Consider the following 112,622-nt stretch of genomic DNA (forward strand, 5'->3'; position numbering starts at 1 on the left):
CGTCTCCCGGGCCCTCGCACAGCTGGCCGCCGAAGGCCTCGTCGTCACCCGCCCCGGGGCCGGAGCCTTCCGCGCGCAGCCCCGTACGCCGGCCCCCGCGCCCGGCGACACCTCCTGGCAGGCCGTCGCCCTCAGCGCGGAAGGGACCGGCGAGGTCGTCCCGCGCTCGGTCGACGCCTCCGGGGTGCTGGTCACCCTCGCCGCCCCGCCGGCCGGGGTCATCGAGCTCCACAGCGGCTACCTGCACTCCGTGCTCCAGCCCGAGCGGGCCATGGCGGCCGCCCTCGCCCGTGCGGGGCGGCGGCCCGGGGTGTGGGGGCGCCCGCCCGTGGAGGGGCTGCCGGAGCTGCGGGACTGGTTCGCGCGGGAGATCGGCGGGGCGGTCGGGGCCGCGGACGTCCTGGTCACCGCCGGCGGGCAGAGCGCGCTCACCACCGCCCTGCGGGCGCTCGCCCCGCCCGGGGCGCCGATCCTCGTCGAATCCCCGACCTACCCCGGGCTGCTGGCCATCGCCCGCGCCTCCGGCTGTCGGCCCGTGCCGGTTCCGGTGGACGCCCACGGGGTCCGGCCGGAGCTGCTGGCCGAGGCCTTCGAAGCGACCGGGGCGCGGGTGTTCGTATGCCAGCCGCTGTTCCAGAATCCGACCGGGGCGGTGCTGTCCGACGAGCGGCGCGGCGAGGTGCTGCGCATCGCGCGCGCCGCCGGGGCGTTCGTGGTGGAGGACGACTACGCGCGGGCCCTGGCCCACGAGGACGCCGGCCCCCTGCCCGCGACGCTCGCCGCCGAGGACACCGACGGGGTCGTCGTGCACGTGCGGTCGCTGACCAAGGTCACCTCGCCCAGCCTGCGGGTGGGCGCGCTGGCCGCCCGCGGGCCGGTCCTGGACCGGCTGCGCGCCATCCAGGTCGTCGACAGCTTCTTCGTGCCCCGGCCGCTCCAGGAAGCCGCTCTGGAGCTGGTCGGCGCGCCCGCCTGGCCCCGCCACCTCAAGGTCGTCGCCGCCGAACTGCGCCACCGGCGGGACGTCCTCGCCGGGGCGCTGCGGCGGGAGCTTCCCTCCTTGGAGGTGCCGCAACTCCCACGCGGCGGATACCAGTTGTGGGCGCGGCCCGGAAGCGGCGATGACGCGGCCTTCGTGGCGGCCGCCCTGCGGGCCGGGGTCGCGGTCGCGCCCGGACGGCCGTACTTCTGCGCGGAACCCCCCGGTCCGTTCGTGCGGCTGAGTTTCGCCGGGGTCCCCGGCGCGGGCGAGCTGACCGAGGCCGTCCGGCGGCTGCGGTCGGCGCTGGGGGGCGCGCCCGGCGGCGGGGCCGCGGGAGAGGCCTGAGGCGGGCTTCGTTCAGACGCTTGACCCCGTGCGACACGCGGCTCACCATCGCCGCATGCATGTTCGGGTTTCGCTAGTCGCAGCAGCCCGTAGTACCTCGCTGCTCGCCGAGCGCTTCGACGACGACCGCCCCATCGACGTGGACGGTTGGCGCGCGGTGGAATCCGCCGCGCGCGGGCTCGTACCCCTGGGCTCGGCCGACCTCCGCTACTGCTCGCCTACCTCCCGCAGCCGGGCCACCGGCGCGGCCCTCGGCTACGCGCCGATGGCGCAGCCCGCGCTGCGGGAGTGCGACATGGGCCGCTGGCGCGGGCTGACCCTGGCGGAGGTGGCGGCCCGGGAGCCCGCGGCGGTGGACCTCTGGCTCGCCGATCCCTGCGCGGCCCCGCACGGAGGGGAGTCCCTGCTCGCCTTCATCGCCCGGATCGGCGGCTGGCTGGACACCCGGCCGGCGGACGACGGGGGCGCGATCGTGGCGGTGGCGGAGCCGTCGGTGGTCCGCGCGGCGCTCGTGTACGCGCTCAACGCGCCCCCGCTGACCTACTGGAACGTGGATGTCCGCCCTCTGTCCACGGTCACCCTGGCGGGCTGGCCGCGACGCTGGCACCTCTCCCTCCAGGCGCCGGTATAACCCCGTTGAGGAGCGCCCGGGCCGCATCTAGCCTGCGGGTATGAACGCGACGGACGACCCGAACCTGCCCAACGGCCCGGCCGGCACCGACGGCGGAGCCGGCATCCGAATCACCACGCTCGCGGAGCGGCCCGAACTGACCGACGCCCTCTGGGGCATGGACGACTCCTGGCCCGAGTTCGCCACGCAGGACTCGATCGCCTGGATGCTGTACCCGCGCATGGTGACGGAACTCCCGGACCACGTCTTCGTCGCGACCGACGACGCCACCGGCGAGGTGGTCGCCAAGGCGTTCAGCGTGCCCTTCGCCCAGCACGCGGCCGGCCGGGACGGGCGGTTGCCCGCGCAGGGCTGGGACCAGGTCCTGATGTGGGCCTTCTCCGACCTGCGGCGCGGGGCGGCCCCCGACACGGTCAGCGCCATCGAGATCAGCGTCCGGCCGGACCGGCAGGGCGAGGGCCTGTCGGGGCGGATGCTCGCCGCGCTGCGGGAGACCGCCCGCGCGCGTGGTTTCACCGAGGTGGTGGCCCCGGTCCGGCCCAGCGGAAAGCCGGCCGAGCCGGACACCTCGATCCACGAGTACGCCTACCGCACCCGCGAGGACGGCCTCCCGTACGACCCGTGGCTACGGGTCCACGTGCGCGCGGGCGCCGTCATCGACTCGGTGGCCCCGCTGTCGATGACGATCACCGGCTCCCTCGCGCAGTGGCGCGAGTGGACCGGCCTCCCCTTCGACGCGGCGGGCCCGGTCCGCGTGCCCGGCGCCCTGTCCCCGGTCCACTGCGAGCCGGAGCAGGGCTACGCGGTCTACGTGGAGCCGAACGTCTGGGTCCGGCACGCGCTGGTCTGACGGGGCGGGCGCGGGAGCGGCGGCCGGCTCGGAGGAGCGAGACGGGGGCGGTCGCCGAGGACGGGAGGCAGATCCCGCCGATGCCCGCGTAGTTCGCCCGGTAGCCGCGCAGGATCTCGTCCAGCGGGATCGTCAGCCGGGCCGGGGTGTAGACCTGCCCGGCGGGGAACGCCGTCACGGTGGCGACCCCGCCCCCGCACTGCACGTAGAACCGCTGGTCCTGCACCCTCGGCAGCCGTCCGGTGGTGCCGCCGGCGCACGAGCCCTCGGCGGCGGTGGCGGGAGCCGCCGTCACGCCCAGGGCGACGACCGCCCCGGCGGCCAGTGCGGCGAATCCCTTGCCGATGCGTCACGACACGCTTGCCCCCAGCTCACCTGTCACTCAATGTGACGAAATGAATACGAAGTGACTATGGGGATGCGTGTGTGACGGACGCAATGCGTTCGGGGGACTGCCCAAGCGTGCGAATACCCGCTAACTTGAACGCGTTCAAGTCAATGGGTTCGGGATGCAGGTGGGCGGAGCGGCAATGACGGCCACGGTGGAGATCGCGGCGGTGGGGCGGGCGCGGGCCGTCCACCCGTGGCAGCACAGGATCGCGCTGGCCGCGCTGATCCTCCCATTGCCGGTCGTGGTGGACATGCTCAGGGCGGGCCTGTCGGCCCCCGCCCTGATCGTCCCCGTCCTTCTCTCCGCGGTGCCGCCCGCCCTCCGGGCGAACCGGGCGTGGTTCATGACCGCCTGCGTGGCCCTCGCGGTCCTGCTGCTGGGATGGTCGCTCCTCGGCCTGCTGGAGGGCATGTGGATCTTCCTGCCCTCGGCGCTGCTCCTGCTGTGCGCCAACTTCGCCGACCCGCGCGCCTACCGGATCCCGGCCACGGTGTTCACCGCCCTCGCCACCATCATCGCGGTGGTGCCCCTCGTGCTCTTCGGCGGATCCCTCGCGACCCTGCTCGGCGTCTAAGGGCCGTCCCGCAAAGGTTCACCGGGTCGCGGCACCCATGTCCGAGGCGTCGACCCAGCCGATCCGTGCGACGAGCATCGGGCCGGAGTCTCGCCGGATCCCGGCCACGAAGGGCTACCGGCCGCGGGGCTTGCCGCGCTTGCCGGTGGACTTGGCCACGGCCTTGCCGCTCTTGGGCGCGCCGGCGCGCGGGTTCTTGGCGGCGGGCTTCCCGCCACCGCGGGGGGCCGGCTTGCGCTGCGGCTTCGCCTTCTTCTGCTCGGGCTCCGGCTGGGTACGGCCGCGCCCGCGCGAGCTGTTGACGGTCCGCCCGCGCACGATCCCGATGAACTCCTCGACCAGGTCGGGGGTCTCGTCCGCCTCGGGCCACGACAGCGCGACGCGCGACTCCGGTGCGTCCAGCAGCGTCCGGTAGGTGAGGTCCTTGCGGTGGTGCAGGCGCGCGAGCGACTGGGGCACGACGAGGACGCCGATGCCCGCCGCCACCAGCTCGATCGCGTCGGCCGTCGTCTCGGGCCGTTCCAGCGCCGGCTTGCCCGGCAGCTGCTCCCAGCCGAGGGTGTCGTCGAGCGGGTGGAGCACGATCTCGTCGGCCAGTTCCGCGACCGACAGTTCCTCGACCGCGGCCGCGAGGTGGTCCTTGGGGATCACCACGACCGTGGTCTCGGTGTAGAGCGGGATCGCGCTGAGGCCGGTCCGGTCGATCGGCAGCCGGACGAATCCGGCGTCGGCGCCCTTGCCCCGCAGCAGGGCGGGAGCTTCGGCGGGGGTGGCCGGAACGAGGGTCAGGGGGACGTCGGGCAGCCGTTCCTTCCAGATCCGCACCCACTTGGTGGGAGTCACCCCGGGGACGTACGCGAGCTGGAACGACGGGGGCGTCTCGGAGTCTGTCACCCGGCCAGATTACCGGCCGTGGTCGGAGGTGGCGCACACGCTCGATACCCTTGACCCCATGACGTCGCACCAGACCGCCCAGACCATGAAGCCCGCGACCGCGGCGAAGAAGCTGGGTGTGTACCTCGAGGCCACCCCCGCAGAGTTCCAGGAGGGTGTCGTCTCGCGCACCGAGCTGGCCGCCCTCCAGGCCGAGCCGCCCCAGTGGCTGCAGGACCTCCGGAACAACGGCCCGCACCCCCGTCCGGTGGTGGCCGCGAAGCTGGGCATCTCCATCTCGGGCCTGGCCCGCGGCGGTATCACCGAGGCGCTCACCACCGAGCAGATCGAGGCCCTGAAGCAGGACGTGCCCGAGTGGCTCGCGAAGGAACGGTCCACCCAGGCCGAGGTCCGCAAGGAGACCGTCCGCATCAAGCAGATGCAGGCCGAGAAGGCCGAGAAGCGAGAGAGCTCCTGACCCTCCCGGCCCGCCGCCCGGACCGGTGCGGCGAGGCCTGAGCCCAGGCCGAGGTCTCGGCCGGGGCCGGCGGCGGGATCCACGCTCGGGCCGACCGCCGCGGCGGCGGCCGGGCCCAGCCCACGCCAGGGCCGCGACCAGCTCGCGCATCCGCGAGCGCGGCTCCCCGTCGGCCGGGACGTTCCACCTCCTCGACGCCCGACCGGAGCACCCGCAGGTCCCGTTCCGCCAGGGCCGCGAGCCGGCGGGCGTTTTCCGCGGTCATGGCCCGCGGCCCTGCGCCGCCAGGGCCGCGCAGCCCCCCTCCAGCTCGGCGGGGCGCAGCACGCCCGGCCACGCCCGGCGCGGGCCGGTCCGCGGAGTCCGGCTCCGCCACCGCCGCCGCCACCGCCACCGGCGAGCACGGCGGCCGCCTCCACCGCGTCACACGTCACCTGCCACAGAGCAGTGGCCGACGCGGTCTCCATGTCCGGCACCAGGCCGCCCTGCGTCGCGCGCAGGGCCGGAGCCCACGCCGGGCCCACCGCGCACCAGGCCACCCGGCGTCGCGGGCAGGGCCGGAGCCCACGCCGGGCCCGCCCCGAGGCCGAGCCCACCCCCACGCCGAGCCCGCCCCCACCGCGCCCAGCCCGCCCCCACGTCGGGCGATCCCCCGCCGCGTCGGCCGCCGCGCGGTCAGCGGTTCGGCCCGCACCACCCGGTCGCTGAAACACGCGCCGCCGAGGGCCGTGCGGAGTGCTTCAGTAGAAGGGTGAGCGGTCGCGGTGCCCGGTCGCGCCGGGTGCTGGTCGGCCGGATAGCGGCTTTGCATAAACGTGCGTAGCTACGTATAGTCATGCCATCGAGGAGGAGGGTCCGATGGTGGTACGTGTAGCGGTGGCCGGTGCGAGCGGGTATGCGGGCGGGGAAGTGCTGCGCCTGCTGCTGTCCCACCCCGAGGTCGAGATCGGCGCGCTGACCGGGCACTCCAACGCCGGGCAGCTGCTCGGATCGCTCCAGCCGCACCTGGTGCCCCTCGCCGGGCGCACCCTGCAGGCGACCACGCCCGAGGTGCTGGCCGGGCACGACGTCGTCTTCCTGGCCCTGCCGCACGGGCAGTCCGCCGCCGTCGCCGCACAGCTCGGCGAGGACGTCCTCGTCGTCGACATGGGCGCGGACCACCGGCTCCAGGACTCCGCCGACTGGGACAAGTTCTACGGCGCCCCGCACGCCGGGACCTGGCCCTACGGCCTCCCCGAGCTGCCGGGGGCCCGCGTCGCGCTGGCCGGTTCCAAGCGCATCGCGGTGCCCGGGTGCTACCCGACGGCCGTCTCCCTCGCCCTCTTCCCGGCCTACGCCGCGCAGCTCGCCGAGCCCGAGGCCGTGATCGTCGCCGCCTCCGGCACCTCCGGCGCCGGCAAGGCCCTCAAGCCGAACCTGCTGGGCTCCGAGGTCATGGGCTCCATGAGCCCGTACGGCGTCGGCGGCGGCCACCGCCACACGCCCGAGATGGTGCAAAACCTCAGCCCCGTCGCCGGAACACGGGTCTCGGTGTCCTTCACGCCGACGCTGGCGCCCATGCCCCGCGGCATCCTCGCCACCTGCACCGCCAAGGCGCTGCCCGGAGTCACCGCCGAAGCGGTCCGCGCCGCGTACGAGAAGGCGTACGCGGACGAGCCCTTCGTGCACCTGCTGCCCGAGGGCCAGTGGCCGGCGACGGCCTCCGTCTACGGTTCCAACGCCGTTCAGGTGCAGGTCGCCTACGACGAGGCCGCCCAGCGGATCATCGCGATCAGCGCCATGGACAACCTCACCAAGGGCACCGCCGGTGGCGCGGTGCAGAGCATGAACATCGCCCTCGGGCTCCCCGAGGCACTGGGTCTTTCCACGATCGGAGTCGCACCGTGAGTGTCACGGCAGCACAGGGGTTCACGGCGGCGGGCATCGCCGCCGGGATCAAGGCAAACGGCAATCCGGACCTGGCCCTCGTGGTCAACAACGGGCCGCGTCTGGCCGCCGCGGGCGTCTTCACCTCCAACCGCGTCAAGGCCGCGCCCGTGCACTGGTCCGAGCAGGTCCTGCGCGGTGGCACCGTGGGCGCGGTGGTCCTCAACTCCGGCGGCGCCAACGCGTGCACCGGCCCCAAGGGCTTCCAGGACACGCACGCCACCGCCGAGAAGGTCGCCGGCGTCTTGAACCAGCAGGGTCTGGGTGGAGAGGTCAACGCCGGCGAGGTCGCCGTGGCGTCCACCGGCCTGATCGGCGTCCTGCTCCCCATGGACAAGCTGCTGCCCGGCATCGAGACCGCCGCCGCCGCGCTCTCCGCCGACGGCGGTGAGGCCGCCGCCGTCGCCATCAAGACCACCGACACCGTGCACAAGACGGCCACGGTCGGCCAGGACGGCTGGACGGTCGGCGGCATGGCCAAGGGCGCGGGCATGCTCGCCCCGGGCCTGGCCACCATGCTCGTCGTCCTCACCACCGACGCCGACCTGGACAGCGCCACCCTCGACAAGGCGCTGCGTTCCGCGACCCGCACCACCTTCGACCGGGTCGACTCCGACGGCTGCATGTCCACCAACGACACGGTGCTGCTGCTCGCGTCGGGCGCGTCCGGCCGGGTGCCGGTGTACGAGGAGTTCGCGGAGGCCGTGCGCACGGTCTGCGACGACCTGGCCCGCCAGCTGATCGGCGACGCCGAGGGCGCCAGCAAGGACATCCGCATCGAGGTGATCGGCGCGGCCACGGAGGACGACGCGGTCGAGGTCGGCCGGTCCATCGCCCGCAACAACCTGCTCAAGTGCGCCATCCACGGCGAGGACCCGAACTGGGGCCGCGTCCTGTCGGCGATCGGCACCACGAAGGCGGCCTTCGACCCGGACCGTCTGAACGTCGCCATCAACGGCGTCTGGGTCTGCAGGAACGGCTCCGTCGGCGAGGACCGGGACCTTGTCTCCATGAAGGACCGGGAGGTCCGCATCACCGCCGACCTGGCCACCGGCTCCGAGTCCGCGGTCATCTGGGCCAACGACCTGACGGCCGAGTACGTCCACGAGAACAGCGCGTACTCCTCATGAGTACGGCACGCAAGCACACCGCGTTGCCCAAGGCCGAGATCCTCATCGAGGCCCTGCCCTGGCTGACCCGTCACAACGGCAAGGTCGTCGTCATCAAGTTCGGCGGCAACGCCATGATCGACGAGGACCTGAAGGCGGCCTTCGCCCAGGACGTCGTCTTCCTGCGCCAGGCCGGCCTGAAGCCGGTCGTCGTGCACGGCGGCGGTCCGCAGATCAACGCCCAGCTGGACAAGCAGGGCCTGGTCAGCGAGTTCAAGGCGGGCCTGCGGGTCACCACGCCGGAGGCGATGGACGTCGTACGGATGGTCCTGGCCGGGCAGGTCCAGCGCGAGCTGGTCGGGCTGCTCAACCAGCACGGGCCGCTCGCCGTCGGCATGACCGGCGAGGACGCCCACACCATCACCGCCACCAAGCACACCCCCGAGATCAACGGCGAGAGCGTCGACATCGGGCGGGTCGGCGAGATCACCGCCATCGACACGGGCGCGATCGAGGCACTGCTGGCGGACGGCCGGATCCCGGTCATCTCCTCCATCGCCCGCAGCGCCGACGACCACCACGTCTACAACGTGAACGCCGACACGGCGGCCGCGGCCCTCGCGGCCGCGCTCGGCGCCGAGACGCTCATGGTCCTCACCGACGTCGAGGGGCTCTACGCGGACTGGCCCAACAGCGACGAGGTCATCAGCCGGCTCACCGTCAGCGAGCTGGAGAAGCTGCTGCCCGAGCTGTCCAGCGGCATGGTCCCGAAGATGGAGGGCTGCCTGCACGCCGTCCGCAACGGCGTGACCACCGCGCGGGTCATCGACGGGCGGGTCCAGCACTCGATCCTGCTGGAGATCTTCACGGACGAGGGAATCGGCACGATGGTCGTGCCCGACGCACAGGGAGGGGAACCCGCATGACCGGCAACCAGGAGACCGGCAACCAGCGGTACGGCGCCCGCTGGCAGGGGGCGCTGACCAACAACTACGGGACCCCCGCGCTGGCCCTCGTACGCGGCGAGGGCGCGCAGGTCTGGGACGCGGACGGCAAGCAGTACACCGACTTCGTCGGCGGCATCGCGGTCAACGCCCTCGGCCACGCCCACCCGGCGATCGTCGAGGCCGTCACCACGCAGGTCTCCACCCTCGGCCACGTCTCCAACCTCTACGCCTCCGAGCCGGTCCTCGCGCTCGGCGAGCGGCTGCTCCAGCTCTTCGGCCGCTCCGGAAAGATTTTCTTCTGCAACTCCGGCGCCGAGGCCGTCGAAGCCGCCTTCAAGATCGGCCGGCTGACCGGTCGGACCCACATGGTCGCCACCACCGGCGGCTTCCACGGCCGCACCATGGGCGCGCTCGCGCTCACCGGCCAGCCGAAGAAGCAGGAACCCTTCCTGCCCTTGCCCGGAGACGTCACGCACGTCCCGTACGGCGATGTGGAGGCCCTGCGGGCCGCCGTCACCGAGGAGACCGCGCTCGTCGTCATCGAGCCGATCCAGGGCGAGAACGGCGTCGTCGTGCCGCCCGCCGGCTACCTGACGGCCGCCCGCGAGATCACCCGGGCCACCGGCACCCTGCTCGTCCTCGACGAGGTGCAGACCGGCATCGGACGCTGCGGCCAGTGGTTCGAGCACCAGGCCCACGAGGGTGTCGAGCCCGACCTCGTCACACTCGCGAAGGGCCTCGGCGGCGGTCTGCCGATCGGCGCCGTCGCCGCCTTCGGCCCCGTGGCCGACCTGCTCCAGCCCGGCCAGCACGGCACCACCTTCGGGGGCAACCCCGTCGCCTGCGCCGCCGGCCTCGCCGTGATCGAGACGATCGCCGCCGAAGGTCTCCTCGACCAGGTCAAGGAGCGCGGCGAGCGGCTGCGCGGCGGAATCGAAGGATTCGCACACCCGCTCGTCTCGCACGTCCGCGGAGCGGGCCTTCTGCTGGGTATCGTGCTGACGGAGCCGCTCGCACCGCAGGTGCAGCGCGCGGCTCAGGACGCCGGCTTCCTGGTCAACGCGCCCGCCCCCGACGTCGTACGGCTGATGCCCCCGTACGTACTGTCCGAGGCCGAGGTGGACGCGTTCCTGCAGGCCATGCCCGGCGTGCTCGACGCAGCGAAGTCCGCCGCGGACGTGGACGGATGATGAACCGGGGAATGAGACGACGATGAGTCAGGCGCAGGAACACGAGCAGAACAGCCAGTCCGTTCCGCAGACCCGCACCGCCCGCCACCGCCGGATCGTGGACATCCTGAACCGGCAGCCGGTCCGCTCCCAGAGCCAGCTGGCCAAGCTGCTCGCTGACGACGGGCTGAGCGTCACCCAGGCGACGCTCAGCCGCGACCTCGACGAGCTCGGCGCGGTGAAGATCCGCAACACCGGCGGCGAGCTGATCTACGCGGTGCCCAGCGAGGGCGGCTTCCGCACCCCGCAGGCACCGCTCGGCGAGTCCGCGAAGGAGGAGCGCATGCGGCGCCTCTCCGGGGAACTGCTGATCTCCGCGGAGGCCTCCGCGAACCTCGTGGTCCTGCGCACGCCGCCCGGCGCGGCCCAGTTCCTCGCTTCGGCGATCGACCAGGCCGAGCTCCAAGCCATCCTCGGCACGATCGCGGGCGACGACACCCTGATGCTGATCAGCCGCGATCCGGCAGGCGGCCAGGCCCTCGCCGACCACCTGCTGAGGCTGGCCCAGAAGGAGAGCTGAGCGCGGCGGCGTCAGGCCCGGCCCATTCAGTACCCGGTCACCGCGAGGGGGCCCGACTCCGTACCGATCGCGATGTGCGGGTGCCTGCGCGGGTTCGCCCAGCGCAGGATCGCCCGCATCGCGCCCTCCGGGACCGAGACGCAGCCGGCCGTCGCGCCCTTGCCGTCGACGTGCAGGAAGATGCCCGCGCCCCGGCCCCGTACGGGCCGGTCGTAGTTGAAGGCGATGACCAGGGCGTGCGCGTACTGCTTCGCGTACGAGACCAGGTGCTCCGCCTCGCCCGGCGCGCAGTCCGCGGGCAGCGGCTCCACCCAGCGGTTGTAGCTGCCCGAGGCGTTGTCCTGGCACCACCAGGAGGCGGGGGTCACCCGCCGGTAGCGGTACGCCGTCCCGGCCGGCGCGTGCGCGATGCCGAAGGCGTACGGGAGCCCGAACAGGCCGGCCGGCGTGGTGTTCGTGCCCTGGACACGGGCCGTGCCCTCCGTCAGGCCGTTCGCGCCGAAGCGGGCGGGCGCGGCGCCGGCCTCGTACCAGCGCCCCGCCCGCCGGTCCCACCAGGTCAGGCGACCGGTCGTGGAGCCGGGGGCCGGGGCGACGGCGGTGATCAGCTGGCTGCCGCCGCCGGTGTCGGCGAGACGGGCGGGCAGCGGCGGATCGCCGTCGGGGCAGTAGGGGCCTTGCAGCAGCAGGCTGGTGACGATCAGTGAGGCGAAGGCGACAGCGGTACGCGGCACACGTCAGACGGTACGGGGCGGAAGGGGCAGCGGCAGCGCAGGCAGGCCGTCGAGGCTCGCCCCGATGAACTCCTTCTTCTCGCAGTACTCGGCGAACTCCTCGTCCGTCTTGCGGCCGAAGTACTCCGCGTGGAGCGTGCGCTCGCTCTGGTACTCCATGAAGGGGACGGCGTACCCGCACGTGTCCGCGATCCGGCGGGCCTTGACGAGGATGACGGCGCGCGCCGAGGGCCCGTCGGCCTCCCCGAACAGCTCGATCAGCCCGTCCCAGCGCGGGTCGTCGCGGAAGACGGCCTCGCCCTCGCCGTGGATGCGCACGATGTTCGGCGGCCCGCTGAACGCGCACCACATCAGCGTGATGCGGCCGTTCTCGCGGACGTGGGCGATGGTCTCGGCGCCGCTGCCGCCGAAGTCCAGATAGGCCAGCGTCTGCTCGTCGATGACGACGAGGGTTCCGGCGCGGCCCTTGGGGGACAGGTTGACGTGGCCGTCGCCCGCGAGCGGGGCGGTCGCGGTGAAGAAGACCGGCTGTTCCTCGATGAACTTGCGCAGGCGGCCGTCTATGCGTTCGTAGAGCTTTCCCATGAGGATCAGTATCCGTCCGTCGTGGATTCCCCGCGGGGGAGTCCGAGTTGTGAGCGGATCCGCGCCAAGACGTAGTCGCTGAACAGTCCCGTGCAGCGGTCCAGCAGGGCGCCGACTTCCGGGTCCCGCGGCGGCAGGGCGGGCGGCCCGTAGGGGGACCACAGACTCTGGATGTGCTGCGCGGCGAGCAGGCGCAGGCCCGCGTCCTGGTCCGTCAGCAGTTCCACGGAGGCCCGCAGCCCGGCCACACCGCCCCGGGCGTGCAACAGCCGGTACGCGGCCCGGCGGGTGTGAACCGGCCGCCCGGGCGCCAGACGGTCCACCAGCCAGTCGGCGGGCAGCCGCCCCGCCGAGGAGCGCAGGCTCAGGGAGGCCTCCCGGGCCACGGAGGGCGAAGGGTCGTCCAGCAGCGCCCGCAGCAGCCCGAGGTCGGTGGAGTCCAGCAGCCGCAGCCCGCGCACGGCGGAGGCCCGTACCGCCCCGGCGGGATGGTCCAGCAGCGCGCGCAGGAGCGGGGCATCCTCCCGGCGGGCGCACTCGGCGAAGCCGGTCACGGCGTACGGGGTCACCTGGGCCGGGCCCTCGACCAGCGCGCGGGAGAGGGCGCGGGGGTCCCCGCCGCCCTGCCCGGCCAGCCAGCGGGCGCAGGCCCGGACCACGCCGGAGCGGTCGGCGAGGTACTCCGCCGCCTCCGCCGCCCGCCCGGCCCCGCGCAGCGCGGTGACCCCGGCGGCCCGGACCAGCGGGAGGTGCCCGGTCAGCAGCTCGTCGACCGCCGTGTCGTCCGGCCCGCCTGCGGCCAGGGCCGCCAGGGCGGCGTCGGTCCACAGCCGGCTCGTCGCCGCATCGCGCTCGGCGCGGGCCCGCCCGGCGAGTTCTCGTACGCTGCTGAACCGCCCGCCCTCCAGTGAGATCCGGGCGGCGAACCGCCGGGTCGGGAGGTCGTCGCTGTCGCGCAGTGCGGCCAGTACGGGCTCCGTGGCTTCGTCCAGTGCGGCCCGTGAGGGGCCCAGGTGCCACCAAGGGGCCGGCACGGGCACCTGCTCGCCGCGCAGCACCGCCGAGAACAACTCCAGCGCCCAGGCACCCTGCTCGCGCCGGGCCAGCCGCAGGACGAGCGGGGTCAGCAGGAGCAGCGTGCCCGCGGGGTCGGCGGCCAGCGCCTGGGTCAGTACCCGCCGCGCGCGCCTGCGGACCGCCGGTACCCAGTCGGCGCAGCGGATCGCGATCAGGGGCGGCGGGAGGTGCGGGGCGTCGAGCGCGGCTGCCCGGATCCGCCCGTCGTAGTGGCACAGCCGAAGGGCGATGTGCGTGATGTGGGGGACGCCGGGCGCCCGGTCGCGTACCGCGCGGTCGAAGGAGAGCCACGCGGCCGGTCCGGCGTCCGGTGGCAGTGCGTCCCCGGTGCCGTCGCCCCGCGACAGCCGGTCGGCGGCGTGCCGCCCGGCGTCTTTCTCTTGCTGCCGTCCGGCGTGCATGAGCCCTCCCCGTGTATCCGCGTCCGATCCTAGGTCGGCGGCGGGGCCCGCGCCCCTGATATTCGGCTGGTCAGGCCTTCGCACGGGGCCGCGATTGACGAAACATACGGAGCAGTGCATAGTTATGCCTAACTGTTGGATGTAACGGCGGATGCACCCCGTGAGGAGAAACCCGTGACCGAGCGCGTCGTACTCGCCTACTCGGGCGGCCTGGACACCTCCGTCGCCATCGGCTGGATCGCCGAGGAGACGGGCGCCGAGGTCATCGCCGTCGCCGTGGACGTCGGTCAGGGCGGCGAGGACCTGGACGTCATCCGCAAGCGGGCGCTCGCCTGCGGTGCGGTCGAGGCCGAGGTCGCGGACGCCAGGGACGAGTTCGCCGACGAGTACTGCCTCCCGGCGATCAAGGCCAACGCCCTTTACATGGACCGTTATCCGCTGGTCTCCGCCCTGTCGCGGCCGGCCATCGTCAAGCACCTCGTCGCCGCCGCCCGCAAGCACGGCGCCTCCGTCGTCGCCCACGGCTGCACCGGCAAGGGCAACGACCAGGTCCGCTTCGAGGCCGGCATCGCCGCCCTCGGCCCCGACCTCGAGTGCATCGCCCCGGTCCGCGACTACGCGATGACCCGCGACAAGGCCATCGCCTTCGCCGAGAAGGCCGACCTGCCGATCGCCACCACCAAGAAGTCCCCGTACTCCATCGACCAGAACGTCTTCGGACGCGCCGTCGAGACGGGCTTCCTGGAGGACATCTGGAACGCGCCGATCGAGGACATATACGAGTACACCGCCAACCCGGCCCTGCCCCGCGAGGCCGACGAGGTCGTCATCTCCTTCGAGGCGGGCGTCCCGGTCGCCATCGACGGCAAGCCCGTCACCGTGCTCCAGGCCATCCAGCAGCTCAACGAGCGCGCCGGCGCCCAGGGCATCGGCCGGATCGACATCGTCGAGGACCGCCTCGTCGGCATCAAGTCCCGCGAGGTGTACGAGGCCCCCGGCGCGATCGCGCTGATCACGGCCCACCAGGAGCTCGAGAACGTCACCGTCGAGCGCGAGCTGGCCCGCTACAAGCGGCAGGTCGAGCAGCGCTGGGGCGAGATGGTCTACGACGGCCTGTGGTTCTCCCCGCTCAAGCGGGCGCTGGACGGCTTCATCAACGAGGCCAACCAGCACGTCACCGGTGACATCCGGATGACCCTGCACGGCGGCCGCGCCGTCGTCACCGGCCGCAAGTCCGACGAGTCGCTGTACGACTTCAACCTGGCGACCTACGACTCGGGCGACACCTTCGACCAGTCCAAGGCCCAGGGCTTCATCGAGATCTTCGGGCTGTCCTCGAAGATCGCGGCGCGGCGCGACCTCGCCTGATTCCACGCGTTGTACAAACGGCCTCCCCGTTACCTCCGCGGCGGGGAGGCCGACGCACATCCGCAAAGCCATGCATCTTGAGGAGCAGTAGCTGTGAGCAGCAACAACGGTGGTGACGTCCGGCTCTGGGGCGCCCGGTTCGCCGACGGTCCCGCCGAGGCCCTCGCGAAGCTGTCCGCGTCGGTCCACTTCGACTGGCGCCTCGCGCCGTACGACATCGCGGGCTCCCGGGCCCACGCCCGGGTGCTCGCCAAGGCGGGCCTGCTCACGGCCGACGAGCTCGGCCGCATGATCGCGGGCCTGGACCAGCTCGAAGTCGACGTGGCCGACGGCTCCTTCACCGGCACCGTCGCCGACGAGGACGTCCACACCGCCCTGGAGCGCGGCCTGCTGGAGCGGCTCGGCGCCGACCTCGGCGGCAAGCTGCGCGCCGGCCGGTCGCGCAACGACCAGATCGCCACGCTCTTCCGGATGTACCTGCGCGACCACGCCCGGACCATCGGCGGCCTGATCGCCGAGCTCCAGGACGCCCTGGTCGGCCTTGCCGAGCACCACGCGGACGTGGCCATGCCGGGCCGGACCCACCTGCAGCACGCGCAGCCGGTGCTCTTCGCCCACCACGTACTGGCCCACGTGCAGGCCCTGTCCCGGGACGCGGAGCGGCTGCGCCAGTGGGACACCCGGACCGCGGTCTCCCCGTACGGCTCGGGGGCGCTGGCCGGCTCCTCGCTGGGCCTGGACCCGGAGGCGGTCGCCGCCGACCTGGGCTTCGAGCGCGGCTCGGTCGGCAACTCGATCGACGGCACGGCCTCGCGCGACTTCGTCGCCGAGTTCGCCTTCGTCACCGCGATGATCGGGATCAATCTGTCCCGGATCGCCGAGGAGATCATCATCTGGAACACGAAGGAGTTCTCCTTCGTGACCCTGCACGACGCCTTCTCGACCGGGTCGTCGATCATGCCGCAGAAGAAGAACCCGGACATCGCGGAGCTGGCGCGCGGCAAGTCGGGGCGCCTCATCGGCAACCTGACCGGCCTGCTCGCCACGCTGAAGGCGCTGCCGCTGGCCTACAACCGTGACCTCCAGGAGGACAAGGAGCCGGTCTTCGATTCCTGCGACACCCTGGAAGTCCTGCTGCCCGCCTTCACGGGGATGATGGCCACCCTCACGGTCAACCGGGAGCGGATGGAGGAGCTGGCTCCGGCGGGCTTCTCGCTCGCCACGGACATCGCGGAGTGGCTGGTCAAGCAGGGCGTGCCGTTCCGGGTCGCGCACGAAGTCGCCGGCGAGTGCGTGAAGGTGTGCGAGGGGCTCGGGATCGAGCTCGACGAGCTCACGGACGACCAGTTCGCGAAGATCTCCGAGCACCTGACGCCGGAGGTCCGCACCGTCCTCAACGTCAAGGGCGCGCTGGCCTCCCGCAACGGCCGGGGCGGCACCGCCCCGTCGGCGGTCGCGGTCCAGCTCACGGAGCTCAAGGCCGACCTGGTCATCCAGCACGCCTGGGCGGCGCACAAGAACTAGCCGTACCGCCCGGAGGGGGTGGCCGGAGCCTTCGGGCCCCGGCCGCCCCCTCCGGCGTACCGCCCCACCGCGTACGACCGCGCCGACTACGCGGCCCACCCCGCCAGCGTCTCGAAGTCCTCCGCGACGAGGCCGATCCGCTCGTCGATCCGCATCAGCAGTGCCCGTGCCGGGTGCCGCTGGTCGACGTACTCGTGGTCCATGGCCGTGATGTCGTCGTCGATCCACGCGAAGGGCCTGTGCCCCGCGTACTCCAGGACGTACTGCGTCTTCCAGAAGGTGCCGCGCGGCGCCCGGCCGTGCATCACCGGCCAGTCGATGAACGGGAGCCGGGGCAGGCCCAGGTGCGGGCCTATCCAGTCGTTCGCCTCGTCCTTCCACGTCGTGGCCCAGACCAGCTCGTAGGAGTCCGCGAGCGCGAGCAGCCGCGCCCCGTGGCCGTGGTTCAGCCAGACCCGCAGCGGCTTCGGGCTCTCCGCCTCGGTCCAGCCCGTCGGGCGCATCCGGTGGGTGGAGTACCCCTCGGGGCGGCGCTGGGGCTTGGCCGCGTACGGGTTCAGCGGGCCGTCGACATCGATCAGGAGCAGGGGCTTCGTCGGCTTCATCTCGGCAGGATTCCCTTCAGGCCGCCGTCCGGCAGCTCATTTGTCGATCGAATGAGACGTTGATGTCTCATTCGGGGTATGCTTGTCTCATGGCCATGGATCGTGACCAGGTGCTCCGCGACGCGGCCGCCCTGCTCTCCCGCAAATCGACCGCAACGATGGACGAGGTCGCCCGCGCCGCCGGAATCGGGCGCGCGACCCTCCACCGGCACTTCGCCGGGCGCGACGCCCTCGTACGGGCGCTCGAAGAGCTCGGCATCCGGGAGTTCGAGGTGGCCTTCGACAACGCCCGCCTCGACGAGGGCACCGCGATCGACGGGCTCAGACGCCTCGTCGCCGAGGCGGAGCCCAACGCCGAACTGCTGGCCTTCCTCGTCACCGAGAACCAGCTCTTCGAGGGCGACCAGGTCAACGAGGGCTGGGCCCGGCTCGACGCCCGCGTCGGCGCGCTCTTCCGGCGCGGCCAGGAAGAGGGCGACATCCGGATCGACCTGAGCCCCGCATGGCTCACCGAGGCCCTCTACGGGCTCATCGGCACCTGCGCCTGGGCCGTCATGGACGGCCGGGTCGCGGCCAAGGACTTTCAGTACATGATCACCGAGTTGCTGCTCGGTGGCGCAAGACGGAGTGTGGAGAAATGAGCCGAACCGAACAGCTGACCCAGGCGAAGGGGGCGGAGGGCAGGGGCTCCGGGCGCTGGATCGCGCTCTCCGTGCTCGTCCTGGCCGTCCTGCTGGTCGCGGTCGACGCCACCGTACTCGGTCTCGCGACGCCCGCCCTCAGTGAGGACCTGAAGCCCTCCGGCACCCAGCTGCTGTGGATCGGGGACATCTACTCCTTCGTCATCGCCGGCCTGCTCGTCTCCATGGGCTCCCTCGGCGACCGGATCGGCCGCAAGAAGCTCCTCCTCGTCGGCGCGGCGGCCTTCGGCGCCGTCTCGGTGCTGAACGCCTACGCGACCAGCCCCGAGATGATGATCCTCGCCCGGGCCCTGCTCGGCGTGGCCGGCGCGACCCTGATGCCCTCCACCCTCGCGCTGATCCGCAACATCTTCCACGACCCCAAGGAGCGCAGCCTCGCCATCGGCATCTGGGGCGCCACCGCCTCCGCGGGCGCGGCCGTCGGGCCGGTCGTCGGCGGAGCCCTGCTCCAGCACTTCTGGTGGGGTTCGGTCTTCCTCATCAACCTCCCCGTGATGATCGTCCTGGTCATCGTCGGCGTCAAGCTGCTGCCCGAGTCCAAGAATCCGGTCACCGGTCCCTGGGACCTGTTCAGCGTCGGGCTCTCCCTCGTCGGCATCATCGGCGTCGTATACGCCGTCAAGCAGGTCGCCACCCACGGCATGGGCTGGGAGGTGTGGGCGGCCGCCGTCATCGGAGCGGGCGCGCTCTACACCTTCGTACGCCGCCAGTTCACCCTGACCGCCCCCCTCCTCGACATGCGGCTCTTCAAGCACCGCGGCTTCTCCGGCGCGGTCCTCGCCGACCTGCTCACCGTCTTCGGCCTGTCCGGACTGGTCTTCTTCCTCTCCCAGTTCCTCCAGCTCGTCCAGGGCCGCGAGCCGCTGGAAGCCGGCCTGGCCGAACTGCCCGCCGCCGTCGGCGCCGTGGTCACCGGTCTGGTCGCCGGAAAGTACGCCCGCAAGTACGGGGTACGGGTCATCGTGACCGGAGGCCTCGCCGCCATCGGCGTCGCGCTGGCCGCGCTCACGGTCATCCACAAGGAGACCGGCTACCCGCTGCTCGGAGCGGCCCTGCTCATCGTCGGCCTCGGCGCCGGCTTCTCCTTCACCGTCACCGCCGACGTGATCCTCTCCAGCGTGCCCAAGGAGCAGGCCGGTTCGGCCTCGGCCGTCTCCGAGACCGCGTACGAACTGGGCGCCGCCCTCGGCATCGCCCTGCTCGGCTCGGTCGTCACCGGCGTCTACCAGGGCTTCACCGCACCGGCCTCCGTCACCGGCCCGGTCGCCGACGCCGCCCACGAATCCCTCGGCGGCGCCGTCGAAGCGGCCAGGTCGCTGGACCCGCAGACCGCCGGGCAGATGGTCGGAGCCGCCCAGGAGGCCTTCGTGGACGGCCTGCGGCTGGCCTCCGGAGTCGGCGCGGCCGTGCTGCTGGCCACCGCCGCGGCCGCCTGGTACCTGCTCAAGGGCCAGGAGCTCCAGGACGGCATCGAGCACTGACGCCCCGCCAGAGGGTGGTGTCCCGCACCGAGTTGACAGTGCGTGGAACCGCGGGACACCATCCCGGCGATGGAGATCACCGATCTGACCCCGGCCGAACGCCGCGTATGGGACGCCTTCCCGCGCGGTGAGCGCGTCGACTTCCGCGAGGGCCCCGACGAGGACGCCTCCGACGGCATCGGCTGGGGACCCGAGCGGACGGTGCGCGCCGAGGTGCTCAGCGCCCTGCTGCTGAACGGGAGTTCAGCCACCGGCCAGGTCGCGGGCCTCAACGTCAAAGGCATCCGGATCACCGGCAAGCTGGACCTCAAGTACGCCGTGGTCGACCACGCGATCCGGCTGCGCGGCTGCTGGTTCGAGCGCAAACCCCTCGTCTACGGAGCCAGGCTGCGGGCCCTGGTCCTGTCCGACTCGGCGCTGCCCGGACTGACCGGAGCCACCGTCGCCGTCGACGTCGTGCTGCGGCTGTCCTGCTGCCGGATCACCGGACCGGTGCGGCTCGCCGGGGCCCGGATAGCCGGCGGCCTCTTCCTCCAGCGGGCCGTCATCGGCATGCCCGACGCCCCGGAGGAGGCGGAGGAGCCCCCGCTCCAGTTCAACCACGCCGACATCGGCACCGACGTCATCGCCATGGGCCTGACCGTCCACGGCCAGACCCGCATCAACGGCGCCACCGTCGGCGGCCAGATCAACCTCGACGACGCCCGCCTCCTCGCCCCCGGCGCGACGGCCCTGCACGCCGAGACCCTGACGGTGGGCACCGATCTGCGCGCCATGCGGATGGAGGCGAGCGGCCGGGTCAACCTCAGCGGCTCCCGGATCCCCGGCCAGCTCAACCTCGCCTACGCCCGCCTGGCCAACCCGGGCGGTTTCGCCCTGCGCGCCTCCAGCTGCGTCATCGGCGAGGTGTGGCTGCGCTCCTGCGAGACCGTCCGAGGCACGGTGAACCTGCGGCGGTCCCAGTTCGACCTGCTGCACATGCCGGCCGAGACCTGGCCGGAGAAGATCCGGATCGACGGGCTGACCTACCGCACCCTGGCCCCGCACCTGCCGGCCGAGCAGCGGCTGCCCGCCCTGGAGCGCGAGGAGTCGGGCTACCTCCCGTACGCCTACGAACAGCTCGCCTCCGCCTACCGTACGGCCGGCGACGAGGCGGCCGCCCGGACCGTGCAACTCGCCAAGCTGCGCCGCCACCGCCGGACCCTGCCCCGGCACGCCAGGGTCTGGGGGCTGCTCCAGGACGCCACCGTGGGATACGGCTTCCGGCCGCTGCGCGCGGCGGGCTGGCTGCTGGCGCTGCTGTTCACCGGGACGATCGCGTACTGGTTCCAGCACCCCCGGGAACTGAAAGCGGGGGAGGCGCCGGAATTCAACGCGGTCTTCTACACGATCGACCTGATGCTGCCGATCATCGGCTTCGGCCAGGAGGCGGCCTTCGCGCCGGACGGCTGGTACCAGTGGCTGTCGTACCTGCTGATCGTGACCGGCTGGGTCCTCGCCACGACGACCGCGGCGGGCGTCAGCCGGTCACTGAGGCGGCAGTAGCGCCGCTACGCGGCTTCCTTGGCCTTGGTCGCGTACATGTCCACGTACTCCTGGCCCGAGAGCCGCATGACCTCGGCCATCACCGAGTCGGTGACGGCGCGCAGCACGTAGCGGTCGCGGTCCATGCCCTCGTAGCGGGAGAACTCCATCGGCTCGCCGAAGCGGACGGTGACCCGGCCCGGACGCGGCATGCCGGCGCCGCCGGGCTGCAGCTTGTCGGTGCCGATCATCGCGAACGGGACGACGGGCGCGCCGGTCATCAGGGTCAGGCGGGCGATGCCGGTGCGACCGCGGTAGAGGCGGCCGTCGGGGGAGCGGGTGCCCTCGGGGTAGATGCCGAAGATCTTGCCCTCTTCGAGGATCCGGCGGCCGGTCATCAGGGCGGCGACGCCGCCGTTGGCCCCGTCGCGGTCCACGGGGATCATTCCGGCGCCGGTGAAGAACCAGGCCATGGCCCGGCCCTTGATGCCCTTGCCGGTCACGTACTCGTCCTTGCCGATGAAGTGGACCGTGCGGTCGCACACCAGCGGCAGGATCATCGAGTCGATGAAGGTGAGGTGGTTGCCCGCCAGGATCACCGGACCGGTGCCCGGAATGTTCTCGATGCCCTCCACGCGGGTGCGGAACATCAGGCGCATGACGGGTCCGACGGTGGCTTTGATGAGCGCAGTACGGAACAACGTGGGGCCCTCCGGCATCGAAAAGCGGTTTCGCGCACCCACCACGAGGCGGCAGTGCAGGTGAGGACGATACTCGCGGGTCAGCTCTGATCGCACATCGGGTTCACGAGGTGGATACGCAGTGTTGACGTGCGTTTGCGCCATGTTCGGCCCGCGCACCCCCGCACGCCACCGCCGCTTGCCTACCATCGGCACGCGAAATCGGGCCGTAGGACCCGGAGATCCCGGGCGCCTGGCCCTCGTCCGATGGGGAGTGGCACGCATGACGCAGGGTGGGGCAGCACGGCGGACGGTACTGGGGGCCGTCCTGGCGGCGGGCGGGGCCTTCGGCGGGGTGGCGGTGGGCGCCGAGTCCGCCTCGGCGGCGCAGAGCGGCCACGGCGCCGGCGGCGGGTACCGGGACCTGCCCGTGCCGACGGTCATCGGGCACCGGGGAGCCAGCGGCTACCGGCCCGAGCACACGCTCGGCTCCTACGGACTCGCGCTCGACCTGGGCGCCGACGTGGTGGAGCAGGACCTCGTACCCACCAAGGACGGCCACCTGGTGTGCCGCCACGAGAACGAGATCGGCGGCACCACCGACGTCGCCGACCACCCGGAGTTCGCCTCGCGCAAGACCACCAAGACGGTCGACGGGGTGGCGGTCACCGGCTGGTTCACCGAGGACTTCACGCTCGCCGAGCTGAAGACCCTGCGGGCGAAGGAGCGCATCCCCGCCGTCCGCCAGCGCAACACGCTCTACGACGGCCGCTGGGACGTGCCCACCTTCGAAGAGGTGCTGCGCTGGGCCGACCGCGAGGGCCGGCGGCGCGGCAAGCGCGTCTGGCTGCACGTGGAGACCAAGCACCCCACCTACTTCCGCGGCCTGGGCCTCGGCCTGGAGGAACCCCTCGCCCGGCTGCTGCGCCGCTACGGGCGTGACGGCCGCGGCGCCCCGCTCTTCCTGCAGTCCTTCGAGCCCTCCAGCATCCAGCGGCTCTCCCGGCTGGTCTCCGCCCCGCGCGTCGTGCTGCTCTCCGCCGCGAGTACGCGCCCGTGGGACTTCGAAGCGGCCAAGGACCCCCGTACGGTCGCCGACCTCGTCAAGCCCGAGGGGCTGAAGTGGATCGCCGGCTTCGCCCAGGGCATCGGGCCGACCATGGACCTGATCCTGCCGCGCGACGCGGCGGGCAGGCTCGGCGCCCCGACCACCCTGGTCGCGGACGCCCACGCGCAGGGGCTGATCCTGCACCCCTACACCGCGCGGAACGAGAACAGCTTCCTGCCGGCCGAGTACCGCAAGGGCACCGACCCGGCCGCGTACGGTGATGCCTTCGGCGCCTTCCGGAAGTACTTCGAACAGGGCATCGACGGGATCTTCACCGACCAGCCCGACACCGGGCTGCTCGCGGCCGAGGCCTTCCGTCCCGGCCGGGGCGTCAACACCTAGCCGGAGCCTCTCGTACGAGTGGGCCGGGCCCGGCCCACTCGTCCCGCCCGGCATGGACCTGCTGATGTCTGACCTCTTCGACAAACTCCGCCCGCTGCTCCGCGCCGAAGCCGCCGCAGAGACCGCGGGCACCGGCGTGGACGCCGCCGACCTGGAACAAGCCGTCTGGGTCAGGCTGCTGGAGCACCGGCGCACCCCCGAGGAACCCGCCGACTGGCTGCGCCGGGCGGTGCGCGCGGAAGCCCGGCTGGCGCGCCGCCGGGCCCGGCGCGAAGTCCCGTACGGCGGGCCCGGCGGCGGCGCCCGTAGCAGCGGCGGCGCGGAACCGGAAGATGCCCTCCTGCACGGCGAGGAGAACCGGGCCCTGCGATCGGCGGTCGCCCGATTGCCCGGACGGTGTCCGGAGCTGATGAGGGCACTTCTTTCGCCCAGGGACCTCACTTACCGTGAAATCGCAGGAGAGTTGGGAATCTCACAAGGAAGTTTGGGGCCCGTCCGTTCCCGTTGCCTGGGATGTCTGCGCAGAATGCTGGCCGTAGAGGTTGCGGCTCCCGACCTGCGGGGAATGGAGCGGTAGACCAAAAGGCCACCAGGTGAGCGGGAGGCATGCGCACATGGGCATGAGCGTGACGATTTCGGCGGCAACTGCCGAGGATGCCGAGCAGATCATCAAGCTGCAGTATCTGGCGTTCCAGAGCGAGGCCGAGCTGTACGGCAACTACCGCATCCAGCCGCTCACCCAGTCCCTCGACTCCCTCAAGGAGGAGCTGGCCTCGGACACCGTCCTGGTGGCCCGGCTCGGCGACGAGATCGTCGGGGCCGTGCGCGGCAACGTCGACGGGGAGGGCACCGGCAAGATCGCCAAGCTCTGCGTCCACCCCCGCCTCCAGGGCCACGGGCTCGGCGCCCGGCTGCTGAGCGCGGTCGAGGAGGTCCTCGGCGGTCACGACGGGACGATCCGCTTCCGGCTGCTCACCGGCCACAAGAGCGAGTCGAACCTGCGCCTTTACCGCAAGGCCGGCTACACCCAGGTCGGCGGGCGCACCGCGTCCGACGGCGTCCGTCTGGTGATCCTGGAGAAGGAGGCCAAGGAGGCCACCGACTTCGCGGTCAGCGCGTAGCGCCTAGAGCTCTAGAGCCCAGAGCCAGGCGTCCGGCGCTTGGCGCGCAGCCAGATCATCCCGGTGATCGGCAGGATCACCGGGATGAACAGGTAGCCCATCCCGAAGTCCGACCACACGGTCGCGTCGGGGAAGGCCTCGGGCCGCAGCAGGGTCCAGGCGCCGACGGTGAGTACGCCGGTCAGCTCGGCGGCGCAGCAGATCCGCGCCGCCTTGCGGGCCGTCTCCCCGCCGCGGACCAGCGAGTACGTGATGAAGGCGTAGACCAGGGCGGCCGCGGCCGACAGCGAGTACGCCAGCGGGGCCCGGTCGAACTCGGTGGAGATCTGGTAGAGCGACCGGGAGACCGCGCCGACCGTGATCACCCCGTAGAGCCAGACCAGCAGCACCCCCGGCCCGGTGACCAGGCGCCGCCGCTCGGCGGCGGGCCCGGTGGCGTCCGGGCCCGTGTTCGTGTCCGTGTCAGGCACCGGTGTTTCCCCAGATGTCGTAGAGCCGTACTTCCAGCACGGCGAGGACGACCGCGCCCGCGGCCACCGTCACCGAACCCCATTTGGTCCGTTCGCTCACCGAGAGCATCGCGGCGGCCGGCACGGCGGCGAAGGCACCCAGCAGGTAGGCCACGAAGAGCACCGTGCCCTGTCCGGGCTTCTCTCCCCGGGCGAGCTGGACCAGGCCGACCACCAGCTGGGCCAGGACCAGTACGGTCACCACCGCCATGCCGATGAAGTGCCAGTCCTTGGTCGGCTGGTCGCGCGAAGCGGCGAAACCGCACCAGGCGGCGAGGGCGAGTGCGGCCACGCCGATGGCGACCGTCAGGGCGTCGAGCATGCAGCGAGGGTATTACGGGCCGAAAGACCCGATGCGCTCACCCCTGCCCCCGGGCTTTGCTGGAAGGCATGAAGCTGCAAGGGACGCACGGACCGCATTTCGACGCGCTGCTGTTCGACAACGACGGCACGCTCATCTCCTCCATGGCGTCGGTGTACCGCTGCTGGACCCGCTGGGCCCGGGAGTACGGGATCGCCGAAGACGTCTTCGAGGCCGCGGAACTGAACGGCCGCCCCGCCGCGGAGATCATCGCCGAACTGCTGCCCACGCAGGTGCGGGCCGAGGCCCTCGCCCGGATCGAGGCGCTGGAGGTGGCGGACGTCGCGGGCGGCGTCGTCGCGCTGCCCGGCACCGAGGATCTCCTCTCGGCGCTTCCCGCCGGCCGCTGGGCCATCGTCACCTCCGCCACCCGCCCGCTCGCCGAGGCCCGGCTGCGCGAGGTCGGCATCGACTTCCCCGAGCTGGTCTCCGCCGACGACATCACCCGGGGCAAGCCCGACCCGGAGCCGTTCCTGCTGGCGGCCGCCCGGCTCGGGGTGGACCCGGCCCGCTGCGTGGTCTTCGAGGACGCCCCGGCGGGGCTGGCCGCGGGCCGAGCGGCCGGGATGCGGACCGTGGCCTTGACCACAACGCACACCGCCGCCGAGCTCGACGCGGACGCGGTCGTACGGGACCTCTCGGCCGTGTCCGTGCTGGTCGGGGCCGAGGGGATGACGGTCGAGACGGACGATCGGCCTTGACCGATGCTGTCCGGTATGTGGCCGAAATCCGTCCGGTATTCGGACGCCTTTGATCGGTGACGGAGAACGTCTGGTTTACTGGGGCCCATGACCACGACGAGCAGCCGCACCCTTGCGACCGAGGCGACGATGACGCCCGGTGCTCGTTGTATGTGTCGAATGCGCGCCTTCTGAGGGCCCCTTCCCGCAGTCTCGCGCCCCGAAGCGAGACCGGCCGAGCTTCCTCCGGCATCCCTGTGCGACCCGGACCGCTCCTGCCCCGCGCACGCGCCGATACCGCCGTTTTCCGACGGTTCGACCCGTATCGCGTCCCCTGATGTTTGCCCCGTGCCCGGCACCCCGCTGCGCCGCGCACTCGACAGCGACGGAAATCCTGTGATCACCACATCGGGCCTCACGAAGGTCTACCAGTCCCGTGGCCGCGAGGTCACCGCCCTGGACGGCGTCGACCTGCACGTCCGCGAGGGCGAGGTCTACGGAGTCATCGGCCAGAGCGGCGCCGGCAAGTCCTCCCTGATCCGCTGCGTGAACCTGCTGGAGCGCCCCACCACCGGCACCGTGGCCGTCGACGGAGTCGACCTCACCGCGCTCGCAGGCCGGGGCCGCCGCGCCGGCAAGGAACTCCGTGAGGCCCGCAGCCGCATCGGCATGGTCTTCCAGCACTTCAACCTGCTGTCCTCGCGCACCGTCCAGGGCAACATCGAACTGCCCCTGGAGATCCTCGGGATCTCCGGCGGCGAGCGCTCCCGCAAGGCCGCCGAACTCCTCGACCTCGTCGGCCTCGCCGACAAGGCCAAGGCCTACCCCGGCCAGCTCTCCGGCGGCCAGAAGCAGCGCGTCGGCATCGCCCGCGCCCTGGCCGGCGACCCCAAGGTGCTGCTCTCGGACGAGGCCACCAGCGCGCTGGACCCCGAGACCACCCGCCAGATCCTGCAGCTGCTGCGCGACCTCAACCGCCGGCTCGGCCTGACCATCCTGCTGATCACGCACGAGATGGACGTGGTCAAGTCCGTCTGCGACTCGGCCGCGCTGATGAAGCAGGGCCGGATCGTCGAGTCCGGCACCGTCTCCGAGCTGCTGGCCACCCCCGGCTCCCAGCTCGCGCACGAACTGTTCCCGCTGACCGGGGCCGCGACCACCGCGGAGCACACGGTCATCGACGTCACCTTCCACGGGGAGACCGCGACCCGGCCGGTGATCTCCCAGCTGGCCCGCACCTACAACATCGACATCTCGATCCTCGGCGCCGCGATGGACACCGTCGCCGGCAGGCAGATCGGCCGCATGCGCATCGAGCTGCCCGGCCGCTACGAGGACAACGTCGTGCCCGTCGGATTCCTGCGCGAGCAGGGCCTGCAGGTGGACGTGGTGGAAGCCGGTGCGGACGCGGAAGCGGATGTGGCCGAGGACGTGGACGGCGAGCTCGCCGAGCTGGTCAAGGATGGTGCGAAGTGACCTGGTCCGAAATGCAGCCGCTGCTCACGCAGGGCACCTTCGACACCCTCTACATGGTGCTGTGGTCCGCCCTGGTGACCGTCCTGGGCGGCCTGCCCATCGGCATCCTGCTGGTGCTCACCGACAAGGGCGGTCTGCTCCAGAGCCGCCCGGTCAACAAGGTGCTCGGCGTGATCGTGAACATGGGCCGCTCGCTGCCGTTCATCATCCTGCTGATCTTCCTCATCCCGGTCACCACGGCGATCGTCGGCACCTTCATCGGCCCCACCGCCATGATCGTCCCGCTGGCCATCGGGGCCATCCCCTTCTTCGCCCGGCTCGTGGAGACCGCCGTCCGCGAGGTGGACCACGGCCTGATCGAAGCCGTCGAGTCCATGGGCGGCGGCATCCCGACCCTGGTCGGCAAGGTGCTCCTCCCGCAGGCCCTGCCCTCCCTGATCGCGGCCGTCACGACCACCGTGATCACCCTGATCGGCTACTCGGCCATGGCCGGCGCGGTCGGCGGCGAAGGCCTCGGCTCCAAGGCCATCACCTACGGCTTCCAGCGCTTCGAGACCGGCTTCATGGTCGCGACCGTCGTCGTACTGATCGTGCTCGTCACGGTGATCCAGCTCATCGGCGACGGCGTGGTACGCCTCCTCGCGCGGCGGGGTCGGACAGCCTGATCCGGGCCTGAGCCGTATTTCCGAACTTTTTCCCAGAAAGCCCGCACTTGTCGTGCTTGGGCCGTCATTCACACAGCAAGAAGCAAGAAAGGCACTCTTCGTGCGTAAGAACATCAAGCTCACCGCCCTCGCCGTCACCGCCGCCGCGCTCACCCTCTCCCTGAGCGCTTGCGGCAGCTCCTCGGACCCGTCCTCCACCAAGGCCGACGGCGGCAAGGTCGACGAGAGCAAGCCCCTGGTCATCGCGGCGTCCCCGACCCCGCACGCCGACATCCTGAAGTTCGTCAAGGACAACCTGGCGGCCAAGGAGGGCCTCAAGCTGGAGGTCAAGGAGTTCACGGACTACGTCCTGCCGAACACTGCCACCCAGCAGGGCCAGGTCGACGCCAACTACTTCCAGCACGTGCCCTACCTCGACGACTTCAACAAGAAGAACGGCACCGACATCGTGCCCGTCGTCAACGTGCACCTGGAGCCGCTGGGCCTCTACTCCAAGAAGGTCAAGGCCCTCACGGACATCAAGGCCGGCCAGACCGTCGCCGTGCCCAACGACCCCACCAACGAGGGCCGCGCGCTCGAGCTGCTCGCCGCGAACAAGCTCATCACCCTCAAGGAGGGTGTCGGCACCGGCGCCAAGCTGTCCGACATCACCGACAAGAAGGGCTTGGAGTTCAAGGAGCTGGAGGCCGCCACGGTCCCGCGCGCCCTGAACGACGTGGACGCCGCCGTCATCAACGGCAACTACGCCATCGAGGCCAAGCTCGTCCCGGCCAAGGACGCGCTCGTCCTGGAGAAGGCCGAGGGCAACCCGTACGCCAACATCCTCGCGGTGAAGGACGGCAAGCAGGACGACCCGCGGATCCAGAAGCTCGCCAAGCTCCTGAACTCCGACGAGGTCAAGAAGTTCATCGACGACAAGTACCAGGGCTCGGTCATCCCGGCCTTCGGCAAGCCGGCCTCTTGATCGAGTAGGTCCGATCCGGCCAGGCGTCCCGGCCCCGTCCACCCACCGGTGTACGGGGCCGGGCGCTGCCCGCTTCCGGGCAGCCCGGCCCTGCACATCCCCAGGCCGATGCTGCATGCTGTGGCCTACGACCCGCAGCCGCGGTCCGCACAAACGGTCCCGCACGACGGTCGCCTCGCATCACGGTCGCACCACGGTCCCAGGCTTGGAGCTGCGCATGACTACCACCTTCCCGGACGTCACCATCAGCACGGACCGGCTGGTGCTGCGCCCCTTCGAGGAAGAAGACGTCACCGCGCTCACCGAGATGATGAACGACGAGCACGTCACCGCCTGGACCTCGGTCCCGCACCCCTACACCCACGCCCACGCGCTCGACTGGGCCACCAGAGCCGCGCACGAAGAGCGCACCGCGGGCCGCGGCATCGTCTTCGCCGTCACCGAGTTCCTCACCCAGCGCCTGGTCGGCACCGTCCACCTGCAGGGCGCCGACTGGCGCCTGCGCGCCACCGAAGTCGGCTACGTCACCGCCCCCTGGGCCCGCGGCGAGGGCTACGCCAGCGAGTCCGTACGCGCCGTCGCCCACTGGCTCTTCCGCGAGCAGGGCTTCGAACGCCTCGAACTGCGCACCGCCGCCGACAACACCGCCTCCCAGCAGGTCGCCCAGAAGATCGGTTGCATCAGTGAAGGCGTCCTGCGCAGCGCGTGCATAGTGCGCACACAGAACCCCGACGGCTCCTGGGCCGCCGACCGCAGCGACCTCATCGTCTGGGGCCTGGTCCCCGAGGACCTCGACGAAGACGGCGACGGCTACTCGGACGGATACGACGGGTACGCCGACGGGTACTCCGACGACTACTCGGCGGGCTACTCCGCCCACTACTCCGGCGAGTACGGCGGGCTGGGAATCCACCCGTCCGACGCGAACGGCTACGCGGTCTCGTCCGACCGGATCTGACCCGATGACCAGGTAGTCTCACCGTGCCCCCGCCCCCCGACGAAGCTCCGCCCGCCCCCACACCAGGAGACTGACGACGATGGCCGACCGGGTCACGGTGATCGGCTGGGACGGCTCGCCCCTGACCGCCTCCGCCCGGTCCGCGCTGGCCGCGGCCACCCTGGTGGCCGGCGCCGCCCACCACCTCGCACTCCCCGAAGTCCCGCCCGCCGCCGAACGCGTCCGGCTCGGCAGCCTCGGCCTCGCCGCCCGCCGGATCGCCGGCCACCGCGGCACCGCCGTCGTCTTCGCCGACGGCGACCCCGGCTTCTTCGGCGTCGTACGCGCCCTGCGCGCCCCGGAGCTCGGCCTGGAAGTCGAGGTCGTCCCCGCCGTGTCCGCCGTCGCCGCCGCCTTCGCCCGCGCCGGGATGCCCTGGGACGACGCCCAGGTCGTCGTCGCCCACCCCCGCACCCTGCGCCGAGCCGTCAACGTCTGCCGCGCCCACTCCAAGGTCGCCGTCCTCACCTCGCCCGGCGCCGGCCCCGCCGAACTGGCCCTGCTGCTCGGAGGCGTCCACCGCACCTTCGTCATCTGCGAGGAGCTCGGCACCGACAAGGAGCAGGTGACCGTCCTCACCTCCGACAAGGCCGCCGACCACAGCTGGCGCGACCCCAACGTGGTGATCGTCATCGGCGGCCAGCCCGCCGCCGGGGACCCGGCGTGGCTCCTGGGCCAGAGCGCCGCCCAGAGCGGCGGCCGCGGCTGGGCCCGCCCCCAGATCGACGTGGGAGAAGGGGAGTCCGCGCAGCTGCGCGCGGCGCAGCTCGCCCGGCTCGGCCCCCGCACCGGAGACCTCGTCTGGGACATCGGCGCCGGCTCCGGAGCCCTCGCCGCGGACGCCGCCGCCCTCGGCGCCGCCGTCATCGCCGTCGACGCCGACCCGCGCGCTTGCGAACGCACAACCGCCGCCGCCCGCGCCCGGGGTGTGCAGCTCCAGGTCATCGCCGGCCGCGCCCCGCACGTACTGGAGGACCTGCCCGAACCCGACGTCGTCCGCGTCGGAGGCGGGGGAGCCGAGGTCGTCGCCGCGGTCGCCGACCGCCGCCCCGAACGGATCGTCAGCCACGCCTCCACGCGCGACGAGGCGGAGGCCATCGGCCGCGTACTGACCGAGGGCGGGTACGCCGTCGAGTGCGCGCTGCTCCAGTCCGTCGCCCTGGACACCCGGACCTGGACCGAACAACAGCGTTCCGTGGTGTTCCTGCTCGCCGCCGAACGCCCCGTCAACCGCCCGGACAGGACCTAGTCGCGAGGCCGGGGTAGGCTGGCCGATCGTCGCACCGCCCCCGCCGGGTTCGGGCACGCGGTACCGGCAGGACACGAGACGTGGCGTAGTCCACAGAGGACCATGGCGGTAATGGCCGCCACGATGGCGAACGGGCACGACAATACTTACTGGTTGTCGTGCAGTCGTACGCGAGGCGAAACCTCCGCACGGCGAACCCGCACGGAAATCCGCTTGGCGGCCTCGTGGGCGACCGGGCGGTCGAAGAGGCAATACCGATGGGCGAGGGGTACGCATGACTGACACCGGCCAGGTTCCGGGCGAGGGTCTCCCGGACAGCACGGGCATGGTGGATCAGCCGGGCGTCCCCGCCCCGGTCCCCGTGACCTCCCCCGCGACCGGGGGCTACGCCTTCCAGGACCTCGTGGACGACCCGGCCGAGCCGGAAGACGAGGAACTGCTGCTGATGCCCAGCAGCCAGGGAGCGTGGAGCGACCCCCAGGTCGTCCCGCCGGTACCCGCCTTCCCCGAGCCCTCCCCGTACGCGGACGCGCCCTACGCCGAATATCCGGCGGTCCCCGAGTACCAGCAGCCGGCCGTGGCCGCCGAGGCGCCGGTCTCCTATGAGACCGCGGGCTACCCGCAGCAGTCCTTCCCGGAGCAGTCCCTCTCCGAACAGCCTTTCCCGCAGCAGCCTTCCTTCGCCGACCCCGCCTCCTACAGCGCGGGCGCGCACGAGGCCGGCGGCCGGGATTCCGGCGCGCTGGACCTCGGCGGCCTCCTGGCCCCGCAGACCCAGGCTCCGGCGGCCCCCGCCGCCCCGGCCCCGGTGCGGCGGCCGCTGCACATGGGCCCGCCCGTGCCCGAGGCCACCGGGGGAGTCGTACGCTCCCTCGCGGACCGGGGTCCGGCCGCGACCTCGGCGCCCGCTCCGGCCCCCGTGCAGGCCCCGGCCCCGGTGCCGCCCGCCGTGCCCGCCGCCGAGCCCCTCGTCTCCGTGCCGGGCACCCTCGCGGCGCCCGTTGCGACGCACCAGTCCGGGCCGCCGGCCACGGGCCCGGAGTACCTGGACCTCTCGCATGCCGAGATCCCGGTGCAGGCCGGAACGCCGTGGGCGGTGGAGCCGGCTCCGCAGGCCCTTGCGGCCCCCGAGCCCGTCGCCTTCGCCGAGCCCGAGCCCCACTCCCAGCAGCCTGAGCCCGTCGCCTTCGCGGAGCCCGAGGCCGTCGCCGTCGCCGTCGCCTTCGCGGAGCCCGAGCCCCAGCCCGTCGTCGTGGCCGTCGTCGAGCCCGAGCCGGCCGTCGTGGCCGTCGTGGAGCCGGAAGCCGTGCCCGTGGCGGAGCCGGTCGCGGCCCTCGTCGCCGAGCCGGTCGCGGTGGAGCCCGTTGCCGAGCCCGTCGCCGTCGCGGTCCCCGAGGCCGTCGTCGCAGCGGCCCCGGAGCCCGAGCCGGTCGTGGAGCCGGAACCGCAGCCCGAGCCGCAGCCCGCAGAAACGGTGGTTCAGGCCGCCGAGACCGCGCCGGAGCCCGCTCCCGAGCCCGTGGCCGACGTACCGCTGGAGGCAGAGACGACCTCCGAGGCCGCGGCCGGACCCCAGCCCGAGGCCGTACGCGAAGCCGAGCCGGAGACAGGGCCCGAGGCCGATGCCGTCGCCGTCGAGCACGCGGCCGGCGAAGCCGCCCCCGGGTACGCCGACGCCGAGCGCGAGGCCGTCCTGCGCGTCATGCGCGAACGCCGCGACATCCGCAAGGGCTTCCGCAGCGACCCGATCCCGCACGAGGTGCTGCTCCGCGTCCTGGAGGCGGCCCACACCGCGCCCAGCGTCGGCCACTCCCAGCCGTGGGACTTCGTCGTCATCAAGTCCTCCGAGACCCGCCGGACGATGCACGAGCTCGCCGAGCACCAGCGCGAGGCCTACGCGAAGTCGCTGCCCAAGGGCAGGGCCAAGCAGTTCAAGGAACTCAAGATCGAGGCCATCCTCGACACCCCGGTGAACATCGTCGTCACCGCCGACCCCACCCGGGGCGGCCGCCACACCCTCGGCCGGCACACCCAGCCGCAGATGGCCCCGTACTCCTCGGCCCTCGCCGTCGAGAACCTCTGGCTCGCCGCGCGAGCCGAGGGCCTCGGCGTCGGCTGGGTCAGCTTCTTCGACGAGCGCGAGATGGTCCGCGCGCTCGGCCTGCCGGAGCACCTGGAGGTCGTCGCGTACCTGTGCGTCGGCTACGTGGACGAGTTCCCCGAGGAGCCCGAGCTGGCCCAGGCGGGCTGGTCCCAGCGCCGTCCCCTGTCCTGGGTCGTGCACGAGGAGACGTACGGGCGCCGCGCGCTGCCCGGCGAGGAGCCGCACGACCTGCTCTCGGAGACCGTCGCCGGCATCCGTCCGCTCGACGCGAAGGCGCTCGGCGAGGCGTGGGAGCGGCAGAAGCGCATGACCAAGCCGGCGGGCGCGCTCGGCATGCTCGAGATCATCTCGGCGCAGCTGGCCGGCCTCTCGCGGGTCTGTCCGCCGCCGATCCCGGAGCCGGCCGCGGTCGCGATCTTCGCGGGCGACCACGGCGTGCACGCCCAGGGCGTCACCCCGTGGCCCCAGGAGGTCACCCTGCAGATGGTCGCCAACTTCCTGGGCGGCGGCGCGGTCTGCAACGCGTTCGCCAACCAGGTGGGCGCCGAGGTCTGCGTGATCGACGTCGGTGTCGCCGGGGACCTCCCGGCCACCCCCGGTCTGCTCCCGCGCAAGGTCCGCCCGGGCACGGCCGACCTCTCCGTCGGCCCGGCGATGACCCGCGAGGAAGCGATCGCGGCCATCGAGGTCGGCATCGAGACGGCCCGCGACCTCGTGGCGGCGGGCAACAAGGCGCTGCTCACCGGCGAGATGGGCATCGCGAACACCACCGTCTCGGCGGCCCTGATCTCGGTCTTCACCGGGGTCGATCCGGCGGAGGTCACCGGCCGCGGCACCGGCATCAACGACGAGACGCACGCCCGCAAGGTCGAGGTCGTCCGCCGTGCCCTCGATCTCCACCAGCCGGACCCGGCGGACCCGATCGGAGTCCTGGCGGCCATCGGCGGCCTGGAGCACGCGGCGATCGTCGGTCTCCTCCTCGGCGGAGCGTCCCTCCGCACGCCGGTCATCCTGGACGGCGTGAGCGCGGGCGCGGCCGCCCTGGTGGCCCGTGCCATCGCTCCCGAGTCCCTCTCGGCGTGCATCGCGGGCCACCGCAGCGCCGAACCGGGCCACGTCGCGGCCCTGAACAAGCTCGGCCTGCGCCCCCTGGTCGACCTGGACCTCCGCCTCGGCGAAGGCACGGGCGCCCTGCTGGCCCTCCCCCTGGTCCAGAGCGCGGCCCGCGCGATGCACGAGGTGGCCACCTTCGACTCGGCAGGCGTAACCGAGAAGTAGCCCCGGCCGGGGGTTGGCCGGGCCCGGGGACGGGGTGGGGTGTTGTCCGGGACAAAACGTGATGTGTGGCGCGGCTCAGGCCATGTAAGGGCCGAAACCAAGCTCAGGGCGCCATGGATCACGCGGTCCCGGACGACATCCCACCCCGGCACCGGACCCGGCACCGGACCCGGCCCCGCCCGCACCCCGCCCAGCGGCCCGCCCGCACCCCGCCCAGCGGCCCCACCGGGACCCCCGGCCCCACGGGTCGTATCGTGGACCCGGACACCGGGAAACCGCACGTCAACCCAGCCGCTCCAGCGACGCAGCGGCCCGCCGTCACCGCCGCATCAGGAGCCGCAACCGCCATGGGACACCCGGCACACCCCGCCTACCCCGTCGGACTCCGCCTCGCGGGCCGCCGAGTCGTCGTCGTCGGCGGCGGCCAGGTCGCCCAGCGCCGCCTGCCCGCGCTCATCGCGGCCGGCGCCGACATCGTCTTGATCTCGCCCTCCGCGACCCCCTCCGTGGACGCCATGGCGGAGACCGGCGAGATCCGTTGGGAGCGCCGCCGCTACCAGGAGGGCGACCTCGCCGACGCCTGGTACGCGCTCATCGCCACCCGCGACAAGTCCGCCAACGACGCCGCCTCCTCCGAAGCGGAGCGGAGCCGCGTCTGGTGCGTCCGCGCCGACGACGCCGAGGCCGCCACCGCCTGGACCCCGGCGACCGGCCGAGTCGAGGGCGTGACCGTCGCCGTTCTGAGCGGCAACGACCCCCGCCGCTCCGCCGCCGTCCGCGACGCGGTCGTCGAAGGCCTGCGCGACGGCACCCTCACGGCTGCCCGCCCGCACACCCCCGGCGTCGCCCTCGTCGGCGGCGGTCCCGGCGACCCGGACCTGATCACGGTCCGCGGCCGCCGCCTCCTCGCCGAGGCCGACGTCGTCATCGCGGACCGCCTCGGCCCCCGCGACCTCCTCGACGAGCTCCCGCCGCACGTCGAGGTCATCGACGCCGCGAAGATCCCGTACGGCCGCTTCATGGCCCAGGAGGCCATCAACAACGCCCTCATCGAGCACGCCAAGGCCGGCAAGGCCGTGGTCCGGCTCAAGGGCGGGGACCCGTACGTCTTCGGGCGCGGCATGGAGGAGCTCCAGGCCCTCGCCGAGGCCGGCATCTCCTGCACCGTCGTCCCCGGCATCTCCAGCTCCATCTCGGTGCCCGGCGCGGCCGGCATCCCGGTCACGCACCGGGGCGTCGCGCACGAGTTCACCGTGGTCAGCGGCCACGTAGGCCCCGACGACCCGCGTTCCCTCGTGGACTGGGCCTCCCTCGCCAAGCTCACCGGCACCCTGGTCATCCTCATGGGCGTCGACAAGATCGGCCTGATCGCCGAGGCGCTGGTCCGCCACGGCCGTCCCGCCGACACCGCGGTCGCCGTCATCCAGGAGGGCACCACCGCCTCCCAGCGCCGCGTGGACGCCACCTTGGCAACCGTCGGCGAGACCGTCCGGGCCCAGGAGGTCCGGCCGCCGGCCGTCATCGTCATCGGCGACGTGGTGAAGGTGAACCGGCCCGCCGCCCAGTAGGGCAGAAGGGCAGCAGGCCGCCAGGCCGGCAGGACAACCCCGCAACGGAGCCGTTGGCACCGCACCCAGGACAAGGCAGTATCACCCTGTGGCTGATCTCATCACCGTCGAGGACCCCGACGACCCGCGCCTGCGCGACTACACGGGCCTGACCGACGTCGAACTCCGGCGCAGGCGCGAGCCCGCGGAAGGTCTCTTCATCGCCGAGGGCGAGAAGGTGATCAGACGGGCCAAGGACGCCGGGTACGAGATGCGCTCGATGCTTCTCTCCGCCAAGTGGGTCGACGTCATGCGCGACGTCATCGACGAGCTCCCGGCCCCGGTCTACGCCGTCAGCCCCGAGCTCGCCGAGCGCGTCACCGGCTACCACGTGCACCGCGGCGCCCTCGCCTCGATGCAGCGCAAGCCGCTGCCCACGGCCGAGGACATCCTCGCCACCACCCGGCGCGTGGTCGTCATGGAAGCGGTGAACGACCACACCAACATCGGCGCCATCTTCCGCAGCGCGGCCGCCCTCGGCATGGACGCGGTGCTGCTCTCGCCTGACTGCGCGGACCCGCTCTACCGGCGCTCCGTCAAGGTCTCCATGGGCGCGGTGTTCTCCGTGCCCTACGCCCGGCTGGAAGCCTGGCCCAAGAGCCTGGACTCGGTCCGCGAGGCCGGCTTCAAGCTGCTCGCGCTCACCCCGCACCAGAAGGCCTCGCCGATCGACGTGGCCGCCCCGCAGACACTGGAGCGGGTCGCGCTGATGCTGGGCGCGGAGGGGGACGGCCTGTCCACGCAGGCGCTGGTCGCCGCCGACGAGTGGGTGCGGATTCCCATGGCGCACGGCGTGGACTCGCTGAACGTGGGCGCCGCCGCGGCCGTCGCCTTCTACGCGGTGGCCGGCGGCCGCCCGTAGGAGGCTGCCTCCGGCCCGGCTACAGCTTCTGGGCCGCCGCGATGCCCAGCGCCACGATCAGCGTCACCAGGACGAAGACGATCAGGCGCTGGCGCATCAGCTTCGGGTCCGGCCGCGACGGCCGCCGTCCCGTCCCCGTCGTACGGGGCGCGGGGCGCCCGCCCGTGCGCCCGGCGGTGGAGCCGGGGCCCCGCGAGCCGGTGCCCCGCGCCGACGAGGGCCGCGACTGCGGTCCGCTCTGCGGGCCCTGGCCCTGCCCCGTTCCCGGCCCCTGGGGCCTGGACACGGGGGTGCCGCCGGTACGACGCTCCGCGCGCTCCTCGACGTAGTCCTCGGCGAGCCGCCCAGTGGGCCGCTCCGTCCGCGCCCGCTGCGCCGGCGGACGGCTCTCGCCCAGCCCGTGCGCCTCACGGGCCGCGATCTCCTTGAGCCGCATCGACAGCTGGAGCGTGCTGGGCCGATCCTCGGGGTCCTTGGCCAGGCAGGCCCGTACGAGGGGCGCCAGCGCGTCCGGGACGCCCTGCAGGTGCGCCTCCTCGTGCACCACGCGGTACAGCATGACCTCGGAACTGCCGTGCCCGAAGGGCGAGTCGGCGGTGGCCGCGTAGGCGAGGGTGGCGCCGAGCGAGAAGACGTCCGTGGCGGGGGTGACGGCCGCGCCGCGCACCTGCTCGGGCGCCAGGAACCCGGGGGAGCCGACGGCGGTTCCCACGTGGGTCAGGGTGCTCGCGCCGGTCGCCCAGGCGATCCCGAAGTCGATGATGCGCGGACCCTTGGGCGACAGCAGGATGTTCGAGGGCTTGAGGTCGCGGTGGACCACCCCGGCCTCGTGCACGGCGACCAGGCCCTCGGAGAGCGCCGCGCCGATGGCGGCGATCTGCGCGGCCGTCAGCGGGCCCTCCTCGGCCACCTTGTCGTGCAGGGAGGGGCCGGGCACGTACTGCGTGGCGAACCAGGGGCGCTCCGCCTCCAGGTCCGCGGCGACCAGGCGCGCGGTGCACCCGCCGCGGATCCGCCGGGCGGCGGACACCTCGCGTGCGAAGCGCGAGCGGAACTCCTGGTCCTCGGCGAGATCCGGCCGGATCACCTTGAGCGCGACGCGCTGGCCGCGCCGGTCGGATCCCAGGTAGACGACGCCCATGCCCCCGGCGCCGAGGCGCCGGTGCAGCCTGAACGAGCCGACGACACGCGGGTCCTCGCGCCGGAGCCGCATCATCGCCATGTCCACCCCGCTGACCGGTCGTCCTGTTGACGTGGCACAGCTTACGGACCATCCGGCATGCGCGCTCAGAGGCCGCGCCCTCGCCGGGGGATTCGATTGTCAGTACGGGGCAGTCCACTTGAGGGATCCTCAGGCCACCGGTCGGACGCATGTGCGGAAGTGGGTGCGCGAGCCAAAGGGCTTCCCGTCCAAGGGAATTGGGGCGCCGGGCGGGGTGCCCGAGGGCGGCCGACCGGCGCGCGGTCCGGCCCGGGCCGGTTGATCTTGGGACTCCCTGGTCGTCGACCGTGCGTGTGCGGACGGTGACGGAAGTGAGCGAAGTCACCACACTCCGGTCATCCCCTCCGGGAAGACCCTCAGACCGGGGGGCCGGTCTCCACCCAGGGGAGTACACGCGAGGTGGCCTCCTCATCCTCCCGGAGGCCCGTCAATGGGTACGAAGGCATGAGGCCAGGGGCCTTTCCCGCGCCTAGTGTTGAAGACAAGCGGCGGGTGGAGCACTCGTCCCCCGAGGTCACAAGCCCGCCGCTGCCAAACGACAGGGAGAGGACCATGGCGGACATCGCACGGCAGGGACGCAAGGCATTCGCGTTCAACGGCCATGAGTCCGGCCACCGCCATCCGTTGGTGGCGGCGGCGATGGTGCTCCCCCTGGCCGCCCTCCTGCTCTTCCTCTTCGGAGGCTTCGACCAGGTGGTGGCACAGGCGTCGTCCGTGAGCGTGATGCTGGGGCGCTGAGCGGCGCCCAGGGTCCAGGAGAGCGGCCTGGGCCCGGGCTTCACCGGCCGCACCCCGTGGGGACGGGGGCGCGGCCGACGGACGGCAGGTGAAGGGTGCTGCCCGTACGGCTGGGGAGTCGGACGGGCAGCACCCTTTTTCATGCCCGCGGCCCGCCCGGCGCTTCAGGCGTTCCCGGTGCTCCCGACGGTCCCGTTGCCCTGGGTGGGCTCGGCGTTCCGTACCCTCGTCCCGAGGAGCACCCGCACGGGGTGCGGGGGCGCGGGGGAGTGGTCATGGCACGGCCGGGCCCGCTCACACCCGCCGGAGCGCCGGTGGCGGAGTTCCTCCCGCACATCGACGGCGCCGGGGTGTGGTCCCGCTGGAGCGAGTGAGCGGCGCCGCGCTCGCGGCGTACGCGGGCGCGACGCGGTACGAGGTCCTCGCCGACCGGGACGACGGCACGGTCGTCCGCTGCGGGGACACCGTGGCCAAGGCGCACGCGCCGGACAGCGACCCCGACGCCCTGGCGGTACGGATCCTGGTCGCCGGGGACGCCGCGCTGGCCGGGGTCCTGCTGCCTCCGCTGCGGACCGGGCTCGGCCGGGTGGCGGGCCGGGCCGTCTCCCTGTGGCCCTACGGTGCTCCGGTCGCCCCGGACCGTCCCGAGGACGCGCCCTGGGAGGCGGCCGCCGAGCTCCTGGCGGCCCTCCACCGGACCCCGCTCCACCGCCTCCCCGCCCCGCTCCCCCCGATGCGCGGCCCCGCCAAACTCGCCCGCGCCCTCCACCGCCTCGCCGTCGCCCACCCGCCCGCGGCCCCCGCGCCCGCATCCACACCCGCCGGGCGGGCCACGGCCGATGACGGTGCCGACGCCGCCGCGATGGCGCGCCTCGTACGGGCCGCCGCGGCGACGCTGCCCGCCTGGACCCGGGGGGACGGGTCGCGGCCGTCCGGCGGGGTGCTGTGCCACGGGGATCTGCACCTGGGACAGCTGGTCCGGGGCCCGGCGGGGCGGTGGCGGCTGATCGACGTCGACGACCTCGGGCTCGGCGCGCCCGCCTGGGACCTCGCCCGGCCCGCGGCCTGGTACGCCGCCGGGCTGCTCGACACGCGGACGTGGCTGCGCTTCCTCGACGCCTACCGCGCCGCCGGCGGACCCGCCGCGGGTCCGCCCGGCGCCGATCCCTGGCCGGAACTCGACGTCGCGGCCCGCGCGCTCACCGTGCAGACGGCCGCGCTGGCCCTGGCCAAGGCGGCGCGTGAGGAGCGCCGACTCGACGACGTGGAGCATCTGATGGTGGACGCCTGTGCCCGAATTGCCTCCCTCCCGCCCGACTTGGAGCGGCCGGCTCCGTCGTAGGGTGAGCCCCACGCCACCGGGTAGGCATCCGGTGTCGACGCAGACGGCGAGGAGTTGATCCGGTCATGCAGTGTCCGAAGTGTCACGCGATGATGCACACCTACAACCGCAACGGTGTCCAGATAGAGCAGTGCAGCGGCTGCCGCGGCATCTTCCTCGACTACGGCGAGCTGGAGGCGCTGACTCGCCTGGAGTCCCAGTACACCGCCCAGTACGGTCAGGTCCCGCCGCCCGCCGCGCCGCCGGCCCCGGCCCCCTACCCGGCCCAGCACGCCGCCCCCGCGCCCGCCTGGGGCGCCCCGCAGCACGGCGGCTACGGCCACGGCCACCACGGCCACCGCAAGGGCGGCTTCGGCCGGATGCTCTTCTCGTCCTGACGCCGAGCGGTGGGGGTCCGGCACCGCCCGGACCCCCGGCCCCCGGCGTCGGCGGCGAAGGCCGCACGCGCAGGGCCCGTACACGCACGGACAGCACACCCGTGGCCCGCACACGCGAAAGCCCCGACCGTCGAGACGGCCGGGCTTTCGGATGCGAGTGCGCGATACTGGGATTGAACCAGTGACCTCTTCCGTGTCAGGGAAGCGCTCTCCCGCTGAGCTAATCGCGCGGGACCACAAGCACGGTGAGAACACCGCGGGTGGCAAGGGCAATCGTACTGCGTGCGCGATACTGGGATTGAACCAGTGACCTCTTCCGTGTCAGGGAAGCGCTCTCCCGCTGAGCTAATCGCGCGGGGGTCCTTGCGGACCAGTGGACGATACTGGGATTGAACCAGTGACCTCTTCCGTGTCAGGGAAGCGCTCTCCCGCTGAGCTAATCGTCCTTGGAGGTGGAGACGGGATTTGAACCCGTGTAGACGGCTTTGCAGGCCGTTGCCTCGCCTCTCGGCCACTCCACCATGGAGCGGGCAGGGGGTCCTCGGGAAGGATGATCCCCCACCTCAGAGCGGACGACGAGACTCGAACTCGCGACATCCACCTTGGCAAGGTGGTGCTCTACCAACTGAGCTACGTCCGCAGGTCACCGTGTTCGCTCCGGGGTTTCCCCCTTCGCTCCCTGGCGACGAGTTGAACTCTAGCGGATTCCCGGGCCAGCTCAAAAACGCGTTTCCGCAGCGTGCTGCCGCTCGGTCACCGCCGGTCACCCCGCGGACTCCTCACCGGCGCCCGCGCGCCACCGGTCATAGACTCGCAGCCGTGCACGACCTGCCTCCCCTCGCCCGCTTCGGCGGCCTTCTCGCGACCGATCTCCGAGATGTCACCAGTGATCCCGCCGCCCTCGATTCCACCGGGTTCTGGGCGGTGACCGCCGACTTCGAAGGTCGGCTCGTCTGCGCGCGCTTCGGGGACATACGCCCCGACCCGGTGCCCGCGCCCGTCCCCGGAGCCTGGCACGGCCCCGACGCCGACCAGTGGACCTCCTCGCTCGACCGTGCCGCGTACGTCGCGGGGGTACGCCGCATCCGCGAGCACATCGAGGCGGGCGAGGTCTACCAGGCCAACCTCTGCCGCGTGATGTCCGCGCCGCTCCCCGATCCGGCGGGAGCCGATGTCGACGCCCTGACGGCGCTGCTCGCGCGCGGCAATCCGGCTCCCTATGCAGGAACGATTCGTCTCCCGGCTCACGGCGTCGAGATCGCCACCGCGTCCCCCGAGCTCTACCTGCGCCGCAGGGACCGCCGCGTCGAGTCCGGCCCCATCAAGGGCACCGGCCTCACCGCCGCCGACCTGCTGCCCAAGGACCACGCCGAGAACGTGATGATCGTGGACCTCGTGCGCAACGACCTCGGCCGGGTCTGCGCCACCGGCTCGGTCACCGTCCCCGAACTGTGCGTGCTCGAAGAGCACCCCGGCCTCGTCCACCTCGTCTCCACCGTCGCCGGTGAACTCGCCGACGGCGCCGGCTGGCCCGAGCTGCTCGCCGCCACCTTCCCGCCCGGCTCCGTCACCGGCGCCCCCAAGTCCTCCGCCCTGCGCATCATCGAGGCCCTGGAGACCGTCCCGCGCGGCCCCTACTGCGGCGGCATCGGCTGGGTCGACGCCGACCAGGGCACCGCCGAGCTCGCCGTCGGCATCCGGACCTTCTGGATCGACCGCGAGACCCCCGGAGGCCCCCGGCTGCTCTTCGGCACCGGCGCCGGGATCACCTGGGGCTCCGACCCGGACCGCGAATGGGCGGAGACCGAGCTGAAGGCCGCCCGCCTGCTGCGGGTAGCGTCAGGAGCCGTCGAAGCGAACGCGAACGGTGCGGACGCGAACGAAAGCGGGAGGACCGTACGGTGAGGATCTGGCTCGACGGAGAACTGCGGGACGCCGACGACGCGAAGGTGTCCGTGTTCGATCACGGTCTCACCGTCGGCGACGGAGTCTTCGAGACGCTCAAGGCGGAGCACGGCAAGACCTTCGCGCTCACCCGCCACCTGGAGCGGCTGACCCGCTCCGCCCGCGGGCTCGGCCTGCCGGACCCGGACCTGGACGAGGTCCGCCGCGCCTGCGCGGCCGTACTGGAGGCCCACCCGATCCCGCTCGGCCGGCTGCGCGTCACCTACACCGGAGGCGTCTCCCCGCTCGGCTCCGACCGCGGCGAGGCCGGACCGACGCTGATCGTCGCCCTCGCGGAGACCACCCGGCGCCCCGACACCACCGCCGTCGTCACCGTGCCGTGGGTGCGCAACGAGCGCTCGGCCGTGGCCGGCCTGAAGACCACCTCGTACGCCGAGAATGTCGTCGCGCTCGCCGCCGCCCACCGCGCAGGCGCCTCCGAGGCCCTCTTCGCCAACACCGTCGGGCGGCTCTGCGAGGGCACCGGCTCCAACGTGTTCGTCGTCCTCGACGGACAGCTCCACACCCCGCCCGTCGCCTCCGGCTGCCTCGGCGGGATCACCCGCGCCCTCGTCGCCGAGTGGGCCGGGGCCAAGGAGAGCGACCTGCCCTTCGAGGCGCTGGAGCGGGCCGAGGAGGTCTTCCTGACCTCCTCGCTGCGCGACGTCCAAGCCGTCGTACGGATCGACGGGCGAGAGCTGGGCACCGCCCCCGGCCCCGTCACCGCCGAGGCCATGCGGATCTTCGACGCCCGCTCCGCCGAGGACGGCGACCCCCGGTCCTGATCCGGGCGGGAATCAAAACGCTGTCATTCGGGCCGCGGGGCGGGTAGAACTCGATTGATGACCACCACCCTGCGGCCGAGCGGGCCGCTTCAGCAGACCGCCGGAGGGGCGCGCTCGCGCCCGTACGAGATCCGTGTCAACAGCAGGCGCGTCGGCGCCCTGCTGCTCACCTGCGACACGCCCTTCGGGCCGACGGTCGCGGAGATCCGCGACCTCGTGGTCGACGAGCCGGACCGCCGGCGCGGCCGCGGCACGGTCGCCGCGCTCGCCGCCGAGGAGATCCTGCGCGGCTGGGGCTGCCGGCGGGTGCGCGTCTCGGTCCCGGCCTGCTCGGCGGGCGGCCTGCGCATGGCCGACTCCCTCGGCTACACCGAGTACAGCCGCAACATGGACAAGGAGCTCCCCGCCGCGCCGCCGGCCTTGAGGGAGGGGGTCACCGGCCGCCCGATGGCGGAAGCGGAGTTCGAGACCTGGCTCGCCGGGGCGCTGGAGGGCTACGCGCAGAGCTGGATCGGCCGCGGCATGCCGGCGGAGGCCGCGCACGCGAAGTCGGTGACCGACCACGAGTCCCTGTTGCCCCGGGGCCTGGCCACCGAGGGCGTCAGCTTCGGCGTCCTGGAGGCGGCCGGCGCACCCGTCGGCACCGTGTGGGTCGCGCCGAGCGGGGAGGACTCGTACGTCTTCGACGTGGCGGTGGCCGAGGAGCACCGCGGCCGCGGCTACGGCCGGGACCTGATGCTCCTCGCGGAACGCACGGCCCTCGCCGCCGGCCACAGGGTGCTCGGGCTGCACGTCTTCACCGACAACACCCCGGCCCTGCGGCTCTACGAGTCCCTCGGCTACCGGCCGACGAACCTCAACTACGCCAAGAACCTGATCTAAGGGCTGCCCCGAGGACCCGTCTCTGGCTACGCCCCGTCCGCGGCCAGCAGCCGGTCGGCGATCTCCTCGATGCGCCCGCGCAGGCCCTCCTGGCTCTTGCCGCCGTCGAGACGCTCCCCGTCGATCACGTACGTCGGGGTGCCGGTCACGCCGATCGCCTTGCCCTCGGCCTGGTCTGCGTCCACGATCAGGATGTGCCGGCCGTCGATCAGGGCCGTGTCGAACTCCTCGGAGTCCAGGCCGAGTTCGCGCGCCACCTCGACGAGTACGGACTCACCGCCCTTGCCGAGCTCCGCCGTGCGGGCGAGCACCGCCTCCACGTACGCCCAGCCCTGCCCCTGCTCGGCGGCCTCCTCGGCGGCCTGCGCGGCGGCGAAGGCGTGCTTGTGCTTCTCCAGCGGGAAGTGGCGCAGCCGGATGTCCAGCCGGTCGCCGTAGCGGGCCCGCAGGGCGCGTACGTCGTCCAGTGCGCTGTGGCAGTCCGGGCACTGGAGTTCGCACCAGACGTCGAGGATCACGGAATCGGTCATACGGACAGTCTCCCAGCCCCTGCGGGTGCGCACGGACCGGGACCTGGGGAGGAGCCGCGACCCGGAGATGTCCCGGAGATCCGCCCCGGGCGGGCCGTGGGCATGGCCGGGGCGGCGGTCGCCGGTGCAGGATGGATAGGGACAGAACGCCCGGCCCGCCGGCCGGGTCCGACCGACCGCACCGCCCCTGGAGGCCCCGCATGCTCGCCGAGACCATTTGCTCCGCGGTGTCCGCGGCGGGCCTGGGCATCGCCGCGCTGACCGCCTACCGCAAGCGCTTCCTCACCGCCACGCGGATCGCGGCGTATGCGCTGGTGCCGGTCGGCCTGGTGATGACGGGCGTCGTGCAGTGGGTGTCCGGGATCGTCTTCAAGCCGACCGTGTGGGCCGGCTTCGCCGTGCTGGCGCTGGCCTGGCTGCTCTTCATGACCACCCGCGCGATAGAACGGCGCGGGCTCGGCGCGGGGGAGAAGCCCGCCAAGGAGCCGAAGGCCGCCAAGGGTCGCCCGGCCCGGGAGGCCGTCGCCCCGGCGGCCTCCGCGCCCTCCCTGGGCGGCGGTGCCCGCCCCAAGCCCGCCGAGGCCGCGACCCCCGGCGAGGACTTCTCCGACATCGAGGCGATCCTCAAGAAGCACGGCATATGACATCGGCCCGGTCCGCGGGCGGATTCGGGCCGGGAACCACCTGATCTGACGGGATCCGGCTACCTCGTGCGGGCGGTTTGGCGTGTTGAGCACCGGACGCGGGTCCGCTGGGCCATCATCGCCCCGACATGCTCGACACATCGCAGGGTGAGCCGTCCCTTCCCCCGCCGGCCACCGCCCCCGCCGAGGAGCCGAGAGGCTGCCTCTTCGCGCTCTCCCAGCCGCCCCTGATGATCTTCCTAGGCGTGATCGGCGGTCTGCTGCTGCTCGCCGCCGTGCACGACCTCTTCCTGCTCTGAGCCCTGCTCCGACTTGCGCCGGGCCCGGTACGCCGCCACGTGCAACCGGTTCCCGCAGGTACGGCTGTCGCAGTAGCGCCGGGAACGGTTGCGGGACAGGTCCACGAAGGCCCGCCGGCAGTCAGGGGCCTCGCAGCGCCGCAGCCGCTCCCGCTCGCCCGAGACCACGATGAACGCCAGCGCCATGCCGCCGTCGGCCGCGAGGTGGTCACCCACCGACGCGCCCGGCGCGAAGTAGTGCACGTGCCAGTCATAGCCGTCGTGGTTGGTCAGCTGCGGGGTGGTGCCGGCCGTCGCGACCAGCTCGTTGATCAGTACGGCGGCCACGCGCGAGCTGGGCGCCGCGAAGACCTGGGCGAACTTGCCGCGCACCGTCCGTACGCCCGCGAGGTCGCGGGCGCTGAGCTCGCCGACGTCGCTGATCGCGTAGTCGTGGACGAAGGCGCGCAGGGCGTTCACGTCCGACAGTCCGTCGGGCTGCTCCGTCTCGGCCGAGGTGTTCACCAGCGCGACGACGACGTCGAGCGCGCGACGGGTGTCGTGGGGGATCTGCACGGGGTCTCCCTCATGGGCCGGGCCTGCGGTGACGGTCTGCGCCGCCGCTGGTGGCCGACTCTAGCGGGTCGCTCCCAAGCGCACCGGCGCCGTCCGCGCGGGTGGCTCCCGCGTGAACAGCGCCGGCACTTATGTGGTTGTCCGCCTCACACCGTCGCCCCGAGTCGGACGGTGTCGTGCGGCTCCCGGCGGAGGCCGGGAGAGAGTTCCCTCTGTAGGCCTGGCTCAGGATTCGGCCAGGATGTGGGAGAGCTCCTTGTCGAGGTCGAAGTGCCGGTGCTCGGTTCCTGGTGGAACCGCGGCGTCCGTCCGCTTGAGGAACGACTCGAGTGCTCGGGCGGGTGCTTCGAGCAGTGCTTCTCCCTCCGGTGAGCTCAGGGCGATGCAGACGACGCCCTGACCGTGACTGCGGGACGGCCAGACGCGGACGTCGCCGGTACCGGTGGGCCGGTGGAGGCCCTCGGCGAGGAGGTCGCGGGCGAATACCCATTCGACCGTCTCCTCGGCGCCGGTGTGGAAGGTGGCGTGCACGGCGTAGGGATCGGCCGTGTCATACCGCAGGCCCGCGGGAACAGGCAGTGAGGACTCGCTCGACACAACGAGGCGCAGGTGCAGCTCGCAGCTGACCGTGGTGTTCATAAGCGCCAGGGCCTTTCGCTCAGTGTGCGCTCGGGGATTCGCACGTCGGCGAAATCGACATGCCACCTACGGTGCCGTTGTAAACCCCTCTGACCGTTTTGCGGACCTCTGGGTCCCTCGAACGGCGGATCCAAACGCTCATTCACGTGTGCTTCGCGCTCCGGTAGATTCGACCCCATGAACACGGGGAGTGACCGCGAGGCCAATGAGCCCGCCACCGAGTCCGCCAAGGCGGAAGAAGCGCCGCACGTCTCCAAGGCGCCGGCCTTCATCAAGGCCCGCCGAGGGCTGCACCTGAGCTGGCAGGTCGGCGTCTTCGTCGTCGGCCTCGCCGTCATCGGCGCCGGCATCGCCATGCTGGTCCTGCCCGGCCCCGGCTGGGTCGCGATCTTCGCCGGCCTCGCGATCTGGGCCACGGAATTCGCCTGGGCCCACCTCGTCCTGCGCTGGACCAAGCGCAAGGTCAGCGAGGCCGCGCAGAAGGCGCTGGACCCGAAGGTCCGCCGCCGCAACATCATCCTGACCAGCATCGGCCTCGTCATCGCGGGCGCCCTGATCGGCTTCTACCTGTGGAAGTACGGGCTCGTCCTGCCCTGGAACATCAAGGACCAGTGAGCCCGCCCGCGGGTCGGCAGCCCGCGGCCGCTCATGGCGAAGAGCACCGCTGACATGGGGTAATGTTTGCGGTGCGTCCGGGCGATTAGCTCAGTGGGAGAGCACTTCGTTCACACCGAAGGGGTCACTGGTTCGAACCCAGTATCGCCCACCTGGACCAGAGGCCCGGAGACTTCACCGTCTCCGGGCCTCTGGCGTTTCCGGTCCTTCCGGGCCTCCGCGCCCCCCGGCCCGGGGGCCGGGGGGCGCGGGGGCCCGCCCTCGGCCGGCCTACTTCAGCCGGCCGATCGCGTCCCGCAGCCGCCGGGCGTCGCGCAGGCGCTTCTCGTACGTCGCCCCCACCACCAGCAGCAGCACCCCGGCCAGCGCCGGCGGCAGCCAGCGGGGCAGCGCGTCCACCACCTGGACGACGAACGGGGTCAGCTCGTGCAGGGCCACCGCGGCCAGCGTCGCCCCGCCCAGCAGCAGGGGGGCCCGCAGCCGGCCCCGTGCCCCGGCCAGGGTCACCGCGAGCGCGCCCACGCCCAGCAGGAGCGGCCGCGCCCAGTGCGGGTCGCCCCACACCGCGAGGGTGCTCGGCAGCAGGGTCGCCGCCAGACCCGGCCCGTACGCCGTCCAGGACGCGGCCTCGGCATCCCGGCGCCGCCGTACGAAGCCCACCGCCAGCGCCACCGCCGTCACCGGCAGGGTGTACGCCTCCGGCACGGTCACCTCGGAGGCCGCGAGCCGCACCCAGGTCGCCGCCAGGAACAGCACCCCGGCCGGCCAGCCCGCGGCCGCGCGGCGCTCGGGCCGTACCGCGGCCCCCGCGCACACCACCCCGGCCAGCGCCAGGACCAGTGCGAGCACCGGCGCGTCCCCCGTGGCCAGGGCCACCGCGAGGAGGCCCGCCACGGCCGCCGCGGCCTCCGCCGGGGCCCGTACGGCGCCGAGCCGGGGCCCGAGCGCCGCCACCGCCGCCGGGACCGCCAGCACCGGCGGCGCCCACCACGCCACCGGCCGCTCCAGCAGGGCTCCCAGCGTCACCGCGAGCAGCGCCGCGTACCCGACGGCCAGTGCCGCCGCGCCCGCGCGGGCCCACGCCGGAGCGGGCCTGTACGCCGCCCCCGCCGCGCAGGCGGCCCCCAGCAGCCCGAACACCGCGAAGGTGGCCGCTCGCCCGTCCAGGGCCGCCACGGACACGCTCACGGCCCCGGCCAGCGCGCACGCGCCCGCCGCGATCCCGGGACCCGCGCCGACCGCCGCCGAGCGCAGCGCGAGCACACCCGCCGCCAGCGTCACCGCGAGCTGGGCCGCGAAGACCGCGCCCGCCGGCAGACCGAGCACCACCGGGCCCGCGAACAGCGCCGCCCAGCCCAGGGCCACCGCCGCCACCCCGGGCTCCCGGCGCCCCGGCAGGACCCGGACCAGCCACCACGCGGCCGCCGCCGTCAGCAGCAGCGCCACCACCGGCGCCGCCCCCGGGCCGTTCGGGGCCGCCGGCGCGGGCGTCGTCGCCGACCACACCTCCGCCAGCACCCGCAGCCGGCCCGCGAGCACCGTCGCCACCCACGCCACCGCGGACACCGCCTCCAGGGCGGCCACCCCCGCACCGGCCCAGGCGAGGCCGCGCCGGACCGCGGCGGGGAGCGCGGGGATCCGCAGGGCACCGAGCAGGGCCAGCGCCACCACCAGGTAGACCACCGCGGCCCACGACGGACGCAGCTCCCGCGTCACCGGCCCGCCGAGGGCCGCCACCGCCGCGATACCGCCCGCCGCCGCGAACGCCGCCCCCAGCCGGGCCGCGCGCCACGCCACCGCCACGCCCAGCACCGCCGTCGCCGCCAGCAGCGCCGACGAGCCCAGCGCCATACCCGCCGATCCCGCCGCCACCGACTCCGTCAGGCCCGTCAGCAGCGCCGCCCCGCCCGCCACCGAGCCCGCCACCGCGGCCCAGGGGGTCAGGCGCCCCGGCCGCAGCAGCACGAGCCCGGCGTCCAGCGCCGCCGTGGCCAGCAGCGCCCAGCCCTGGTCCAGCCCCGCCGCCCCGGCGGCCAGCGCCGCCAGGAACAGCGGGAGCTGCGCCGTCAGCAGCGCCGCGGGCAGCGGGATCCGCAGCTGCCCCAGCAGCCGCCCGTACCCGGCCCACAGCGCCGCCAGCACCGCGGCCGCCCCCGCCGCGTAGGCCAGGCCGTCCACTTGCGGCATGCTGACCGCGAAGAGCGCGTACGCGTCCAGCACCGTCAGCAGCAGGCCGACCGCGGCCACCGCCTCGGCGGTCGAGCGCAGCCCCCGGCGCAGCAGCGGCGCGGGCGTGCCCAGCGCCGCCGCCGTCACCACGGCGAGTACCGCTCCGCGTCCGGCGATGCCCAGGGAGCCCCAGCTGACGAGCGTGAACGCCAGAGCGGCCACGGCCAGCAGTACCGCCCCCAGGATCAGCAGCACGTTCTGCGCGCTCGGCGCCGAGGTTTCCGCGGAGCCCGCCGGGTGGGCCGGGTGGGCCGGGTGGGCCGGGTGGGCCGCCGGCTGGGTCGGCACACCCCAGGCGAAGGGCACCTGGCCGCGCAGCAGCCACTCCCGGCGGCTCAGCAGATAGTGGCGCCGGGCATCGAGTTGGAACAGTTCGCGGTCGATGAGCGCGAGCTCCTCGGCCGGCGGCAGGGGTGTCTCCATGGCCGGATTGTGCCCCCAGGTGCGCCGTCGGGACATGGGCGGGGGTACTCATCTTGGGTCCGGTTCGGCCTGAGTACGGGGTAGGGGCCCCCGCCGCGCGCCAGACTGGATCCATGGACCGAAGCAGCGGCAGTCCCCGAAGTCCGCGCGGTCCCCGCGCCGGCCGTCCCCGCGAGCGCTGGACCCACTACCGCTTCCGCAGCGTGTGGGACCTCGACGCCCCGGCCGCCCGCGTCTTCGCCGCCCTGGGGCGCCCGGAGGCGTACCCCCTGTGGTGGCCCCAGGTCCGCGCGGTCGCCCCGGACGGCGACGAGCGCGGCGGCAGCGCCCTCATCCGCTCGGCGCTTCCCTACACCCTGCGCGTGAGCGCCGAGGAACTCCTGCGGGACCCCGCGCGCGGGGTGCTGGAGGTCGCCCTGCGCGGAGACCTGGAAGGGTGGGCGCGCTGGACCGTGCGGCCTCGGGCCGGCGGTTCGCGAGCCCTCTACGAGCAGGAAGTCGAGGTGCTCCGGCCCCTCATGCGGTGGCTCTCGCTCCCCGGGCGGCCGGTGTTCCGGCTCAACCACGCCCTGATGATGCGGGCCGGCCGGCGCGGACTGGCCGCGCATCTGGCGGCCGGACCGGAAGCGGTTTGAACCAGCCCCGAGCCTTCTGTATTGTTCAGTCCGTTCCCGGGCGATTAGCTCAGCGGGAGAGCACTTCGTTCACACCGAAGGGGTCACTGGTTCGATCCCAGTATCGCCCACCGGGACAGGCCGGTCCGCCTTATGGCGGACCGGCCTTCCGCATTCCCGGGACGCGGCGCCACGCCGTCGCGAACGCCGTCGCGCCGCTCCGTCGCGCTACGCCGCCGCCGGCAGTTCCGGCCGCAGCGGCCAGTGCGGATCCACCGGCTCCGGCGTCCCCTGCCGCGCGAACCACGCCTGCAGCCCCCGCGCCTGGGCGGCGTGCCACACCTGCTGCAGGGTGTGCAGCTCCGCCGGCGTCAGCCGCTCCAGGCGCCCCGCGAACCGCCGCCCCACCGCCCGTACGAGCTCCAGCGAGGCCAGCGCGTCCGCCCCCGCGTCATGGGCCGCCTCCAGCTCTATGCCGTAGTGCGCGCACAGATCCGTCAGCGTCCGCCGCCCCTTGCGGTAGCGGTCCAGATGCTTGTCCAGCACCCGCGGATCCAGCACCGTCAGCGGCCGGTTGTCCAGGTACCGCGCCAGTGAGGACGCCCGGTGCCGGCGCAACTCCCGGTCCAGCAGCGTCAGATCGAACGGCGCGTTCATCACCACCACCGGCCGGCCCGCGAGCTGCTGCTCCCCGAGCGCGCGGGCTATCTCCTCCACCACCGGCGCGGGCCAACGGCCGTTGCGCTGAAGGTGCTCATCGGTCAGACCGTGCACTTCCGTGGCTCCCAGCGGTACCGGGATGCCGGGATTGACCAGCCAGCGCGTCGAGCGGACCCGGCCGCCCGCGCACTCCTGCACGATGAGAGCGGCGGACACGATCCGGTCCCGCTCCACGTCCACCCCGGTCGTCTCCGTGTCGAATGCGGCCAGCGGGCCCTCGTACCAGCGTGTCATGGCGAACTCCTCGTCACCCGTCGGCAGATGGGGCGCACCCGGGCACCGCAGCCTCAGGACCCGCCACCCCCGCCCGAATCGGTGATACCCGGGCTCTTTGCCCCGTACGCCGTTTGCGGCACGCCGACTGCGGAGACAACTCCACTGGGGGACCGCACACATGACCGGTCGTCAACCCCGACACCCTTCGAACGGCAGAGCCCGCAAGGCATGGGGAGCCGGCCATGGCGCTCGCGCAGCCCGAACCGGGCGGGGTGCTCGCGGGGCGGATGGATCCGCGGACCGGTCCGCGGAGCGGACCGCTGCGCGGCACACTCGCCACCACCGCCTGCATGGAGACCCTCCAGGTGGGATACCTGCACGCCGTCGCCGCCGCGGCCGGCTGCTCGCTCTCCCAGCCCTTTCCGGACAACGGCATCGACTGGCACGTCAGCCACGGAGCTCCCGAGCACGTGGTCGACGACGAGGTGACCATCAAGGTGCAGCTGAAGGCGACCTACCAGATACCGCCGAGCCCGGCCGGGCCCACCTTCGGCTTCACCCTCGACAACGAGCACCTGGTCAAGCTCGCCCGCACCCCCGTCGCCGTGCACAAGATCCTCGTCGTGATGCTCCTCCCGCGTGAGCGCGATGAGTGGCTGAGCGCCGGACACGACCGCCTCGACCTGCGGCACTGCTGCTACTGGACCAATCTCGCCGGACAGCCCGTGACCGGCCGCCGCCGCACCACCGTCAGGATCCCGACCGCGCGGATCTTCGACGACCGGGCACTCTGCGAGATCATGACCCGGGTCGGGTCGGGAGGGACACCTTGATGAACCGGCAGTCACCGCACCTGGAACCGCTCCCGTCCCCGGAGTTCGGGGCCCCGGCCCCCGACCCCGCGCAGGTCGATCCGCTCGTCCTCGGCGCGCTGCTGCACCGGCACGGCTGGCTGCGCCGCGGCGGAGCCGCCGGCCGGTACGGACGCTGGACCCCGCCCGCCCCCTACGCGACGGGCGGCGGGGGCACCAGCCTCCTCGTCCCCGAGAGCCGCGCCTTCCCCGACTGCGCCGACCTCCTCGAAGAGGCGCTCACCGCCCTCTCGCGCAGCGCGCTGCCATCGGCCCGCGAGGTGCTCTACGGGCTCAGCGTGCCGAGCGACGAGATCCGCTGGGACCGCGAGATCCCGCGAGGGGCCCACGGACTCCAGGGCGAGGCCGACTGGACGGTCCAGGAACAGCTGCGCTCGGCCGCCCGCCGGCTGCTCCTCGCCGGGGCGCTGGCCGACCGGGCGAGGGCGGGGTACTACGGCGCCCGGCACCGGGGCCAGGCGGAGCGGGCGCTGGACGGGGTACTGGTCGGGCCGGATCCGGGAGGGCGGCGGCTCACCGCCTACATGCCCGTCGACGGGGGCCGCGGCACCATGACCCGGCTGCACCACGCGCTGCACGCCGCCCGCGAGGCCGTGGACTACCGGCGGGCCACCGGCGGCATGGAGGCCTTCGACGCGGCGGTCGAGGCCGGGGTCAGCAGGGAACTGGCCGAGGCGCTCATCGCACTGGTCCGCGGCTCGGAGGGGGCCCGGGTCGCCCTCGCCTGGGCCCCGGCGGCCGGCGTCCCGGCGGGCTGCGCGGCCCGGCCGGAGCCGGTGGAGTTCTCGCCCGGCGACCTCCCGGTGCTGCGGGAGGCGGCCGCGCGCTACACACGGGACGAGCCGGCGGTCCCGGTCCGGGTGGCCGGCGCGGTGGTCCGCATGCGGCGCTCGGCGTCGGGGGGCGGGGGCACGGTCCGGGTGCGGGTCTTCGCCGGGGCGGAGATCCCGTACGTCCGGGTCGCGCTCGACGAGGAGTCGTACCGGGTGGCGGGCCACGCGCACCTGGTGGGCCTGCCGATCCGGGTCAGCGGGCGGCTGCAGCGGCGGGGCGGCTTCCGCCGTCTCACCGATGTCACGGACGTGACGCCGGTGCCGCTGGACGAGGTCGAGCGGGACCGGCTGATGAAGTCGCTGGACGACGCGTTCGATCCTGCGGAGGTGCTGCCGTCGGACGACTAGTGCTGCGACCGGACATGCCCCCGCGCGGCCCGTCGGCCCGGGGGCGGGACAACCGTTTGGCGGCGCAGCCTATCGGCTCGGTACGATTCAGGCGCGCAGTGTTCGCTTGCGCACCCCCTGAGTCAGGAGAGACCGGTGTCAGACGTCCGTGTGATCATCCAACGCGATTCCGAGCGGGACGAGCGCGTGGTGGCCACGGGCACTACGGCGGCGGAGCTCTTCGCCGGCGAGCGCACCATCGTCGCCGCGCGCATCGAGGGCGAGCTCAAGGACCTCAGCCACGAGGTGAAGGACGGCGAGACCGTCGAGCCGGTGGAGATCTCTTCCCCGGACGGCCTGGACATCCTGCGCCACTCGACCGCGCACGTCATGGCGCAGGCCGTGCAGGAGCTGTTCCCCGAGGCCAAGCTGGGCATCGGCCCGCCGGTCCGGGACGGCTTCTACTACGACTTCGACGTGGCCAAGCCCTTCACCCCCGATGACCTCAAGGCCATCGAGAAGAAGATGCAGGAGATCCAGAAGCGCGGCCAGCGCTTCGCCCGCCGCGTCGTCACCGACGAGGCGGCCCGCGAGGAGCTCGCCGACGAGCCGTACAAGCTGGAACTCATCGGCATCAAGGGTTCGGCCTCGTCCGACGACGGCGCGAACGTCGAGGTGGGCGGCGGCGAGCTGACCATCTACGACAACTTCGACGCGAAGACCGGCGACCTGTGCTGGAAGGACCTCTGCCGCGGTCCCCACCTGCCCACCACCCGCAACATCCCCGCGTTCAAGCTCATGCGCAACGCCGCCGCCTACTGGCGCGGCAGCGAGAAGAACCCGATGCTCCAGCGCATCTACGGCACCGCGTGGCCGTCGAAGGAGGAGCTGAAGGCCCACCTCGACTTCCTCGTGGAGGCCGAGAAGCGCGACCACCGCAAGCTCGGCACCGAGCTCGACCTGTTCTCCGTACAGGACGAGATCGGCTCCGGCCTCGCCGTCTTCCACCCGCGCGGCGGCGTCATCCGCCGCACCATGGAGGACTACTCGCGCAAGCGGCACGAGGAAGAGGGCTACGAGTTCGTCTACACCCCGCACGCCACCAAGGGCACCCTCTTCGAGAAGAGCGGGCACCTGGACTGGTACGCGGAGGGCATGTACCCCCCCATGCAGCTCGACGGTGGTACCGACTACTACCTCAAGCCCATGAACTGCCCGATGCACAACCTGATCTTCGACGCGCGCGGCCGCTCCTACCGTGAACTGCCCCTGCGCCTCTTCGAGTTCGGCACCGTGTACCGGTACGAGAAGTCGGGCGTCGTGCACGGCCTGACCCGCTCGCGCGGTTTCACCCAGGACGACGCGCACATCTACTGCACCAAGGAGCAGATGGCGGAGGAGCTCGACCGCACGCTGACCTTCGTGCTGAACCTGCTCCGCGACTACGGTCTGACCGACTTCTACCTGGAGCTGTCGACCAAGGACCCGGAGAAGTTCGTCGGCTCGGACGAGATCTGGGAGGAGGCCACCGCCACCCTCCAGCAGGTCGCCGAGAAGCAGGGTCTCCCGCTGGTCCCGGACCCGGGCGGCGCCGCGTTCTACGGCCCGAAGATCTCGGTCCAGTGCCGCGACGCGATCGGCCGCACCTGGCAGATGTCGACCGTCCAGCTCGACTTCAACCTGCCCGAGCGCTTCAACCTGGAGTACACCGGCCCGGACGGCACCAAGCAGCGGCCGGTCATGATCCACCGTGCGCTCTTCGGTTCCATCGAGCGGTTCTTCGCGGTGCTGCTGGAGCACTACGCGGGCGTCATGCCGCCGTGGCTCGCCCCGGTCCAGGCGGTCGGCATCCCGATCGGCGACTCGCACGTCGAGTACCTGCAGGAGTTCGCCGCCGAGGCGAAGAAGAAGGGCCTGCGGGTCGAGGTGGACGCCTCGTCCGACCGGATGCAGAAGAAGATCCGCAACCAGCAGAAGCTGAAGGTCCCCTTCATGATCATCGTCGGTGACGAGGACATGGCCGCGGGCACCGTCTCCTTCCGCTACCGCGACGGTTCGCAGGAGAACGGCGTCCCGCGCGACCAGGCGCTGGCCAAGATCGCCGACGTCGTGGAGCGCCGCGTCCAGGTGTGACCCGAGCGCCCGCACACATGCGGACGGAGCCCCCGGGAAACCTCGGTTTCCCGGGGGCTCCTCCGCGTCCCGCGCCGCAGGGCCCGGGGTCGCCGCCGTGGTCCCGCCGCTGGTCTTCGCCCCGGCGACACGCCGGGCGGGGGCAAGGTCATATGCTGCATCCCATGACGATTGAGCCGGAGCAGCAGATCGGTGTGGGCACGCAGGACGCGTTCCAGCGTCTGTGGACGCCCCACCGGATGGCCTACATCCAGGGGGAGAACAAGCCGACCGGGCCGGACGCCGGGGACGGCTGTCCCTTCTGCGGGATTCCGAACATGTCCGACCAGGACGGGCTGGTCGTGGCGCGGGGCAAGCACGTCTACGCCGTGCTGAACCTGTACCCGTACAACGGCGGGCACCTGATGGTCGTCCCGTACCGGCACGTCGCCGACTACACGGACCTGGACACCGCCGAGACCGTCGAGCTCGCGGACCTCACGAAGCGGGCGATGATCGCGCTGCGCAAGGCCTCCGGGGCGCACGGGTTCAACATCGGAATGAACCAGGGCCAGGCGGCTGGCGCCGGCATCGCCGCGCACCTGCACCAGCACATCGTGCCCCGCTGGGGCGGGGACACGAACTTCATGCCGGTCGTGGGCCACACCAAGGTGCTGCCCCAACTCCTCGCGGACACCCGCCAGATGCTCGCCGACGCCTGGCCGAACGACTAGGACGGCAGGCCCCCGGCTCACGCGTCGTAGACGTCCGCCTTGCGGGGTGCGGCGTCCTGGATCAGGCCGCTGACGATCGACGAGCGGTTGGTGAAGCGGTCGGTGTCGACGCCGTTCTCCTCCAGGACCCGCATCGCCGCGGCGTGCACCGCCCGCAGGACCGGGGTCGCGGCCCGCATCGCGTCGTCCGCCATGAAGCGGTGGCGCCACGGCTGGCCGGCCCAGACGTGGCGGACGCCGAAGGGCTCGGGCAGGACGAGCTTGCCGCCGAGGAAGTCCAGGAGCGGCGGGTACCAGGTGAACGGGGCGCGCACGGAGAGGCGTACGACCTCGGCCGCGTCGACCAGGGGCAGCGCCCGCTCCACGGTCTCCCAGAACCGTACGGACTTCGGCACCTCGACCACCGGGGGGCTCGATTTGGTGGTGAACAGGCCGTGCACCGGGCCGAGCGCGTGGCCGGTGACCTCCACGCGCAGGGTCTTGTAGAGCACGGTCACCGTGACCAGCATGGTGATGACGAGCTGGCCGTCCCAGAGCGGGTACTGGATGCCGAGGTAGTGCCGGTTGCCGGCGCTGAACTGCTGCTCGTTGCAGATCCGGGTGATCTCGTGCGGCTTGATCAGGAAGGTGTCGACGTCCGCTCCGGTGGGGCGGGCCACTTCTTTGGCGCCTTCGCCGACCGGGGTGACGATCCAGTGCTGGATCGAGGCGGGCGGCAGGCCGCCGGTGTGCAGGGGGCCGCGCTCCAGCTTGCGCAGCTGGGTGTCGATCGCGCGTATGACGTCCCAGCTGCGGAAGGGGTGGATCTCGTGGCCCTCGGTCTTGGGGGCCAGCTCCTCGGCCATCTGCCAGCTGCCCCAGCGGGTGCCCATGCCGAGTATGCCCTTGGGGCCGGCGTAGAAGACGGAGTTGCTGCGGTCCTCGGCGGTGAGCTTGGCCAGGGAGTGGCGCAGGTCCTCGCGGGCCTTCTCGTCGGGGTTGCCGGGGACGGCCTCGGGGATCTTGGCGGCCACGCCCCCGCCGCCGGCGAGGAGGCCGTCCCAGCGGGATCGCAGGTCCGCGGCGGTGGCCTCGCAGAGCCGGCGGGCGAAGAACCAGCCGAGGGCGGGCGCGATGACCATGGCGCGGACGTAGAGGCCGAGGACGCCGGTGACCGGGAGCCGGAACATCAGGACGGCGACCACGAGGCCGACGCCGACGAGGAGCGCGGTGCCCAGCCAGGAGGAGTGCTTGCCCTCGGAGGCGGCCAGGGTCTTGCGGCTCCAGAAGAGGCCGAGCCACAGGAGCAGGCCGGGGAGGAACACGACCCCGCAGACGAGCATGATCCAGCGGAGCTTGCGGTCGCGCTCCTTGCGGATGCGGGAGGCGGCCAGGCAGTGCTCCACGACGGTCTGCGGGTCGGCACCGAAGGACTGGATGAGCGGTTTGCGCGTGGGCGGGATGGTGCGGGCCTCGACGGCGCGGCAGAAGGCCTCGCCGAGGTTGGGTTCGAAGAGGGAGATCTTGCCCGGTTTGACGGTGGACTCGTGGTACTCGTTGTTGGCGGTGAGTATGGAGGGCAGCTTGGTGTCCCGCCCGCCGTCCCGGTAGGCGGCGGAGGCGAGCGCGTTGGTCGCGGCGGTCTGGCCGCCGTTCCCCTGGAGCGGGATCTGCGCCCCCGGCCTGAAGTCGAATCCGTCGTCCGCCACCGCTGCCCCCATCGCTGTGCGTCGTACTCGTGTGCGGGCTGCCCGCGAGGACGCCCGCCGCGGGCGGTGTATCCGCTCTACCCGTCGTTCTACCCGCTCCACCGCGCAGATGAGCTTATCGGCGGATTGCTCCCCATGGTCATGGGACAGCCAAATGCCGCCCACCTCAAGCGGGTTGGGTGGGCGGCAGAAGTGGCGTTATGTCAATTGGCTTCCCTTCTCTGCCTGTTCGCGTAGCTTGTCCGCGAGCTGTGGTGGCATCGGCTCGTGGCGCGCGTACGCCCGGCTGAACAGGCCCGTGCCGTGCGACACCGAGCGCAGCTCGACGGCGTACCGGCCGATCTCGATCTCGGGGATCTCGGCGAGGACGCGGGTGCGGCCGGGACCGGCCTGGTCGGTGCCGATGACGCGGCCGCGGCGGCCCGCGAGATCGCTCATGACGGGGCCGACGTACTCGTCGGGGACGAGGACGGCGAGCTCGGCGACCGGTTCGAGGAGGTGGATGGAGGCCTCGGAGGCGGCTTCGCGCAGGGCGAGGGCGCCGGCGGTCTGGAAGGCGGCGTCGGAGGAGTCCACCGAGTGGGCCTTGCCGTCGAGCAGGGTGATGCGTACGTCGACCAGCGGATATCCGGCCGCTATCCCACGGGCGGCCTGTGCGCGGACGCCCTTCTCGACGGAGGGGATGAACTGGCGGGGGACCGCTCCGCCGACGACCCGGTCGACGAACTCGACACCGCTGCCGGGCGCCAGCGGCTCGACCTCGATCTCGCAGATGGCGAACTGGCCGTGGCCGCCGGACTGTTTGACGTGGCGGCCGCGGCCGGCGGCCTTGGCGCCGAAGGTCTCGCGCAGGCTGACCTTGTGGGGGACGGGGTCGACCTGGACTCCGTAGCGGGTGCGCAGCCGTTCGAGGGCGAGGTCCTGATGGGCTTCGCCGAGGCACCACAGGACGAGCTGGCGGGTGTGCGGGTTCTGTTCGAGCCGCATGGTGGGGTCTTCGGCGACGAGCCGGGCCAGGCCCTGCGAGAGCTTGTCCTCGTCGGCCTTGCTGTGGGCCTCGATGGCGAGGGGGAGCAGCGGGTCGGGCATGGACCAGGCCTCCATCAGGAGGGGCCGGTCCTTGCCGGAGAGGGTGTCGCCGGTCTCGGCGCGGGTGAGTTTGGCCACGCAGGCCAGATCGCCGGCGATGCAGTGGGCGAGGGTGCGCTGCTGTTTGCCGAAGGGGGAGGTCAGGGCGCCGACGCGCTCGTCCACATCGTGGTCCTCGTGTCCGCGGTCGGCGAGCCCGTGGCCGCTGACGTGGACGGTCTCGTCGGGGCGCAGGGTGCCGGAGAAGACACGGACGAGGGAGACGCGGCCGACGTAGGGGTCGGAGGAGGTTTTGACGACTTCGGCCACGAGTGGCCCGTCCGGGTCGCAGGTGACCGCGGGGCGGGCGGCGCCGTCCGGGGCGGTGACGGCGACGGGGGCGCGCTCCAGCGGGGTGGGGAAGCCGCCGGTGACCAGTTCGAGGAGTTCCACGGTGCCGAGCCCCTTGCGGGCGCCCTCGGCGGCGGGGGCGGCCATCAGGACGGGGTGGAAGGTGCCGCGGGCCACGGCCCGCTCCAGGTCGTCGACGAGGGTCTTGAGGTCGATGTCCTCGCCGCCGAGGTAGCGGTCCATGAGGGTCTCGTCCTCGCTCTCGGCGATGATCCCCTCGATCAGGCGGGCGCGGGCGTCGGTGATGAGGTCGAGCTCGGCGGGGTCCGGATCCCGTTCGACGCGGTCGCCGGAGGTGTAGTCGTAGACGCGCTGGGAGAGCAGGCCGAGCAGGCCGGCGACCGGGGCGTGGCCGTCGGGTCCGGTGGGGCCGTGGAGGGGGAGGTAGAGCGGGCGGACGGCGTCGGGGTCGTCGGCGCCGAAGGCGTCGCCGCAGACGGCGGTCATCTGGTCGTAGTCGGCGCGGGCGGCTTCCAGATGGGTGACGACGATGGCGCGCGGCATGCCGACGGCGGCGCATTCGTCCCAGACCATGCGGGTCGCGCCGGACAGCCCGTCGCCGTCCTCGGCGGCCGAGACGACGAAGAGGGCGGCGTCGGCGGCGCGCAGCCCGGCCCGGAGCTCTCCGACGAAGTCGGCGTATCCGGGGGTGTCCAAGATGTTGATCTTGATTCCCGCCCACTCGACGGGGACCAGGGAGAGCTGGATCGAGCGCTGGCGCCGGTGCTCGATCTCGTCGTAGTCGGAGACCGTGGCGCCGTCCTCGACGCGGCCGGCCCGGTTGACGGCGCCGGCGGTCAGGGCCAGGGCCTCGACCAGGGTGGTCTTGCCGGATCCGCTGTGGCCGACCAGCACGACGTTCCGTACGGAACTGGGGCGGTCGGCCGTCAGTGCCCTGCCGGCGGCCCCGGCTTGGTGTGATGTGGCTCCCATGGTGCTCGTGCCTCCCGGTTGGAGGGGAAATGGGGCTCTTCGAGCTTTGCACTGCCGTCACACCGCGTCCATACGTCGTACGGGAGCCGGTCTCCGGCGGGCGCCGATGGCCGAAGAACGGCTCCCGTGGTGCGAACCGGTGGGTGCGCGGCGCTGAGGGGGCGAGGTGCTGGCTACGATGGGCCAGCCGGTGGCCGCAGTGGCCACGGGCCCAGCGACCCTCCGGGAAGGCCATGCTGAACAAGTACGCGCGTGCATTCTTCACGCGTGTTCTCACGCCATTCGCCGCTCTTCTGCTCCGGCTGGGAGTGAGTCCCGACGCGGTCACCCTCATCGGCACGGCCGGGGTGGTGGCGGGAGCGCTGGTCTTCTTCCCCATGGGCGAGTTCTTCTGGGGCACGATCACCATCACGCTCTTCGTCTTCTCCGACCTGGTGGACGGGAACATGGCCCGCCAGGCCGGCGTCTCCAGCAGGTGGGGCGCGTTCCTCGACTCCACGCTCGACCGGGTCGCGGACGCGGCGATCTTCGGCGGGCTCGCGCTCTGGTACGCGGGCTCCGGGAACGACAACGCCCTGTGCGCGGTCGCGATCTTCTGCCTGGCCAGCGGGCAGGTGGTCTCGTACACCAAGGCCCGCGGCGAGTCGATCGGGCTGCCCGTGGCCGTGAACGGGCTCATCGAGCGCGCCGAACGCCTGGTGATCACGCTCGTCGCGGCCGGCCTGTCCGGGCTGGAGACCTTCGGGGTGCCCTCGTGGATCGGGCTGCTGCTGCCGATCGCGCTGTGGGTCGTCGCGGCGGGCTCGCTCGTGACGCTGATCCAGCGCGTGGTGACCGTACGGCGCGAGTCGGCGGAGGCCGACGCGGCAGCCGCGGCCGACGCCCCTTCCGAAAGCGGCACGGCCTGATGGGCAAGGCGCAGGACAAGGTGGTCGACGGGCTGTACGGGCTCGGCTGGGCCGGGGTCAAGAAGCTGCCCGAGCCGGCGGCCGCGGCCCTCGGCCGGCGGATCGCGGACTTCGCCTGGAAGCGGCGCGGCAAGAGCGTGCTGCGCCTGGAGTCCAATCTGGCCCGCGTGGTGCCGGACGCCGGCCCGGAGCGGCTGCGCGAGCTGTCGCACGCGGGCATGCGCTCGTACATGCGGTACTGGATGGAGTCCTTCCGGCTGCCGACGATGGCCAAGGAGCGGTTCAGCGCCGACGTGGACATGAAGGACGACCACATCCTGCGCGAGGCACTGGCCTCCGGACGCGGAGTGATCGTCGCCCTGCCGCACCTGGCCAACTGGGACCTCGCGGGCGCCTGGGCAGTCACCCACATCGGCGTCCCGTTCACCACCGTCGCCGAGCGGCTGAAGCCCGAGACCCTCTACGACCGCTTCGTCGCCTACCGCGAGAGCCTGGGCATGGAGGTGCTCCCGCACAACGGCGGCGCCGCCTTCGGCACGCTCGCGCGCCGGCTGCGCTCGGGCGGCCTGGTCTGCCTGGTCGCCGACCGCGACCTGTCGGCGTCCGGCGTGGAAGTGGACTTCTTCGGCTCGGTGGCGCGCATGCCGGCCGGCCCGGCGCTGCTGGCGCAGCAGACGGGCGCGGTGCTGCTGCCGGCCACGCTGTACTACGGGGACGCGCCGAAGATGTACGGCCGGATCCACTCCCCGGTGGAGGTGCCCGAGAGCGGTACCCGGCAGGAGAAGACCTCCGCCATGACGCAGGCGGTCGCCGACGCCTTCGCGCAGGGGATCGCCGAACACCCGGAGGACTGGCACATGCTCCAGCGGCTGTGGCTCGACGACCTGGAGGAGCGCTCCGCGTGAAGATCGGCATCGTGTGCCCCTACTCGTGGGACGTACCGGGCGGCGTCCAGTTCCACATCCGGGACCTGGCGGAACACCTGATCCGCCTCGGCCACCAGGTGTCGGTGCTGGCCCCGGCGGACGACGAGACCCCGCTGCCCCCGTACGTGGTCTCGGCGGGGCGGGCGGTGCCGGTGCCGTACAACGGGTCGGTCGCCCGGCTGAACTTCGGCTTCCTCTCGGCGGCCCGGGTACGGCGCTGGCTCCACGACGGGGTCTTCGACGTGGTCCACATCCACGAGCCGACCTCGCCGTCGCTGGGCCTGCTGACCTGCTGGGCGGCCCAGGGGCCGATCGTGGCCACCTTCCACACCTCCAACCCGCGCTCCCGGGCGATGCTGGCGGCGTACCCGATCCTCCAGCCGGCGCTGGAGAAGATCAGCGCGCGGATCGCCGTGAGCGAGTACGCGCGGCGCACGCTCGTGGAGCACCTCGGCGGGGACGCGGTGGTCATCCCGAACGGCGTGGACGTCGACTTCTTCGCCAAGGCCGACCCGAACCCGTCCTGGTCCGGCCAGACCCTCGGCTTCATCGGCCGCATCGACGAACCGCGCAAGGGCCTGCCCGTCCTCATGGCGGCCTTCCCCCGCATCGTGGAGGAGTGCCCGGACGTACGCCTCCTCGTGGCGGGCCGGGGCGACGAGGAGGGGGCGGTCGCCTCCCTGCCGCCCGAGCTCCGCTCCCGCGTCGAGTTCCTCGGCATGGTCTCGGACGAGGACAAGGCGCGGCTGCTGCGCAGCGTCGACGTGTACGTGGCCCCGAACACGGGCGGCGAGAGCTTCGGCATCATCCTGGTCGAGGCCCTGTCGGCCGGAGCCGCCGTCCTCGCCGCCGACCTCGACGCCTTCGCCCAGGTCCTGGACCAGGGCGGCGCGGGGGAGCTGTTCTCGAACGAGGACCCCGCGTCCCTGGCGCGCTCCGCGATCGCCCTCCTGCGCGACCCGGCACGGCGCGCGGAGCTGAGCGCGCGCGGCTCGGCACACGTACGGCGCTTCGACTGGTCGACGGTCGGCGCGGACATCCTGGCCGTCTACGAAACGGTGACGGACGGCGCGGCCGCGGTCGCCGAGGACGAGCGCATCCCGCTCCGCACCCGCCTGGGCCTGAACCGCGACGCGTAGGCCCTGCCCGGGCCCGGTGGGGCCGCGACGGGGAGGGGCCGCGGTGGAAAGGTAGAGTCGCCGCCCGTGATCGAAACCCTTGTCTGGATTGCCCTCGCGCTCGGCCTCGTCGGGGTCTACCTCAGCTGGACCGCCGGCCGCCTCGACCGGCTGCACTCGCGGATGGACGCCGCCCGCGCGGCGCTCGACGCGCAGCTCGTGCGCCGTGCCTCCGTGGTGATCGAGGTCGCGGCCTCCGGGGTGCTCGACCCCGCCTCCGCCATCGTCCTCTACGAGGCCGCGCACGCCGCCCGCCAGGCCGAGGAGGACCACCGCGAGGTCGCCGAGAGCGAGCTCAGCCAGGCGCTGCGCGCGGTGTTCGCCGACGCCGGACAGGTCGAGGCGCTGAAGGCCGCCCCCGGCGGGGTGGAGGCCACCGAGGAGCTCGCGGCGGCGGTGAGGCGGGTGCCCATGGCCCGGCGGTTCCACAACGACGCCGTACGGGCGGCCCGCGCCCTGCGCAGGCACCGCAAGGTCCGCTGGTTCCGGCTGGCGGGCCACGCGCCCTTCCCGCTGGCCTTCGAGATGGACGACGAGCCTCCGGTGGATCTGGCGGAACGTCCGTAACTTGTACCCAATGGCCAAATCGCGAGGAGCCACCGGCTGCACATTGGCCCTTGCAGTGGACTGGTCGAGCGGGTTTCCTCGGTCGAGTACCACCAGGCCGCCAGTAGCGCTGAATCTTCCTTTCGAGTGAGGTCAATCCGTGAGCACGCTTCCCACCACCCCGCAGTCCGCCGAGTCGGCGATCGGCACCTCCCGCGTCAAGCGCGGCATGGCCGAGCAGCTCAAGGGCGGCGTGATCATGGATGTGGTCAACGCCGAGCAGGCGAAGATCGCCGAGGACGCCGGCGCCGTGGCCGTCATGGCCCTGGAGCGGGTTCCCGCCGACATCCGCAAGGATGGCGGCGTCGCCCGGATGTCCGACCCGAACATGATCGAAGAGATCATCGAGGCCGTCTCGATCCCGGTCATGGCGAAGTCGCGCATCGGCCACTTCGTCGAGGCCCAGGTGCTCCAGTCCCTCGGCGTCGACTACATCGACGAGTCCGAGGTCCTGACCCCGGCCGACGAGGTCAACCACTCCGACAAGTGGGCGTTCACCACCCCCTTCGTCTGTGGCGCCACCAACCTGGGCGAGGCCCTGCGCCGCATCGCCGAGGGCGCGGCCATGATCCGCTCGAAGGGCGAGGCCGGCACCGGCAACGTGGTCGAGGCCGTCCGCCACCTGCGCCAGATCAAGAACGAGATCGCCCGCCTGCGCGGCTACGACAACAACGAGCTGTTCGCCGCCGCCAAGGAGCTGCGCGCGCCGTACGAGCTGGTCAAGGAAGTCGCCGAGCTCGGCAAGCTCCCGGTCGTGCTCTTCTCCGCCGGTGGCGTCGCCACCCCGGCCGACGCCGCTCTGATGCGCCAGCTCGGCGCCGAGGGCGTCTTCGTCGGCTCCGGCATCTTCAAGTCGGGCGACCCGGCCAAGCGCGCCGCCGCCATCGTGAAGGCCACCACCTTCTACGACGACCCGAAGATCATCGCGGACGCCTCCCGCAACCTGGGCGAGGCCATGGTCGGCATCAACTGCGACACCCTGCCCGAGTCCGAGCGCTACGCCAACCGCGGCTGGTAGTCACCTCATGTCAGCAGGTACGAACACCCCCGTGATCGGCGTCCTGGCCCTCCAGGGCGATGTACGGGAGCACCTGATCGCCCTGGCCTCGGCTGACGCCGTGGCCAGGCCGGTCCGGCGTCCCGAGGAGCTCGCCGAGATCGACGCCCTGGTGATCCCCGGCGGCGAGTCCACGACCATGTCGAAGCTCGCCGTGCTGTTCGGCATGCTGGAGCCGCTGCGCGAGCGCGTGCGGGCCGGGATGCCGGTCTACGGCACCTGCGCCGGCATGATCATGCTCGCGGACAAGCTCCTGGACGGCCGTGAGGACCAGGAGACCCTGGGCGGCATCGACATGATCGTGCGCCGCAACGCCTTCGGGCGTCAGAACGAGTCCTTCGAGGCGCAGGTCGACTTCGCCGGCATAGAGGGCGGCCCCGTCGAGGGCGTCTTCATCCGCGCGCCCTGGGTCGAGTCCGTCGGCGGCGCCGCCGAAGTGCTCGCCACGTACGACGGACACACCGTCGCCGTACGCCAGGGCAACGTCCTCGCCACCTCGTTCCACCCCGAGCTGACCGGAGACGACCGGGTCCACGCGTACTTCGTCGACATGGTGCGCGCGGGGCTGTAATCAGGTCCCGGTAGGATCTGAGCCGAACACTGTTGGTGACGCGAAGGAGACAGGCAGATGTCCGGCCACTCTAAATGGGCTACGACGAAGCACAAGAAGGCCGTGGTTGACGCCAAGCGCGGCAAGCTCTTCGCGAAGCTGATCAAGAACATCGAGGTCGCGGCCCGTATGGGCGGCGCCGACATCGATGGCAACCCGACCCTCTTCGACGCCATCCAGAAGGCCAAGAAGAGCTCGGTCCCGAACAAGAACATCGACTCCGCGGTCAAGCGCGGCGGCGGCCTCGAGGCCGGCGGTGCCGACTACGAGACGATCATGTACGAAGGCTACGGCCCGAACGGTGTCGCGGTGCTCATCGAGTGCCTCACCGACAACCGCAACCGTGCCGCGTCCGACGTGCGGGTCGCCATGACCCGCAACGGCGGTTCGATGGCCGACCCGGGCTCGGTCTCGTACCTGTTCAACCGCAAGGGTGTCGTTCTCCTGCCCAAGGGCGAGCTCTCCGAGGACGACGTCCTGGAGACGGTGCTCGAGGCGGGTGCCGAAGAGGTCAACGACCTCGGGGACAGCTTCGAGATCGTCAGCGAGGCCACCGACATGGTCGCGGTCCGTACCGCGCTCCAGGAGGCGGGCATCGACTACGACTCGGCCGACTCCAACTTCCTGCCGACCATGCAGGTCGAGCTGGACGAAGAGGGCGCGCGCAAGATCTTCAAGCTGATCGACGCGCTCGAGGACAGCGACGACGTGCAGAACGTCTTCGCCAACTTCGACGTCTCGGACGAGGTCATGGAGAAGGTCGAGGCCTGAGCGGAGTCCAGGCTCACAGCGTCGGGCAGCGGGCCGACGGGGACACACCCCGTCGGCCCGCTGCTTTGTCAGTGGCACCCGATAGCCTGCGTAGCCGTACGTACAGGAGATCGAAGGAGGGGGCTGGGTGCGCGTACTCGGCGTTGACCCGGGGCTGACCCGATGCGGTGTCGGCGTGGTCGAGGGGGTGGCCGGCGGCCCCCTGACGATGCTCGGCGTCGGCGTCGTGCGGACGCCCGCGGACGCGGAACTGGGCCACCGGCTCGTCGCGATCGAGCAGGGCATCGAGGAGTGGCTCGATACGCACCGGCCCGAAGTCGTCGCCGTGGAGCGGGTGTTCAGCCAGCACAACGTCAGCACGGTGATGGGTACCGCCCAGGCCAGCGCCGTCGCCATGCTGTGCGCCGCCCGGCGCGGGCTGCCGGTCGCCCTGCACACCCCGAGCGAGGTCAAGGCCGCCGTCACCGGCAGCGGCCGCGCCGACAAGGCGCAGGTCGGCGCGATGGTGACCAGGCTGCTGCGGCTGTCCGCCCCGCCCAAGCCCGCGGACGCCGCGGACGCCCTGGCCCTCGCCATCTGCCACATCTGGCGCGCCCCCGCGCAGAACCGCCTCCAGCAGGCGGTCGCCCAGCATGCCACCGCCCTGAAAGGCCGCACTTCATGATCGCCTTCGTCAGCGGCCCCGTCGCCGCGCTCGCCCCCACCCTGGCCGTGATCGAGGTCGGGGGAGTGGGCATGGCCGTGCACTGCACGCCCGGCACCATCGCCGGCCTGCGCATGGGCGAGACGGCCCGGCTGGCGACGTCCCTGGTCGTGCGCGAGGACTCGCTCACGCTGTACGGCTTCGCCGACGACGACGAGCGCCAGGTCTTCGAACTGCTCCAGACCGCGAGCGGGGTCGGGCCGAAGCTCGCGCAGGCGATGCTGGGGGTGCACAGCCCGGACGCGCTGCGCGTCGCCGTCTCCGTGGGGGACGAGAAGGCGCTGATGGCCGTCTCCGGCATCGGGAAGAAGGGCGCGCAGAAGCTGCTGCTGGATCTGAAGGACAAGCTGGGCGCGCCGCTGGGTTCGAGCGGGATGGTCGGAGCGCAGCGCGCCGCGGCCTCCGGCCCGGCGCCCTGGAGCGAGCAGCTGTCCGCCGCGCTGATCGGGCTCGGGTACGCCTCCCGCGATGCGGAGGAGGCGGTGTCGGCGGTGACGCCGCAGGCGGAGGCCGCCATCGCCGCCGGCGGCTCCGCCCCGGTGCCGCAGCTCCTGCGCGCCGCACTCCAGTCCCTGAACCGGGCCCGCTGACCGTTGCCGCTGCGCGGGGTCCGGGGCGGAGCCCCGGCAGGGCGGCCCGCACGCACACCACCGCACCACCGAGAAGGCAGACTGACACCGTGAACTGGGATGACGAGAGCGACGACCGGATCGTCGCGGCGGCGGCGGACGGCGAGGACACCGCCGTGGAGGCGGCCCTGCGACCCAAGGACCTCGGTGAGTTCGTCGGCCAGGAGAAGGTCCGCCAGCAGCTGGACCTGGTCCTCAAGGCGGCCCGCCAGCGCGGCGCCACCGCCGATCACGTGTTGCTGTCGGGCGGCCCGGGGCTGGGGAAGACCACCCTGTCCATGATCATCGCCGCCGAGATGGGTGCGCCCATCCGGATCACCTCCGGCCCCGCCATCCAGCACGCCGGAGACCTGGCCGCGATCCTGTCCTCCCTCCAGGAGGGCGAGGTCCTCTTCCTCGACGAGATCCACCGCATGTCCCGGCCGGCCGAGGAGATGCTGTACATGGCCATGGAGGACTTCCGCGTCGACGTGATCGTGGGCAAGGGGCCCGGCGCGACCGCCATTCCGCTGGAGCTGCCCCCCTTCACCCTCGTCGGCGCCACCACCCGGGCCGGCCTGCTCCCCCCGCCGCTGCGCGACCGCTTCGGCTTCACCGGGCACATGGAGTTCTACGCCCCCGAGGAGCTGGAGCGCGTCATCCACCGCTCCGCGCGCCTGCTCGACGTGGAGATCGACACCGCCGGGGCCGCCGAAATCGCCGGACGCTCCCGCGGCACCCCGCGCATCGCCAACCGGCTGCTGCGCCGCGTGCGCGACTACGCCCAGGTCAGGGCCGACGGCGTGATCAACCGGGAGGTCGCCGGCACCGCCCTGCAGGTGTACGAGGTCGACGGGCGCGGGCTCGACCGCCTCGACCGGGCCGTCCTGGAGGCGCTCCTCAAGCTCTTCGGCGGCGGCCCCGTGGGCCTCTCGACGCTGGCCGTGGCCGTCGGAGAGGAGCGGGAGACCGTCGAAGAGGTGGCCGAGCCGTTCCTCGTAAGGGAAGGACTTCTGGCCAGGACCCCTCGGGGGCGGGTCGCGACCCCGGCCGCATGGGCTCACCTGGGACTTGTCCCACCGCAGCAGAGCGGGAGCGGATCAAGCGGACAACAGGGCTTGTTCAGGGCCTGACGGCGAGGAGGGTGGCCTCGCCAGGAACTGCGATGACATGCTGGGCGTTGTTCCATCGGTGCGGACTCGCCTAGACTCCGCCGATGCCGACCCTTACGGTCGGCGTACCCACCCCCCGTAGAAAAGGCCGCCCACTCGTGCGGTCGATGCGAAGGACCTGCGTCCCGTGAATATCCTCTCCCTCCTCCCGTTCTTGCTGATCATCGGGGCGATGTTCCTGCTGACCCGCAGCCAGAAGAAGAAGCAGCAGCAGGCCGTGCAGATGCGCGACCAGCTGGCGCCCGGCACCGGTGTCCGCACCATCGGCGGCATGTACGCCACGGTGAAGGAGATCGGTGACGACACCGTCACGCTCGAGGTGGCTCCCGGCGTCCACGCGATCTACGCGAAGAACGCCATCGGCGCCGTCCTCGAGGACGAGGAGTACAACCGCATCGTCCACGGCATCACCGATGATCTGACGATCGACACGCCGGTCGTCCCGGACGACGCGTCCTCCCTCACCGAGGACGAGGCTCCCAAGCTCGACCTGGGCAAGAAGGACGAGCCCAAGGCGGACGAGCCCCAGGCGCAGGCGCCCGAGGGCGACGAGCCGAAGGACGGCAAGGCCGACGGCGAGGCCGGCGCGAAGTAGCGCCCGGCCGGGGGCCGCACAGGACGCCTGACCGGCGCCCGCGCGGTCCCCGCCTTGACACTTCTGCGGGGGGCAGGGGTCCCCACACACATTTCGTGGCCGTCCGCGCGCTGACCCGGCGCGGGACGGTTGGACAGGGAGATACGACAAGGTGGCAGCACCGAAGAAGGGCCGGCGGCCCACGGGGGCTCAGGGGAGGCCGGGGCGTTCCCTGGCCATCATCCTGATCGCGATGGTGGCGCTCACCGCGGGGATGTTCCTCACGAAGCAGACGACTCCGCGACTCGGTATCGACCTCGCCGGCGGTACGAGCATCACGCTCAAGGCCAAGAGCGAGCCCGGCAAGCCGGACGCGATCAACAAGACCAACATGGACACGGCGGTCGGCATCATCGAGCGCCGTGTCAACGGTCTCGGCGTGTCGGAGGCCGAGGTCCAGACGCAGGGCCGCGACCACATCATCGTGAACATCCCCAAGGGGACGAACGAGCAGCAGGCGCGCGAGCAGGTCGGCACCACCGCCCAGCTCTACTTCCGCCCCGTGCTCGCGGTGGCGGACGGCGCCCCGGTCACCCCCGAGGCCAACGCGAGCGGTTCCCCGAGCCCCTCCGCCAGCGGCTCCGGTTCTCCGTCGGCCAGTGCGCCCACCCCGTCGTCCAGCGCCACTTCCCAGGGCCGTGCGCTCAGTGAGGCCCTCAAGGCCCCGAACGCCCCCTCTCCCTCGCCCTCGGCGAGCGAGTCGAAGAAGGCAGACGACAAGGCCGCCCCGTCGCCGTCCGCGCCGAACGCCGACGAGGCCGCCGCCGCGGACCTGCAGGCGAAGTTCGCCGCGCTGGACTGCAGCAACGAGGAGCAGCGCGCCGCCGTCAGCAAGAACGTCAAGCCCGAGGACCCGACGCTCGCCTGTGGCAAGCGCGGCGAGGCCTGGGGCAAGTGGGTGCTCGGCCCGGCCCAGGTCAACGGCCAGGACGTGAAGGACGCCAAGGGCGTCATCGACCCGCAGCGCGGCATGTGGATCGTCACGATGCAGTTCACCGACAAGGGCGCCGACAAGTTCGCCAAGATCACCGGTGAGCTCGCTGCCAAGCAGGCCCCGCAGAACCAGTTCGCGATCGTGCTCGACGGCGAGGTCATCTCCGACCCGTCCGTCAGCCAGGCGCTGACCGGCGGCAACGCCGAGATCTCCGGCGGCTTCACCCAGCAGTCCGCGATGGACCTGGGCAACATGCTCTCGTACGGCGCCCTGCCGCTGTCCTTCCAGGAGGACAGCGTCACCACCGTCACCGCCGCGCTCGGCGGCGAGCAGCTGAAGGCCGGCCTCATCGCCGGCGCCATCGGCCTCGCGCTCGTCGTGATCTACCTGCTGGCGTACTACCGGGGCCTGGCGTTCGTCGCCATCATCAGCCTCATCGTCTCCGGCATCCTCACCTACACGATCATGGCGCTGCTCGGAAAGGGCATCGGCTTCGCGCTGAACCTGCCCGCCGTCTGCGGTGCGATCGTCGCGATCGGCATCACCGCCGACTCGTTCATCGTGTACTTCGAACGCATCCGGGACGAGATCCGCGAGGGCCGCACCCTGCGTCCGGCCGTCGAGCGTGCCTGGCCGCGTGCCCGGCGCACCATCCTGGTCTCCGACTTCGTGTCGTTCCTGGCTGCCGCCGTGCTGTTCATCGTCACCGTCGGAAAGGTGCAGGGCTTCGCCTTCACCCTGGGTCTGACGACCCTGCTCGACGTGGTCGTGGTGTTCCTCTTCACCAAGCCCGTCATGACGCTGCTGGCCCGTACGAACTTCTTCGCCAGCGGTCACCCGTGGTCCGGGCTGGACCCGAAGCGACTGGGCGCGAAGCCGCCGCTGCGACGCTCGCGTCGCACCGGCTCCGGCGCGGCCGCCGCGACCGTCTCCGTTCCCGTCGACGCAAAGGAGGCGTGAGAGATGTCGAAGCTCGGAGATCTCGGCGCCAAGCTGTACCGAGGTGAGGTCGGCTACGACTTCGTCGGCAAGCGCTTCGTCTGGTACGGCGTTTCCATCCTGATCACCATCACGGCGATCGTGGCCCTGGCCGTTCAGGGCCTCAACATGGGCATCGAGTTCAAGGGCGGTGCCGTCTTCACCACCCCGAAGACGTCCGTCTCGGAGACCCAGGCCCGCGAGGACGCGGAGAAGGCCTCCGGCCACGACGCGATCGTCCAGGAGCTCGGCACCGGCGGCCTGCGCATCCAGATCTCGGGTCTGGACACGGACTCCGCCGCCGAGGTGAAGACCAAGCTCGCCGCCGACCTCAAGGTCGAAGCGGGTCAGATCAACGCGGACCTGGTCGGCCCCAGCTGGGGCGAGCAGATCGCCAACAAGGCCTGGACCGGCCTCGGCGTCTTCATGGTCCTCGTGGTGATCTACCTCGCCATCGCCTTCGAGTGGCGGATGGCGATCGCGGCGCTCATCGCGCTGATCCACGACCTCACCATCACGGTCGGCGTCTACGCGCTCGTCGGCTTCGAGGTCACCCCGGGTACGGTCATCGGTCTGCTGACCATCCTCGGTTACTCCCTCTACGACACCGTCGTCGTCTTCGACGGTCTCAAGGAGGGCGCGAAGGACATCACCAAGCAGACCCGCTGGACGTTCAGCGAGATCGCCAACCGCAGCATCAACGGCACGCTGGTCCGCTCGATCAACACCACCGTCGTCGCGCTGCTCCCGGTCGGGGCGCTGCTCTTCATCGGCGGCGGCTTCCTGGGCGCCGGCATGCTGAACGACATCTCGCTGTCGCTGTTCGTCGGCCTCGCGGCCGGCGCCTACTCGTCGATCTTCATCGCGACCCCGCTGGTCGTGGACCTGAAGGAGCGCGAGCCGGCGATGAAGGCGCTGAAGAAGCGGGTGCTCGCGAAGCGGGCGGCCGGCGATGTCAAGGGCGGGACGCCCGAGGACGGAGTCGAGTCCGAGGACGGTCCGCAGGTGGTGGCCCAGGGCCGCTCGGGACGGCGCCGGTGACCGTGGAGCTCTCCCCGGACGTACGGGACCTGCTGCTCGGCCGGATCACGGACGTGGCGGACTACCCGAAGCCGGGCGTGATGTTCAAGGACATCACCCCGCTGCTGGCCGACCCGAAGGCGTTCGGCGCCCTGACGGACGCGCTGGTGGAGCTGGCCCGGACGTACGGGGCAACGAAGATCGTCGGACTGGAGGCGCGGGGGTTCATCCTGGCGGCTCCGGTGGCCGTGCAGGCGGGCATCGGCTTCGTGCCGGTACGCAAGGCCGGAAAGCTGCCGGGGGCGACGCTCCTGCAGTCCTACGACCTGGAGTACGGCTCGGCGGAGATCGAGATCCACGCGGAGGCGCTGGCCGCCGGGGACCGGGTCATGGTCATCGACGACGTGCTGGCCACCGGTGGTACCGCGGCAGCCTCGCTGGAGCTGATCCGGCGGGCCGGTGCGGAGGTCGCGGGTGTGGCGGTCCTGATGGAACTGTCGTTCCTTCCCGGCCGCGCGCGGCTGGCGCGGACGCTGGGCGATGCCCCGCTCGACGCGCTGATCGTGGTCTGACCCTGTCCGCGTGAAGCGGGCGTGCACCGGGACATCCCGGAGCACGCCCGCTTCGGCGTGTGCGGGGCGAACCGCTGCGCGGATGTCGGCGGGGCCGAAGGCGGTCGGGGCGCGGGCTCGGGGAACGGGGTGGGGGAACCATCGCTACCATGGGTTATCCGGACCTGACCGGGGACCCGGATCCGCTTGAGGAGCGCTCTTGCCAGACGAGGTCCAGCCAATCTCCGCCGCGCAGCCCGACCCGCAGGCCGAGCCGGCCGCGGCGCCCGCCGCCACGCCCCCGCCGGCCCCGCCGGTCAAGCCCGTGCCCGCGAAGTCGGCCGGGTCCTCCAACCGGGTGCGCGCGCGGCTGGCCCGCCTCGGCGTCCAGCGTTCCAACCCGTACAACCCGGTCCTGGAACCGCTGCTCCGCATAGTCCGCAGCAACGACCCGAAGATCGAGACGTCGACGCTGCGCCAGCTCGAGCAGGCCTACCAGGTCGCCGAGCGCTGGCACCGCGGCCAGAAGCGCAAGAGCGGCGACCCGTACATCACCCACCCCCTCGCGGTGACGACGATCCTCGCCGAGCTGGGCATGGACCCGGCCACGCTGATGGCGGGCCTGCTGCACGACACCGTCGAGGACACCGAGTACGGGCTGGAGGACCTGCGGCGCGACTTCGGCGACGCGGTCGCCCTGCTCGTCGACGGCGTCACCAAGCTCGACCGGGTCAAGTTCGGCGAGGCGGCCCAGGCCGAGACCGTCCGCAAGATGGTCGTGGCCATGGCCAAGGACCCCCGGGTCCTGGTCATCAAGCTGGCCGACCGCCTGCACAACATGCGCACCATGCGCTACCTCAAGCGGGAGAAGCAGGAGAAGAAGGCCCGCGAGACGCTCGAGATCTACGCCCCGCTGGCGCACCGGCTGGGCATGAACACCATCAAGTGGGAGTTGGAGGACCTCGCCTTCGCGATCCTCTACCCCAAGATGTACGACGAGATCGTCCGGCTGGTGGCCGAGCGGGCACCGAAGCGGGACGAGTACCTCACCGTCGTCACCGACGAGGTGCAGGCCGACCTGCGGGCCGCCCGCATCAAGGCCACCGTCACCGGGCGGCCCAAGCACTACTACAGCGTCTACCAGAAGATGATCGTGCGGGGCCGCGACTTCGCCGAGATCTACGACCTGGTCGGCATCCGCGTCCTGGTGGACACGGTGCGGGACTGCTACGCCGCCCTCGGCACGGTGCACGCGCGATGGAATCCGGTCCCCGGCCGGTTCAAGGACTACATCGCGATGCCCAAGTTCAACATGTACCAGTCGCTCCACACGACGGTCATCGGGCCCAGCGGCAAGCCGGTCGAGCTCCAGATCCGCACCTTCGACATGCACCGCCGCGCCGAGTACGGCATCGCCGCGCACTGGAAGTACAAGCAGCAGACCGTCGCCGGCACCTCCAAGGTCCGCACCGACGTCCCGCAGGCCGCCAAGGGCAGCGCGGGCCACGACACGGTCAACGACATGGCCTGGCTGCGCCAGCTGCTGGACTGGCAGAAGGAGACCGAGGACCCGAGCGAGTTCCTCGACTCGCTGCGCTTCGACCTCTCGCGCAACGAGGTCTTCGTCTTCACGCCCAAGGGCGACGTCATAGCGCTGCCGGCCGGAGCCACTCCCGTGGACTTCGCGTACGCCGTCCACACCGAGGTCGGCCACCGGACCATAGGGGCCAGGGTCAACGGCCGCCTCGTCCCCTTGGAGTCCACGCTCGACAACGGCGACCTGGTCGAGGTCTTCACCTCCAAAGCCGAAGGCGCCGGCCCGTCCCGCGACTGGCTGGGCTTCGTCAAGTCCCCGCGGGCCCGGAACAAGATCCGTGCCTGGTTCTCCAAGGAGCGCCGCGACGAGGCCATCGAGCACGGCAAGGACGCCATCGCGCGGGCCATGCGCAAGCAGAACCTGCCGATCCAGCGCATCCTGACCGGCGACTCGCTCGTCACGCTCGCGCACGAGATGCGCTACCCGGACATCTCCTCGCTCTACGCGGCGATCGGCGAGGGCCACGTCACCGCCCAGAACGTCGTGCAGAAGCTGGTGCAGGCCCTCGGCGGCGAGGACGCGGCCAACGAGGACATCGAGGACAGCATTCCGCCGGCCCGCGGCCGGAGCTCGCGACGCGGCAACGCCGACCCCGGTGTCGTCGTCAAGGGCGTCGACGACGTGTGGGTCAAGCTGGCCCGCTGCTGCACGCCGGTGCCGGGCGACCCGATCATCGGGTTCGTCACGCGGGGCAGCGGCGTATCGGTTCACCGCGCGGACTGCGTCAACGTCGACTCGCTCTCCCAGCAGCCCGAGCGGATGCTCGAGGTCGAGTGGGCGCCCACCCAGTCCTCCGTCTTCCTGGTCGCCATCCAGGTCGAGGCACTGGACCGGTCCCGGCTGCTGTCGGACGTCACGCGCGTCCTGTCCGACCAGCACGTGAACATCCTGTCGGCGGCCGTGCAGACCTCCCGCGACCGGGTGGCCACCTCCCGGTTCACCTTCGAGATGGGCGACCCGAAGCACCTGGGGCACGTCCTGAAGGCCGTACGGGGCGTCGAGGGCGTCTACGACGTCTACCGCGTGACCTCGGCCCGCAGGCCGTAGCCGACGCGCACGAGGGCCCGTACACGGGCCACGCACGAGGGCCCCGGTACGGAAATCTCCGTACCGGGGCCCTCATGCGTGCGGGGCGGCCGGAATCAGCCGCCGAACTCCTCGAGGCCCTTCAACGCCTGGTCCAGCAGGGCCTGACGGCCCTCCAGCTCCCGGGACAGCTTGTCGGCCTTCGCGTTGTTGCCCGTCGCGCGCGCGGCGTCGATCTGACCGCGCAGCTTGTCGACCGCGGCCTGCAGCTGCCCCGTCAGACCGGCGGCGCGGGCTCGCGCCTCCGGGTTCGTACGGCGCCACTCGCCTTCCTCGGCCTCCTGGATGGCCCGCTCGACGGAGTGCATCCGGCCCTCGACCTTGGGACGCGCGTCCCGCGGTACGTGGCCGATGGCCTCCCAGCGCTCGTTCAGGGAGCGGAAGGCGGCACGGGCGGCCTTCAGGTCCGTGATCGGGACGAGCTTCTCGGCCTCGTCGGCCAGCTCCTCCTTCAGCTTCAGGTTCTCCACCTGCTCGGCGTCGCGCTCGGCGAACACCTCGCTGCGCGCCGCGAAGAAGACGTCCTGCGCGCCGCGGAAACGGTTCCACAGGTCGTCCTCGGACTCGCGCTGAGCGCGGCCCGCGGCCTTCCAGCTCTCCATCAGCTCGCGGTAGCGGGCGGCCGTCGGACCCCAGTCGGTCGACTTCGACAGCGACTCGGCCTCCGCGACCAGCTTCTCCTTGACCTTGCGGGCGTCCTCGCGCTGCGCGTCGAGCGAGGCGAAGTGCGCCTTGCGGCGCTTGGAGAAGGCGGAGCGGGCGTGCGAGAAGCGGTGCCACAGCTCGTCGTCCGACTTGCGGTCGAGGCGGGGGAGACCCTTCCAGATGTCCACCAGCGCCCGCAGCCGCTCACCGGCGCTGCGCCACTGGTCGCTCTGCGCCAGCTGCTCGGCCTCGACGACCAGCGCGTCCTTGGCCGTACGGGCCTCGTCCGTCTGCTTGGCCTTCTGGACCTTGCGCTCCTCGCGCCGCGAGTCCACCGTCGTCACGAGCTTGTCCAGCCGGACGCGCAGCGCCTCGAGGTCGCCCACGGCGTGGTGCTCGTCCACCTGCGTGCGCAGGTGCTCGATGGCCGTCTGGGCGTCCTTGGCGGGCAGATCGGTGGTCCGCACCCGTCGTTCGAGGAGGCCGATCTCGACCACCAGGCCCTCGTACTTGCGCTCGAAGTAGGCCAGGGCCTCCTCCGGGGTGCCGGCCTGCCACGAGCCGACGACCTTCTCGCCATCGGCAGTACGCACGTACACGGTGCCGGTCTCGTCGACTCGGCCCCACGGGTCGCTGCTCACAGCGCCTCCTCCACCTGATGCCTTGCGAGGGGTTCGCCCCCTGGGCATCGTCCACAGTTTCCTGGGGCGGGCCGCGCCCGCCCTGCACAACGCCAACATAGGCGACCGCCGGGCCGGCTGTCCGCATCCAGCACGACGGAATATCGACGTACGGGCGGGACGCCGGCCGGGCACGGGGCGCCTGGTCCTGGTCAGTTCTGGGTGACGGTGCCCTTCTCGATGGTCACGGGGGTCTTGGGGGCCCCGTCCTGGCCGCCGTCGGCCGTACCGGCCTTGGCCACCTCTTCGAGGACCTTCAGTCCGGCCGCGTCGATCTTGCCGAAGGGGGTGTACGACGGGGCCAGCGGGCTGTCCTTGTAGACCAGGAAGAACTGGCTGCCGCCCGAGCCGGGCTGGCCGGTGTTCGCCATCGCCACCGTGCCCGCCGGGTAGACGACCTGGCCCTGCTCGTTGGCCTTGCCGAGCGAGTCGAGGTTCTCGTCGGCGATGGTGTAGCCGGGGCCGCCCATGCCGGTGCCCTGCGGGTCACCGCACTGCAGGACGAAGATCCCGTTCGTCGTCAGGCGGTGGCACTTGGTCTTGTCGAAGAAGTTCTTGTCGGCGAGCGACTTGAACGAGTTGACCGTCTGCGGGGTCTTCGCCGCGTCCATCTCGAACGTGACGTCGCCCGCGCTGGTCTTCAGGGCGAAGGTGTACTTCGCCTTGGCGTCGATCGCCATCGCCGGCGAGGGGGACTGCTGCGGGGTCGGCGAGGCCGACGGGTTCGCGGCCGGGTCGGCCGCCTCGTCCTTCTTGTCCTTGTCGAAGACGCCGCCGACCACCAGGCCGACCAGCGTCGCGACCACCACGGCCACCGCCGCACCGATCACGGCCGCGCGCCTGCGCGACTTCTGCCGTGCCTCGACACGCCGCTTCTGCTGGCGTTCGTACTTCTCCCTGGCGAGCTGGCGCCGCCGCTGATCGTTCGTGACCACCGGGTCGTCTCCTTGTGCGTATCTGATACCACTGTCCGGGCTGGGATAGGCCGTACCGTATATGGGTTCGCTGTGTAATGAGCGGCGCCGGTAGGCTCTGAGCAGCAGCATTCCGATCTGCAGCCTCCCGCCGGACGACGATTGAGGACGAACGTGCTGATTGCCGGATTCCCTGCCGGGGCCTGGGGGACCAACTGCTACGTGGTCGCCCCCGCCGCCGGTGAGGAGTGCGTCATCATCGACCCGGGCCACCAGGCCACCCAGGGTGTCGAGGAGACGCTGAGGAAGCACCGGCTCAAGCCCGTCGCGGTCGTCCTGACCCACGGCCACATCGATCATGTGGCCTCGGTGGTCCCGGTGTGCGGAGCACACGACGTGCCGGCCTGGATCCACCCCGAGGACCGCTACATGATGAGCGACCCGGAGAAGGCCCTCGGCCGCTCCATCGGGATGCCGCTCATGGGCGAGCTGACCGTGGGGGAGCCGGACGACGTCCGCGAGCTCACCGACGGCGCGGGTCTGAAGCTGGCGGGCATGGACTTCTCGGTGGCGCACGCGCCCGGCCATACCAGGGGGTCGGTGACCTTCCGGATGCCCGAGCTGGCCGACATCCCCTCGGTCTTCTTCTCGGGCGACCTGCTCTTCGCCGGCTCCATCGGACGCACCGACCTGCCCGGCGGCTCCCACGCCGAGATCCTCGAATCGCTGGGCCGCGTGTGCCTGCCGCTCGACGACTCGACCGTGGTCCTGTCCGGCCACGGTCCCCAGACCACCATCGGCCGAGAGCGCGCGACCAACCCGTACCTGCGGGAGGTCGCGGCCGGCCTGGCAGCGGACCCGACAGCCGCTCCACGACGAGGAATGTGACGAGAGTTTCGTGAGTACTTTTCAGGCCCCCAAGGGCACGTACGACCTGCTGCCGCCCCGCTCCGCCACCTTCCTGGCGGTGCGCGAGGCGATCTCGGCGCCCCTGAAGAACTCCGGCTACGGGTACATCGAGACCCCCGGCTTCGAGAACGTCGAGCTGTTCTCGCGCGGTGTCGGCGAGTCCACCGACATCGTCAGCAAGGAGATGTACACCCTCACGACCAAGGGCGGCGACGAGCTCGCCCTGCGCCCCGAGGGCACCGCGTCCGTGCTGCGCGCGGCGCTCCAGGGCAACCTGCACAAGCTCGGCGGCCTGCCCGTCAAGCTCTGGTACTCCGGCTCCTACTACCGCTACGAGCGGGCGCAGAAGGGCCGCTACCGCCACTTCTCGCAGGTCGGCGCCGAGGCGATCGGCGCCGAGGACCCGGCGCTGGACGCCGAGCTGATCATCCTGGCCGACCAGGCGTACCGCTCGCTGGGCCTGCGCAACTTCCGGATCCTGCTGAACTCGCTGGGCGACAAGGAGTGCCGCCCGGTGTACCGGGAGGCACTCCAGGCGTTCCTCGGCGGGATGGACCTCGACGAGGACACCGTCCGCCGTGCCGAGATCAACCCGCTGCGCGTCCTCGACGACAAGCGGGACGAGGTACAGAAGCAGCTGGTCGGCGCGCCGATGCTGCGGGACTACCTGTGCGACGCGTGCAAGGCGTACCACGAGGAGGTGCGGGCGCTGGTGACGGCGGCCGGGGTCGTCTTCGAGGACGACGAGAAGCTGGTGCGCGGCCTGGACTACTACACGCGGACCACCTTCGAGTTCGTGCACGACGGTCTGGGCTCGCAGTCGGCGGTCGGCGGCGGCGGCCGCTACGACGGCCTCTCCGAGATGATCGGCGGGCCGGCGCTGCCTTCGGTCGGCTGGGCGCTCGGAGTGGACCGTACGGTGCTGGCGCTCGAAGCCGAGGGCATCGAGCTGGACATCCCGTCGGCGACCTCCGTCTTCGCGGTGGCGCTGGGCGGGGCGAAGCCGGTGCTGTTCGGTCTGGTGACCGAGCTGCGGCGGGCCGGTGTCGCGGCGGACATCTCGTACGGGGGCAAGGGCCTCAAGGGTGCGATGAAGGACGCGAACCGCAGCGGGGCGCGCTTCGCGCTGGTCGCGGGCGACCGCGACCTCGAAGAGGGCGTGGTCCAGCTGAAGGACATGGAGTCCGGGGAGCAGACCCCGGTGGCCCTGGCCGATCTGGTGGACACGGTCCGCGCGAAGCTGGCCTGACGGTCGTTCCGGCGAGGCTGGATTCGGCTGCCGCCGGCCCGCACGTGCTCCTTGGCGGGGCTGGGATCGCCTTACGGGCGATCCCAGCCCCGCCGGCGTTTGAGGTGCGGGGTCTGGGGCGGGGCCCCGCGAAACGGCGAAAGAGCGGGGCGGGGAGAGCCCGCGCAGCGGTCACGGTCAGAGCAAGCCCTGCCGCATGGCCGTGGTCACCGCCGCCGTGCGGTCCGTGACCTCCAGCTTGCCGAAGACGCGCAGCAGGTGCGTCTTGACCGTGGACTCCGCCACGAACAGGCGGCGGCCGATCTCCGCGTTCGTCGCGCCCTCCGCGACCAGGCGCAGCACCGACACCTCGCGCTCCGAGAGACGGGGCCGCTCCGGGCGGGTGCGGAGCCGGTCGACCAGGCGGCCCGCCACCGTCGGGGCGAGGACCGTCTCGCCGCGGACGGCCGCGCGTACGGCCCCGGCCAGTTCGGCCCGGGTCATGTCCTTGAGCAGGTAGCCCGCCGCGCCCGCCTCCACCGCGCGCAGGATGTCCCGGTCGTCCTCGTAGGTGGTGAGGACCACCACCCGAACCGGCAGCCCTGCCGCCGTGATGCGGGCGATCGACTCGACGCCGTCGCCGCCGGGCATCCGCAGGTCCATCAGGATCAGGTCGAGGCCGGCGGCCCCCAGGCTCGCGGCCAGTGCCTCCGCCTGGGGGCCGTTGGAGGCCTCGGCCACCACCTCCAGGTCCGGTTCGGCGCTGAGCATGCCGCGCAGGCCCTCCCGTACCACCGGGTGGTCGTCGGCGAGCAGGATGCGGATCATGTCTGCGGCTCCTCAGTCGAGCGGGAGGGTGACGGTGACGGTGGTGCCCGCGGCCGGCGCGCTGTCGACGGCCGCCGAGCCGCCCGCCTCCGCGACCCGGGCCCGCAGGCCCCGCAGGCCGTAGCCCAGGGGCACGGACGCCGGGTCGAAACCGCGGCCCGTGTCCCGTACCGACACGGTGAGAGTCGAGGCCGTGTAGGCGAGGCCGAGGGTGGCGCGGGCGCCGGGGCCGGCGTGCCGGGCCGCGTTCGACAGGGACTCCTGGCAGGTGCGCAGGGCCACGACCTCCAGCGCCGGGCTCAGCGCGCGGACGTCACCCGTCACCGACACGGCCGCCGGCGGATCGTGCCGGGCCGCGAGGCGGCGTACGGCGTCGGGCAGCGAGCCGCCGTCGAGGTCGGCGGGTGCGCCGCCGGTGACCAGGGCGCGGGCCTCCGCCAGGTTCTGCCGGGCGGTGGCGGCCATCAGCTCCAGGTGGCGGCGGGCCTGCGCCGGATCGGTGTCCAGCTCCGACTGCACGGCCTGGACCAGCATCAGGAGGCTGGTGAAGCCCTGCGCGAGGGTGTCGTGGATCTCCCGGGACATGCGTTCCCTCTCGGTGTGGGCGCCGCGTTCGGCGGAGAGCCTGGCCACCTCCTCCCGGCTGGCGTCGAGTTCGGCGATCAGGGAGGCCCGGTTCTGGCTCTGCTCGATGATGCGGATGATCCAGGCGCCGAAGAAGGCGGAGAAGGCCAAGGTGACGGCCGCGCCGAGGAAGCTCACGAACACGGCGTTTCCGGGCGGCCGCCAGAGCAGTGCCCAGCCGGCCACGGGCAGCAGGGACACCAGCCCCACCGCGGCCACCGCCCGGCGCAGCGGCAGCAGCATGAAGCAGGTCGGGGCGAGGGCGAAGGTGATCATGCGGGCCTCGCCGGCCAGGGCGGCGGCCGGCAGGAACAGCGCCAGGTTCCCCGCCAGGTAGCGCAGCGACCGGCCGGACCGGGCGCCCGGTTCCAGCAGCAGCAGCGGACGTCCGGCCCACACGTACCAGGGGACGAGCAGCGCGAGCAGGGCCACGGCGGCCAGCCGGTGGGCGAGCGGCGGGAAGCCGGCGCCCAGGACGAAGGCCGCGGTGGCGGCCCACACCAGCCCGAAGTAGAAGTCCCACGGCCCGAAGGCGCGGTCCCAGACGTGGGACTCGCGCGCTCCGGGGGACCGGTCGGGGCCGTTCAGCCGTCGCGGCGGTTCTTCCACTTGAAGGTCACCAGACACAGGACCAGACCCCCCAAGACCCAGGCGCCCAGGACCAGGGCGACCTTCCCATACTCCCAGCCGCCGGCCTGTTCGAGAACGGCCGCCGACTCCGGGAGGAACACCCCGCGCAGCCCCTGGCACATCCACTTGAGCGGGAACAGCGCGCCGATGTTCAGCAGCCAGTCCGGGATCTGATGGACCGGGATGAACACACCGGAGACGAACTGCAGGATCAGGAACGGCAGGACCACGACCGAGCTGGCGCTCTTCCCGGACTTGGGCAGGCTGCTGATGGCGATGCCGAGCAGGGCGCAGCCGGCCAGGCCCAGGGTGAAGATCCAGGCGAAGGTCAGCCACTTGGCGGCGGACGTCGGCAGATCGAGGTCGAAGAGGGTGGAGCCGACCAGCAGCAGGATCGCCGTCTCGGCGAGGCCGGTGACCAGCACCAGCCAGACCTTGCCGAGGAAGTACGCCGCCGGCGGCATCGGGGTCCCGCGCAGCCGGCGCAGCACCTTCTCGTCGCGTTCGACGGCGATCGAGATGCCGAGGGACTGGAAGCTGGTGGACATGATGCCGGCGGCGACCATGCCGGCCGCGTACATCTGGGAGGCGGTGACCCCGGTGCCCTCCATGCCGTCGCTGAAGATCGAGGCGAAGAGGGCGAGGAAGACGATGGGGAAGGCGAAGGTGAAGATCACGGCGTCGCGCTGGCGCGCGAACTGCCTGATCTCCAGCAGGCCCCGCCTCATCCCCAGGGACCAGGCGCCGGGCAGGGCCTTGGCGCCGGTGCTCGCGCTCGTACCGGTCACGGTGCTCATCGGGACTCCTCCTGCTGCGTCGTGCCGCGGTCGAGCCGGCCCGTGAGGCGCAGGTACACGTCCTCCAGGGTGGGGCGGGTGATCCTCAGGTCCGGGATCTCGCCGTCGAAGCGGGTCATCAGCTCGGCGACGGTACGGGTGGGCGTCTGGGTGTCGGTGCTGCGCGAGCCGCCGTCGCGGTCGGTCCACCGGACGGTGGCACCGGTCCCGAGGCGGGCGCGCAGCGCGGCCGGTTCGCCCTCGGCGACGACCTTGCCGCGGGCGATGACCGCGAGCCGGTCGGCGAGGGCCTCGGCCTCCTCCAGGTAGTGCGTGGTGAGCACGATGGTGGTGCCCGCGCCGGACAGCAGCCGGATCAGGTCCCAGAACTGCCGCCGGGCGGCCGGGTCGAAGCCGGTGGTCGGCTCGTCCAGGAGCAGCAGCTCCGGGTCGCCGATGACCCCGAGCGCCACGTCGAGACGGCGCCGCTGGCCGCCGGAGAGGCCCTTGATCCGGTGGTCGCGCTTGTGCTCCAGGCCGACCAGGGCGATCACCTCGGCCGGGTCGCGCGGGGCAGGGTAGTAGCGGGCGAAGTGCTCCACCGACTCCCGTACGGTCAGTTCGGCGGGCGCCGACTCGTCCTGCCAGACGATGCCGACGCGCGAGCGCCAGGCCCGGCCGCCCGTGGCGGGGTCCGCGCCGAGGACGCGCACCTCGCCGCCGTCCCGCTCCCGGTGCCCCTGGAGTATCTCCACCGTGGTGCTCTTGCCGGCGCCGTTGGGCCCGAGGAGGCCGAAGACCTCGCCCCGCCGGATGGTCAGGTCCAGTCCGTCCACCGCGGTGACATCGCCGTACTGCTTGCGAAGCCCCCGCACTTCCACCGCGTTCTGTGTCATGTCTTGAATGGTGTGCCGCAGGCGCGTCCACCGGTCCCCCCGTGCGTACCTCCTTATGTCCGTCGAACGGTGGACAGCCGGCCGCGTACGGCACAATGACCGGTGCTTGTTGACCTTGCAGATGTGGAGCGGGCGGGATGACGACACGAGGGACCGGCACGGACACCGCGGAGCCGCGGACGGCGGTCGGCGGCAGCCGGGCGCTCGCCCTGCTGCTGGTGATCACAGGGGCCGCGGGGCTGCTCGCCGCCTGGGTCATCACGATCGACAAGTTCAAGCTGCTGGAGGACCCGAACTTCACGCCGGGCTGCAGCCTCAACCCGATCGTCTCCTGCGGCAACATCATGACCAGCGACCAGGCGGCCGTCTTCGGCTTCCCGAACCCGATGCTGGGGCTGGTCACCTACGGCATCGTCGTCTGCGTCGGCATGAGCCTGCTCGCGCGGGCCCGCTTCCCGCGCTGGTACTGGCTGACCCTGAACGCCGGGATGCTCTTCGGCGTCGGCTTCTGCACCTGGCTGATGTACCAGTCGCTGTACAACATCAACTCGCTGTGCCTGTGGTGCTGCCTCGCGTGGGTCGCCACCATCGTCATGTTCTGGTACGTCACCTCGCACAACGTCCGGAACCGCATGCTGGCGGCCCCCGGCTGGCTGCGCGGCTTCTTCGACGAGTTCACCTGGGTGCTGCCCGTCCTGCACATCGGGATCATCGGCATGCTGATCCTGACCCGCTGGTGGGACTTCTGGACCAGCTGAGGGCTGTAGGCAGTCCTGGCCCGGGCGGCCCTGTCGGTGGGCTCGCATAGGCTTCCGGTGTGGAACCAGACCTCTTCACCGCCGCTGCCGAAGACCGCCAGGCGAAGGACCCCTCCAGTTCTCCGCTCGCCGTCCGGATGCGCCCGCGCACCCTGGACGAGGTCGTCGGCCAGCAGCACCTGCTGAAGCCCGGCTCGCCGCTGCGGCGGCTCGTCGGGGACGGGGAGGGCGGTCCGGCCGGGGCGTCCTCGGTGATCCTGTGGGGTCCGCCGGGCACCGGCAAGACCACGCTCGCCTACGTGGTGAGCCAGGCGACGAAGAAGCGTTTCGTGGAACTGTCCGCGATCACGGCCGGCGTGAAAGAGGTACGGGCCGTCATCGAGGGCGCCAAACGGGCGGCCGGCGGCTACGGCAAGGACACCGTCCTCTTCCTCGACGAGATCCACCGCTTCAGCAAGGCGCAGCAGGACTCCCTGCTGCCGGCCGTGGAGAACCGCTGGGTCACGCTGATCGCCGCGACCACGGAGAACCCGTACTTCTCGATCATCTCCCCGCTGCTCTCGCGGTCCCTGCTGCTGACGCTGGAACCGCTGACGGACGAAGACCTGAGCGCGCTGATGCGCCGGGCGCTGACCGAGGAGCGCGGTCTCGGCGGGGCGGTCTCCCTCCCGGCGGACGCCGAGGCACACCTGCTGCGGATCGCGGGCGGTGACGCGCGGCGGGCCCTGACGGCTCTCGAAGCCGGCGCCGGTTCCGCGATCGCCAAGGGCGAGCCGGAGATCAGCCTCCAGACGGTGGAGGAGGCGGTCGACCGGGCGGCGGTCAAGTACGACCGGGACGGCGACCAGCACTACGACGTGGCGAGCGCGCTGATCAAGTCGATCCGCGGCTCGGACGTGGACGCGGCGCTGCACTATCTGGCGCGGATGATCGAAGCGGGGGAGGACCCGCGGTTCATCGCGCGGCGGCTGATGATCTCGGCGAGCGAGGACATCGGGCTGGCCGACCCGACGGCCCTGCCGCTCGCGGTGGCGGCCGCGCAGGCGGTGGCGATGATCGGCTTCCCCGAGGCGGCGCTGACCCTGTCGCACGCGACGATCGCCCTGGCCCTGGCCCCGAAGTCGAACACCGCGACGACGGCGATCGGCGCCGCGCTGGCGGACGTACGGGCAGGGCTGGCCGGCACGGTGCCGGCGCACCTGAGGGACGGGCACTACAAGGGGGCGGCGAAGCTGGGGCACGCGGTGGGGTACGTCTACCCGCACGACGTGCCCGGCGCGATCGCCGCGCAGCAGTACGCGCCGGACGTGGTGCACGGCAAGAGGTACTACGAGCCGACGCGGTACGGGGCGGAGGCGCGGTACGCGGACGTGGTGGAGAAGGTGCGGGAGCGGCTGCGCGGCGGGTCCTGACCCGCGGCGCAGCCGGCGGGACCTAGGCTCCGTCGCATGGGACGCCCTGCTCCGCTGATCGCCGCCGTGGCCGCGCTGCTGATCGGCGGGTGCCATCACGGTGACGCCGGGACGGCTCACGCCAGCGCCGCGGCGCTGGTCGCGCAGGTGCCGTTCGCCAGTGCCGGGTTCCCGCCCGCCGCGGCCACCGCCAAGACCCGGCTGGCCGGGCTGAAGGTCGAGTGGGGCAAGAACTGGGAGACGTACAAGCGCGAGAACTTCGGCAGGTACTGGTCCGACGAGACCGACGCCGTCGGCGGGCGCAACGGGTGCGACACCCGGGACGACGTGCTCCGCAGGGATCTGCGGGAGCTGCGCGAGGGGGACCGCAACCCCTGCGTCGTCCTCTCCGGAGTGCTGCACGACCCGTACACCGGCAAAGAGCTCCCCTACTCCTACCGGCGCGCCTCGCAGATCCAGACCGACCACGTCGTCGCCCTCGGCGCCGCCTGGCGCGGCGGCGCGTACGCCTGGACCGCGCAGCGCAGGCTGGAGTACGCCAACGACCTCGACGTGCTGCTCGCGGTGGACAAGCAGACCAACTACGACAAGGGCAGTAAGACCGCCGACAAGTGGAAGCCGCCGCAGCGGGGCTACTGGTGCGAGTACGCGCGGCGTTACACCGGCGTCAAGGCGAAGTACGGGCTGTCCGTGACCCGGCCCGAGAAGCAGGCGCTGCAGGAGATGCTCGGCACCTGCGCCTAGGCCCAGGTTCAGGCTCAGGCTCAGGCGAACAGGGTGCGCATCGCCCGGCGCAGCTCGCAGACGTCGCCCACCGGCTCCGGGAAGTCGAATCGGGCGTCGAAAGCCGACCCCGGGTCCGTCCCCGAGCCGCCGCGGGTGAAGCGCACCCGCAGGCCCAGGCGGTCCAGCGCGAGGGGGACTGCCTTCATGTCCGCCGTCTCCCGGGTGCCGAGCAGCGCGCGGAGGTCGGCCATCCGGTCGCCGTGCGCCGTGGCCAGGTGCTGGAGGAGCTCCGTCTCGTGCGCCACCATCGGGTCGGGCTCGGCCGCGGCCAGCAGCTCCGGGTCCACGTGCTCGGCGCCCCACAGGTCGTCCACGGAGATCTCCCCGACCTCCAGCCGCAGCAGCGTCCACGCCGGCCGGCCGGAGTACGGGGCTTCGAGCTCCTCGGACATTCCGAGGAGCTCTCCGACCGGGTGCCGCTCCGCCAGCAGCGCCGCGCAGGCCGCCCGGTCGGCGTCCCCGCGCACCGGGGTGAGCCACCCGGCGAGCCACGCGCGGCCTCGGATACGATGGGCCACGGACACCGGCGCCACATCCGTGATCTCGATCACGGCGGTGAGGTCGTCGTCCTGGGCGTGAGCGGCTGCCCTGGCAGCCGCGGATTCCCCTGATACCAGGAGAATCACGTCCCCGTCCGGGGTGACGGTCCTTGCGGCCGGCATGCCTGTTCCGAACTCTCCCTGGTCACGAGCACCTGGGAGCGTGAGGGATACTGAGGCGTTGGACTCTACGAGGGTTCGTACGCGTTCGGCTCCGGTGAGCTGCCGAACGCCTTCCCTGGGACGCGGCTGACCTTGCCAATCGTCGTCGAAAGCAGATCCTGTTTCGTTTGGATCTGAACTTCGATGCGCACTGGGCAGGGGGATCCCATGTGGTCGAGACATTACGTCCTCCTCGCTAAGGTAAGCCTCACCTAACTTACATGGAGGTAGGTTCCACGTGAACCAGAAGCGACCCAAGGTCAAGAAGTCGCGTGCCCTCGGCATTGCGCTGACCCCGAAGGCCGTCAAGTACTTCGAGGCCCGCCCCTACCCGCCGGGCGAGCACGGCCGTGGCCGCAAGCAGAACTCGGACTACAAGGTTCGTCTGCTGGAGAAGCAGCGTCTGCGCGCTCAGTACGACATCTCTGAGCGTCAGATGGCCCGCGCGTACGACCGCGCCAAGAAGGCCGAAGGCAAGACGGGCGAGGCGCTTGTCGTCGAGCTCGAGCGTCGCCTCGACGCCCTGGTCCTGCGTTCGGGCATCGCCCGCACCATCTACCAGGCCCGCCAGATGGTCGTTCACGGCCACATCGAGGTCAACGGCGACAAGGTCGACAAGCCGTCGTTCCGTGTCCGCCCGGACGACGTCATCACGGTGCGCGAGCGCAGCCGCGAGAAGGTTCCGTTCCAGGTTGCCCGTGAGGGTGGCTACGCAGGCGAGGGCGAGACCCCGCGTTACCTGCAGGTCAACCTGAAGGCCCTGGCCTTCCGCCTGGACCGCGACCCGAACCGCAAGGAAATCCCGGTCATCTGCGACGAGCAGCTCGTCGTCGAGTACTACGCCCGCTGATCCAGTACCAGCGGACGTAGCCCTCACAGGCTGGTCAGCCCGCCGGTTCCCCCTTGGGGGAGCCGGCGGGTTTCCTGCTTTTCGCCCCCGGGTGGCCCATCGGCCGGTCGGCGGTGGCGCGGGGCCTCGGCAGCGGCCCCGCCGGCGCGGGCGCCGGCTCCGGCCCCCGCAGGGCCCGCTCCACCAGCGCGTCCACCCCCAGGGTGCGCCCGTGCCGGGCGCAGGACGCGTACCGCTCGGCGCCCAGCAGCTCGCCCGCCCGCTCCTGGCACATCAGCCGCGGGGCGTTGAAGTACCCCGAGCCGAACAGCCGCATCCCCACCCCGTCCCACATCGGCTCCGCCGCCCCCTGGAGCACCGCGGCCTCCGCCGGATGCCCCTCGGCCACCGTCACCAGCGCCAGCAGCTCCACCGCCAGCACCAGTCCGACCAGGTCGCGGAACACGTGGTTGACGGCCACGCACTCGGACAGCAGCCGCCGCGCCTCGGCCGTGCCACCCGCGTCCAGGGCCGCGTACGCCAGCACGTACAAGGCGTACGCCTTCGTCCAGCGCTCCCCGCGCTCCTCGCAGATGTCCCGGACTTCCTCGCACAGCGAGAGCGCGCCCGGCAGCTCGCCCTGGAAGGCCAGCGCCATCGCCAGCTCGACCTGGCACATCAGGACGTTGCTGTTCAGCTCCCCGGCTTCGCGGTAGCGCTCCAGCGCCGAGCCCAGCAGCTCCCGGGCCCGCGCCATGTCGTCCGAGATCAGGGCCAGGCAGCCCATCCGGTGCACCGCGTACGCCCCCGCCACCTGGTTCCCGCTCAGCGCGGCCCCGTCCCGGCACTCGTACAGCGCGCTCATCGAGGCCACCGAGTCGCCCTGCAGGGCGGCCACGTACCCGAGCACCCACAGCGCCTTCAGCCGCGAGCTCTCGTACCCCGACGGCTGGGCGGGCCCGGCGGGGCCGCCCTCCAGGGTGCGGTCCAGCCAGTGCCGGCCCTCGGTGAGCCGGCCGCAGCCCGCCCAGTAGAACCAGAGCGTGCCCGCCAGGTACTGGCCGAGGTGGATCTCGTCCGGCTCGTCGAGGCAGCACTCCAGGGCGAGCCGAAGATTGGGCAGCTCCGCCTCCACCAGCGCGGCCACCTCCTGCTGGCGCGGGCTGAACCAGTCCAGCTCGCACCAGGTCGCCAGGCCCATGTACCAGTCCCGGTGCCTGCGCCGCAGCCGCCCGGCGTCACCCAGCGACTCCAGCCAGCCCGCCCCGTAGATCCGTACGGTCTCCAGCATCCGGTAGCGGGCCCCGGCGGCCGTCTCCTCCCGGACCAGCAGGGACTGCCCCAATAGCTCCCCGACCAGGTCCAGCACCGACTCCACCGGCAGGTCCGGGCCCGCGCACACGTACTCGGCGGCGTCCAGGTCGAACTGCCCGGCGAAGACCGAGAGCCGCGCCCACAGCAGCCGCTCCCCGGCGGTGCACAGCTCGTGGCTCCAGCCGATCGCCGTACGCAGCGCCCGGTGGCGGGGCAGCGCCCCGCGCGAGCCGCCCGTCAGCAGGGCGAAGCGGTCCTCCAGCCGGGCCAGCACCTGCGCCGGGGTCAGCGTGCGCAGCCGGCCCGCCGCCAGCTCCAGCGCCAGGGGCAGCCCGTCGAGCCGGGCGCACAGCTCGGCCAGCACCGCCCGGTTGGCCTCCGTCAGGGTGAAGGCCGGGTCGGCGGCCGCCGCCCGGTCGATCAGCAGGGCCAGGGCCTCCTCGGGGTCCAGCGGGGCCAGCGGCCAGGACAGCTCGCCGTCGAGGGTCAGCGGGCGCCGGCCGGCGGCGAGCACCCGCAGGCCGGGGGAGCCGCGCAGGAGGTCCCGTACCAGGGTGGCGGTCTCGTCGACCAGCTGCTCGAAACCGTCCAGGACCAGCAGCAGCCGGCGTTCGGCCAGGTGTTCGGCGAGTACCGTCCGGGGCGGCCGGGTGGTGTGGTCGGTCAGCCCGAGCGCCTCGGCGATGGTCAGTTCCAGCAGCGCCGGATCCCGTACGCAGGCCAGCTCGGCCAGCCACACGCCGTCGCAGTAGCGTTCCTGCGACGGGCTCGCGGTCGCGGCGGGGTCCGCCGCCACCGCCGCGGCCCTGGCCGCCGCAAGGACCAGCCGGGACTTGCCGACACCGCCCGCGCCGGTCACCGTGACCAGCCGCGAGGACTCCAGCAGTCGCTCCAGCTCGGCCAGCTCCACACCCCGCCCGACGAAGCCGCTCAGGTCCGAGGGAAGATTGCCCGGAGTCCTTCGGGGAATGGGTCTCTGTCGCATGGGACACGGAGGGTACTGGTCCGGATGCTCTGCGTACAAGGCGGGGTGGTGTCGGGCCGCACGGACGGGGCGCCGCCCCCGAATTCCGGTACTGCGCCGGATCTCCGGCGCGATAGGGTCGGAGGACGACTTTTTCGCTTGGTGATCGACGTTTAGAGAGCGGTGTGACGTGTCCGGTGGAGAGGTGGCCGGGATCCTCGTGGCCGTCTTCTGGGCCATCCTGGTCTCCTTCCTGGCCGTGGTGCTGGTGAGGCTGGCCCAGGTGCTCAAGGCGACCACCAAGCTGGTGGCCGACGTGACCGACCAGGCCGTCCCGCTGCTCGCGGACGCCTCCACCACCGTCCGCTCCGCCCGCACCCAGCTGGACCGGGTCGACGCCATCGCGAGCGACGTCCAGGAAGTCACCTCCAACGCCTCCGCGCTGTCCTCCACCGTCGCGTCCACCTTCGGCGGGCCGCTCGTCAAGGTCGCGGCCTTCGGCTACGGCGTCCGCAAGGCGCTGGGCAAGGGCGGCGCCGACGCGCAGGACATGCCGCGCAAGACGTCCCGACGCACCGTGATCGTCGGCCGTACGGTGCCGGCGGCACGGCGCCGGAAGCAGAAGGGCTGAGACCGCCGATGTTCCGCCGAGCCTTCTGGTTCACCGCAGGCGCAGCCGCCGGCGTGTGGGCCACCACCAAGGTCAACCGCCAGCTCAAGAAGCTGACCCCCGAGAGCCTCGCCGCCCAGGCCGCCGACAAGGCGCTCGAGGCCGGCCACCGCCTCAAGGACTTCGCCCTCGACGTCAAGGCGGGGATGTCCCAGCGCGAGGACGAGCTGAACGACGCACTGGGACTCCACCAGGACCCCGACCTGCCCGGCAACGTCACCGCCCTTCCCGGGCCGCGGCGGCGCAGGGCCATCGAGCACGACAAGAACACTTACCGACCGAAGTTTTCGCACAACCGGAATGAGGACCACTGATGGAGTCGGCTGAAATCCGCCGCCGCTGGCTGAGCTTCTTCGAGGAGCGCGGTCACACCGTTGTCCCTTCGGCGTCGCTCATCGCGGACGACCCGACTCTGCTGCTGGTGCCCGCCGGCATGGTGCCGTTCAAGCCGTACTTCCTCGGCGAGGTCAAGCCGCCGGCGCCCACGCTCACCAGCGTGCAGAAGTGCGTCCGTACGCCGGACATCGAAGAGGTCGGCAAGACCACCCGCCACGGCACGTTCTTCCAGATGTGCGGCAACTTCTCCTTCGGCGACTACTTCAAGGAAGGCGCCATCCAGTACGCCTGGGAGCTGCTCACCAGCTCCGTGGCGGACGGCGGCTACGGCCTGGAGCCGGAGAAGCTCTGGATCACGGTCTACCTCGACGACGACGAGGCCGAGGCCATCTGGCGCGACAAGATCGGCGTGCCGGCCGAGCGCATCCAGCGCCTGGGCAAGAAGGACAACTTCTGGTCCATGGGCGTCCCGGGTCCCTGCGGCCCCTGCTCGGAGATCAACTACGACCGCGGCCCCGAGTTCGGCGTCGAGGGCGGCCCGGCCGTCAACGACGAGCGCTACGTGGAGATCTGGAACCTGGTCTTCATGCAGTACGAGCGCGGCGCCGGCGACGGCAAGGAAGACTTCCCGATCCTCGGCGACCTGCCGTCGAAGAACATCGACACGGGTCTCGGCCTCGAACGCCTCGCGATGATCCTGCAGGGCGTGCAGAACATGTACGAGACCGACACCCTGCGCGTGGTCATGGACAAGGCCACCGAGCTGACGGGCGTGCAGTACGGCGCCGCCCAGGGCACCGACGTCTCGCTGCGCGTGGTCGCCGACCACATCCGTACCTCCGCCATGCTCATCGGCGACGGCGTCACCCCCGGCAACGAGGGCCGCGGCTACGTGCTGCGCCGCATCATGCGCCGCGCCATCCGCAACATGCGCCTCATGGGCGCCACGGGCCCGGTCATCCAGGAGCTCGTCGACGTCGTGATCGACACGATGGGGCAGCAGTACCCGGAGCTCGTGACCGACCGCAAGCGCATCGAGACCGTCGCGCTCGCCGAAGAGGCCGCCTTCGTGAAGGCCCTGCGCGGCGGCACGAACATCCTCGACACCGCCATCACCGAGACCAAGGCCACCGGTGGCACGGTCCTGGCCGGCGACAAGGCGTTCCTGCTCCACGACACCTGGGGCTTCCCGATCGACCTGACCCTGGAGATGGCCGCCGAACAGGGCCTCGCCGTGGACCAGGACGGCTTCCGCCGCCTGATGCAGGAGCAGCGCGACAAGGCCAAGGCCGACGCCAAGGCCAAGAAGACCGGCCACGCGGACATGTCCGCCTACCGGGAGATCGCCGACGGCTCCGGCGCCACCGAGTTCACCGGCTACGCCACCAACCAGGGCGAGTCCACCATCGTCGGCCTCCTGGTCAACGGCGTCTCCGCGCCCGCCGCCTCCGAGGGCGACGAGGTCGAGGTCGTCCTGGACCGCACCCCCTTCTACGCCGAGGGCGGCGGCCAGCTCGCCGACCAGGGCCGCATCAAGCTCGACTCCGGCGCCGTCATCGTCATCCGTGACGTGCAGCAGCCGGTCCCGGGCGTCTCCGTGCACAAGGGTTCGGTCCAGGTCGGCGAGGTGACGGTGGGCGCCTCCGCGTACGCCGCCATCGACGTGAGCCGCCGCCGGGCCATCGCCCGCGCCCACTCGGCCACGCACCTGACCCACCAGGCGCTGCGCGACGCCCTGGGCCCGACCGCCGCCCAGGCCGGTTCCGAGAACTCGCCCGGCCGCTTCCGCTTCGACTTCGGCTCGCCGAACGCCGTTCCCGGCTCGGTCCTCACCGACGTCGAGCAGAAGATCAACGACGTGCTCTCCCGCGAGCTCGACGTCACCGCCGAGATCATGAGCATCGACGAGGCGAAGAAGCAGGGAGCCATCGCCGAGTTCGGCGAGAAGTACGGCGAGCGCGTGCGCGTCGTGACCATCGGCGACTTCTCCAAGGAGCTGTGCGGCGGCACCCACGTCGGCAACACCAGCCAGCTCGGCCTGGTGAAGCTGCTCGGCGAGTCCTCCATCGGCTCCGGCGTGCGTCGCGTCGAGGCTCTCGTCGGCGTGGACGCGTACAACTTCCTCGCCAAGGAGCACACGGTCGTCGCCCAGCTCCAGGAGCTGGTCAAGGGCCGTCCGGAGGAGCTGCCGGAGAAGATCGCCTCCATGCTCGGCAAGCTGAAGGACGCCGAGAAGGAGATCGAGAAGTTCCGCGCGGAGAAGGTCCTCCAGGCCGCCGCCGGTCTCGCCGCCAACGCCCAGAACATCCACGGCGTCGCCCTCGTCGTCGGCCAGGTGCCGGACGGCACCGGCGCCGACGACCTGCGCAAGTTGGTCCTCGACGTCCGCGGCCGCATCCAGGGCGACCGCCCGGCCGTCGTGGCCCTGTTCACCACGGCGAACGACCGCCCGCTGACCGTCATCGCCACCAACGAGGCGGCCCGCGAGCGCGGCCTCAAGGCCGGCGACCTGGTCCGTACGGCCGCCAAGACCCTCGGCGGCGGCGGTGGCGGCAAGCCGGACGTCGCCCAGGGCGGCGGCCAGAACCCGGCCGCCATCCCCGAGGCCATCAGCGCCGTCGAGCGCCTCGTCGTAGAGACGGCCTGACGATGACACTGCGCCGCGGCCGCCGGCTCGCCATCGATGTCGGGGACGCCCGGATCGGGGTCGCCTCGTGCGACCCCGATGGGGTGTTGGCCACACCGGTGGAAACCGTCCCGGGCCGGGACATCCCCTTCGCCCACCGGCGGCTTCGGCAACTCGTCGAGGAGTACGACCCCATCGAGGTGGTGGTCGGTCTGCCCCGCTCGCTCAGCGGGCGGGAGGGGCCGGCCGCGGCCAAGTGCCGCGCCTTCGCCACGGAACTCGCCAAGGGCATCAAGCCCGTGACGGTCCGTCTGGTGGACGAGCGGATGACGACCGTCACCGCCGCCCAGGGGCTGCGGGCCTCGGGACGCAACGCGAAGAAGGGCCGGTCGGTCATCGACCAGGCGGCCGCCGTGGTGATCCTGCAGAACGCTTTGGAGACCGAACGGGTATCAGGTAATCCGCCCGGTGAGTGCGTCGAAGTGGTTGTCTGATCGCGATACGGTAACGTTCCGCGCGAAGTGGCGGCATTCGAACAGCCGTCGCCCACCAAGAGGCGGAACCGGGTGTCGCGGCGGACGGAGCCGCGGCCAACGCCCTGCGGCGCGCTAGGGGATCGATGACTGAGTATCGCCGGGGCCCTGGCTCCGAACCGTGGCACCCCGAGGATCCCCAGTACGGGGATCAGGGGTGGACCGGGCACGAGGCCCAGCAGGGTCGGATGCCTTACGTCGATGGTCAGCAGCAGTATCCGCAGGAGCCGCAGTACCAGGAGCAGCAGCAGTACCCGCAGTACCAGGAGCAGCCGCAGTACCAGCAGCACCCGCAGTACCAGGGCCAGCCGCAGTACCAGCAGGAGCCGCAGTACCAGCAGCAGGTCCAGTACCAGCAGCAGACGCACCAGCAGCAGGCCTACCAGCAGCACCAGGAGACGTACGGGGGCCAGGGCTGGGACACCGGCCAGGTCCCGGTCGGCCCGGACCAGAACCGCGGTTTCGAGCCGAACGCCGGTTTCGACCCCCAGTACGCGAACGCCGCGCCGTCCGCCGACCCGTACGCGGGGGCGGATCCGTATGCCCAGCAGCAGGCGAGCGGCTACCCCGGCGAGGCCCCCGACCTCTACGGCACCCCCGAGGCCTTCCCGCCGCCGCGCCCCCCGGGCCGGCGGCACCTGGAACCGGAGGAGCGGTGGCAGGAGGAGGAGGTCAAGGCCGACGAGGCCGAGGACTCCTTCCTCGGTGGCGGCGACGACGGTGACGACGACGAGCCCGGCGGCCGCCGCGGCCGTTCCGGCGGCAAGCCGAAGAAGCGCAGCGGCATGGCCTGCCTCATCGCGGCCGTGGTCATCGTCGGTGTGCTCGGTGGTGGCGGGTACTACGGCTACAGCTACATCAAGGACAAGTTCGCCTCGGCCGAGGACTTCGCGGGCTCCGGCATCGACGAGACCGTCGACGTGGAGATCCCCAAGGGCGCGGGCCTGGGCCAGATGGGCCGGATCCTCAAGCAGGCGGGCGTGGTCGCGAGCGCCCAGGCGTTCGTGGACGCGGCGAACGCCAACCCCAAGGGCAAGGCGATCCAGCCCGGCGTCTATCCGCTCAAGAAGAAGATGTCGGCCGCCTCGGCGGTCGAGGTCATGACCGACCCCTCCAAGCTGCACGTGCTCACCATCTCCGAGGGCATGCGCAACACCACGGTCTACGACGCGATCGACCGGAAGCTCGAAAAACCGGCGGGCACCACCAAGGACATCGCCTTCCGCGAGGCCAAGAACCTCGGCCTGCCGGCGTGGGCGAACAACGACCCGAAGCTCATGGACCCGCTCGAGGGCTTCCTGTACCCGATGCGCTACGACCTGACCAAGGACAGCACGCCGGAGTCCCTGCTCAAGCAGATGGTCAAGAACGCGACCGACAAGTACGGGGAGCTCGGGGTCGAGGGCAAGGCCAAGGAGCTGGGCCTGGAGAACCCGATCCAGGTGATCACGGTCGCCAGCCTCGTCAACGCCGAGGGCAAGAACCACGACGACTTCCGGAAGATGTCGGAGGTGGTCTACAACCGCCTCAAGAAGACCAACGACGTCACGAACCGGAAGATCCAGTTCGACTCGACGTACAACTACGTCAAGGGCACGAGCGAGATCAACTTCAACCTCACGGAGGCCAAGGCCTTCGTCCACCCCTACAACACGCACAACGTGGCGGGACTGCCCCCGGGCCCGATCGGGAACCCCGGCCTGGACGCGCTGACCGCTACGCTCAGCCCGGACCACGGCGGCTGGATGTTCTTCGTGTCGGTCGACGGCGACAAGACGACCTTCACCAAGACGTACGACGAGCACCTGAAGCTCGTCGACGAGTTCCAGGCACGGCAGAAGCAGAAGACAGAGAACGGCGGGTAGCGGAACATGGCACGGATACGGGCCGCGGTGCTGGGTTCGCCCATCGAGCACTCCCTTTCGCCGGTGCTGCACCGCGCCGCGTACCAGGAGCTCGGCCTCGCCGACTGGTCGTACGACCGCTTCGAGATCGACGAGGCCGCGCTCCCCGGGTTCATGGCACAGCTCGGCCCCGAGTGGGCCGGGCTGTCGCTGACCATGCCGCTCAAGCGGGCGATCATCCCGCTGCTCGACGGCATCAGCGACACGGCCGCCTCCGTCGAGGCGGTCAACACGGTCGTCTTCACCGAGGACGGCCGCCGCGTCGGCGACAACACCGACATCCCCGGCCTGCTCTCCGCCCTAGGCGAGCAGGGCGTGACCAAGGTGGAGTCCGCCGCGATCCTCGGCGCCGGCGCCACCGCCTCCTCGGCGCTCGCCGCGCTCGCGCGGATCTGCTCCGGTGAGGTGACCGCGTACGTACGCTCGGCGGCCCGCGCCGCCGAGATGCGCGAGTGGGGCGAGCGGCTCGGCGTGGACGTCCGCACGGCCGACTGGTCACGGGCCGCCGAGGCGCTGGCCGCCCCGCTGGTCATCGCGACCACCCCGGCCGGTGCCACCGACGAGCTGGCCGGCTCCGTGCCCGCCGGGCCGGGCACGCTCTTCGACGTCCTCTACGACCCGTGGCCCACCGCGCTCGCCGCGGCCTGGTCGGGCCGCGGCGGCAAGCTGCTCGGCGGCCTGGACCTGCTGGTCCACCAGGCGGTCCTGCAGGTCGAGCAGATGACCGGCCGCCCCGCCGCGCCCCTGGCGGCCATGCGGGCCGCCGGCGAAGCGGCCCTGCTCGCCCGGCACTGAGCGGCCGCCCGGGCCTCCGCTAGATTCACTTCCCGCCTTACGGGCGGGTGCGCCGCCGTCCGACAGCTGGACCGGAGGGCGGTGCACCGGCCCGGACATGGGAGGATCGGGTGAAGGCGGGTCCGGGCCGCGCACCCGATCGCGCCGTCGCTGAATCAGGCGCGAGCATGAGGAGCATCGTTGAGCAGGTTGCGTTGGCTGACCGCCGGGGAATCGCACGGCCCGGCGCTGGTAGCGACGCTGGAGGGGCTTCCCGCCGGCGTTCCGGTCACCACGGAGCTGGTGGCCGACCACCTGGCCCGCCGCCGGCTCGGTTACGGCCGCGGTGCCCGGATGAAGTTCGAACAGGACGAGGTGACCTTCCTCGGCGGTGTCCGCCACGGTCTCTCCCTCGGCTCCCCGGTCGCCGTGATGATCGGAAACACCGAGTGGCCGAAGTGGGAGAAGGTCATGTCGGCCGACCCCGTGGACCCCTCGGAGCTCAAGGAGACCGGCCGCAACGCGCCGCTCACCCGGCCCCGTCCCGGCCACGCCGACCTCGCCGGCATGCAGAAGTACGGCTTCGACGAGGCCCGGCCGATCCTGGAGCGCGCCAGCGCCCGTGAGACCGCCGCCCGCGTGGCCCTCGGCGCCATCGCCCGCTCCTTCATCAAGGAGGTCGCGGGCATCGAGATCGTCTCCCACGTCGTGGAGCTGGCGGCCGCCAAGGCCCCGTACGGCGTCTACCCGACCCCCGCCGACGTCGAGAAGCTCGACGCCGACCCGGTGCGCTGCCTCGACGCCGACGCGTCGAAGGCGATGGTCGCGGAGATCGACCAGGCCCACAAGGACGGCGACACCCTCGGCGGCGTCGTCGAGGTCCTCGCCTACGGGGTTCCCGTCGGCCTCGGCTCGCACGTGCACTGGGACCGCCGCCTCGACGCGCGCCTCGCGGCCGCGCTCATGGGCATCCAGGCCATCAAGGGCGTGGAGGTCGGCGACGGCTTCGACCTGGCCCGCGTACCCGGCTCGCAGGCGCACGACGAGATCGTCTCCACCCCCGAGGGCATCAAGCGCACCTCCGGCCGCTCCGGCGGCACCGAGGGCGGTCTGACGACCGGTGAGCTGCTGCGCGTACGGGCCGCGATGAAGCCGATCGCGACCGTGCCGAAGGCCCTCGCGACCGTGGACGTGGCCACCGGAGAGGCGACGGTTGCCCACCACCAGCGCTCCGACGTCTGTGCCGTGCCCGCCGCGGGCATCGTCGCCGAGGCCATGGTCGCCCTGGTGCTGGCCGACGCCGTCGTGGAGAAGTTCGGCGGCGACTCCGTCCCGGAGACCCGCCGCAACGTCCGGTCGTACCTCGACAACCTGCAGATCCGGTGACCCCCGCCCCCGAAACCGGCCCCCTGGTCGTTCTCGTCGGCCCCATGGGGTCCGGCAAGTCGACCGTGGGCGAGCTGATCGCGCGGCGGCTCGGCGTCTCCTACCGGGACACGGACGCCGACATCGTGGCGGCCCAGGGCCGGGAGATCTCCGACATCTTCGTGGACGAGGGCGAGACGTACTTCCGTGAGCTGGAGCGGGAGGCGGTCGCGGCCGCCGTCGCCGGGCACGACGGCGTCCTCGCCCTCGGCGGCGGCGCCGTCCTCGACGAGGAGACGCGGCGGCTGCTGACCGGGCTGCCCGTCGCCTACCTCTCGATGGACGTCGAGGAAGCCGTCCGGCGCGTGGGCCTCGGCGCCGCGCGCCCGCTGCTCGCCATCAACCCGCGCCGCCAGTGGCGCGAGCTGATGGAGGCCAGGCGCCCCCTGTACACCGAAGTCGCGCGCGTCGTGGTGGCCACCGACGACCGCACCCCCGAAGAGGTCGCGCAGGCGGTCCTCGACGCTCTGGAGTTGAAGAACGCATGACAGACCAGGTGACGCGGATCCAGGTCGGCGCGAGCGCCGGGCACGACGCGTACGAGGTGCTGGTCGGCCGGCAGCTGCTCGGCGAGCTCGGCTCCCTGATCGGTACGAAGGCCCAGCGGGTCGCCGTCATCCACCCCGAGGCACTCGCCTCGACCGGTGAGGCACTGCGCGACGACCTCGCCGCGCAGGGCTACGAGGCCGTCGCCATCCAGGTGCCGAACGCCGAGGAGGCCAAGACGGCCGAGGTGGCGGCGTACTGCTGGAAGGCGCTGGGCCAGTCCGGCTTCACCCGCACCGACGCCATCGTCGGCGTCGGCGGGGGAGCCACCACCGACCTCGCGGGCTTCGTCGCGGCCTCCTGGCTGCGCGGCGTGCGCTGGATCGCCGTGCCCACCACCATCCTGGCGATGGTGGACGCGGCCGTCGGCGGCAAGACCGGCATCAACACCGCCGAGGGCAAGAACCTCGTCGGCGCCTTCCACCCGCCGGCCGGCGTGCTCTGCGACCTGGCCGCGCTGGAGTCGCTGCCGGTCAACGACTACGTCAGCGGCCTCGCCGAGATCATCAAGGCCGGATTCATCTCCGACCCGGTGATCCTCGACCTGATCGAGGCGGACCCGGAAGCGGCGCGCACGCCCGCCGGCCCGCACACGGCCGAGCTGATCTGCCGCTCCATCCAGGTCAAGGCGGACGTGGTCTCCAGCGACCTCAAGGAGTCGGGGCTGCGGGAAATCCTGAACTACGGGCACACCCTCGCGCACGCCATCGAGAAGAACGAGCGCTACAAGTGGCGGCACGGCGCGGCCGTCTCGGTCGGCATGGTCTTCGCGGCCGAGCTCGGCCGGCTGGCGGGCCGCCTCGACGACGCGACGGCCGACCGGCACAAGGCGGTCCTCGCCTCGGTGGGGCTGCCGCTGACCTACCGCGGCGACCAGTGGCCCAAGCTGCTGGAGACCATGAAGCTCGACAAGAAGTCCCGTGGCGACCTGCTGCGCTTCATCGTCCTGGACGGGCTGGCCAAGCCGACCGTCCTGGAGGGCCCGGACCCGGCCGTTCTCGTGGCGGCCTTCGGCGAAGTCACGGCCTGACCCGTCCGCCGGGGTCACGGCCGGGCCCCGGCCCTGTCGTGAGCCCCGGCGGACGGCACGGTTCGGGCAACCGTGCGACCGAGTGACCCGACCAGCCCTCCGGGTCATATAACGTTCTCGCATCAGTCGTGCTGGAACGGGACGGAGTGGCAGCGGATGCAGCATGGAGTGGCGGGCGGGAGCTGGGAGCCGTCGGGGGGTCAGCGCCCGGCGGCGCCCCCGCACCCGCAGGCGCCCCCGGCGCTGGGCTGGCCCGTACCGCCCGTGCCGCCCGCGTCCGTGCCCGTACCGGGGCCGCAGGACGGGGCCACCGGGCACATACCGCTGCCGCCCGCCGCCCCCGGCACCGGAGGCGCCACCCTCGCGGTGCTGCTGATCGGTCCCGCGGGCGCGGGCAAGACCACCGTGGCCCGCCACTGGGCGGGCACCCGGCCGGTCCCCACCGCGCACATCAGCCTGGACGACGTACGGGAATGGGTGTGCTCGGGCTTCGCGGACCCGCAGGCCGGCTGGAACGACCACTCCGAGGCCCAGTACCGCCTCGCCCGCCGCACCTGCGGCTTCGCCGCCCGCAACTTCCTGGCCAACGGGATCTCCTGCATCCTCGACGACGCCGTGTTCCCGGACCGCCCGGTCGTGGGCCTCGGCGGCTGGAAGCGCCACGTCGGGCCCGCGCTGCTGCCGGTCGTCCTGCTGCCCGGCCTGGAGATCGTCCTGGAGCGCAACGCGGCCCGCTCCGGGAACCGGCGGCTCTCCGACGAGGAAGTCGCGCGCATCCACGGCCGCATGGCGGGCTGGTACGGATCCGGGCTGCCGATCATCGACAACTCCCATCTGGACATCGAGGGCACCGCCCGGGCCCTGGACGAGACCCTGGCCCGCGCCATATCGGCTCCGGCCTACTGAGCCCATCCCGCCGAGCCCACCGCGTCCCCGTACGGCGGCGCTCGCCAGGCCGGATGCGCGAGCCGCTCGTAGGCTCGGAAGCATGTCAGACGTGTACGCGGCCCGCCGGGGCCTGCTTCGCGACCGCTGTGCGGCCGCCGGAAACGCCGCCGCACTCATCACGCGTCCGGCGAACGTCCGCTACCTCTCCGGGGCTTCGCCGCCGGGCGCCGTCCTGCTGGTCGGACCGGGCGGCGAGGACATGCTCTTCTGCGCGGGGCAGCCCTCCGGGGAGGCCGACGAGGGACGGCTCGACGAGAACCTGCGGCTCTCCGTGCTGGCCGGACCCGGCGCGGATCCCGCGGTCGCCGCCGCCGACCTGGCCGCCTCCTCGCACGCCGATTCCCTCGCCGTCGAGGAGCACCACATCACCGTGGGCCGGCACCGGGCCCTGCGCTCCGTGGCGCCCAGACTGCGCCTCGCCGATCTCGGGACCGCCGTCGAGCAGCAGCGCCTCGTCAAGGACGAGGAGGAGATCGCCTGTCTGCGGATCGCCGCCGAGATCGCCGACCAGGCCCTCGGCGAGCTGCTGGAATCGATCCTGGTGGGCCGCACCGAGCGGCACCTCGCCCTCGAACTGGAGCGCCGCCTCGTGGACCACGGCGCCGACGGCCCGGCCTTCCCGACCTCGGTCGGCACGGGCCCGCACTCCGGCCGCTCCCGGCACCGGCCTTCCGACCGGCGGGTGGAGGAAGGCGACTTCCTCTCCGTCTGTCTCGGCGCGAACTACCGGGGCTACCGCTGCGAGATCGGCCGGACCTTCGTGATCGGCACGACCCCCGCCGACTGGCAGATCGAGCTGTACGACCTCGTCTTCGCCGCCCAGAGGGCGGGCCGGGAGGCCCTGCTGCCCGGGGCCGCGTACCGGGACGTGGATCACGCCGCCCGCTCCGTGCTCGACTCCGCGGGTCACGGCGAGGCCCTCGCGGCGTGGACGGGACACGGCGTAGGTCTCGAAATCGACGAGGACCCGCAGCTTGCACCCACGGCCATGGGTAAACTGGACGCTTGCGTGCCGGTCACCGTCGAACCGGGGGTTCACCTCCCGGGCCGGGGCGGCGTCCGGATCGATGACACGCTCGTCGTTCGCCCCGAGGCGGACGGCGGTCCCGAGCTACTCACCATTACGACCAAGGAGCTGCTCGCGCTCTAGCCCGCATCGCCGGGCTGTGCGCGCACCCGTGGTCTTCCAGTGCAGGAGATTCCCAAACCGTGGCTTCCACGAACGACCTCAAGAACGGCATGGTGCTGAAGCTCGACGGGGGCCAGCTCTGGGCCGTCGTCGAGTTCCAGCACGTCAAGCCCGGCAAGGGCCCGGCCTTCGTGCGCACCAAGCTGAAGAGCGTCATGTCCGGCAAGGTCGTCGACAAGACGTTCAACGCCGGCACCAAGGTCGAGACGGCCACCATCGACCGCCGCGACATGCAGTTCTCGTACATGGACGGCGAGTACTTCGTCTTCATGGACATGGAGGACTTCGACCAGCTGATGGTCGACCGGAAGGCCGTCGCCGACGCCGCCAACTTCCTCATCGAGGGCATGACCGCCTCCGTGGCCCGCCACGAGGGCGAGGTGCTCTACGTCGAGCTCCCGGCCGCCGTCGAGCTGGTCATCCAGCACACCGACCCGGGCGTCCAGGGCGACCGCTCCACCGGCGGCACCAAGCCGGCGACGCTGGAGACGGGCCACGAGATCCAGGTTCCCCTCTTCGTCAACACCGGCGAGAAGGTCAAGGTCGACACCCGCACCAGCGACTACCTCGGCCGGGTGAACAGCTAACCGTGGCTGCCCGGAGCAACGCGCGCAAGCGCGCTTTCCAGATCCTGTTCGAGGCCGACCAGCGCGGGGTGTCCGTGCGCGAGGTCCTCGCGGACTGGGTCCGCCACTCGCGGTCGGACACCGACCGCCAGCCCGCGGTGAACGAGTTCACCATGGAGCTCGTCGAGGGGTACGCCGACAAGGTGGACCGCATCGACGATCTGATCGCCACCTACGCGGTGGACTGGGACCTCGACCGCATGCCGGTCGTGGACCGGAACATCGTGCGCCTCGGCGCCTACGAGCTGATCTGGGTGGACGGCACCCCGGACGCCGTGGCGATCGATGAGGCCGTCCAGCTGGCCAAGGAGTTCTCCACGGACGAGTCGCCCTCGTTCGTGAACGGACTGCTCGGCCGCTTCAAGGACCTCAAGCCGAAGCTGCGTCGCAGCGAGAGCTGACACGCGCCGGTCCGGCGCGGACGAAAGGGCCCGCAGCGCACGCGCGCTGCGGGCCCTTTCGTCGTGTCCGGGGCGGCCGCACCTGCCGCCCGGACACGAAAAACCGGCGGGTGCCGGGGCCTCTCGGCCCCCGGCACCCGCCGGTAACGTTTCTGCTGGGCCTTGGCCCGGTACTGCTATCGGACTAGATGTCCTCGTGCGCCACAGCGCGACGCGCGTCCGCGTCCAGCACGCCCCAGCTGATGAGCTGCTCGGTCAGGACCGAGGGGGACTGGTCGTAGATGACGGCGAGGGTGCGCAGGTCGTCCTGGCGGATCGAGAGCACCTTGCCGTTGTAGTCGCCGCGCTGGCTCTGGATGGTCGCCGCGTAGCGCTGCAGCGGGCCGGCCTTCTCCGCGGGGACGTGGGCCAGGCGCTCCAGGTCCAGGCGCAGCTTCGGCGGCGGCTCGGCCGCTCCGCCGGGGGTCGTGCCCGGAAGCAGTTCCTGCACGGGCACCCCGTAGAAGTCCGCCAGCTCGGCGAGGCGCTGGACGGTCACGGCGCGGTCCCCGCGCTCGTAAGAACCGACCACTACGGCCTTCCACCGGCCCTGGGACTTCTCCTCGACACCGTGGAGGGAAAGGCCCTGCTGGGTGCGGATGGCGCGGAGCTTGGCCCCGAGCTGTTTGGCGTATTCGCTGGACATAACGCTCCCGGACGCTGTGCGCTGTGACGACATGGACACTGTGAGACATGGACCACGTGCGGCTCCGCCGCGCGGCTGGTAACTCACTGTGAGGTTACGCAGCGTTACTTGGATGCGTCAAGCCGAATGGTCTCCAACGCCCACGTAAGACGGGTCCTGGTCTGCCCCGATGCGGGATTGGGGGAATCCCCCTGGTACCGTGGAACAGGTACATCAGACGTCCTTTAAGGTCCGTCCCGTGAGGCGGAGAAGGAGGTCCTTTTCATGGACACTCAGCACACCCGGCACGCAGAGGACACCGCTCGCAATCCCGAGCGTTCCGATGTCATGCGTCCCGTTCTCGAAGCGCAGGACATCGCCCGGGTCCTGACCCGTATCGCCCACGAAATCGTCGAACGCGCCAAGGGTGCCGACGACGTGGTCCTCCTCGGCATTCCCACCCGCGGCGTCTACCTCGCCCGCCGGCTGGCCGCCAAGCTCGAAGAGATCACCGGTGCCAAGATCCCGGTCGGTTCCCTCGACATCACCATGTACCGCGACGACCTTCGGATGAAGCCGGCCCGCGCCATCGGCCGCACCGAGATCCCCGGCGACGACATCGACGGCCGCCTGGTCGTCCTCGTCGACGACGTCCTCTTCTCCGGCCGCACCATCCGCGCCGCCCTCGACGCCCTCGGCGACATCGGCCGCCCCCGCGCCGTGCAGCTCGCGGTCCTCGTCGACCGGGGCCACCGCGAACTGCCGATCCGCGCCGACTACGTCGGGAAGAACCTCCCCACGTCGCTGCGCGAGAACGTTCAGGTCCAGCTCCAGGAGGAGGACGGCCGGGACGCCGTACTGCTCGGCCAGCGGACCGACCGGGCAGCGGGGCAGTAGCCCGTACGAGCGACCGGGCCCCTCGGGGGTCCGCGCCGAAGCCTGCCCTGCCGCACCCCCAGCCCGACCGTCTGCCCTCCCCGACTTACGGAGAACCCGGATGAAGCGCCACCTCATCTCGGCCGCCGATCTCACGCGCGACGACGCCGTCCTCATCCTCGACACCGCCGAGGAGATGGCCCGCGTCGCGGACCGGCCGATAAAGAAGCTGCCCACCCTGCGCGGCCGTACGATCTGCAACCTCTTCTTCGAGGACTCGACCCGCACCCGGATCTCCTTCGAGGCCGCCGAGAAGCGGCTGTCAGCCGATGTGATCAACTTCGCGGCGAAGGGCTCCAGCGTCTCCAAGGGCGAGTCCCTCAAGGACACCGCCCAGACCCTGGAGGCCATGGGCGTCGACGCCGTGGTCATCCGGCACAGCGCCTCCGGCGCCCCCTACCGGCTCGCGACCTCCGGCTGGATCGACGCCCCCGTGATCAACGCGGGCGACGGCACCCACCAGCACCCGACGCAGGCGCTGCTCGACGCCTTCACGATGCGCCGCCGCCTGGTGGGCAAGGACGCCGGGCTCGGCAAGGACCTGAACGGCCGCCGGATCACCATCGTCGGCGACGTCCTGCACAGCCGGGTCGCCCGCTCCAACGTCGACCTGCTGCACACCCTCGGCGCCGAGGTCACCCTGGTGGCCCCGCCCACCCTGGTGCCGGTCGGCGTCGAGGCCTGGCCGTGCGAGATCTCGTACAGCCTGGACGAGGTGCTGCCGAAGTCCGACGCCGTGATGATGCTGAGGGTGCAGCGCGAGCGCATGAACGCGGCCTTCTTCCCGACCGAGCGCGAGTACTCCCGCCGCTACGGCCTGGACGGCGCCCGCATGGCGCGGATGCCCGAGCACGCGATCGTCATGCACCCCGGCCCGATGGTCCGCGGCATGGAGATCACCGCCGAGGTGGCCGACTCCGACCGCTGCACGGTCGTCGAGCAGGTCGCCAACGGCGTCTCCATCCGCATGGCCGTCCTGTACCTGCTGCTCGGAGGCTCCGAGCCCGCCGTCACCACCAGCACCTCCGCCCGCACCGAGGAGACGAAGTAAAGATGAGCAAGATCCTGATCCGTGGCGCGAAGGTACTCGGTGGCGAGGCGCAGGACGTCCTGATCGACGGCGAGACCATCGCCGCCGTGGGCGCGAACCTGGACGCCGCGGACGCGACCGTCATCGAGGCCGAGGGCCAGACCCTCCTCCCCGGCCTCGTCGACCTCCACACCCACCTGCGCGAGCCCGGCCGCGAGGACTCCGAGACGGTTCTCACCGGCACCCGCGCCGCCGCCTCCGGCGGCTACACGGCCGTCTTCGCCATGGCCAACACCTTCCCCGTCGCCGACACCGCCGGCGTCGTCGAGCAGGTCTGGCGCCTGGGCAAGGAGTCCGGCTACTGCGACGTGCAGCCCATCGGCGCCGTCACCGTCGGCCTCGAGGGCAAGCAGCTCGCCGAGCTGGGCGCCATGCACGAGTCCGCCGCCCGCGTCACCGTCTTCTCCGACGACGGCAAGTGCGTGGACGACGCCGTGATCATGCGCCGCGCCCTGGAGTACGTGAAGGCCTTCGGCGGCGTCGTCGCCCAGCACGCCCAGGAGCCCCGCCTCACCGAGGGCGCCCAGATGAACGAGGGCGTCGTCTCCGCCGAGCTCGGTCTCGGCGGCTGGCCGGCCGTCGCCGAGGAGTCGGTCATCGCCCGCGACGTCCTGCTCGCCGAGCACGTCGGCTCCCGCGTGCACATCTGCCACCTCTCCACCGCCGGCTCCGTCGAGATCATCCGCTGGGCCAAGTCCCGCGGCATCGACGTCACCGCCGAGGTCACCCCGCACCACCTGCTCCTCACCGACGAGCTCGTGCGCTCGTACAACCCCGTCTACAAGGTCAACCCGCCGCTGCGCACCGAAGCCGACGTGCTGGCCCTGCGCGAGGCGCTCGCCGACGGCACGATCGACATCGTCGCCACCGACCACGCCCCGCACCCGCACGAGGACAAGGACTGCGAGTGGGCCGCGGCCGCCATGGGCATGGTGGGCCTGGAGACCGCGCTCTCCGTCGTCCAGCAGACGATGGTGGAGACCGGACTGCTCGACTGGGCGGGCGTCGCCGAGCGGATGTCCTTCGCCCCGGCGCGCATCGGTGGCATCCCGAACCACGGACGCCCCGTCTCGGCAGGTGAACCCGCGAACCTGACCCTGGTCGATACCTCGTACCGTGGTGTCGTGGACCCCGCACACTTCGCCTCCCGCAGCCGCAACACGCCTTACGAGGGCCGTGAGCTGCCGGGGCGCGTCACTCACACCTTCCTGCGGGGCCGGGCAACGGTCGTGGACGGGAAACTGGCGTGACACCTGCAGTAATCCAACTGGCCGCCGAGGCCGCCGAACGACAGTCGGCGGAGGTGACGGACTGGGGCGCCCGCATCGCGTGGGTGATCGGTCTGCTCGTCTTCATCGCGTTCGTGTACTGGCTGATGCGGCAGGGCTGGAAATGGCGCGGCACCCTGCAGAGCGATCTGCCGGAGCTGCCCGCCGCCCCCAGCGGCCTCCCCGCGCACCGGCTGGCCCTGACCGGCCGGTACCACGGGTCCACCACCGCCGGGCAATGGCTCGACCGGATCGTCGCCCACGGTCTGGGCGTCCGCAGCCGGGTCGAGCTCACGCTCACCGACGCGGGCCTCGACGTGGTCCGTCCGGGTGCCACCGACTTCTTCGTACCGGCCGCGCAGCTGCGCGGCGCCCGCCTCGACAAGGGAATCGCGGGCAAGGTACTCACCGAGGGCGGTCTCCTCGTCGTCACATGGGCGCACGGCGACAGGCTGATCGACTCCGGATTCCGCTCCGACCGCGCGGCGGAACACGCCGCCTGGGTCGACGCGGTCAACGCGATGAACAAGACGAACCACTCACTCACCACGACGGAAGGCGCCGAACGATGACGACCTCCACCAGGGGAGCAGCCAAAGCTCCCGCCGTACTCGTCCTGGAGGACGGTCGGATCTTCCGCGGCCGCGCCTACGGCGCTGTGGGGGAGACCTTCGGCGAGGCCGTGTTCTCCACGGGCATGACCGGCTACCAGGAGACCCTCACCGACCCGTCGTACCACCGGCAGGTGGTCGTGATGACCGCCCCGCACGTGGGCAACACCGGTGTCAACGACGAGGACCCCGAGTCCTCCCGCATCTGGGTCGCCGGGTACGTCGTACGCGACCCCGCGCGGGTCCCCTCGAACTGGCGCTCGCAGCGCTCGCTGGACGAGGAGCTCGTCAAGCAGGGCGTCGTCGGGATCTGCGGCATCGACACCCGCGCCCTGACCCGCCACCTGCGCGAGCGCGGCGCCATGCGCGTCGGCATCTTCTCCGGCGAGAGCCTCGGCAAGGGAGGGGACGACGCGAGCCTGCTGGCCCGCGTCCTGGAGGCCCCGCAGATGAAGGGCGCGAACCTCTCCGCCGAGGTCGCCACCAAGGAGGCGTACGTCGTCCCCGCGATCGGTGAGAAGAAGTTCACCGTCGCCGCCGTGGACCTCGGCATCAAGGGCATGACCCCGCACCGGATGGCCGAGCGCGGCATCGAGGTGCACGTTCTCCCCGCCACCGCCACCGTCGAGGACGTGTACGCGGTCAACCCCGACGGCGTGTTCTTCTCCAACGGCCCGGGCGACCCGGCCACCGCCGACGGCCCCGTCGCGGTCATGCAGGGCGTCCTGGAGCGCAAGACCCCGCTCTTCGGCATCTGCTTCGGCAACCAGATCCTGGGCCGCGCGCTCGGCTTCGGCACCTACAAGCTGAAGTACGGCCACCGCGGCATCAACCAGCCGGTCCAGGACCGCACCACCGGCAAGGTCGAGATCACCGCGCACAACCACGGCTTCGCCGTGGACGCGCCCCTCGACAAGGTCTCCGAGACCGCCTACGGCCGCGCCGAGGTCTCCCACGTCTGCCTGAACGACCAGGTCGTCGAAGGCCTCCAGCTGCTCGACCAGCCGGCCTTCTCCGTCCAGTACCACCCCGAGGCAGCTGCCGGCCCGCACGACGCCGCGTACCTCTTCGACCGCTTCACGTCTTTGATGGAAACCGCCCAGATGGAGGCCGAGCGTGCCTAAGCGCACCGATATCCAGTCCGTCCTGGTCATCGGCTCCGGCCCGATCGTCATCGGCCAGGCCGCCGAGTTCGACTACTCCGGAACCCAGGCCTGCCGCATCCTCAAGGCCGAGGGCCTGCGGGTGATCCTGGTGAACTCCAACCCCGCCACGATCATGACCGACCCGGAGATCGCCGACGCCACGTACGTCGAGCCGATCACGCCCGAGTTCGTCGAGAAGATCATCGCGAAGGAGCGCCCCGACGCGCTGCTCCCGACCCTCGGCGGCCAGACCGCGCTCAACACCGCCATCTCCATGCACGAGCAGGGTGTGCTGGAGAAGTACGGTGTCGAGCTCATCGGCGCCAACGTCGAGGCCATCAACAAGGGCGAGGACCGCGACCTCTTCAAGGGCGTCGTCGAAGCCGTCAAGGCCAAGATCGGTTACGGCGAGTCCGCCCGCTCGGTCATCTGCCACACGATGGACGACGTCATCGCGGGCGTCGAGACGCTCGGCGGCGGCTACCCCGTCGTCGTCCGCCCCTCCTTCACCATGGGCGGCGCCGGCTCCGGCTTCGCCCACGACGAGGAAGAGCTGCGCCGCATCGCCGGCCAGGGCCTGATGCTCTCCCCGACCACCGAGGTGCTCCTGGAGGAGTCCATCCTCGGCTGGAAGGAGTACGAGCTGGAGCTGATGCGCGACACCAAGGACAACGTCGTCGTCGTCTGCTCCATCGAGAACTTCGACCCGATGGGCGTCCACACCGGTGACTCGATCACCGTCGCCCCGGCGATGACGCTCACCGACCGCGAGTACCAGCGGCTGCGCGACATCGGCATCGCGATCATCCGCGAGGTCGGCGTCGACACCGGCGGCTGCAACATCCAGTTCGCGATCGACCCGGCCGACGGCCGCGTCATCGTCATCGAGATGAACCCGCGCGTCTCGCGCTCCTCGGCGCTCGCGTCGAAGGCCACCGGCTTCCCGATCGCCAAGATCGCCGCCAAGCTGGCCATCGGCTACACGCTCGACGAGGTCCCCAACGACATCACCGAGAAGACGCCGGCCTCCTTCGAGCCGTCCCTCGACTACGTCGTCGTCAAGGCCCCGCGCTTCGCCTTCGAGAAGTTCCCGCTCGCCGACGCCACCCTCACCACCACCATGAAGTCGGTGGGCGAGGCCATGGCCATCGGCCGCAACTTCACCGAGGCCCTCCAGAAGGCCCTGCGCTCGCTGGAGAAGAAGGGCTCGCAGTTCACCTTCGTCGGCCCCACCGGCGACAAGGAAGAGCTCCTCGCCACCGCGGTCCGCCCGACCGACGGCCGCATCAACACCGTCATGCAGGCCATCCGCGCCGGCGCCACCCAGGAAGAGGTCTTCGAGTCCACGAGGATCGACCCCTGGTTCGTCGACCAGCTCTTCCTCATCAAGGAGATCGCGGACGAGCTGGCCGCCGCCGACAAGCTCCACCCCGAGCTGCTCGCCGAGGCCAAGCGCCACGGCTTCTCCGACGTGCAGATCGCCGAGATCCGCGGCCTGCGCGAGGACGTCGTCCGCGAGGTCCGCCACGCGCTGGGCGTCCGCCCGGTCTACAAGACGGTCGACACCTGCGCCGCCGAGTTCGCCGCGAAGACCCCGTACTTCTACTCCTCGTACGACGAGGAGTCCGAGGTCGCCCCCCGCGAGAAGCCCGCGGTCATCATCCTGGGCTCCGGCCCGAACCGCATCGGCCAGGGCATCGAGTTCGACTACTCCTGCGTCCACGCCTCCTTCGCGCTCAGCGACGCCGGCTACGAGACCGTGATGGTCAACTGCAACCCGGAGACCGTCTCCACGGACTACGACACCTCCGACCGCCTGTACTTCGAGCCGCTCACGCTCGAAGACGTGCTGGAGATCGTCCACGCCGAGTCGCTGGCCGGCCCCATCGCCGGTGTCATCGTCCAGCTGGGCGGCCAGACCCCCCTCGGCCTCGCCCAGGCCCTCAAGGACAACGGCGTCCCCGTCGTCGGTACCCCGCCGGAGGCCATCCACGCCGCCGAGGACCGCGGCGCCTTCGGCCAGGTCCTCGCCGACGCCGGCCTGCCCGCCCCCAAGCACGGCACCGCCACCACCTTCGCCGGCGCCAAGGCCATCGCCGACGAGATCGGCTACCCCGTCCTCGTACGCCCCTCGTACGTGCTCGGCGGCCGCGGCATGGAGATCGTCTACGACGAGGACCGGCTGTCCTCGTACATCGCCGAGTCCACCGAGATCTCGCCGACCCGCCCGGTCCTCGTCGACCGCTTCCTCGACGACGCCATCGAGATCGACGTCGACGCCCTCTACGACGGCACCGAGCTCTACCTCGGCGGCGTCATGGAGCACATCGAGGAAGCCGGCATCCACTCCGGCGACTCGGCCTGCGCCCTGCCCCCGATCACCCTCGGCGGCTACGACATCAAGCGGCTGCGCGCCTCCACCGAGGCCATCGCCAAGGGCGTCGGCGTCCGCGGTCTGATCAACATCCAGTTCGCGATGGCGGGTGACATCCTCTACGTCCTGGAGGCCAACCCGCGCGCCTCCCGGACCGTCCCCTTCACCTCGAAGGCGACCGCCGTCCCGCTCGCGAAGGCCGCCGCCCGCATCTCCCTCGGCACCACCATCGCCGAGCTGCGCGAAGAGGGCATGCTCCCGAAGACCGGCGACGGCGGCACCCTGCCGCTCGACGCGCCGATCTCCGTCAAGGAGGCCGTCATGCCGTGGTCGCGCTTCCGCGACATCCACGGCCGCGGCGTGGACACCGTCCTCGGCCCGGAGATGCGCTCCACCGGCGAGGTCATGGGCATCGACTCCGTCTTCGGCACGGCGTACGCCAAGTCGCAGGCCGGCGCCTACGGCCCGCTGCCCACCAAGGGCCGCGCCTTCATCTCCGTCGCCAACCGCGACAAGCGCTCGATGATCTTCCCGGCCCGCGAGCTCGTCGCCCACGGCTTCGAACTGCTCGCCACCTCCGGCACCGCCGAGGTACTGCGCCGCAACGGCATCAACGCCACCGTCGTGCGCAAGCTCAGCGAGGGCGAGGGCCCGGACGGCGAGAAGACCGTCGTCCAGCTCAT

Annotated in this window: 106 protein-coding genes and 7 tRNA genes (2 of these 113 only partly in view); 83 read left to right on the top strand and 30 right to left on the bottom strand. The window is 72.0% G+C overall.

Translation table 11 applies throughout. The features are described 5' to 3' along the window. The 4 genes from J7F03_RS09020 to J7F03_RS09035 all read left to right on the top strand — a co-directional run. Positions 1–1,327 carry the 3' portion of a PLP-dependent aminotransferase family protein gene (locus J7F03_RS09020; RefSeq protein ID WP_374104289.1) on the top strand. 269 nt of this gene lie to the left of the window's left edge, so only the last 1,327 of its 1,596 coding nucleotides appear in the window; the start codon falls outside the window, past its left edge; it ends in the stop codon at positions 1,325–1,327. Positions 1,328–1,382: 55 nt separating this feature from the next. Beyond that, a complete protein-coding gene (locus J7F03_RS09025) occupies positions 1,383–1,958 on the top strand; it encodes a histidine phosphatase family protein (RefSeq protein WP_214948128.1) in 576 nt (191 codons plus the stop codon). A 157-nt stretch (positions 1,959–2,115) separates the two neighbouring features. Further along, positions 2,116–2,808, top strand: a complete 693-nt coding sequence (locus tag J7F03_RS09030) for a GNAT family N-acetyltransferase (RefSeq protein WP_214948337.1) — start codon at positions 2,116–2,118, stop codon at positions 2,806–2,808. 530 nt (positions 2,809–3,338) lie between these two features. After that, positions 3,339–3,773: a hypothetical protein gene (locus J7F03_RS09035; RefSeq protein ID WP_214948129.1), complete on the top strand. Its 435-nt coding sequence runs from the start codon at positions 3,339–3,341 to the stop codon at positions 3,771–3,773. Positions 3,774–3,887: 114 nt separating this feature from the next. Here the strand turns inward: J7F03_RS09035 and J7F03_RS09040 are convergent, their stop codons facing one another. After that, positions 3,888–4,667 carry a LysR family substrate-binding domain-containing protein gene (locus tag J7F03_RS09040; RefSeq protein ID WP_214948130.1) on the bottom strand — a complete coding sequence of 260 codons (780 nt, stop codon included), beginning with the start codon at positions 4,665–4,667 and terminating at the stop codon, positions 3,888–3,890. Between the two features lie 58 nt (positions 4,668–4,725). On the opposite strand from J7F03_RS09040, the gene J7F03_RS09045 reads away from it, so the two are divergent. The 6 genes from J7F03_RS09045 (at position 4,726) to J7F03_RS09070 (ending at position 10,855) form a co-directional block, all read left to right on the top strand. Further along, complete coding sequence (locus J7F03_RS09045) at positions 4,726–5,124, top strand: DUF5997 family protein (RefSeq protein WP_214948131.1); 399 nt, start codon at positions 4,726–4,728, stop codon at positions 5,122–5,124. 858 nt (positions 5,125–5,982) lie between these two features. Next, on the top strand, positions 5,983–7,011 hold the full coding sequence (gene argC / locus J7F03_RS09050) for an N-acetyl-gamma-glutamyl-phosphate reductase (protein ID WP_214948132.1): 1,029 nt from the start codon (positions 5,983–5,985) through the stop codon (positions 7,009–7,011). Next, positions 7,008–8,180 carry a bifunctional glutamate N-acetyltransferase/amino-acid acetyltransferase ArgJ gene (argJ, locus tag J7F03_RS09055; protein ID WP_214948133.1) on the top strand — a complete coding sequence of 391 codons (1,173 nt, stop codon included), beginning with the start codon at positions 7,008–7,010 and terminating at the stop codon, positions 8,178–8,180. Before argC ends, argJ begins: the two co-directional genes overlap by 4 nt. After that, positions 8,177–9,085, top strand: a complete 909-nt coding sequence (gene argB, locus J7F03_RS09060) for an acetylglutamate kinase (RefSeq protein ID WP_214948134.1) — start codon at positions 8,177–8,179, stop codon at positions 9,083–9,085. Before argJ ends, argB begins: the two co-directional genes overlap by 4 nt. Then, the gene (locus tag J7F03_RS09065) at positions 9,082–10,296 is read left to right on the top strand and encodes an acetylornithine transaminase (protein ID WP_214948135.1); all 1,215 of its coding nucleotides are present in this window, start codon (positions 9,082–9,084) and stop codon (positions 10,294–10,296) included. Before argB ends, J7F03_RS09065 begins: the two co-directional genes overlap by 4 nt. A 22-nt stretch (positions 10,297–10,318) precedes the next feature. Then, entirely contained in the window at positions 10,319–10,855 is a 537-nt protein-coding gene (locus J7F03_RS09070) for an arginine repressor (protein WP_112446935.1), read from the top strand. A 26-nt stretch (positions 10,856–10,881) separates the two neighbouring features. Here J7F03_RS09070 and J7F03_RS09075 read toward each other — a convergent pair whose 3' ends face one another. The 3 genes from J7F03_RS09075 to J7F03_RS09085 are packed head-to-tail and all read right to left on the bottom strand — an operon-like array spanning position 10,882 to position 13,652. Then, positions 10,882–11,559 carry a L,D-transpeptidase gene (locus J7F03_RS09075; RefSeq protein ID WP_251071651.1) on the bottom strand — a complete coding sequence of 226 codons (678 nt, stop codon included), beginning with the start codon at positions 11,557–11,559 and terminating at the stop codon, positions 10,882–10,884. Positions 11,560–11,592: 33 nt separating this feature from the next. Further along, positions 11,593–12,174 carry a pyridoxamine 5'-phosphate oxidase family protein gene (locus J7F03_RS09080; RefSeq protein ID WP_214948137.1) on the bottom strand — a complete coding sequence of 194 codons (582 nt, stop codon included), beginning with the start codon at positions 12,172–12,174 and terminating at the stop codon, positions 11,593–11,595. Between the two features lie 5 nt (positions 12,175–12,179). Beyond that, the gene (locus J7F03_RS09085; protein WP_214948138.1) at positions 12,180–13,652 is read right to left on the bottom strand and encodes a HEAT repeat domain-containing protein; all 1,473 of its coding nucleotides are present in this window, start codon (positions 13,650–13,652) and stop codon (positions 12,180–12,182) included. Between the two features lie 174 nt (positions 13,653–13,826). Between J7F03_RS09085 and J7F03_RS09090 the strand changes: the two genes are divergently transcribed. After that, on the top strand, positions 13,827–15,020 hold the full coding sequence (locus J7F03_RS09090) for an argininosuccinate synthase (protein WP_214948139.1): 1,194 nt from the start codon (positions 13,827–13,829) through the stop codon (positions 15,018–15,020). Positions 15,021–15,113: 93 nt separating this feature from the next. Continuing rightward, positions 15,114–16,544 carry an argininosuccinate lyase gene (gene argH, locus J7F03_RS09095; RefSeq protein ID WP_214948140.1) on the top strand — a complete coding sequence of 477 codons (1,431 nt, stop codon included), beginning with the start codon at positions 15,114–15,116 and terminating at the stop codon, positions 16,542–16,544. A gap of 86 nt (positions 16,545–16,630) precedes the next feature. Here argH and J7F03_RS09100 read toward each other — a convergent pair whose 3' ends face one another. Continuing rightward, positions 16,631–17,149 carry an HAD domain-containing protein gene (locus J7F03_RS09100; RefSeq protein WP_214948141.1) on the bottom strand — a complete coding sequence of 173 codons (519 nt, stop codon included), beginning with the start codon at positions 17,147–17,149 and terminating at the stop codon, positions 16,631–16,633. An 89-nt stretch (positions 17,150–17,238) separates the two neighbouring features. Here J7F03_RS09100 and J7F03_RS09105 point away from each other — a divergent pair, with 89 nt between their 5' ends. The 3 genes from J7F03_RS09105 (at position 17,239) to J7F03_RS09115 (ending at position 20,876) form a co-directional block, all read left to right on the top strand. After that, positions 17,239–17,790 carry a TetR/AcrR family transcriptional regulator gene (locus J7F03_RS09105; protein WP_214948142.1) on the top strand — a complete coding sequence of 184 codons (552 nt, stop codon included), beginning with the start codon at positions 17,239–17,241 and terminating at the stop codon, positions 17,788–17,790. Then, on the top strand, positions 17,787–19,331 hold the full coding sequence (locus J7F03_RS09110; protein WP_214948143.1) for an MFS transporter: 1,545 nt from the start codon (positions 17,787–17,789) through the stop codon (positions 19,329–19,331). The genes J7F03_RS09105 and J7F03_RS09110 overlap by 4 nt, the downstream gene beginning before the upstream one ends. A gap of 69 nt (positions 19,332–19,400) precedes the next feature. Further along, positions 19,401–20,876: a membrane-associated oxidoreductase gene (locus J7F03_RS09115; RefSeq protein ID WP_214948144.1), complete on the top strand. Its 1,476-nt coding sequence runs from the start codon at positions 19,401–19,403 to the stop codon at positions 20,874–20,876. A 5-nt stretch (positions 20,877–20,881) separates the two neighbouring features. Here the strand turns inward: J7F03_RS09115 and J7F03_RS09120 are convergent, their stop codons facing one another. After that, complete coding sequence (locus tag J7F03_RS09120; RefSeq protein WP_214948145.1) at positions 20,882–21,574, bottom strand: 1-acyl-sn-glycerol-3-phosphate acyltransferase; 693 nt, start codon at positions 21,572–21,574, stop codon at positions 20,882–20,884. Positions 21,575–21,818: 244 nt separating this feature from the next. Here J7F03_RS09120 and J7F03_RS09125 point away from each other — a divergent pair, with 244 nt between their 5' ends. The 3 genes from J7F03_RS09125 to J7F03_RS09135 all read left to right on the top strand — a co-directional run bounded on the left by J7F03_RS09125 (position 21,819) and on the right by J7F03_RS09135 (position 24,106). After that, positions 21,819–22,985: a glycerophosphodiester phosphodiesterase gene (locus J7F03_RS09125; RefSeq protein ID WP_214948146.1), complete on the top strand. Its 1,167-nt coding sequence runs from the start codon at positions 21,819–21,821 to the stop codon at positions 22,983–22,985. Between the two features lie 64 nt (positions 22,986–23,049). Then, positions 23,050–23,562: a sigma-70 family RNA polymerase sigma factor gene (locus J7F03_RS09130; protein ID WP_214948147.1), complete on the top strand. Its 513-nt coding sequence runs from the start codon at positions 23,050–23,052 to the stop codon at positions 23,560–23,562. Between the two features lie 37 nt (positions 23,563–23,599). Next, positions 23,600–24,106 carry a GNAT family N-acetyltransferase gene (locus J7F03_RS09135; protein ID WP_214948148.1) on the top strand — a complete coding sequence of 169 codons (507 nt, stop codon included), beginning with the start codon at positions 23,600–23,602 and terminating at the stop codon, positions 24,104–24,106. Positions 24,107–24,117: 11 nt separating this feature from the next. Here the strand turns inward: J7F03_RS09135 and J7F03_RS09140 are convergent, their stop codons facing one another. Together J7F03_RS09140 and J7F03_RS09145 are read right to left on the bottom strand one after the other, a co-directional pair. Then, a complete protein-coding gene (locus tag J7F03_RS09140) occupies positions 24,118–24,576 on the bottom strand; it encodes a hypothetical protein (RefSeq protein ID WP_214948149.1) in 459 nt (152 codons plus the stop codon). Continuing rightward, complete coding sequence (locus J7F03_RS09145; protein WP_214948150.1) at positions 24,569–24,937, bottom strand: hypothetical protein; 369 nt, start codon at positions 24,935–24,937, stop codon at positions 24,569–24,571. Before J7F03_RS09145 ends, J7F03_RS09140 begins: the two co-directional genes overlap by 8 nt. Before the next feature lie 68 nt (positions 24,938–25,005). Between J7F03_RS09145 and J7F03_RS09150 the strand changes: the two genes are divergently transcribed. The 9 genes from J7F03_RS09150 (at position 25,006) to J7F03_RS09190 (ending at position 36,858) form a co-directional block, all read left to right on the top strand. Further along, positions 25,006–25,677 (top strand): HAD-IA family hydrolase, encoded by a 672-nt coding sequence (locus J7F03_RS09150; RefSeq protein WP_214948151.1) that lies wholly within the window; start codon positions 25,006–25,008, stop codon positions 25,675–25,677. A gap of 375 nt (positions 25,678–26,052) precedes the next feature. Then, complete coding sequence (locus J7F03_RS09155; RefSeq protein WP_214948338.1) at positions 26,053–27,132, top strand: methionine ABC transporter ATP-binding protein; 1,080 nt, start codon at positions 26,053–26,055, stop codon at positions 27,130–27,132. Further along, complete coding sequence (locus J7F03_RS09160) at positions 27,129–27,797, top strand: methionine ABC transporter permease (protein WP_214948152.1); 669 nt, start codon at positions 27,129–27,131, stop codon at positions 27,795–27,797. Before J7F03_RS09155 ends, J7F03_RS09160 begins: the two co-directional genes overlap by 4 nt. A gap of 100 nt (positions 27,798–27,897) precedes the next feature. Next, positions 27,898–28,761 carry a MetQ/NlpA family ABC transporter substrate-binding protein gene (locus J7F03_RS09165; RefSeq protein ID WP_214948153.1) on the top strand — a complete coding sequence of 288 codons (864 nt, stop codon included), beginning with the start codon at positions 27,898–27,900 and terminating at the stop codon, positions 28,759–28,761. 217 nt (positions 28,762–28,978) lie between these two features. Beyond that, positions 28,979–29,719 carry a GNAT family N-acetyltransferase gene (locus J7F03_RS09170; RefSeq protein ID WP_214948154.1) on the top strand — a complete coding sequence of 247 codons (741 nt, stop codon included), beginning with the start codon at positions 28,979–28,981 and terminating at the stop codon, positions 29,717–29,719. A 79-nt stretch (positions 29,720–29,798) separates the two neighbouring features. Continuing rightward, the gene (cbiE, locus tag J7F03_RS09175; protein WP_214948155.1) at positions 29,799–31,007 is read left to right on the top strand and encodes a precorrin-6y C5,15-methyltransferase (decarboxylating) subunit CbiE; all 1,209 of its coding nucleotides are present in this window, start codon (positions 29,799–29,801) and stop codon (positions 31,005–31,007) included. 274 nt (positions 31,008–31,281) lie between these two features. After that, a complete protein-coding gene (gene cobT, locus J7F03_RS09180) occupies positions 31,282–34,389 on the top strand; it encodes a nicotinate-nucleotide--dimethylbenzimidazole phosphoribosyltransferase (RefSeq protein WP_214948156.1) in 3,108 nt (1,035 codons plus the stop codon). 347 nt (positions 34,390–34,736) lie between these two features. Next, positions 34,737–35,957 (top strand): uroporphyrinogen-III C-methyltransferase, encoded by a 1,221-nt coding sequence (cobA, locus tag J7F03_RS09185; protein WP_214948157.1) that lies wholly within the window; start codon positions 34,737–34,739, stop codon positions 35,955–35,957. Between the two features lie 88 nt (positions 35,958–36,045). Beyond that, positions 36,046–36,858, top strand: a complete 813-nt coding sequence (locus J7F03_RS09190; protein WP_214948158.1) for an RNA methyltransferase — start codon at positions 36,046–36,048, stop codon at positions 36,856–36,858. Between the two features lie 19 nt (positions 36,859–36,877). Here J7F03_RS09190 and J7F03_RS09195 read toward each other — a convergent pair whose 3' ends face one another. Beyond that, positions 36,878–38,080, bottom strand: coding sequence for a serine/threonine-protein kinase (locus J7F03_RS09195; protein ID WP_251071608.1), 1,203 nt, complete (start codon positions 38,078–38,080; stop codon positions 36,878–36,880). Positions 38,081–38,632: 552 nt separating this feature from the next. On the opposite strand from J7F03_RS09195, the gene J7F03_RS09200 reads away from it, so the two are divergent. The 3 genes from J7F03_RS09200 (at position 38,633) to J7F03_RS09210 (ending at position 40,537) form a co-directional block, all read left to right on the top strand. Continuing rightward, entirely contained in the window at positions 38,633–38,818 is a 186-nt protein-coding gene (locus J7F03_RS09200) for a hypothetical protein (protein WP_112448041.1), read from the top strand. A 370-nt stretch (positions 38,819–39,188) separates the two neighbouring features. Then, on the top strand, positions 39,189–40,160 hold the full coding sequence (locus tag J7F03_RS09205; protein WP_214948159.1) for a phosphotransferase family protein: 972 nt from the start codon (positions 39,189–39,191) through the stop codon (positions 40,158–40,160). 65 nt (positions 40,161–40,225) lie between these two features. Continuing rightward, positions 40,226–40,537, top strand: a complete 312-nt coding sequence (locus J7F03_RS09210; protein WP_214948160.1) for a zf-TFIIB domain-containing protein — start codon at positions 40,226–40,228, stop codon at positions 40,535–40,537. Between the two features lie 158 nt (positions 40,538–40,695). Here the strand turns inward: J7F03_RS09210 and J7F03_RS09215 are convergent. The 5 genes from J7F03_RS09215 to J7F03_RS09235 all read right to left on the bottom strand — a co-directional run bounded on the left by J7F03_RS09215 (position 40,696) and on the right by J7F03_RS09235 (position 41,177). Continuing rightward, a tRNA-Val gene (locus J7F03_RS09215) sits at positions 40,696–40,767 on the bottom strand. 53 nt (positions 40,768–40,820) lie between these two features. Next, positions 40,821–40,892, bottom strand: a tRNA-Val gene (locus tag J7F03_RS09220). 19 nt (positions 40,893–40,911) lie between these two features. Continuing rightward, a tRNA-Val gene (locus tag J7F03_RS09225) sits at positions 40,912–40,983 on the bottom strand. Between the two features lies 1 nt (position 40,984). Then, positions 40,985–41,058, bottom strand: a tRNA-Cys gene (locus tag J7F03_RS09230). Positions 41,059–41,104: 46 nt separating this feature from the next. Continuing rightward, a tRNA-Gly gene (locus J7F03_RS09235) sits at positions 41,105–41,177 on the bottom strand. A 179-nt stretch (positions 41,178–41,356) separates the two neighbouring features. Here J7F03_RS09235 and J7F03_RS09240 point away from each other — a divergent pair. From J7F03_RS09240 to J7F03_RS09250, 3 genes are read left to right on the top strand one after another with little or no spacing between them, the layout of a single operon-like run. Further along, a complete protein-coding gene (locus tag J7F03_RS09240) occupies positions 41,357–42,442 on the top strand; it encodes a chorismate-binding protein (protein WP_214948161.1) in 1,086 nt (361 codons plus the stop codon). Beyond that, entirely contained in the window at positions 42,439–43,266 is an 828-nt protein-coding gene (locus J7F03_RS09245; RefSeq protein ID WP_214948162.1) for an aminotransferase class IV, read from the top strand. Before J7F03_RS09240 ends, J7F03_RS09245 begins: the two co-directional genes overlap by 4 nt. A gap of 57 nt (positions 43,267–43,323) precedes the next feature. Continuing rightward, the gene (locus tag J7F03_RS09250) at positions 43,324–44,148 is read left to right on the top strand and encodes a GNAT family N-acetyltransferase (RefSeq protein ID WP_214948163.1); all 825 of its coding nucleotides are present in this window, start codon (positions 43,324–43,326) and stop codon (positions 44,146–44,148) included. Positions 44,149–44,174: 26 nt separating this feature from the next. Here J7F03_RS09250 and J7F03_RS09255 read toward each other — a convergent pair whose 3' ends face one another. Next, entirely contained in the window at positions 44,175–44,678 is a 504-nt protein-coding gene (locus J7F03_RS09255; RefSeq protein ID WP_214948164.1) for a DsbA family protein, read from the bottom strand. Between the two features lie 200 nt (positions 44,679–44,878). Here J7F03_RS09255 and J7F03_RS09260 point away from each other — a divergent pair, with 200 nt between their 5' ends. Both J7F03_RS09260 and J7F03_RS09265 read left to right on the top strand, forming a co-directional pair. Continuing rightward, a complete protein-coding gene (locus tag J7F03_RS09260; protein WP_214948165.1) occupies positions 44,879–45,322 on the top strand; it encodes a hypothetical protein in 444 nt (147 codons plus the stop codon). A gap of 128 nt (positions 45,323–45,450) precedes the next feature. After that, entirely contained in the window at positions 45,451–45,621 is a 171-nt protein-coding gene (locus J7F03_RS09265; protein WP_214948166.1) for a hypothetical protein, read from the top strand. Here J7F03_RS09265 and J7F03_RS09270 read toward each other — a convergent pair. Together J7F03_RS09270 and J7F03_RS09275 are read right to left on the bottom strand one after the other, a co-directional pair. Further along, positions 45,562–46,176 (bottom strand): CGNR zinc finger domain-containing protein, encoded by a 615-nt coding sequence (locus J7F03_RS09270; protein ID WP_214948167.1) that lies wholly within the window; start codon positions 46,174–46,176, stop codon positions 45,562–45,564. The genes J7F03_RS09265 and J7F03_RS09270 overlap by 60 nt on opposite strands. Before the next feature lie 225 nt (positions 46,177–46,401). Continuing rightward, positions 46,402–46,815 carry an SsgA family sporulation/cell division regulator gene (locus J7F03_RS09275; RefSeq protein WP_030011909.1) on the bottom strand — a complete coding sequence of 138 codons (414 nt, stop codon included), beginning with the start codon at positions 46,813–46,815 and terminating at the stop codon, positions 46,402–46,404. A 177-nt stretch (positions 46,816–46,992) separates the two neighbouring features. Here J7F03_RS09275 and J7F03_RS09280 point away from each other — a divergent pair, with 177 nt between their 5' ends. Together J7F03_RS09280 and J7F03_RS09285 are read left to right on the top strand one after the other, a co-directional pair. After that, a complete protein-coding gene (locus J7F03_RS09280) occupies positions 46,993–47,430 on the top strand; it encodes a TIGR02611 family protein (protein ID WP_214948168.1) in 438 nt (145 codons plus the stop codon). A gap of 79 nt (positions 47,431–47,509) precedes the next feature. Beyond that, positions 47,510–47,581 (top strand) — tRNA-Val (locus J7F03_RS09285). 119 nt (positions 47,582–47,700) lie between these two features. Here J7F03_RS09285 and J7F03_RS09290 read toward each other — a convergent pair. Beyond that, a complete protein-coding gene (locus J7F03_RS09290; protein WP_214948169.1) occupies positions 47,701–50,082 on the bottom strand; it encodes an SCO7613 C-terminal domain-containing membrane protein in 2,382 nt (793 codons plus the stop codon). Positions 50,083–50,195: 113 nt separating this feature from the next. Between J7F03_RS09290 and J7F03_RS09295 the strand changes: the two genes are divergently transcribed. Both J7F03_RS09295 and J7F03_RS09300 read left to right on the top strand, forming a co-directional pair. Further along, positions 50,196–50,717 (top strand): SRPBCC family protein, encoded by a 522-nt coding sequence (locus tag J7F03_RS09295; protein ID WP_214948170.1) that lies wholly within the window; start codon positions 50,196–50,198, stop codon positions 50,715–50,717. A gap of 38 nt (positions 50,718–50,755) precedes the next feature. Next, positions 50,756–50,827: transfer RNA gene (locus J7F03_RS09300), tRNA-Val, on the top strand. A gap of 97 nt (positions 50,828–50,924) precedes the next feature. On the opposite strand, the gene J7F03_RS09305 is transcribed toward J7F03_RS09300, so the two are convergent. Then, complete coding sequence (locus J7F03_RS09305) at positions 50,925–51,650, bottom strand: 3'-5' exonuclease (RefSeq protein WP_214948171.1); 726 nt, start codon at positions 51,648–51,650, stop codon at positions 50,925–50,927. A 224-nt stretch (positions 51,651–51,874) separates the two neighbouring features. On the opposite strand from J7F03_RS09305, the gene J7F03_RS09310 reads away from it, so the two are divergent. From J7F03_RS09310 to J7F03_RS09325, 4 genes are all read left to right on the top strand, one after another. Then, positions 51,875–52,465: a DUF4365 domain-containing protein gene (locus J7F03_RS09310; protein WP_214948172.1), complete on the top strand. Its 591-nt coding sequence runs from the start codon at positions 51,875–51,877 to the stop codon at positions 52,463–52,465. Further along, a complete protein-coding gene (locus tag J7F03_RS09315; RefSeq protein WP_251071609.1) occupies positions 52,465–53,685 on the top strand; it encodes a hypothetical protein in 1,221 nt (406 codons plus the stop codon). Before J7F03_RS09310 ends, J7F03_RS09315 begins: the two co-directional genes overlap by 1 nt. A gap of 135 nt (positions 53,686–53,820) precedes the next feature. Continuing rightward, on the top strand, positions 53,821–55,797 hold the full coding sequence (gene thrS, locus J7F03_RS09320) for a threonine--tRNA ligase (protein ID WP_214948173.1): 1,977 nt from the start codon (positions 53,821–53,823) through the stop codon (positions 55,795–55,797). 152 nt (positions 55,798–55,949) lie between these two features. Beyond that, complete coding sequence (locus J7F03_RS09325) at positions 55,950–56,510, top strand: HIT domain-containing protein (protein WP_214948174.1); 561 nt, start codon at positions 55,950–55,952, stop codon at positions 56,508–56,510. A 17-nt stretch (positions 56,511–56,527) separates the two neighbouring features. On the opposite strand, the gene J7F03_RS09330 is transcribed toward J7F03_RS09325, so the two are convergent. Together J7F03_RS09330 and J7F03_RS09335 are read right to left on the bottom strand one after the other, a co-directional pair. Next, positions 56,528–58,198, bottom strand: a complete 1,671-nt coding sequence (locus J7F03_RS09330; protein WP_214948175.1) for a hypothetical protein — start codon at positions 58,196–58,198, stop codon at positions 56,528–56,530. Positions 58,199–58,396: 198 nt separating this feature from the next. Next, positions 58,397–60,610 carry an elongation factor G-like protein EF-G2 gene (locus J7F03_RS09335; RefSeq protein ID WP_214948176.1) on the bottom strand — a complete coding sequence of 738 codons (2,214 nt, stop codon included), beginning with the start codon at positions 60,608–60,610 and terminating at the stop codon, positions 58,397–58,399. Positions 60,611–60,843: 233 nt separating this feature from the next. On the opposite strand from J7F03_RS09335, the gene pgsA reads away from it, so the two are divergent. From pgsA to J7F03_RS09410, 15 genes are all read left to right on the top strand, one after another. After that, entirely contained in the window at positions 60,844–61,518 is a 675-nt protein-coding gene (gene pgsA, locus J7F03_RS09340) for a phosphatidylinositol phosphate synthase (protein ID WP_214948177.1), read from the top strand. Further along, the gene (locus tag J7F03_RS09345; protein WP_214948178.1) at positions 61,518–62,423 is read left to right on the top strand and encodes a phosphatidylinositol mannoside acyltransferase; all 906 of its coding nucleotides are present in this window, start codon (positions 61,518–61,520) and stop codon (positions 62,421–62,423) included. The genes pgsA and J7F03_RS09345 overlap by 1 nt, the downstream gene beginning before the upstream one ends. Then, the gene (locus J7F03_RS09350; RefSeq protein ID WP_214948179.1) at positions 62,420–63,583 is read left to right on the top strand and encodes a glycosyltransferase family 4 protein; all 1,164 of its coding nucleotides are present in this window, start codon (positions 62,420–62,422) and stop codon (positions 63,581–63,583) included. Before J7F03_RS09345 ends, J7F03_RS09350 begins: the two co-directional genes overlap by 4 nt. A gap of 66 nt (positions 63,584–63,649) precedes the next feature. Next, positions 63,650–64,189 carry a hypothetical protein gene (locus J7F03_RS09355; protein ID WP_214948180.1) on the top strand — a complete coding sequence of 180 codons (540 nt, stop codon included), beginning with the start codon at positions 63,650–63,652 and terminating at the stop codon, positions 64,187–64,189. A 139-nt stretch (positions 64,190–64,328) separates the two neighbouring features. Continuing rightward, positions 64,329–65,246, top strand: coding sequence for a pyridoxal 5'-phosphate synthase lyase subunit PdxS (gene pdxS, locus J7F03_RS09360; RefSeq protein ID WP_214948181.1), 918 nt, complete (start codon positions 64,329–64,331; stop codon positions 65,244–65,246). Between the two features lie 7 nt (positions 65,247–65,253). Further along, entirely contained in the window at positions 65,254–65,856 is a 603-nt protein-coding gene (gene pdxT / locus J7F03_RS09365; protein WP_214948182.1) for a pyridoxal 5'-phosphate synthase glutaminase subunit PdxT, read from the top strand. 57 nt (positions 65,857–65,913) lie between these two features. Further along, on the top strand, positions 65,914–66,666 hold the full coding sequence (locus tag J7F03_RS09370) for a YebC/PmpR family DNA-binding transcriptional regulator (RefSeq protein ID WP_214948183.1): 753 nt from the start codon (positions 65,914–65,916) through the stop codon (positions 66,664–66,666). Positions 66,667–66,793: 127 nt separating this feature from the next. After that, on the top strand, positions 66,794–67,330 hold the full coding sequence (ruvC, locus tag J7F03_RS09375; protein ID WP_214948184.1) for a crossover junction endodeoxyribonuclease RuvC: 537 nt from the start codon (positions 66,794–66,796) through the stop codon (positions 67,328–67,330). Beyond that, the gene (gene ruvA / locus J7F03_RS09380; RefSeq protein ID WP_214948185.1) at positions 67,327–67,959 is read left to right on the top strand and encodes a Holliday junction branch migration protein RuvA; all 633 of its coding nucleotides are present in this window, start codon (positions 67,327–67,329) and stop codon (positions 67,957–67,959) included. The genes ruvC and ruvA overlap by 4 nt, the downstream gene beginning before the upstream one ends. An 89-nt stretch (positions 67,960–68,048) precedes the next feature. Beyond that, positions 68,049–69,110, top strand: a complete 1,062-nt coding sequence (gene ruvB / locus J7F03_RS09385) for a Holliday junction branch migration DNA helicase RuvB (protein WP_214948186.1) — start codon at positions 68,049–68,051, stop codon at positions 69,108–69,110. Between the two features lie 166 nt (positions 69,111–69,276). After that, positions 69,277–69,744 (top strand): preprotein translocase subunit YajC, encoded by a 468-nt coding sequence (gene yajC, locus J7F03_RS09390; protein WP_214948187.1) that lies wholly within the window; start codon positions 69,277–69,279, stop codon positions 69,742–69,744. 151 nt (positions 69,745–69,895) lie between these two features. Then, on the top strand, positions 69,896–71,677 hold the full coding sequence (secD, locus tag J7F03_RS09395; RefSeq protein ID WP_214948188.1) for a protein translocase subunit SecD: 1,782 nt from the start codon (positions 69,896–69,898) through the stop codon (positions 71,675–71,677). A gap of 3 nt (positions 71,678–71,680) precedes the next feature. Continuing rightward, on the top strand, positions 71,681–72,736 hold the full coding sequence (gene secF, locus J7F03_RS09400; RefSeq protein ID WP_214948189.1) for a protein translocase subunit SecF: 1,056 nt from the start codon (positions 71,681–71,683) through the stop codon (positions 72,734–72,736). A gap of 2 nt (positions 72,737–72,738) precedes the next feature. After that, a complete protein-coding gene (locus tag J7F03_RS09405) occupies positions 72,739–73,287 on the top strand; it encodes an adenine phosphoribosyltransferase (RefSeq protein WP_214948339.1) in 549 nt (182 codons plus the stop codon). A gap of 199 nt (positions 73,288–73,486) precedes the next feature. Next, positions 73,487–75,910: a bifunctional (p)ppGpp synthetase/guanosine-3',5'-bis(diphosphate) 3'-pyrophosphohydrolase gene (locus J7F03_RS09410; RefSeq protein ID WP_214948190.1), complete on the top strand. Its 2,424-nt coding sequence runs from the start codon at positions 73,487–73,489 to the stop codon at positions 75,908–75,910. Positions 75,911–76,005: 95 nt separating this feature from the next. Here J7F03_RS09410 and J7F03_RS09415 read toward each other — a convergent pair whose 3' ends face one another. Next, positions 76,006–77,235, bottom strand: a complete 1,230-nt coding sequence (locus J7F03_RS09415) for a DUF349 domain-containing protein (protein WP_214948191.1) — start codon at positions 77,233–77,235, stop codon at positions 76,006–76,008. A 191-nt stretch (positions 77,236–77,426) separates the two neighbouring features. Continuing rightward, complete coding sequence (locus J7F03_RS09420) at positions 77,427–78,209, bottom strand: peptidylprolyl isomerase (protein WP_214948192.1); 783 nt, start codon at positions 78,207–78,209, stop codon at positions 77,427–77,429. Between the two features lie 153 nt (positions 78,210–78,362). Here J7F03_RS09420 and J7F03_RS09425 point away from each other — a divergent pair, with 153 nt between their 5' ends. Next, positions 78,363–79,076, top strand: a complete 714-nt coding sequence (locus tag J7F03_RS09425; protein WP_214948193.1) for an MBL fold metallo-hydrolase — start codon at positions 78,363–78,365, stop codon at positions 79,074–79,076. Between the two features lie 10 nt (positions 79,077–79,086). Continuing rightward, positions 79,087–80,346, top strand: coding sequence for a histidine--tRNA ligase (hisS, locus tag J7F03_RS09430; protein ID WP_214948194.1), 1,260 nt, complete (start codon positions 79,087–79,089; stop codon positions 80,344–80,346). Positions 80,347–80,523: 177 nt separating this feature from the next. Here the strand turns inward: hisS and J7F03_RS09435 are convergent, their stop codons facing one another. Genes J7F03_RS09435 through J7F03_RS09450 form a run of 4 tightly spaced genes read right to left on the bottom strand, consistent with a single transcriptional unit; the run spans position 80,524 to position 84,079 of the window. Beyond that, a complete protein-coding gene (locus J7F03_RS09435) occupies positions 80,524–81,153 on the bottom strand; it encodes a response regulator transcription factor (RefSeq protein ID WP_214948195.1) in 630 nt (209 codons plus the stop codon). Between the two features lie 12 nt (positions 81,154–81,165). Continuing rightward, positions 81,166–82,386 carry a sensor histidine kinase gene (locus J7F03_RS09440; protein WP_308379265.1) on the bottom strand — a complete coding sequence of 407 codons (1,221 nt, stop codon included), beginning with the start codon at positions 82,384–82,386 and terminating at the stop codon, positions 81,166–81,168. Then, the gene (locus J7F03_RS09445; RefSeq protein ID WP_214948196.1) at positions 82,362–83,204 is read right to left on the bottom strand and encodes an ABC transporter permease; all 843 of its coding nucleotides are present in this window, start codon (positions 83,202–83,204) and stop codon (positions 82,362–82,364) included. Before J7F03_RS09445 ends, J7F03_RS09440 begins: the two co-directional genes overlap by 25 nt. Continuing rightward, positions 83,201–84,079: an ABC transporter ATP-binding protein gene (locus tag J7F03_RS09450; protein WP_214948197.1), complete on the bottom strand. Its 879-nt coding sequence runs from the start codon at positions 84,077–84,079 to the stop codon at positions 83,201–83,203. The genes J7F03_RS09445 and J7F03_RS09450 overlap by 4 nt, the downstream gene beginning before the upstream one ends. A gap of 137 nt (positions 84,080–84,216) precedes the next feature. On the opposite strand from J7F03_RS09450, the gene J7F03_RS09455 reads away from it, so the two are divergent. The 3 genes from J7F03_RS09455 to J7F03_RS09465 are packed head-to-tail and all read left to right on the top strand — an operon-like array spanning position 84,217 to position 86,993. Then, entirely contained in the window at positions 84,217–84,837 is a 621-nt protein-coding gene (locus J7F03_RS09455) for a vitamin K epoxide reductase family protein (protein WP_214948198.1), read from the top strand. Between the two features lie 59 nt (positions 84,838–84,896). Continuing rightward, complete coding sequence (locus J7F03_RS09460; protein ID WP_214948199.1) at positions 84,897–86,249, top strand: replication-associated recombination protein A; 1,353 nt, start codon at positions 84,897–84,899, stop codon at positions 86,247–86,249. 36 nt (positions 86,250–86,285) lie between these two features. Then, positions 86,286–86,993 (top strand): HNH endonuclease family protein, encoded by a 708-nt coding sequence (locus tag J7F03_RS09465; protein WP_214948200.1) that lies wholly within the window; start codon positions 86,286–86,288, stop codon positions 86,991–86,993. 20 nt (positions 86,994–87,013) lie between these two features. Here J7F03_RS09465 and J7F03_RS09470 read toward each other — a convergent pair whose 3' ends face one another. Beyond that, a complete protein-coding gene (locus tag J7F03_RS09470; RefSeq protein ID WP_374104291.1) occupies positions 87,014–87,919 on the bottom strand; it encodes a DUF2470 domain-containing protein in 906 nt (301 codons plus the stop codon). 55 nt (positions 87,920–87,974) lie between these two features. Between J7F03_RS09470 and rpsD the strand changes: the two genes are divergently transcribed. Then, a complete protein-coding gene (rpsD, locus tag J7F03_RS09475; RefSeq protein WP_008740451.1) occupies positions 87,975–88,586 on the top strand; it encodes a 30S ribosomal protein S4 in 612 nt (203 codons plus the stop codon). A 34-nt stretch (positions 88,587–88,620) separates the two neighbouring features. Here the strand turns inward: rpsD and J7F03_RS09480 are convergent, their stop codons facing one another. Beyond that, positions 88,621–90,864, bottom strand: a complete 2,244-nt coding sequence (locus J7F03_RS09480; RefSeq protein ID WP_214948202.1) for an AAA family ATPase — start codon at positions 90,862–90,864, stop codon at positions 88,621–88,623. 169 nt (positions 90,865–91,033) lie between these two features. Here J7F03_RS09480 and J7F03_RS09485 point away from each other — a divergent pair, with 169 nt between their 5' ends. The 13 genes from J7F03_RS09485 (at position 91,034) to nusB (ending at position 103,851) form a co-directional block, all read left to right on the top strand. Beyond that, complete coding sequence (locus J7F03_RS09485) at positions 91,034–91,474, top strand: DUF948 domain-containing protein (protein ID WP_214948203.1); 441 nt, start codon at positions 91,034–91,036, stop codon at positions 91,472–91,474. An 8-nt stretch (positions 91,475–91,482) separates the two neighbouring features. Further along, positions 91,483–91,827, top strand: coding sequence for a DUF6167 family protein (locus J7F03_RS09490; protein WP_214948204.1), 345 nt, complete (start codon positions 91,483–91,485; stop codon positions 91,825–91,827). Continuing rightward, positions 91,827–94,496: an alanine--tRNA ligase gene (gene alaS / locus J7F03_RS09495; protein WP_214948205.1), complete on the top strand. Its 2,670-nt coding sequence runs from the start codon at positions 91,827–91,829 to the stop codon at positions 94,494–94,496. The genes J7F03_RS09490 and alaS overlap by 1 nt, the downstream gene beginning before the upstream one ends. Before the next feature lie 2 nt (positions 94,497–94,498). Further along, positions 94,499–94,969, top strand: a complete 471-nt coding sequence (gene ruvX, locus J7F03_RS09500) for a Holliday junction resolvase RuvX (protein ID WP_214948206.1) — start codon at positions 94,499–94,501, stop codon at positions 94,967–94,969. Positions 94,970–95,196: 227 nt separating this feature from the next. Then, positions 95,197–96,873 carry an endolytic transglycosylase MltG gene (gene mltG, locus J7F03_RS09505; RefSeq protein WP_374104293.1) on the top strand — a complete coding sequence of 559 codons (1,677 nt, stop codon included), beginning with the start codon at positions 95,197–95,199 and terminating at the stop codon, positions 96,871–96,873. A 6-nt stretch (positions 96,874–96,879) separates the two neighbouring features. After that, the gene (locus J7F03_RS09510; protein WP_214948208.1) at positions 96,880–97,707 is read left to right on the top strand and encodes a shikimate dehydrogenase; all 828 of its coding nucleotides are present in this window, start codon (positions 96,880–96,882) and stop codon (positions 97,705–97,707) included. 180 nt (positions 97,708–97,887) lie between these two features. After that, positions 97,888–99,072, top strand: coding sequence for a chorismate synthase (gene aroC / locus J7F03_RS09515; RefSeq protein ID WP_214948209.1), 1,185 nt, complete (start codon positions 97,888–97,890; stop codon positions 99,070–99,072). Positions 99,073–99,116: 44 nt separating this feature from the next. Next, positions 99,117–99,599, top strand: coding sequence for a shikimate kinase (locus tag J7F03_RS09520; RefSeq protein WP_214948341.1), 483 nt, complete (start codon positions 99,117–99,119; stop codon positions 99,597–99,599). Continuing rightward, positions 99,596–100,687 carry a 3-dehydroquinate synthase gene (gene aroB / locus J7F03_RS09525; protein WP_214948210.1) on the top strand — a complete coding sequence of 364 codons (1,092 nt, stop codon included), beginning with the start codon at positions 99,596–99,598 and terminating at the stop codon, positions 100,685–100,687. The genes J7F03_RS09520 and aroB overlap by 4 nt, the downstream gene beginning before the upstream one ends. Before the next feature lie 156 nt (positions 100,688–100,843). Then, complete coding sequence (locus J7F03_RS09530; protein WP_214948211.1) at positions 100,844–101,593, top strand: AAA family ATPase; 750 nt, start codon at positions 100,844–100,846, stop codon at positions 101,591–101,593. A gap of 82 nt (positions 101,594–101,675) precedes the next feature. Further along, entirely contained in the window at positions 101,676–102,785 is a 1,110-nt protein-coding gene (locus J7F03_RS09535) for an aminopeptidase P family protein (protein WP_214948212.1), read from the top strand. Positions 102,786–102,844: 59 nt separating this feature from the next. After that, on the top strand, positions 102,845–103,411 hold the full coding sequence (efp, locus tag J7F03_RS09540; protein WP_214948213.1) for an elongation factor P: 567 nt from the start codon (positions 102,845–102,847) through the stop codon (positions 103,409–103,411). A gap of 2 nt (positions 103,412–103,413) precedes the next feature. Continuing rightward, entirely contained in the window at positions 103,414–103,851 is a 438-nt protein-coding gene (gene nusB, locus J7F03_RS09545; protein WP_214948214.1) for a transcription antitermination factor NusB, read from the top strand. A gap of 184 nt (positions 103,852–104,035) precedes the next feature. Here nusB and bldD read toward each other — a convergent pair whose 3' ends face one another. Next, positions 104,036–104,536, bottom strand: coding sequence for a transcriptional regulator BldD (bldD, locus tag J7F03_RS09550; protein ID WP_069929708.1), 501 nt, complete (start codon positions 104,534–104,536; stop codon positions 104,036–104,038). Between the two features lie 264 nt (positions 104,537–104,800). Here bldD and pyrR point away from each other — a divergent pair, with 264 nt between their 5' ends. The 6 genes from pyrR to carB all read left to right on the top strand — a co-directional run. Further along, positions 104,801–105,412, top strand: a complete 612-nt coding sequence (gene pyrR / locus J7F03_RS09555) for a bifunctional pyr operon transcriptional regulator/uracil phosphoribosyltransferase PyrR (protein ID WP_214948215.1) — start codon at positions 104,801–104,803, stop codon at positions 105,410–105,412. A 100-nt stretch (positions 105,413–105,512) separates the two neighbouring features. Next, positions 105,513–106,502: an aspartate carbamoyltransferase catalytic subunit gene (locus J7F03_RS09560; RefSeq protein WP_214948216.1), complete on the top strand. Its 990-nt coding sequence runs from the start codon at positions 105,513–105,515 to the stop codon at positions 106,500–106,502. Between the two features lie 2 nt (positions 106,503–106,504). Further along, the gene (locus J7F03_RS09565; protein WP_214948217.1) at positions 106,505–107,791 is read left to right on the top strand and encodes a dihydroorotase; all 1,287 of its coding nucleotides are present in this window, start codon (positions 106,505–106,507) and stop codon (positions 107,789–107,791) included. Beyond that, entirely contained in the window at positions 107,788–108,381 is a 594-nt protein-coding gene (locus J7F03_RS09570; protein WP_214948218.1) for a hypothetical protein, read from the top strand. Before J7F03_RS09565 ends, J7F03_RS09570 begins: the two co-directional genes overlap by 4 nt. Further along, on the top strand, positions 108,378–109,544 hold the full coding sequence (gene carA / locus J7F03_RS09575) for a glutamine-hydrolyzing carbamoyl-phosphate synthase small subunit (RefSeq protein ID WP_214948219.1): 1,167 nt from the start codon (positions 108,378–108,380) through the stop codon (positions 109,542–109,544). The genes J7F03_RS09570 and carA overlap by 4 nt, the downstream gene beginning before the upstream one ends. Next, positions 109,537–112,622, top strand: partial view of a carbamoyl-phosphate synthase large subunit gene (gene carB, locus J7F03_RS09580; protein ID WP_214948220.1) — the 5' portion only. 226 nt of this gene lie beyond the right edge of the window; 3,086 of the gene's 3,312 nt are visible here — the first part of the coding sequence; its start codon is at positions 109,537–109,539; the stop codon falls past the right edge of the window. The genes carA and carB overlap by 8 nt, the downstream gene beginning before the upstream one ends.

The sequence above is a fragment of the Streptomyces sp. ISL-43 genome (assembly GCF_018614195.1).
Classification (GTDB): Bacteria; Actinomycetota; Actinomycetes; order Streptomycetales; family Streptomycetaceae; genus Streptomyces.

What these genes read in the sequence shown, in the direction of transcription:
- J7F03_RS09100 (WP_214948141.1), bottom strand. Translation starts at nt 17,149, where the DNA reads ATGAAGCCGACGAAGCCCCTGCTCCTGATCGATGTCGACGGCCCGCTG.
- pgsA (WP_214948177.1), top strand. Translation starts at nt 60,844, where the DNA reads ATGCTGAACAAGTACGCGCGTGCATTCTTCACGCGTGTTCTCACGCCA.
- J7F03_RS09510 (WP_214948208.1), top strand. Translation starts at nt 96,880, where the DNA reads ATGGCACGGATACGGGCCGCGGTGCTGGGTTCGCCCATCGAGCACTCC.
- J7F03_RS09195 (WP_251071608.1), bottom strand. Translation starts at nt 38,080, where the DNA reads ATGGCGATGATGCGGCTCCGGCGCGAGGACCCGCGTGTCGTCGGCTCG.
- J7F03_RS09025 (WP_214948128.1), top strand. Translation starts at nt 1,383, where the DNA reads ATGCATGTTCGGGTTTCGCTAGTCGCAGCAGCCCGTAGTACCTCGCTG.
- J7F03_RS09275 (WP_030011909.1), bottom strand. Translation starts at nt 46,815, where the DNA reads ATGAACACCACGGTCAGCTGCGAGCTGCACCTGCGCCTCGTTGTGTCG.
- ruvX (WP_214948206.1), top strand. Translation starts at nt 94,499, where the DNA reads ATGACACTGCGCCGCGGCCGCCGGCTCGCCATCGATGTCGGGGACGCC.
- J7F03_RS09115 (WP_214948144.1), top strand. Translation starts at nt 19,401, where the DNA reads ATGGAGATCACCGATCTGACCCCGGCCGAACGCCGCGTATGGGACGCC.
- alaS (WP_214948205.1), top strand. Translation starts at nt 91,827, where the DNA reads ATGGAGTCGGCTGAAATCCGCCGCCGCTGGCTGAGCTTCTTCGAGGAG.
- J7F03_RS09530 (WP_214948211.1), top strand. Translation starts at nt 100,844, where the DNA reads ATGCAGCATGGAGTGGCGGGCGGGAGCTGGGAGCCGTCGGGGGGTCAG.
- ruvA (WP_214948185.1), top strand. Translation starts at nt 67,327, where the DNA reads ATGATCGCCTTCGTCAGCGGCCCCGTCGCCGCGCTCGCCCCCACCCTG.
- secF (WP_214948189.1), top strand. Translation starts at nt 71,681, where the DNA reads ATGTCGAAGCTCGGAGATCTCGGCGCCAAGCTGTACCGAGGTGAGGTC.
- cobT (WP_214948156.1), top strand. Translation starts at nt 31,282, where the DNA reads ATGACTGACACCGGCCAGGTTCCGGGCGAGGGTCTCCCGGACAGCACG.
- J7F03_RS09135 (WP_214948148.1), top strand. Translation starts at nt 23,600, where the DNA reads ATGGGCATGAGCGTGACGATTTCGGCGGCAACTGCCGAGGATGCCGAG.
- J7F03_RS09520 (WP_214948341.1), top strand. Translation starts at nt 99,117, where the DNA reads ATGGGGTCCGGCAAGTCGACCGTGGGCGAGCTGATCGCGCGGCGGCTC.
- bldD (WP_069929708.1), bottom strand. Translation starts at nt 104,536, where the DNA reads ATGTCCAGCGAATACGCCAAACAGCTCGGGGCCAAGCTCCGCGCCATC.
- cobA (WP_214948157.1), top strand. Translation starts at nt 34,737, where the DNA reads ATGGGACACCCGGCACACCCCGCCTACCCCGTCGGACTCCGCCTCGCG.
- J7F03_RS09085 (WP_214948138.1), bottom strand. Translation starts at nt 13,652, where the DNA reads ATGCACGCCGGACGGCAGCAAGAGAAAGACGCCGGGCGGCACGCCGCC.
- J7F03_RS09250 (WP_214948163.1), top strand. Translation starts at nt 43,324, where the DNA reads ATGACCACCACCCTGCGGCCGAGCGGGCCGCTTCAGCAGACCGCCGGA.
- J7F03_RS09370 (WP_214948183.1), top strand. Translation starts at nt 65,914, where the DNA reads ATGTCCGGCCACTCTAAATGGGCTACGACGAAGCACAAGAAGGCCGTG.
- J7F03_RS09335 (WP_214948176.1), bottom strand. Translation starts at nt 60,610, where the DNA reads ATGGGAGCCACATCACACCAAGCCGGGGCCGCCGGCAGGGCACTGACG.
- J7F03_RS09260 (WP_214948165.1), top strand. Translation starts at nt 44,879, where the DNA reads ATGCTCGCCGAGACCATTTGCTCCGCGGTGTCCGCGGCGGGCCTGGGC.
- J7F03_RS09435 (WP_214948195.1), bottom strand. Translation starts at nt 81,153, where the DNA reads ATGATCCGCATCCTGCTCGCCGACGACCACCCGGTGGTACGGGAGGGC.
- J7F03_RS09455 (WP_214948198.1), top strand. Translation starts at nt 84,217, where the DNA reads ATGACGACACGAGGGACCGGCACGGACACCGCGGAGCCGCGGACGGCG.
- J7F03_RS09045 (WP_214948131.1), top strand. Translation starts at nt 4,726, where the DNA reads ATGACGTCGCACCAGACCGCCCAGACCATGAAGCCCGCGACCGCGGCG.
- J7F03_RS09070 (WP_112446935.1), top strand. Translation starts at nt 10,319, where the DNA reads ATGAGTCAGGCGCAGGAACACGAGCAGAACAGCCAGTCCGTTCCGCAG.
- carA (WP_214948219.1), top strand. Translation starts at nt 108,378, where the DNA reads ATGACGACCTCCACCAGGGGAGCAGCCAAAGCTCCCGCCGTACTCGTC.
- J7F03_RS09080 (WP_214948137.1), bottom strand. Translation starts at nt 12,174, where the DNA reads ATGGGAAAGCTCTACGAACGCATAGACGGCCGCCTGCGCAAGTTCATC.
- J7F03_RS09265 (WP_214948166.1), top strand. Translation starts at nt 45,451, where the DNA reads ATGCTCGACACATCGCAGGGTGAGCCGTCCCTTCCCCCGCCGGCCACC.
- J7F03_RS09200 (WP_112448041.1), top strand. Translation starts at nt 38,633, where the DNA reads ATGGCGGACATCGCACGGCAGGGACGCAAGGCATTCGCGTTCAACGGC.
- J7F03_RS09480 (WP_214948202.1), bottom strand. Translation starts at nt 90,864, where the DNA reads ATGCGACAGAGACCCATTCCCCGAAGGACTCCGGGCAATCTTCCCTCG.
- J7F03_RS09445 (WP_214948196.1), bottom strand. Translation starts at nt 83,204, where the DNA reads ATGAGCACCGTGACCGGTACGAGCGCGAGCACCGGCGCCAAGGCCCTG.
- J7F03_RS09490 (WP_214948204.1), top strand. Translation starts at nt 91,483, where the DNA reads ATGTTCCGCCGAGCCTTCTGGTTCACCGCAGGCGCAGCCGCCGGCGTG.
- J7F03_RS09560 (WP_214948216.1), top strand. Translation starts at nt 105,513, where the DNA reads ATGAAGCGCCACCTCATCTCGGCCGCCGATCTCACGCGCGACGACGCC.
- argC (WP_214948132.1), top strand. Translation starts at nt 5,983, where the DNA reads ATGGTGGTACGTGTAGCGGTGGCCGGTGCGAGCGGGTATGCGGGCGGG.
- J7F03_RS09030 (WP_214948337.1), top strand. Translation starts at nt 2,116, where the DNA reads ATGGACGACTCCTGGCCCGAGTTCGCCACGCAGGACTCGATCGCCTGG.
- aroB (WP_214948210.1), top strand. Translation starts at nt 99,596, where the DNA reads ATGACAGACCAGGTGACGCGGATCCAGGTCGGCGCGAGCGCCGGGCAC.
- J7F03_RS09130 (WP_214948147.1), top strand. Translation starts at nt 23,050, where the DNA reads ATGTCTGACCTCTTCGACAAACTCCGCCCGCTGCTCCGCGCCGAAGCC.
- J7F03_RS09535 (WP_214948212.1), top strand. Translation starts at nt 101,676, where the DNA reads ATGTCAGACGTGTACGCGGCCCGCCGGGGCCTGCTTCGCGACCGCTGT.
- J7F03_RS09565 (WP_214948217.1), top strand. Translation starts at nt 106,505, where the DNA reads ATGAGCAAGATCCTGATCCGTGGCGCGAAGGTACTCGGTGGCGAGGCG.
- J7F03_RS09295 (WP_214948170.1), top strand. Translation starts at nt 50,196, where the DNA reads ATGGACCGAAGCAGCGGCAGTCCCCGAAGTCCGCGCGGTCCCCGCGCC.
- J7F03_RS09170 (WP_214948154.1), top strand. Translation starts at nt 28,979, where the DNA reads ATGACTACCACCTTCCCGGACGTCACCATCAGCACGGACCGGCTGGTG.
- J7F03_RS09120 (WP_214948145.1), bottom strand. Translation starts at nt 21,574, where the DNA reads ATGCCGGAGGGCCCCACGTTGTTCCGTACTGCGCTCATCAAAGCCACC.
- pyrR (WP_214948215.1), top strand. Translation starts at nt 104,801, where the DNA reads ATGGACACTCAGCACACCCGGCACGCAGAGGACACCGCTCGCAATCCC.
- J7F03_RS09450 (WP_214948197.1), bottom strand. Translation starts at nt 84,079, where the DNA reads ATGACACAGAACGCGGTGGAAGTGCGGGGGCTTCGCAAGCAGTACGGC.
- J7F03_RS09325 (WP_214948174.1), top strand. Translation starts at nt 55,950, where the DNA reads ATGCTGCATCCCATGACGATTGAGCCGGAGCAGCAGATCGGTGTGGGC.
- J7F03_RS09345 (WP_214948178.1), top strand. Translation starts at nt 61,518, where the DNA reads ATGGGCAAGGCGCAGGACAAGGTGGTCGACGGGCTGTACGGGCTCGGC.
- J7F03_RS09150 (WP_214948151.1), top strand. Translation starts at nt 25,006, where the DNA reads ATGAAGCTGCAAGGGACGCACGGACCGCATTTCGACGCGCTGCTGTTC.
- pdxT (WP_214948182.1), top strand. Translation starts at nt 65,254, where the DNA reads ATGTCAGCAGGTACGAACACCCCCGTGATCGGCGTCCTGGCCCTCCAG.
- J7F03_RS09465 (WP_214948200.1), top strand. Translation starts at nt 86,286, where the DNA reads ATGGGACGCCCTGCTCCGCTGATCGCCGCCGTGGCCGCGCTGCTGATC.
- J7F03_RS09305 (WP_214948171.1), bottom strand. Translation starts at nt 51,650, where the DNA reads ATGACACGCTGGTACGAGGGCCCGCTGGCCGCATTCGACACGGAGACG.
- J7F03_RS09035 (WP_214948129.1), top strand. Translation starts at nt 3,339, where the DNA reads ATGACGGCCACGGTGGAGATCGCGGCGGTGGGGCGGGCGCGGGCCGTC.
- J7F03_RS09315 (WP_251071609.1), top strand. Translation starts at nt 52,465, where the DNA reads ATGAACCGGCAGTCACCGCACCTGGAACCGCTCCCGTCCCCGGAGTTC.
- J7F03_RS09255 (WP_214948164.1), bottom strand. Translation starts at nt 44,678, where the DNA reads ATGACCGATTCCGTGATCCTCGACGTCTGGTGCGAACTCCAGTGCCCG.
- mltG (WP_374104293.1), top strand. Translation starts at nt 95,197, where the DNA reads ATGCCTTACGTCGATGGTCAGCAGCAGTATCCGCAGGAGCCGCAGTAC.
- J7F03_RS09210 (WP_214948160.1), top strand. Translation starts at nt 40,226, where the DNA reads ATGCAGTGTCCGAAGTGTCACGCGATGATGCACACCTACAACCGCAAC.
- J7F03_RS09110 (WP_214948143.1), top strand. Translation starts at nt 17,787, where the DNA reads ATGAGCCGAACCGAACAGCTGACCCAGGCGAAGGGGGCGGAGGGCAGG.
- cbiE (WP_214948155.1), top strand. Translation starts at nt 29,799, where the DNA reads ATGGCCGACCGGGTCACGGTGATCGGCTGGGACGGCTCGCCCCTGACC.
- J7F03_RS09145 (WP_214948150.1), bottom strand. Translation starts at nt 24,937, where the DNA reads ATGCTCGACGCCCTGACGGTCGCCATCGGCGTGGCCGCACTCGCCCTC.
- argB (WP_214948134.1), top strand. Translation starts at nt 8,177, where the DNA reads ATGAGTACGGCACGCAAGCACACCGCGTTGCCCAAGGCCGAGATCCTC.
- J7F03_RS09065 (WP_214948135.1), top strand. Translation starts at nt 9,082, where the DNA reads ATGACCGGCAACCAGGAGACCGGCAACCAGCGGTACGGCGCCCGCTGG.
- J7F03_RS09470 (WP_374104291.1), bottom strand. Translation starts at nt 87,919, where the DNA reads ATGTCTCGACCACATGGGATCCCCCTGCCCAGTGCGCATCGAAGTTCA.
- J7F03_RS09105 (WP_214948142.1), top strand. Translation starts at nt 17,239, where the DNA reads ATGGCCATGGATCGTGACCAGGTGCTCCGCGACGCGGCCGCCCTGCTC.
- J7F03_RS09125 (WP_214948146.1), top strand. Translation starts at nt 21,819, where the DNA reads ATGACGCAGGGTGGGGCAGCACGGCGGACGGTACTGGGGGCCGTCCTG.
- J7F03_RS09290 (WP_214948169.1), bottom strand. Translation starts at nt 50,082, where the DNA reads ATGGAGACACCCCTGCCGCCGGCCGAGGAGCTCGCGCTCATCGACCGC.
- J7F03_RS09280 (WP_214948168.1), top strand. Translation starts at nt 46,993, where the DNA reads ATGAACACGGGGAGTGACCGCGAGGCCAATGAGCCCGCCACCGAGTCC.
- J7F03_RS09310 (WP_214948172.1), top strand. Translation starts at nt 51,875, where the DNA reads ATGGCGCTCGCGCAGCCCGAACCGGGCGGGGTGCTCGCGGGGCGGATG.